The organism is Candidatus Harpocratesius sp. (genome assembly GCF_054039255.1).
On record NZ_JBPLBG010000049.1, the window covers coordinates 57,672 to 140,679 of the forward strand.

The 83,008-nt window shown below is 30.8% G+C and carries 79 protein-coding genes (1 of these 79 running past the window's edge); 37 read left to right on the forward strand and 42 right to left on the reverse strand.

Going from position 1 to position 83,008, the window contains the following annotated elements; all coding sequences use genetic code 11:
• The 5 genes from ACXLDF_RS11815 to ACXLDF_RS11835 form a co-directional block, all read right to left on the reverse strand.
• A protein-coding gene (locus tag ACXLDF_RS11815) for a transcription initiation factor IIB (RefSeq protein ID WP_457558735.1) crosses the window boundary here: on the reverse strand, positions 1-272 show its 5' end (the start). The gene continues 643 nt to the left of window position 1, outside the view; only the first 272 of its 915 coding nucleotides appear in the window; the start codon lies at positions 270-272; its stop codon lies beyond the left edge, outside the window.
• A 310-nt stretch (positions 273-582) separates the two neighbouring features.
• Positions 583-1,503 (reverse strand): thiamine pyrophosphate-dependent enzyme, encoded by a 921-nt coding sequence (locus ACXLDF_RS11820; protein WP_457558736.1) that lies wholly within the window; start codon positions 1,501-1,503, stop codon positions 583-585.
• On the reverse strand, positions 1,504-2,757 hold the full coding sequence (locus tag ACXLDF_RS11825) for a transketolase C-terminal domain-containing protein (RefSeq protein ID WP_457558737.1): 1,254 nt from the start codon (positions 2,755-2,757) through the stop codon (positions 1,504-1,506). It abuts the gene before it with no gap.
• 14 nt (positions 2,758-2,771) lie between these two features.
• Entirely contained in the window at positions 2,772-3,110 is a 339-nt protein-coding gene (locus tag ACXLDF_RS11830) for a 4Fe-4S binding protein (RefSeq protein ID WP_457558738.1), read from the reverse strand.
• Positions 3,111-3,122: 12 nt separating this feature from the next.
• Positions 3,123-3,716, reverse strand: a complete 594-nt coding sequence (locus ACXLDF_RS11835; protein ID WP_457558739.1) for a 2-oxoacid:acceptor oxidoreductase family protein — start codon at positions 3,714-3,716, stop codon at positions 3,123-3,125.
• Positions 3,717-3,905: 189 nt separating this feature from the next.
• Here ACXLDF_RS11835 and ACXLDF_RS11840 point away from each other — a divergent pair, with 189 nt between their 5' ends.
• Entirely contained in the window at positions 3,906-4,244 is a 339-nt protein-coding gene (locus tag ACXLDF_RS11840) for a DUF3795 domain-containing protein (protein ID WP_457558740.1), read from the forward strand.
• Between the two features lie 124 nt (positions 4,245-4,368).
• Here the strand turns inward: ACXLDF_RS11840 and ACXLDF_RS11845 are convergent, their stop codons facing one another.
• Positions 4,369-5,409, reverse strand: coding sequence for a hypothetical protein (locus ACXLDF_RS11845; protein WP_457558741.1), 1,041 nt, complete (start codon positions 5,407-5,409; stop codon positions 4,369-4,371).
• A gap of 60 nt (positions 5,410-5,469) precedes the next feature.
• Positions 5,470-5,856: a VOC family protein gene (locus ACXLDF_RS11850; protein ID WP_457558742.1), complete on the reverse strand. Its 387-nt coding sequence runs from the start codon at positions 5,854-5,856 to the stop codon at positions 5,470-5,472.
• Positions 5,857-6,086: 230 nt separating this feature from the next.
• On the opposite strand from ACXLDF_RS11850, the gene ACXLDF_RS11855 reads away from it, so the two are divergent.
• Entirely contained in the window at positions 6,087-7,202 is a 1,116-nt protein-coding gene (locus ACXLDF_RS11855; RefSeq protein ID WP_457558743.1) for a proteasome-activating nucleotidase, read from the forward strand.
• Between the two features lie 291 nt (positions 7,203-7,493).
• A complete protein-coding gene (locus ACXLDF_RS11860; protein ID WP_457558744.1) occupies positions 7,494-8,501 on the forward strand; it encodes a DHH family phosphoesterase in 1,008 nt (335 codons plus the stop codon).
• A 125-nt stretch (positions 8,502-8,626) separates the two neighbouring features.
• On the opposite strand, the gene ACXLDF_RS11865 is transcribed toward ACXLDF_RS11860, so the two are convergent.
• Positions 8,627-8,947, reverse strand: a complete 321-nt coding sequence (locus ACXLDF_RS11865) for a 4Fe-4S binding protein (RefSeq protein ID WP_457558745.1) — start codon at positions 8,945-8,947, stop codon at positions 8,627-8,629.
• A gap of 427 nt (positions 8,948-9,374) precedes the next feature.
• On the opposite strand from ACXLDF_RS11865, the gene ACXLDF_RS11870 reads away from it, so the two are divergent.
• Positions 9,375-10,499 carry a DUF362 domain-containing protein gene (locus ACXLDF_RS11870; RefSeq protein ID WP_457558746.1) on the forward strand — a complete coding sequence of 375 codons (1,125 nt, stop codon included), beginning with the start codon at positions 9,375-9,377 and terminating at the stop codon, positions 10,497-10,499.
• A gap of 107 nt (positions 10,500-10,606) precedes the next feature.
• On the opposite strand, the gene ACXLDF_RS11875 is transcribed toward ACXLDF_RS11870, so the two are convergent.
• Both ACXLDF_RS11875 and ACXLDF_RS11880 read right to left on the reverse strand, forming a co-directional pair.
• Entirely contained in the window at positions 10,607-12,529 is a 1,923-nt protein-coding gene (locus ACXLDF_RS11875) for a GNAT family N-acetyltransferase (protein WP_457558747.1), read from the reverse strand.
• A gap of 308 nt (positions 12,530-12,837) precedes the next feature.
• Complete coding sequence (locus ACXLDF_RS11880; protein ID WP_457558748.1) at positions 12,838-13,152, reverse strand: hypothetical protein; 315 nt, start codon at positions 13,150-13,152, stop codon at positions 12,838-12,840.
• A 420-nt stretch (positions 13,153-13,572) separates the two neighbouring features.
• Between ACXLDF_RS11880 and ACXLDF_RS11885 the strand changes: the two genes are divergently transcribed.
• From ACXLDF_RS11885 to ACXLDF_RS11895, 3 genes are all read left to right on the forward strand, one after another.
• Entirely contained in the window at positions 13,573-14,706 is a 1,134-nt protein-coding gene (locus ACXLDF_RS11885) for an LVIVD repeat-containing protein (RefSeq protein ID WP_457558749.1), read from the forward strand.
• A 264-nt stretch (positions 14,707-14,970) separates the two neighbouring features.
• Positions 14,971-17,862: a DNA mismatch repair protein MutS gene (gene mutS, locus ACXLDF_RS11890; protein ID WP_457558750.1), complete on the forward strand. Its 2,892-nt coding sequence runs from the start codon at positions 14,971-14,973 to the stop codon at positions 17,860-17,862.
• Between the two features lie 202 nt (positions 17,863-18,064).
• Positions 18,065-19,162, forward strand: a complete 1,098-nt coding sequence (locus tag ACXLDF_RS11895) for a TRM11 family SAM-dependent methyltransferase (RefSeq protein WP_457558751.1) — start codon at positions 18,065-18,067, stop codon at positions 19,160-19,162.
• 267 nt (positions 19,163-19,429) lie between these two features.
• Here the strand turns inward: ACXLDF_RS11895 and ACXLDF_RS11900 are convergent, their stop codons facing one another.
• The 9 genes from ACXLDF_RS11900 to ACXLDF_RS11940 form a co-directional block, all read right to left on the reverse strand.
• Entirely contained in the window at positions 19,430-19,687 is a 258-nt protein-coding gene (locus tag ACXLDF_RS11900; RefSeq protein ID WP_457558752.1) for a transposase, read from the reverse strand.
• 102 nt (positions 19,688-19,789) lie between these two features.
• The gene (locus ACXLDF_RS11905) at positions 19,790-20,137 is read right to left on the reverse strand and encodes a type II toxin-antitoxin system PemK/MazF family toxin (RefSeq protein WP_457558753.1); all 348 of its coding nucleotides are present in this window, start codon (positions 20,135-20,137) and stop codon (positions 19,790-19,792) included.
• Positions 20,138-20,139: 2 nt separating this feature from the next.
• The gene (locus tag ACXLDF_RS11910; protein ID WP_457558754.1) at positions 20,140-20,379 is read right to left on the reverse strand and encodes a hypothetical protein; all 240 of its coding nucleotides are present in this window, start codon (positions 20,377-20,379) and stop codon (positions 20,140-20,142) included.
• A gap of 205 nt (positions 20,380-20,584) precedes the next feature.
• Positions 20,585-20,791, reverse strand: coding sequence for a hypothetical protein (locus tag ACXLDF_RS11915; RefSeq protein WP_457558755.1), 207 nt, complete (start codon positions 20,789-20,791; stop codon positions 20,585-20,587).
• A 495-nt stretch (positions 20,792-21,286) separates the two neighbouring features.
• Complete coding sequence (locus ACXLDF_RS11920; protein ID WP_457558756.1) at positions 21,287-21,442, reverse strand: hypothetical protein; 156 nt, start codon at positions 21,440-21,442, stop codon at positions 21,287-21,289.
• A 71-nt stretch (positions 21,443-21,513) separates the two neighbouring features.
• Complete coding sequence (locus tag ACXLDF_RS11925; protein ID WP_457558757.1) at positions 21,514-21,888, reverse strand: hypothetical protein; 375 nt, start codon at positions 21,886-21,888, stop codon at positions 21,514-21,516.
• A gap of 18 nt (positions 21,889-21,906) precedes the next feature.
• Positions 21,907-22,419 (reverse strand): hypothetical protein, encoded by a 513-nt coding sequence (locus tag ACXLDF_RS11930; protein WP_457558758.1) that lies wholly within the window; start codon positions 22,417-22,419, stop codon positions 21,907-21,909.
• A 75-nt stretch (positions 22,420-22,494) separates the two neighbouring features.
• Positions 22,495-23,295 (reverse strand): hypothetical protein, encoded by an 801-nt coding sequence (locus tag ACXLDF_RS11935; protein WP_457558759.1) that lies wholly within the window; start codon positions 23,293-23,295, stop codon positions 22,495-22,497.
• Entirely contained in the window at positions 23,267-24,274 is a 1,008-nt protein-coding gene (locus ACXLDF_RS11940; protein WP_457558760.1) for a DNA-processing protein DprA, read from the reverse strand. The genes ACXLDF_RS11935 and ACXLDF_RS11940 overlap by 29 nt, the downstream gene beginning before the upstream one ends.
• Before the next feature lie 711 nt (positions 24,275-24,985).
• On the opposite strand from ACXLDF_RS11940, the gene ACXLDF_RS11945 reads away from it, so the two are divergent.
• From ACXLDF_RS11945 to ACXLDF_RS11980, 8 genes are all read left to right on the forward strand, one after another.
• Positions 24,986-25,231: a hypothetical protein gene (locus ACXLDF_RS11945; RefSeq protein ID WP_457558761.1), complete on the forward strand. Its 246-nt coding sequence runs from the start codon at positions 24,986-24,988 to the stop codon at positions 25,229-25,231.
• A 714-nt stretch (positions 25,232-25,945) separates the two neighbouring features.
• On the forward strand, positions 25,946-26,854 hold the full coding sequence (dapA, locus tag ACXLDF_RS11950; RefSeq protein WP_457558762.1) for a 4-hydroxy-tetrahydrodipicolinate synthase: 909 nt from the start codon (positions 25,946-25,948) through the stop codon (positions 26,852-26,854).
• Positions 26,855-26,876: 22 nt separating this feature from the next.
• Positions 26,877-27,719 carry a 4-hydroxy-tetrahydrodipicolinate reductase gene (gene dapB / locus ACXLDF_RS11955; RefSeq protein WP_457558763.1) on the forward strand — a complete coding sequence of 281 codons (843 nt, stop codon included), beginning with the start codon at positions 26,877-26,879 and terminating at the stop codon, positions 27,717-27,719.
• Positions 27,720-27,742: 23 nt separating this feature from the next.
• Entirely contained in the window at positions 27,743-29,086 is a 1,344-nt protein-coding gene (gene lysA / locus ACXLDF_RS11960) for a diaminopimelate decarboxylase (protein ID WP_457558764.1), read from the forward strand.
• Positions 29,079-29,930 carry a diaminopimelate epimerase gene (dapF, locus tag ACXLDF_RS11965; protein ID WP_457558765.1) on the forward strand — a complete coding sequence of 284 codons (852 nt, stop codon included), beginning with the start codon at positions 29,079-29,081 and terminating at the stop codon, positions 29,928-29,930. The genes lysA and dapF overlap by 8 nt, the downstream gene beginning before the upstream one ends.
• Before the next feature lie 31 nt (positions 29,931-29,961).
• Complete coding sequence (locus ACXLDF_RS11970; RefSeq protein ID WP_457558766.1) at positions 29,962-31,194, forward strand: LL-diaminopimelate aminotransferase; 1,233 nt, start codon at positions 29,962-29,964, stop codon at positions 31,192-31,194.
• Positions 31,195-31,502: 308 nt separating this feature from the next.
• Complete coding sequence (locus ACXLDF_RS11975) at positions 31,503-32,534, forward strand: hypothetical protein (RefSeq protein WP_457558767.1); 1,032 nt, start codon at positions 31,503-31,505, stop codon at positions 32,532-32,534.
• 64 nt (positions 32,535-32,598) lie between these two features.
• Positions 32,599-33,462: an EFR1 family ferrodoxin gene (locus tag ACXLDF_RS11980; protein ID WP_457558768.1), complete on the forward strand. Its 864-nt coding sequence runs from the start codon at positions 32,599-32,601 to the stop codon at positions 33,460-33,462.
• Between the two features lie 47 nt (positions 33,463-33,509).
• Here ACXLDF_RS11980 and ACXLDF_RS11985 read toward each other — a convergent pair whose 3' ends face one another.
• The 4 genes from ACXLDF_RS11985 to ACXLDF_RS12000 form a co-directional block, all read right to left on the reverse strand.
• Positions 33,510-34,562, reverse strand: coding sequence for a PhoU domain-containing protein (locus ACXLDF_RS11985; RefSeq protein ID WP_457558769.1), 1,053 nt, complete (start codon positions 34,560-34,562; stop codon positions 33,510-33,512).
• A 191-nt stretch (positions 34,563-34,753) separates the two neighbouring features.
• On the reverse strand, positions 34,754-34,960 hold the full coding sequence (locus ACXLDF_RS11990; protein ID WP_457558770.1) for a hypothetical protein: 207 nt from the start codon (positions 34,958-34,960) through the stop codon (positions 34,754-34,756).
• Between the two features lie 366 nt (positions 34,961-35,326).
• Entirely contained in the window at positions 35,327-36,223 is an 897-nt protein-coding gene (locus tag ACXLDF_RS11995; protein WP_457558771.1) for a hypothetical protein, read from the reverse strand.
• A gap of 5 nt (positions 36,224-36,228) precedes the next feature.
• Positions 36,229-37,737 carry an alpha-amylase family glycosyl hydrolase gene (locus ACXLDF_RS12000; protein ID WP_457558772.1) on the reverse strand — a complete coding sequence of 503 codons (1,509 nt, stop codon included), beginning with the start codon at positions 37,735-37,737 and terminating at the stop codon, positions 36,229-36,231.
• Positions 37,738-37,885: 148 nt separating this feature from the next.
• Between ACXLDF_RS12000 and ACXLDF_RS12005 the strand changes: the two genes are divergently transcribed.
• Both ACXLDF_RS12005 and ACXLDF_RS12010 read left to right on the forward strand, forming a co-directional pair.
• On the forward strand, positions 37,886-38,527 hold the full coding sequence (locus ACXLDF_RS12005; protein ID WP_457558773.1) for a hypothetical protein: 642 nt from the start codon (positions 37,886-37,888) through the stop codon (positions 38,525-38,527).
• Between the two features lie 133 nt (positions 38,528-38,660).
• Complete coding sequence (locus ACXLDF_RS12010) at positions 38,661-38,855, forward strand: hypothetical protein (RefSeq protein ID WP_457558774.1); 195 nt, start codon at positions 38,661-38,663, stop codon at positions 38,853-38,855.
• A gap of 308 nt (positions 38,856-39,163) precedes the next feature.
• Here ACXLDF_RS12010 and ACXLDF_RS12015 read toward each other — a convergent pair whose 3' ends face one another.
• The 4 genes from ACXLDF_RS12015 to ACXLDF_RS12030 form a co-directional block, all read right to left on the reverse strand.
• Entirely contained in the window at positions 39,164-39,349 is a 186-nt protein-coding gene (locus ACXLDF_RS12015) for a hypothetical protein (protein WP_457558775.1), read from the reverse strand.
• Positions 39,350-39,555: 206 nt separating this feature from the next.
• Entirely contained in the window at positions 39,556-39,813 is a 258-nt protein-coding gene (locus tag ACXLDF_RS12020; protein ID WP_457558776.1) for a hypothetical protein, read from the reverse strand.
• Positions 39,814-40,427: 614 nt separating this feature from the next.
• Positions 40,428-41,177: a DUF429 domain-containing protein gene (locus ACXLDF_RS12025; RefSeq protein WP_457558777.1), complete on the reverse strand. Its 750-nt coding sequence runs from the start codon at positions 41,175-41,177 to the stop codon at positions 40,428-40,430.
• Positions 41,178-41,499: 322 nt separating this feature from the next.
• On the reverse strand, positions 41,500-42,156 hold the full coding sequence (locus ACXLDF_RS12030; RefSeq protein WP_457558778.1) for a peroxiredoxin: 657 nt from the start codon (positions 42,154-42,156) through the stop codon (positions 41,500-41,502).
• A gap of 220 nt (positions 42,157-42,376) precedes the next feature.
• On the opposite strand from ACXLDF_RS12030, the gene ACXLDF_RS12035 reads away from it, so the two are divergent.
• The 3 genes from ACXLDF_RS12035 to ACXLDF_RS12045 all read left to right on the forward strand — a co-directional run bounded on the left by ACXLDF_RS12035 (position 42,377) and on the right by ACXLDF_RS12045 (position 43,803).
• The gene (locus ACXLDF_RS12035) at positions 42,377-42,859 is read left to right on the forward strand and encodes a Fur family transcriptional regulator (RefSeq protein WP_457558779.1); all 483 of its coding nucleotides are present in this window, start codon (positions 42,377-42,379) and stop codon (positions 42,857-42,859) included.
• A gap of 235 nt (positions 42,860-43,094) precedes the next feature.
• Positions 43,095-43,325, forward strand: a complete 231-nt coding sequence (locus ACXLDF_RS12040; RefSeq protein ID WP_498038942.1) for an AF_0619 family ribbon-helix-helix protein — start codon at positions 43,095-43,097, stop codon at positions 43,323-43,325.
• Positions 43,326-43,374: 49 nt separating this feature from the next.
• Complete coding sequence (locus ACXLDF_RS12045; protein WP_457558781.1) at positions 43,375-43,803, forward strand: type II toxin-antitoxin system VapC family toxin; 429 nt, start codon at positions 43,375-43,377, stop codon at positions 43,801-43,803.
• Positions 43,804-43,876: 73 nt separating this feature from the next.
• Here the strand turns inward: ACXLDF_RS12045 and ACXLDF_RS12050 are convergent, their stop codons facing one another.
• The 4 genes from ACXLDF_RS12050 to ACXLDF_RS12065 form a co-directional block, all read right to left on the reverse strand.
• Positions 43,877-44,815, reverse strand: coding sequence for a thiamine pyrophosphate-dependent enzyme (locus ACXLDF_RS12050; protein ID WP_457558782.1), 939 nt, complete (start codon positions 44,813-44,815; stop codon positions 43,877-43,879).
• Between the two features lie 13 nt (positions 44,816-44,828).
• Positions 44,829-46,130, reverse strand: coding sequence for a transketolase C-terminal domain-containing protein (locus ACXLDF_RS12055; protein ID WP_457558783.1), 1,302 nt, complete (start codon positions 46,128-46,130; stop codon positions 44,829-44,831).
• Positions 46,131-46,197: 67 nt separating this feature from the next.
• The gene (locus ACXLDF_RS12060) at positions 46,198-46,539 is read right to left on the reverse strand and encodes a 4Fe-4S dicluster-binding protein (RefSeq protein WP_457558784.1); all 342 of its coding nucleotides are present in this window, start codon (positions 46,537-46,539) and stop codon (positions 46,198-46,200) included.
• A gap of 51 nt (positions 46,540-46,590) precedes the next feature.
• Complete coding sequence (locus ACXLDF_RS12065) at positions 46,591-47,190, reverse strand: 2-oxoacid:acceptor oxidoreductase family protein (RefSeq protein ID WP_457558785.1); 600 nt, start codon at positions 47,188-47,190, stop codon at positions 46,591-46,593.
• A gap of 220 nt (positions 47,191-47,410) precedes the next feature.
• Between ACXLDF_RS12065 and ACXLDF_RS12070 the strand changes: the two genes are divergently transcribed.
• Complete coding sequence (locus ACXLDF_RS12070) at positions 47,411-48,097, forward strand: ZPR1 zinc finger domain-containing protein (RefSeq protein WP_457558786.1); 687 nt, start codon at positions 47,411-47,413, stop codon at positions 48,095-48,097.
• Between the two features lie 98 nt (positions 48,098-48,195).
• Here ACXLDF_RS12070 and ACXLDF_RS12075 read toward each other — a convergent pair whose 3' ends face one another.
• The gene (locus ACXLDF_RS12075; protein ID WP_457558787.1) at positions 48,196-48,363 is read right to left on the reverse strand and encodes a hypothetical protein; all 168 of its coding nucleotides are present in this window, start codon (positions 48,361-48,363) and stop codon (positions 48,196-48,198) included.
• A gap of 353 nt (positions 48,364-48,716) precedes the next feature.
• Here ACXLDF_RS12075 and ACXLDF_RS12080 point away from each other — a divergent pair, with 353 nt between their 5' ends.
• Positions 48,717-50,666 (forward strand): tetratricopeptide repeat protein, encoded by a 1,950-nt coding sequence (locus tag ACXLDF_RS12080; RefSeq protein WP_457558788.1) that lies wholly within the window; start codon positions 48,717-48,719, stop codon positions 50,664-50,666.
• Positions 50,667-50,671: 5 nt separating this feature from the next.
• Here ACXLDF_RS12080 and ACXLDF_RS12085 read toward each other — a convergent pair whose 3' ends face one another.
• Positions 50,672-51,727, reverse strand: a complete 1,056-nt coding sequence (locus ACXLDF_RS12085) for a vWA domain-containing protein (RefSeq protein WP_457558789.1) — start codon at positions 51,725-51,727, stop codon at positions 50,672-50,674.
• 56 nt (positions 51,728-51,783) lie between these two features.
• Positions 51,784-52,704 (reverse strand): AAA family ATPase, encoded by a 921-nt coding sequence (locus ACXLDF_RS12090; protein WP_457558790.1) that lies wholly within the window; start codon positions 52,702-52,704, stop codon positions 51,784-51,786.
• 111 nt (positions 52,705-52,815) lie between these two features.
• Between ACXLDF_RS12090 and ACXLDF_RS12095 the strand changes: the two genes are divergently transcribed.
• Together ACXLDF_RS12095 and ACXLDF_RS12100 are read left to right on the forward strand one after the other, a co-directional pair.
• Entirely contained in the window at positions 52,816-53,541 is a 726-nt protein-coding gene (locus ACXLDF_RS12095; protein ID WP_457558791.1) for a methylenetetrahydrofolate reductase C-terminal domain-containing protein, read from the forward strand.
• A 47-nt stretch (positions 53,542-53,588) separates the two neighbouring features.
• The gene (locus ACXLDF_RS12100; RefSeq protein ID WP_457558792.1) at positions 53,589-54,512 is read left to right on the forward strand and encodes a methylenetetrahydrofolate reductase; all 924 of its coding nucleotides are present in this window, start codon (positions 53,589-53,591) and stop codon (positions 54,510-54,512) included.
• Between the two features lie 71 nt (positions 54,513-54,583).
• Here the strand turns inward: ACXLDF_RS12100 and ACXLDF_RS12105 are convergent, their stop codons facing one another.
• On the reverse strand, positions 54,584-55,774 hold the full coding sequence (locus tag ACXLDF_RS12105; RefSeq protein ID WP_457558793.1) for a hypothetical protein: 1,191 nt from the start codon (positions 55,772-55,774) through the stop codon (positions 54,584-54,586).
• Positions 55,775-55,927: 153 nt separating this feature from the next.
• On the opposite strand from ACXLDF_RS12105, the gene galT reads away from it, so the two are divergent.
• The 5 genes from galT (at position 55,928) to ACXLDF_RS12130 (ending at position 60,287) form a co-directional block, all read left to right on the forward strand.
• Positions 55,928-56,959 carry a galactose-1-phosphate uridylyltransferase gene (gene galT, locus ACXLDF_RS12110; RefSeq protein ID WP_457558794.1) on the forward strand — a complete coding sequence of 344 codons (1,032 nt, stop codon included), beginning with the start codon at positions 55,928-55,930 and terminating at the stop codon, positions 56,957-56,959.
• Positions 56,960-57,019: 60 nt separating this feature from the next.
• Entirely contained in the window at positions 57,020-57,838 is an 819-nt protein-coding gene (locus tag ACXLDF_RS12115) for a hypothetical protein (RefSeq protein WP_457558795.1), read from the forward strand.
• Between the two features lie 132 nt (positions 57,839-57,970).
• The gene (locus tag ACXLDF_RS12120; protein WP_457558796.1) at positions 57,971-59,152 is read left to right on the forward strand and encodes an acetyl-CoA C-acetyltransferase; all 1,182 of its coding nucleotides are present in this window, start codon (positions 57,971-57,973) and stop codon (positions 59,150-59,152) included.
• 107 nt (positions 59,153-59,259) lie between these two features.
• Entirely contained in the window at positions 59,260-59,643 is a 384-nt protein-coding gene (locus ACXLDF_RS12125; RefSeq protein WP_457558797.1) for a hypothetical protein, read from the forward strand.
• A 56-nt stretch (positions 59,644-59,699) separates the two neighbouring features.
• Complete coding sequence (locus ACXLDF_RS12130) at positions 59,700-60,287, forward strand: hypothetical protein (protein WP_457558798.1); 588 nt, start codon at positions 59,700-59,702, stop codon at positions 60,285-60,287.
• A 375-nt stretch (positions 60,288-60,662) separates the two neighbouring features.
• On the opposite strand, the gene ACXLDF_RS12135 is transcribed toward ACXLDF_RS12130, so the two are convergent.
• Positions 60,663-61,091: a hypothetical protein gene (locus ACXLDF_RS12135; RefSeq protein ID WP_457558799.1), complete on the reverse strand. Its 429-nt coding sequence runs from the start codon at positions 61,089-61,091 to the stop codon at positions 60,663-60,665.
• A 1,035-nt stretch (positions 61,092-62,126) separates the two neighbouring features.
• Here ACXLDF_RS12135 and ACXLDF_RS12140 point away from each other — a divergent pair.
• The 6 genes from ACXLDF_RS12140 to ACXLDF_RS12165 all read left to right on the forward strand — a co-directional run bounded on the left by ACXLDF_RS12140 (position 62,127) and on the right by ACXLDF_RS12165 (position 71,061).
• Positions 62,127-63,302, forward strand: coding sequence for a radical SAM protein (locus ACXLDF_RS12140; protein ID WP_457558800.1), 1,176 nt, complete (start codon positions 62,127-62,129; stop codon positions 63,300-63,302).
• Positions 63,303-63,738: 436 nt separating this feature from the next.
• On the forward strand, positions 63,739-64,632 hold the full coding sequence (locus tag ACXLDF_RS12145) for a hypothetical protein (protein ID WP_457558801.1): 894 nt from the start codon (positions 63,739-63,741) through the stop codon (positions 64,630-64,632).
• A 264-nt stretch (positions 64,633-64,896) separates the two neighbouring features.
• Positions 64,897-67,548 carry a hypothetical protein gene (locus ACXLDF_RS12150; RefSeq protein ID WP_457558802.1) on the forward strand — a complete coding sequence of 884 codons (2,652 nt, stop codon included), beginning with the start codon at positions 64,897-64,899 and terminating at the stop codon, positions 67,546-67,548.
• Positions 67,549-67,635: 87 nt separating this feature from the next.
• Positions 67,636-68,382: an ABC transporter ATP-binding protein gene (locus tag ACXLDF_RS12155; RefSeq protein ID WP_457558803.1), complete on the forward strand. Its 747-nt coding sequence runs from the start codon at positions 67,636-67,638 to the stop codon at positions 68,380-68,382.
• A 33-nt stretch (positions 68,383-68,415) separates the two neighbouring features.
• Entirely contained in the window at positions 68,416-70,287 is a 1,872-nt protein-coding gene (locus ACXLDF_RS12160) for a hypothetical protein (RefSeq protein WP_457558804.1), read from the forward strand.
• A 9-nt stretch (positions 70,288-70,296) separates the two neighbouring features.
• Entirely contained in the window at positions 70,297-71,061 is a 765-nt protein-coding gene (locus ACXLDF_RS12165; protein ID WP_457558805.1) for a hypothetical protein, read from the forward strand.
• On the opposite strand, the gene ACXLDF_RS12170 is transcribed toward ACXLDF_RS12165, so the two are convergent.
• Genes ACXLDF_RS12170 through ACXLDF_RS12180 form a run of 3 tightly spaced genes read right to left on the reverse strand, consistent with a single transcriptional unit; the run spans position 71,054 to position 74,988 of the window.
• Complete coding sequence (locus ACXLDF_RS12170) at positions 71,054-71,758, reverse strand: Mov34/MPN/PAD-1 family protein (RefSeq protein ID WP_457558806.1); 705 nt, start codon at positions 71,756-71,758, stop codon at positions 71,054-71,056. The two genes, ACXLDF_RS12165 and ACXLDF_RS12170, sit on opposite strands and share 8 nt — an antisense overlap.
• Positions 71,759-71,762: 4 nt before the next feature.
• A complete protein-coding gene (locus ACXLDF_RS12175) occupies positions 71,763-72,239 on the reverse strand; it encodes an HAD family hydrolase (protein WP_457558807.1) in 477 nt (158 codons plus the stop codon).
• 43 nt (positions 72,240-72,282) lie between these two features.
• Positions 72,283-74,988, reverse strand: coding sequence for a type ISP restriction/modification enzyme (locus ACXLDF_RS12180; protein ID WP_457558808.1), 2,706 nt, complete (start codon positions 74,986-74,988; stop codon positions 72,283-72,285).
• Positions 74,989-75,125: 137 nt separating this feature from the next.
• Between ACXLDF_RS12180 and ACXLDF_RS12185 the strand changes: the two genes are divergently transcribed.
• On the forward strand, positions 75,126-77,513 hold the full coding sequence (locus tag ACXLDF_RS12185; protein WP_457558809.1) for an N-6 DNA methylase family protein: 2,388 nt from the start codon (positions 75,126-75,128) through the stop codon (positions 77,511-77,513).
• Between the two features lie 96 nt (positions 77,514-77,609).
• On the opposite strand, the gene ACXLDF_RS12190 is transcribed toward ACXLDF_RS12185, so the two are convergent.
• The gene (locus ACXLDF_RS12190; protein ID WP_457558810.1) at positions 77,610-77,861 is read right to left on the reverse strand and encodes a ubiquitin-like protein; all 252 of its coding nucleotides are present in this window, start codon (positions 77,859-77,861) and stop codon (positions 77,610-77,612) included.
• Positions 77,862-78,009: 148 nt separating this feature from the next.
• Between ACXLDF_RS12190 and mutL the strand changes: the two genes are divergently transcribed.
• Positions 78,010-80,184, forward strand: a complete 2,175-nt coding sequence (gene mutL / locus ACXLDF_RS12195; RefSeq protein WP_457558811.1) for a DNA mismatch repair endonuclease MutL — start codon at positions 78,010-78,012, stop codon at positions 80,182-80,184.
• Positions 80,185-80,207: 23 nt separating this feature from the next.
• Here mutL and ACXLDF_RS12200 read toward each other — a convergent pair whose 3' ends face one another.
• Positions 80,208-81,317 carry an NAD(P)/FAD-dependent oxidoreductase gene (locus ACXLDF_RS12200; protein WP_457558812.1) on the reverse strand — a complete coding sequence of 370 codons (1,110 nt, stop codon included), beginning with the start codon at positions 81,315-81,317 and terminating at the stop codon, positions 80,208-80,210.
• 99 nt (positions 81,318-81,416) lie between these two features.
• Positions 81,417-82,658 carry a nitrilase-related carbon-nitrogen hydrolase gene (locus ACXLDF_RS12205; RefSeq protein WP_457558813.1) on the reverse strand — a complete coding sequence of 414 codons (1,242 nt, stop codon included), beginning with the start codon at positions 82,656-82,658 and terminating at the stop codon, positions 81,417-81,419.
• Positions 82,659-83,008: the final 350 nt, after the last annotated feature.

Below are 83,008 nucleotides of genomic sequence, written 5' to 3' on the forward strand. Positions count from 1 at the left end.
AAAGAATGCCCTCGAGCATCTGATTGAACACCAGTTATTACCGTTCTTGGTCCAAATGATCGCCATTTTGGTTCTGTTCGGCGACGAGATTGAACTTCTTCGGTAGTATATGCTCTGCGTTCATTGTCAACGAATGTTTGGCCGAAAGTTAATCCACAATTTTGGCAAACTCGCATACCCTCGGCGTTTACGATTATATCAGGATTGGGACAGCACGGTTCGTCATCGTCTTCTTCGTCTTTCCCGTAAGGATGTTTATGATAGTAAGACACTGTAATTACCTTCTTAATATTGTAGGTGAAGGGGGCGCTCCTTCTAAATAATAATAGTATGATCAAGATCAGATCACATGTGATTGATCAAAATGGTTATACGATGCGCATTGAAAATAAATTTTTGATGCATTTAAATATTTGTTTAAATAGAGCATAAAACAAGTTCAAAAATCTGAAAAAAACAGTGTAATGGAGCACTTTTGTAATGTTCATTTTTATTTAAAAAAATTAAGATTTTACATTCATAGAAAAAAAATTAAAAAAGCATTAAAAAAAAATAAAAGAAGAGAAAAGTCAAGATACAATATTAAAGATCGCCTTGTTTATTTAACTCTTCTCGGATTTCGTCCCATTGGGCTTCTATATAATTTTCCCAAACTTTAATATCTTCTTCTTTCAAATGACGGAAACGTGATTGTCCTTTTAGAAATTCTCGTATATCTTTACGTTTAGATTTATCTAAATAACGTTTACTTGGTTGAGAAATAATTAATTTGCCTTCTATTCGTTCTAACAATGGCCAATATCCTGTTTCTACTGCTAAACGTGCCATTTGCACTGATTGATCAGTAGGGAATCCCCAACCCGGAGGGCAAGTTCCAAGTATTTCAATGTAACGAACTCCTTTTCCATTAAATTCCCTTGCTTTCTTGAATTTCTCATATATATCTCTAGGATGGCTGGCAGCAGTCTGTGCAATATAACTCAGCCCATGAGCTTCCATTATTTTCCGCATATTCTTATTAAGCTGTTGTTTTCCAAGAATTGGGGTTGTCGTTGTTGTGGCACCATAAGGTGTTGCCCCTGATCGTTGAATTCCAGTATTCATATAAGCTTGATTATTGACACATGCGAAAATAAAATTATCACCTCGTTCAGATGCGCCACTTAAACCTTGAATACCGATATCATAAGTTCCACCATCACCTGCCCAAGCTAAAACGACCACATCTTTATCTTGACCTTTGGCTTTTAGAGCTGCAGCAGCTCCCGCCGCATTTGCCGCAACTGTTTCAAAACAACAATAAAATGCCGGTACTTTAAGTGGTGTATATCCTCCTACTCCCCCACATACAGTTGAACATGATGCAGGATTTGTTATAATTGTTTTTGGACCTAGTGCTTTAAGTGCCCATCGATATGCTAATTGAATTCCACATCCACTACATAAACGAGTACCAGGTAATATCATTTCTTCTTCAGGTAATTCGCTAACTTTGATAACCATTTACATCTCCTCCTTTTTAAAACCGAGGTCAGCCAAGTGCAATCCTATGAAATCAACATGCGTATCTAGTTGAACATCCCGATTATCTTGTTCTTTGATTGCTTTCTTAACTCCATTAATTAGCTGATCAGCAGTAATATCTCGCCCTCCAAGTCCAACGATAAATCCTCGAATAATTGGGTGATGATCAGCGTCATATAATGCGGTTTTTAATTCAGCTGCTAGAATACCTTCCAAGCCATAGCCGACATCCCTATCAAATACAACCACTAATTTAGCCGTGCTAAATGCTTTTCTAAGATGCTGAATTGGAAAAGGTCGGTATAGTTTTAGACTGATTAAACCTATTTTTATTCCTTCATCGCGTAATGTGTCCACAACACCACGAGATTCGGATGCAACACTTCCTACTGCAAAAATCAGCACTTCAGCATCATCGGCTTTATATGGTTTGTAAATTCCATTTCCATATGCACGACCGAATTTAGTTTCAAATTCTTTTGCCACTTCTTCAATCACATCAATGGCGTATTCGTGTGCTTTCTGCATGGAATAACGAAACTCATAATATCCAGGGGTATTTCCTTCAGGTCGGACTGTCAATCCTGGAGGTGTGACTGGATTAACACTGTGAACATTCTCAAAATCTGTAAGGTGAATGTGAGGTTTTAGTGGTGGGAGGAATTCTCGCACTTTATTATCGTCTTCAATTTGCACCGACATCATAGTATGACTTAAGATATAGCCATCATATGAGACAAACGCAGGTAGATAGACACGCGGATCTTCTGCAACTCTATATGACATTAAAACTGTGTCATACGCCTCTTGGTTAGACTCTACGAATTGTTGGATGAATCCTACATCGCGAACGCTGAATGCATCTTGATGATCTGTCCACACACTCCAAGGTGCTCCGAGTGCTCGTGTTGCAATACACATAACTAAAGGAAGCCGTGAACCTGCAGCCCAGCAAAGAATTTCATACATATAGGCTAATCCATTTGCACTTGAAGCCGTAAATACCCGGGCACCCATTTGAGATGCAGCAACTACGGCTGAAATGGCTGATTGTTCACTTTCAACGGTTACGAATTGAGTATTTGGCAATTCGCCTGATTCTACGAATTCTGAGATTTTTTCGACTACAGGGCTTTGTGGAGTTATTGGATATGCTGCAACAACTTCTACGCCTGCGCTTTTACATGCATAGGCTGCTGCATGGTTTCCTGTTAAAACTTTTCGTTCTGGCATTATTAGTTTCCTCCTTAGTCACCCTCGCATGAAGGTGCTTCTTTTTCCGAAATCATTTCGATTGCATGTGCAGGACATTCTGTTGCGCAAATACCACATCCTTTACAGTAATCATAATTGAATTTCGGAGGTATTGATCGGGATACTGTGTTTTCTGGACAGTAAAGCCAACATAAATTACAAGTTAATTTACCCGTTTTAACAACTAAGCACTTTTCTTTATGTAAAATGGGGCGTTTAGTTCTCCATTCCCCAGTATGCCCCGCTTCACCTACAGCGGGTGTTTGCTGTGATGCTAAAATTATTTGTGAAACTTTTTTTTCTAATTTTATATCTTGTTCTGTTCTTACCATGATTCTTTCATCTCACACAGTTTGGACCTCATCTACTAAGGCATTTTCTGCTGCTTTTTCTGCTGCTTTGATATTTAAATCAGTTTTTGGGCCTTCACCAAACATATTAATGATTGCACGCTTTGCATCTTCAATTCTAATTTTCAGAGAAGATTTGGTCAAAACTCCAAGTACACTGGTGTTAACAATTGGTTGATTTTCTCGATTTGTCAATTTAAGATCAAAAGCGATTTGAGTCAAATCAGCTGTAACAACTGTTATTTTATTTGAATCGATATTATATTCTTTTCGTACATCTTCAGGACATTTATGGGTATTTAGTATAAGAGCCCCATTGTCCTTGATTCTTGCTATAACGTGATCACCAAAGACTGTTTCATCTAACACTATGGCATAATCCGCTTTTTGGATATGTGAGCGAATCCAAATTGGTTGTTCTGAAATACGGCAAAATGCCATAACCGGTGCCCCTCTTCGTTCTGTTCCGAAGGAAGGAAAGGTTGACACATGAGGGTAATTATTACTAATAATTGCCGCATTTGAAAGGATTTTTCCAGCCGTGACTGCACCCATCCCTCCTCGTCCATAAAAGATTATTTCTATCATGGGAATTCACTAATCGTTATTCTCGTGCGAGAAATTTTCAAATAGAGCAATAATTTCTGAGAATTGAGTATAAATCTTTTCTCATTCTCAATTAACCATTGAAAATTCACGCCAAAAATTATGGTAGGTGGTAATAATACTCAAAATTTTTAAAGCCTTGTTACCCTTTCATTTCTTGGTGAATATAATTTGCCAACAAAAATTGCTTATTGTGGGCTTGATTGCACGAAATGTCCAGCATATATTGCTACTATTGAAAATAATATGGATCAATTGATTGAACTTAGTAAAAAATGGAGTTCTCCTGAAATGCAATTTTCTCCTGGAGATATGAAATGTAAAGGATGCACTCAATCAGTTCAATTGTTTTCCTGGTGTTCTAACTGTGAAATAAGAAATTGTGCAATGAGTAGAAATATTGAAAATTGTGGTTATTGTGGAGAATATCCATGTGATAAATTAACCCCCTCTCACGAAAATAATCCAGAAGCGAGAAAAACCTTAGATAGAATTCATGGAAAATTATAATCTTTTTTCATTATTGTTTTAACACTTAATTATTTTTAGATAGTTATTTAATAAAAATCTGATAAGAAAGAAGAGTTTTTAGTGTATCTTTATTGATAAAGAACTGATTTGATTTAAATTTATTTCACTTCGACTGAGAGCGAGTAGTTTTTGGGCGATTTTTAAAAAATTTCCATTTCTGCATAATATAACGAATTCCAAAACCAACTGCCAACAATCCTGTAATTCCGCCCCCTAACATCACCCCTGCTTTCCAATCAAATATTACTTTCTGACCAGAAGGAGTAAAAGGTGGGGGAGAAAAAGTGTCATTTGCATTTGTATTTGAAGAGTTGTTATCATCGGGTGTAATTGGAGCAAATGGATTGAAAGGGTTTTCATTCACGGAATTCGGTGTCGAATATTTTGGGAGAATCTGAACGCTCATATTACCTTGTTCACTGCTTGTTGGATTACGCATCCATACTTTATACAAAAGTAAAATTCGGTTAGTTGAATAATAGGCTTCCAAGCTCATTACCAAAAAGTAGATAAGAATTCGGTAGTAAAAATCAATTCTTAAACTTAAACCGTTAGGGTTTACAGTCAAATTCGCTTTAAACTTATCATCTTGATTTACTTCCTCTATAAGCGGATCGAATTCAGCTTTTTGAGCAGAAAAATTTGTTTCTAAGGGCAATAATAAAGATACAAGGGTGAAATTGGAGAAGAAGTCCTCAGCAAGATTTCCAGATAAAATTGCTTCCGAGTGGTTGCAAAAAGTTGAATTTAGTTGAGTAACATCAGTTACATTAAAATAATCGTAGGAAAGAAATAAGTGAGTAGAATTCTGATTTACATTGGTGAGATTATAGCGAAAAAGTTCGAATTTTTGGTCAAAAGTAACATTATATGTCAGTATATCCCCAACTTTGGCTCCTAAACTAAGTGATGAATTTGTTCTAAAGTCTTTATCTATATTTTTTCTTTTAATGGAATTAAATGTATTTTGTTTATCCTGTGTGTGAATATTGTGAGTCGTCTGAGTCGTCTGAGTCGTCTGAATCGACTGAATCGATTGAATATCTTCAGACGAGTTAGGTGCGATTATAATAGATAAAAATGGGGAAGTAAGTATTAATGTAAAAATTACTCCGTTATAAAATAATTGTCGGTTTTTATTCACAAATTTCACATATCCTATTATTTTTTTCATCTTTAATTATTTTACTCAATATTCACTCGATCAAAGTGGTTTTTCTTCAGCGATGGCTAAAATGTGGCCGTCTAAATCCATGCCGTAACCCACCCGATCACCCCAATCACGGAGTTTTAAGGGTGATATGATTTTTCCACCAAATTCTTCAATTCGCTGTAGGATTGTCGTTGGATGCTTATTAAAGATGTAAAGTTCACAGCGTGGTATTCCTACTGCTTCATCTGGATGTGGAATTTGATTTTTTAGAAGTTTCATGATTCCATTATTGGGCATTAATCCAAGCCTAAAATTCGAAGGAAATATAAATTCAGTCATTCCAGGCACATTGAGAACTGGTTCAATTTCAAATACATGGATATAATAGTTAGTGCTTGAGATTTGATCTTTTACATATAAAATGGTAAATGATTGCATCAAAATTAAGAAGGGAACCTTACTTAAGAGTTGTTACAATTTATTGATTGATCAAATTTTCCGAACTTTCTGATGATGATTTTAAAAAATCACTGGAATTTTTATAAAAAATAATTTAAATAGAGTGGTTTGGTTATAAATTCTTGAGCAAAACTTTTTCAGAAACCATTAGTTTTGATCTTATGTGCAGAATCGAGTTTTTAAAAAAAATATAATGAGGGTGTTGATTTATGTCCGAATCTGAATTAAAAAAAATCCGAGAACAATTAGCCCGCGCTTTGCGTGAGCGTGATAGATATCGGAATGAACTGGATCGACTTCAGCGCCGAATTAATAAAATGGCAGTTCCACCATTACTGCTTGCTACCGTATCTCGGATTGTAGATGATGCTTTTGCGGTTATTCACACCCCATCAGGAAATGATTTTCTTGTTGCCAGCCCGTTTGAATCTTTAAAAGCAGGGGATGTGGTTGGAGTAGATCAACAAACACTTAAAATCGTAAAAATATTGCCCCCGAATGTGGATGCATTTGTGGCAGGTATGGAACTAGATGAAAAACCACGAGAAACTTATGAAGATATTGGTGGACTTGACGATATTATAGTAACTCTGCGTGAAGTTGTTGAATTGCCCCTTACTAATCCTGAATTGTTTGAGATAATTGGAATTGAACCACCAAACGGCGTTCTCTTAGAAGGACCGCCAGGAACTGGGAAAACATTAATTGCTAGAGCCGTAGCAAATGCGACTAATGCTACATTTATTCGATTGGTTGGTTCTGAATTAATCCAAAAATATATCGGTGAAGGTGCTCGATTAGTTCGTGAATTGTTTGCTTTAGCTAGAGAAAAAGCACCTGCTGTATTATTTATCGATGAAATTGATGCAGTAGCATCTAAACGAACACAAGATTCTCAAGTTTCAGATCGTGAGGTTCAACGGACATTGATGCAGTTATTAGCTGAAATGGATGGATTTAACGCTTTAGATCAAGTAAAAATTATAGCTGCAACCAACCGTCCAGATATTTTGGATCCCGCTATTTTACGTCCTGGTCGTTTTGATCGAATTATTAAGGTTGGATTACCTGATGCAAAAGGTAGAGCAGAAATATTCAAAATCCACACCAGAAATATGCCGTTAGATAATGTCAATCTTGAAAAAATGGCAATGCAGTTGGAAAATCTCTCTGGTGCTGACATAAAATCCATTTGTACTGAAGCAGGAATGAATGCGATTCGATCAAACCGTAAAAAGGTAAAAATGGAAGACTTTAAATTTGCATATGATAAATATATCAGAAAGGTTCGAGAAAGTCGACCTGCCGCGCCTGTATATTCCTAAATCCTATATTTTTTACGTGTTTTTTTTTTTTACAATTGTGCTCTTTTTTCGTTGATTCTCTTAAAATTTGTAATTATTTTGTATTTTTTTTCTTTTCTGCTTATCTGTAATTTCTAGACTAATTTACACAATTAAATGATATTTGGATTAACAAAATTAACCAACTCCAAATTGATAGAAAATAAAGAAAGAGAAGTAATACCAATAAATAGCAAAAATTCTCACCAATTGTTAGAAATCATTAACCAGAATCTACTTAAAATTACAAACATAATTACTTATATAAGAAAAATGACTACCATTATAACTCATTTAGATGCAGATGGAGTGTGTTCTGCTTCCTTAATTCGAATGATTAAAGAATTTCACAATAGTTACGTTTATTTCAGTCATCCTGCTGGCTTATTACATGATTTACGCGTTATTCCAAAAGATGATTTAATTATATGTGATATTGCCTTAGATCAGCGAAGTTATCTTGAAGTTTTTCAGATTTTTGAAGAATTCACAAAAGAATACTCTATAACTTTTATCGATCACCATGCCCAACCAGAAGGTATACCAAATAAAGTGATAAATGTGCATGATCCCAATGTTTCGGCCACTGAATTAACATATCGTTATTTTTATCATCAATTACCAAAGAGAGCAGATTTAATTGCCTTGCTTGGTTCAATTTGTGATTACTTAGATGATAGTCCTTTAATGCAACGTTTGATGCATCATTATGAACGGCGTACACTCTTTTTAGATGCAGGTTTACTTGCTCAAGGTTTAAAGAAATATGGGAAGAAAGCCCATTATGAAAAATTGCGTGATTTAATTAAAGATTTTAGTAACGGAAAATCTCCATGTGATATTCCCGAATTGACTCAAGCAGCAATTACTGCAACAAAGTCGGATAATTCTAAGCGTTCTTTGATTCTTTCACTTTATCGCACCGAAAAAAACATTGCTTGGATTCAAGATCCTCCTTCCATGTCGTATTCTAAGATCGCTCATTGGATCATGGGTGATTCTGGAAAGCATCTTGGAATTGCCATTCGGACATTGAATTCAAAACGGTTATTGGTGGATATTACAATAAGGGGTTGGCGTAAAATAGATCTTCGAAAGTTTATTCCTACAATAGCAATGAAATTGGGAGGAAGTGCCGGTGGGCATGCAAATGCCGTAGGAGTGCGACTTCCTCAGAAAAATTGTCAACTTTTCTTGAGAATGTTGGATAATCATCCCATTTTTTCGACATTGGAGCCGATTGCCCAAATAGATGATTTAATCCCTCTCTCTTTTTTCTAAAAATTCCACTAATTTTTAAGAATCAATTTTACTATGATTATTATTTTCTTCTTTTTTCTTGATAAATTTCTTATCAAAAATTTTCTTTACTTTTTCATAGCCAACTTTACTGAATGGACACACTTTTATGCAAATACTGCAGCCATATTCTCAATAAAATGAGGAAAACATTTATCAATTTCGATATAATTCCGATATCTATTCTCTTCTTTAGGTTTTGGATCAAGAATTGCTGTACCTGGGCATGCACGCATACAAGCTTTGCATTTTTCACACCGCGAACCAATCCATGAATGCTCATTATCCTTTAATTCTGTAAAGGGAAGATTTTCAATAGACGTTAAAACTGCTGCTAATCGCATTCTGGGTCCAAATTCTGGTGAAATAACCAATCCTTGGTAACCAATCCACCCAATATTTGCATTCACCGCCAAAGGAACCAACATCACAACTCCACCTAAAGGATGAGCCGCTTGTGCACCATAACCCCGCTTTTGTAGAAAATGTGAGAATTTTTTGATGAAAATTACCCATGTGGCATTTGTCTAAAAGAATGTCCATTCAATATCATCGGTTATGATAAACTTTTCCAAATATATCAGGAAAAGCAATAGAGAACTTAATGATTCAGTTAGAATGGCTTTCAATGCCATCCTAAAATTTTTTGAAAGATTACCGTGGCGGAAATTTTGTTATAAAAAGGATGAAAAAAACTTATTCGCACCCGATACGTGGAAAATTAGGTAATTAAGTGAAGATCCAATTCTGCATGAACTACTTTTTATGAATTCATATCTTCTATTTGAAAAGAATTTATTAAGTATTAGGTTAAATGATAACAAGTAATCGGGAAATTAATCTTCGTGATGTTTTATGAGTAACACATCTATCAGTAAAGTTTTCTTCATCGGTCTTCAAACCAAAGAAAATGAAGATCAAATGCGTTTAAAGATTCAACGCCTCTTTGATCACGCTGGATTTGCATCCTTTTTAGAAAAAGGTGATTTAACTGCTGTAAAAGTACATTTCGGTGAACGCGGAAATTCTACTTTTATTCCCCCGTGGTTTGTGCGCGCTATCGTGAAAAAAATTCGTGAAACTGGAGCCAATCCCTTTATAACAGATACAAATACTCTCTACCGTGGAAAACGCCGTAATGCGGTTGATCATATTCATACTGCCATTCTTCATGGATTCACTTTTGCCACAGCTGATGCACCTGTAATCATTGCTGATGGTTTGACAGGTAAAAATTATGTGGATATACCTATTAACCAAAAACACTTCAAAACTGTGAAGATAGGTGCAGATTTAGTTCATGCGGATGCAATAATCGTCTCATCTCATTTTAAAGGACACATGATGGCAGGATTTGGGGGTGCTATTAAAAATATTGGAATGGGTGGTGCATCTGTTCAAGGAAAGAAAGAACAGCATAATGTTCGACCCCATTTACCTGAACCAGAAAAGTGTCAAGGATGTGGCATCTGTAAAATTCACTGTCCAGCGGACGCAATTGAAATTATTGATGGAAAATACACCGTCAATGAAGAATTATGCGTTGGATGTGGGGATTGCATTCGATACTGTCCAGAAAAGGCGTTAGAATTCAATTGGGAAAGTAATCTCTCTGATTTCACCGAAAGAATGACTGAATATGCATATGGATTTTGGAAAATTCATCAAAATAAGATTGGTTTTATTAATTTTGTATTAAATGTTACTCCAGAATGTGATTGTTATAATTTATCCGAAATCCCTATCGTGCAAGATATTGGAATTTTAGCTTCTACTGATCCAGTTGCATTAGACAAAGCATGTTATGATTTAGTCAATCAACAGCCTGGAAATCGCGCCTCACGAATGGAAAGTAATTTTAATCCAGGAGAAGATAAATTTCTCGGAGTCCATAAGGAGACTAAAGGAAATATTCAATTTTTATATGGTGAGCTGCTTGGTATGGGTACAACCCACTACGAGTTAATAGAAATTAAGTAATTTTTTATATATCTATAACATTTGTTGAAATTTTTACATATAGATTTTCAATATTTAAAAAAATAAAATTAATTGAAGGAAAAGTCGCAGTTAAGTGTTAAATATCCTTAATCCTTTTTTTTCTGTTTTAATGTATCAAATTTAGCAAAGAATTCAACGCTCTCGCCTTGACCTTGAAATACAACATTATACGGTAGATTTTTCAAAAGATGGATCATTGCATGGTTCTTCATTAAAACATCACCAGTTAATCCTAAAAAGCCCTTTTCTTGAGCAATTTCACATAATTTTAAGAGTATAAATTTCCCAATACCTAAATTGCGATATTCTTGGTCAACTGTTAAACCAATTTCAACCAAACCTGTATCTTTCTGTAAATAATATTCACCCATGGCAATTATGTTCTTTTCTTCAATGTTTCCTACAATTCCAACAATTACATACGAATTTTGGTAGTCACAGATTATTCGGGATTGTGTTAATGAATGATCGAATTTGCGAATAAACGTAAAAAATCTGGAAATTCTATCTTCTGGGCTTAATCGATAATAGAGATCTTGTATCTCACGTTCATCTGTAGGCTGGACTGCCCTAAAATGAATAGTTGAGCCATTTTTAGGGGAATAATTCCAGATTTTGTCAGGATAAATAACTACTACACCATCTTTTGTGGTGGGAATTTGTTGATCTTTATAAATTTTATTCATAGCTTTAGCTTGATCTAATAATTCTTGTCGAAATTTTGGATGGGCAATCCCTATCATCTGTAATATTCGTTCTCGAATTGTTTTCCCTCGTAAATAAGCAATACCATATTCAGTAATAACATAATGAACATCGATTGCTCGTAAACTTACAGGTTCAAAGTTTAGAAGTGGTAATATGCGCGATTTGCCTGATTTGGTGGTACTTGGTAAAGCAACGATACATTTTCCTCTTTCTGCTAAATTAGTACCTATCATAAAATCTGATTCGCCTCCAGTACCTTCAAATACTGTTGATTTTAAATCATTAGTTGCCTGTCCTAAGAGATCAACCTTTAAAGCACTGTAAATTGAACACATTTTGGTATTTCGGGCGATTCTTGTAATATTTACAATAAATTCTGTAGGATGAAATTGAATAAAGGGATTATTTGCAATAAAACGGTAAAAATGATTTGATCCTATAGCTAAAGTGGTCATAACCGTTGGATAGTAATTTTTTCTGCAGGTAATTACATCATTTTCAATAAGAGTCATTAAAGATTCGGGAAGCATTTCGCTGTAGACGGCTAAATTCTTTTTATTTAAAAGATATTTGGGTAAATGATTACAAATTTTCCCGATTCCAATGTTTAAAGTGGTTCCATTCTCTATTAATTGTGCCACGTATTGAGCAATTTTATCATTTGTTTCTGATTGTTCTTTTGTTTCTCCTTGATTTGTTATCTGATTTGAGTTATATTCTAATAAGGGTGCATCATGATAACAAAAATAATCGATTTGATCAAATCGAATAAAAGAATTTCCCATGGTTCGAGGCATTTGGGGATTTATTTGACAAATCACAATTCGGGCGATTTCAACCATAGTCTTATTAATATCTACATTAATACCCAAAGAACAATATCCATTTTCATCTGGAGGTGATATTTGTAAAAGAGCCACATCAATATAGATTCTTTGTCTTTTTCCCCGCAGCATTTTTGGAATCTCGGAAGAACTTATCGGTGTAAAATCACTATGGCCACGATTTATTGCATCTCGAAGTTTTTTTGAACCTACAATTGATAATGTATTGTGACGGAATGAAGTCGGTTTCAATTCGTTGAAAAATTCACGATTTGATACAGAAAAAAAATGCAGTATTTCACAATCTGACCAACGGTATGTATCTTTTGCTAATTCTTCAGTAAGATAAACAGGTTCTGAACATCCAGATCCGAAAAAAATACGAGATCCTGGTTTAATTATTTGCTCCAAATCACCTGGAGAAATTTCTTTGTCTTTATAAATAGTTCTCCAATTTTCCAAATCAAAATGCACCATAAGAAGATCACTTTATTGCAATACAGTGTAATCTGTAATCAACACCTATAAAATATTTAGTAAAGAGAATTTTCTATTGTATCAAAAATTTTGCAGAACATATGAGAAAATGCAGAGATGGGACTATATATTAGTATAGATAAGTATTTGCAAACGTATTCGCACTAATCTATTACAAAGACACAAATTTCTGGATTCATGGATATTTTAAAATGAAAGAATCATAATTCTTGTGAGTAAAAAAATAGCAATTACAATTTGAAAGAATGTACTTTTTATTCTAAAATGGAAATATTTCAACGTTTTATTTACAAATTTTTTATATATTCTGTTAATTCTTCCCAAGGCTCTTCAATTCTTGGAGTAGGGGCATTTGGAATTGAGTGTGTCTGATCTAATTTTCGACCTGTTTGATAGTAATGATAATCTACGATCAGAAGAAAGTACTGGTTAGATTGTTCAGAAAAATCAATTGCAAATCTTATTAATTCTAAAGCAATTTGCTTATCCCCTTTTTTAAATGCAAACCTTGCTGCATATCGGAGGGTTGAAACTAATGAATTTTTCGATTTTATTTTTATGGCTTGTTCTAAGCTTTTTTTAATTTGTGGGTCAATTTGCATTGATGAAATGTAAAACAAAAGTTCTAAAAAGTTTTATGAGTGCGAATAAGTCCTATCAATTTTTTCATCGCATTTAAATTATTAATTTTAAATCAAATTTTTCTGCAATACTTTCAATATCCAATTATTTTTTTAATCAAGTCTTTATTTCTAAAAATATGGTTAAGAATTTCACATTTCCATCATTTTTCTTTGAATTATTTACTCCTTTAACTTTAATTTAGTCTTTTTTCCTAAATATTATTTCGACAGATTTAAAATATAGATAGGTTTGAGTATTTTAGAAAATTCCATATTTGGTTTTCGAAAATTCTTTTATTTTTCGTATTCTACTATTATCTCTTATGAACCTAAAAAAAATGAAAAGAAAAAAATATCGATTCAATTAATTTAAAGTAGGAGAGGGAATTGTAAATAAATATGAAGAAATGGGTTAAAATCATATTAGTTATTCTCCCTATTTTGATTAGCTCAGGGCTTACTATTTATTATTTTTATGAAATTTCAAAGCCTTGGTATGTTTTTGAAAAAGCTGATGGGTTAACTGGCACATTTGACAGATCTCTCTTATTAAAAAATGGAAATAATGTATTTGTTGCGACAAATCAAAAAGAATTGGACATTTATCATTTATCTGAGAATAATAGCATTAGTTTTCATTCAAACGTAAAATTTAATGTTCCGCTTAATCAGAAAATCGCAATTGAAGAGAATTTTTTATATACTGCTAATAATAACTTATTCTATATTTATAATTTTACTAATTTCACCAATTATGGACAAGTTGGGAAAATAAATATTAGTACTTATATTTATGACTTTGAAATTAAAGGAGAAATTGTTTATCTTGTAAGTTCCTTTAATTTATATATTTTAAATATTACAAATCCCAGTAATATTACTATTGTTTCAAGATATAATGAAAATGGTCACTTTGCATATGGAAAACACACAATTGCATATTATGATGGTTTTCTGTATTTAACAGATACGATCAGGGGTTTACGTATAATAAATGTAACAGATCCAACTAATCCAGTTCAAGTTTCTCAATATATAGATTATATGATTGTATATGGTACTAAATATGCCGCTTCTGAAGTATCTGTTTCTGAAAAATATGTCGCTTTGCTTGATGGCAATCAAGGCTTAATCGTTTACCAAAGAATTACACCCGAGCATTTGTTATTTTTAGGTCATACATATGTTTCTTCATCTACAGTCAAAATGGAAATAAAAGGAAATTTTATTTATATCGCAGAAAAAAATCAAGGATTTAGACTGGTTTCAATTGCTGATCCAAGTGAACCTTATACTGAAACACTAATCTGTAATAATTCTATTTGCTATGATTTTATTTTGCTAGATCAAGATGCATTAGTATTGCAAGAAGACGAAATTGGTTATTATCAATTATTTTTAGGAGTTGGACCAAATCCTACTAGGAAAGCTATAGCAATTGATGTTATTACAGGATTTTTACAAGTTCTGGCTTACTTAGTTTTAGCTGTTGTGTTATTTATCCTTGTAAAAAGAAGTCGAATTTTGCAATAATTTTATAATTTTTTTTAATGTGATCTCAAGATCATTTTATTTCCAACTTTTTTATTAATTCTACTATTAATTCTATTGAAGAAAAATCTATTTAATCCAATTTCATTAATATATAAAAAGATAGATATGTATTGATTGGAGAAATAATTTATTAATCGATCAACACCCATCTTTATTTTATTTTCTCTCCATTAATGAAATATATTCAACAGAAATTCCAGAGATTTCTGAGGTCTTATTAAATAACAACGAAAGTTGAACTTTATGATCGCTTCAAAACCCGTTAAAGAAGAAAACTTAAGTGCTGAGGAACTATTTAAATCGGGAAAAATGCCCGAAATGATGCAACATTGGTATTCTATTCGCAAACAGTATCCCGAACATTTTTTACTCGCATACAGAATGGGTGATTTCTATGAATTTTTCTATGATGATGCAGTAAAAGTTTCAAAACTGCTTGGGTTAACCCTTACTAAACGGGGAAGCGGACCAAGTCGACATCCACTGGCTGGTATTCCACATAAAGCTACCCAACATTTTAAAAATTTAGTAAAACAAGGTCAAACGGTTATCATTGTTGAACAATTAGAAGATCCCAAAAAAGCCACAGGAAAAATCGTGAAAAGGGGGGTTGTACGAATTTTAAGTCCTGGAACCATAGTAGATAATCTTCTTTTAGATAGTGATATTCCCAATTTTATTTGTGCAATTCATCGAAGAAAACGAAATTATGGAGTGGCTTTACTCGATCTTTCCAGTGGTGATTTTTACACATCTGAATTTTATGGTAAACTGGCTTCTCGGGTAATGTGGGCGTGGATTAACCGATTTTCACCGGTAGAATGTGTTGTTTCTGATGAACTAGCTGGAGATTTTTCCTTTATGGAAGAATTTAATCAGAATTCTACCATGATTCTTAAGCAACATCCTTCTTATCATTTCCTTGAAGAAAATGCTTATGAAGTGCTTCGAAAACAATTCCATGTGGAGAATTTAGCTGCGTATGATCTTGAAGATAAACCACTTTCGATGACAGTTTGCGGTGCTTTACTCTCATTTGTTCAAGAAACTCAAAAAGAAGAAACATTAGCAAATATCTGCCGTGTGAAATATTATATCGACACAGATTTTATGTTTATCGATCAAACCAGCCAAAAAAATCTGGAATTAATCAAGAATCAAACAGATGGAGGCACTTATGGAACTATTTTTGATATTTTGAATCGTGCGAAGACTCCTATGGGCACACGTTTATTAAGACAGTGGATTGTTCAACCGTTGTTATCTAAAAATGAAATAGATAAAAGACTTGAAACGGTAGCGTTCTTTCTTTCAAATTATGATCTTTTTCAAGAATTTCGAAGTTATCTTAAGGAGATTGGTGATATCAGTCGACTCATCTCACGAATTAATTATTCAAGCACAGTTAATGCTCGAAATCTGTTAAACCTTGCTCAAGGTCTTAAGACTATTCAAGAAATTCAAAATCTTCTGTCTTCAGTTGAGAATTCTGAAATAAAGCGATTAGTCTCCAAACTTTCTGATTTTTCTTCGATTATATCATTAGTAGAATCTTCAATCCATCCAAACCCACCAACAACTATCACTGAAGGGCAGATAATTCGGGATGGATATAACTCACAAGTTGATGAATACAGAGATATTTTACATAACGGTAAGCAATGGGTTATCTCATTTGAAGAAGCTGAAAAACGCAAGTTAAATCTTAGTACAGGATTGAAAATTGGTTTTAATCGCGTATTAGGATATTTTGTTCAAATCACAAATAATGCTCTAAAAGGTATTTCGCTTCCTCAAGAATATGTTCAGCGTCAATCACTTAAATCATGCGTAAGATATGAAACTCCTCGATTAAAGGAAATGGAGATGAAAATTCTCTCCGCAGAAGAAAATCTTATGGATTTGGAATATGAAATATTTCAGCAAACACGTGAACATGTTATTCAATTTACTAAACAGATTCAAGAGAATGCTGAGGTTATCGCAATTTTAGATGTATTAAGTACTTTTGCAGATGTGGCTTTGACTTACAATTATAATCGCCCTATTCTAACCAATTCAGATAAGATCTTGATTAAACAAGGACGTCATCCTGTAATTGAATTTGTTAATAAGAAAGAACGCTTTGTTCCCAATGATCTTCTTCTTAATTCCGATTCGGAGCAAATATTAATTATTACAGGTCCAAATTGGAGTGGAAAATCTACATATCTACGACAAACGGCTTTGATTATAATTCTTGCTCAAATTGGTTGTTATGTTCCAGCAGAGGCTGCTGAAATTGGCATTGTAGATCGTATTTTTACCCGCATTGGTGCATCTGATGATCTTACAAGAGGACAAAGTACTTTTATGTTAGAAATGAATGAAATGGCTCAAATTCTTAATTATGCCACTAAAAATAGTTTGGTGATAATTGATGAACTCGGACGGGGAACAGGTACAGTTGATGGACAATCAATTGCGCAAGCTGTAATTGAGTATCTACATGATCATCATATTAAGACCCTGTTTTCAACTCATTTTCATCAATTAATAAACCTGCAACTTCCACGTATTCATAATTATCATTTTCGCATCCTAGAAAAGCCAGAATCTCATGAGCTGGTCTTTTTGCGACAGCTTACAAATGGAGGCACAGATAAAAGTTATGGTATCCATGTAGCAATGATGGCTGGTCTACCTACATCAGTAACTGACCGTGCATTTGAATTAATGGAAAGATCACTTCAAGAAGAATTAGTGGAGAAAAATAAGCTAATCGAAGAACAATCAAGCAAGATTAAAGGATATCAAAAGAATATTAAGCATAATATAAAGGATAAGGATCGTATGGAGATCATTTCATCTTCTCAATCCCATATTACAAAGACTAAGGTTGGAATTACAAATAATCCTCTTGCATCAGGTTCCAATGAATCTATTCTTGCTTCGCGTCCAAAAAATAATCGAAATGCTGTTAAACCAATTTCATCTCGAAAAGTAAAACAAATGACGTTATTTCCCACACGAAAAGTTGACGATTCTGAATTGGTAATCATGTTAAGATCTTTAGATTTAAATCATATGACCCCAATTGAAGCTTTTGAGACACTAATCAAACTAAAAAAGAAACTTCAAAATCTTGAAAAATAAAAATATTTCATGAATAAATAATATAATTAATCGCAAGTATAAGCAAATTAGTACAAAATGCAGTAAATTAATAGAATTTACTGCGATTTCTCGGTTTTAAGGTGATTTTGCGGAATTAATGATTATGGAAAAATAAGTGTTCTCGCATTTATCTTAAAATTGATATCCTTTATTTGAAAATACAAATTGGTGCCACAACTTTATGGTTTCAGCAGAAAATAAAAAAAATGATGCAATAAAAAACATATCCTTCACCTTGCATGAATTAAATTCAAAAATCTTGAAATCTCATGAATTGAAGGAAAACACTCCCAATTTATTAAAACAGAAAATTCCAGAATTACAAGAAAGTTTAGAAAGTGCGCTAGAATTATTCTCGCGATTGGATTTTGCTGGAACTGCTAAGATTTTTCGCAAATTAGCAAATGACTTGAAATTAATTCAAAACATGTGCTCTACTGAAGGAAAAATGCATCCGCGAAATACATTGAATGACTTAACAGGAAAACAGTGGTTACAACATACAAAAAGTTGGCTGATTGTCGATGGTCGCCCTAAAGATATATCTTTTGAAATTAAAAATCACCCTGCAAGTTATCCCCCTGCCTTAGCAGCTCATTTTATCGAGTTTTTTACTAAAAAGGGACAGTGGGTCTTTGATCCTTTTATGGGAATTGGAAGTACCGCAGAAGCTTGCATTATAACCCAACGAAATTGCTTCGGTATTGAATTAAATCCTGAATACGCAAGTTATACAAAAAAGAGGGTCAATCGATTGAAAAATGAGTTTTTCTCTTCTAAATGTATTGTTCAAATCGGTGATGCAAAGAATTCCGTTAAATTTTGGAAGAATGCAAGTCTACCACTCATAGATTTTCTTATTACTTCTCCCCCCTATTGGAATATTCTTCACACAACTCGAGGTGGGGTTAAATCTGCTTTGAAACAGCGCGTTGAAAAAGGATTAGATGAAATATACAGCAAAGATAAGGCTGATTTAGGGAATATTTTTGAATTAAATGAATATATCGATAAAATTGTAGAATATTTTACTAATTTTCGCCCTATGTTAAAACCTGGAGCATATTTAATGGTAATTGTTCAAAATTGTCGTCCTAAAGATGGTGAGATGGTTCCTTTGGCTTGGAAAATTGCAGAACGTTTAAAAAAGTCGTATATTCTAAGGCAAGAATTTATATGGTGTCAAGATCAGAAATTTTTGGGGATTTGGGGGTATCCGACGACCTATGTGAGCAATGTTCATCACCATTATTGTTTGGTTTTTCAAAATAAAAGTTGAGTGATTGTAATTCTGTAATTCCACAGAAATAATGAAAATCCCCCAAAATAAATGATTGGGTTCAAACACATTTGAACATCCCAGAAAAAGGAATTCAAACTAAATTTCTGATTATCTTGGGTGAAGCAGGCTTTTTTTTCTCAGCAAAAGCATCTCTGATAAGTTAAATGATGATTGCTATTGAATGGGTTCAAAATCAAGAAAATGAATCTTATATTAATTAAAGTTCCAAGCTTTCCATTCAATTTAGGCTAATTTGATTGAAAATCATGAAAGATTTAGGGTGTTTCTATTTGAATGGAGCGGATTCCTGAAACATCTTTTTATTAAATCATAGCTCTTGCTTCTCTCAACGGTTGGAATTACTCTACAGAATTTATCCATGCTCTGCCATTTTTGAAATCTCCTAAAATCGCCAAGCTCGAGCAGAATTGATAGAAAGGTTGAGGAACCAATTCCAAGAACATCTTGTAATCGCTGATAATAGTTCTTCAGTTCAAAATCTGCTAAGACCTCATTCTTCACCTCTCAAATGAGCATGAAGGTAGCAATATTTTAATTTAGAAGTAATGAGGAAAATAGAGGGGTTAGTGCATTTTCCTATCCATTTTTTATCATTTATATTGATTACAGGTTTAAATGTACTCTTAATGCATCGTTGATTTTTAATTGAAGTTCCTCATCAGAAAGCGAACCAATTAATTTGACAAGACGCTGTTTTGCAATTGTCCGGATTTGATGAACAAGAACAATAGAATCAGTTTTTAAGTTCGCTTTTCCTGCCAATAAGAGAACTTCATTGGGATAGATTACTCTTCCCTTCTTTAAACTTGTAATGGGTAGAATTGAGACCACAGGCATAAGTCTATTATAATTTTCATCACTTATCACTAAAACAGGATGGATTCCTTGTTGCTCAGAGCCAATGGTGGGATTTAAATCTGCATTAAATATTTCCCATTTCCAATTCATCATGATCACTCGTTATAGTCTGTATATTTGAAATCCTTGGTTATTTCTTCAATATCAGATAAGAAAAGGGGATCTTTGCTTGCATTTTCAAGCGCTTTTTTTATCTGCTCTTTTTTTATTCGCTTTAAGTGTTCTTGGAGTGCATTTCCAATTAAGCTACTCACAGATTTCGCAAAACCTTGTGCAACTGCATCTTTAGCTTGGATTAATAAATGTTCCTTTATATGAATTGTAACTTTTCCCATACTTTTTCCCCTATAATTTAAAGGTATTTATATCCATATAAATGTTATGGGAAAAAAACTTTTCTGGTTAATTTTGCTTTAAATGGTTTTTCATCAGTATGTAGTCATAGTTTTTAGTGTCTATTTCGTAAGACTTTCGTTCTAAAGTATAATTCGACACATTTTTGACTTTATAGAGGTTCACTTTTACAATTTCTTATTGATTTTAAATGTTGTTGGGAAAATATTCTCGATCGATGACACAAACCTTGATTTCTAACTCTATTCTTATTAACCAATCAGCAATTTTAATTATGAAAAGGATTATAGGTTCATGAAGTACTATGTGATGGCATCCGATAAAAAGAGATTTGTGAAGGCCATGAATCATTGCTCCATGATAGTGGCGTATTCTTCGCGTGCCTTTTACCATTTTGCTGTCTTTGATCGGTGAATCCCTGCGTTTTTCCCAAGATCTGAGATATGTAAGATCAAATTCAAGAACAACAGGATGGAATCTCCGATCTTTAAGAAAAACAAACTAAATCATCTTTTCGAATATGATACGATAAACTTCTTCAACATTCAAGATATTTTTAGTCTGCAATCAATCATTTATGGTTGTATGGTGCGAGAATGCACCGAATTTCCCCCTGTTATTATATTATAGGCTCTCAAAATCTAAGAATTTTTGGACTCATCGATTTAATTTCAGACATACGTGGTGAACTGGGGCCATTTTACTCCAAGATTAACACATTACTGCTAAAATATCATCTATGTACCATTTTCGGCCTTGTCGAGTCTTAGTAAGGTGGATCGCTATTCTAACTGAATTCGTAAGATTTTTGAAAAGTATCGAATTCAAAATTGAAAATTAAAACATTGGAAGTAGATATAGCAGGAAACATTACAAGAGCTCACACAATTAAATAATAAATCTAGTTGTTAAAGAATTATCGCTTATTTTTTGTGTTTCTTGGATATATGATTTGTATTTTAATATTTTTTTCTTGATTTGTGCTCTATTTTTGTTTAAATTTGAATATTTAGGTTCTTTAAATTCTATTTCTACTTTTTTCATTTTTTTCACTTTTGAATTTTTAATTTATATTCCTATAGAAATCATTTCATTTTACAATTCTAATATAACACTTAAGATTGATCTTCTTTTCCTGCCTGGTAACTCGCAATACTAATTATATATAAACCCCCTACAATTGAAATTCCTTTGAAGAGTTTCTTTAAATTATCTTGAATTCGATTTTTTCTTATTATGTCTCTTATTTGAGGCATAATCTCATCTAGGAATTCAGAAAATCCATATATTGATGTGGAATCAAATTTTATATAAATAAATTTTTCTGCCAAACCGGATAAATCGACATCATTATCTACAAATACAATTACTAATTTATTAAGAGTATATCCAATTGCAGTTTCAGCTTGAAGCCATTCAGTTGTTCTCCATCTTAAAACTCTTGCTAATTCATCTCTTTTTGTAGCAATTGCAAAGACAATGTCTGCCATTTCAATTTGAGATTTAATTTATAGAATTAGCTCAGTATCTGAATAATCCTTTTTTAATGGAGGAATTCCAACTGTATAATTTTGAAATCCCCATTTTGATATTTCATTTGATATAAAATCAGGTATCTGAGATTCATTTACTCTAACACTTCGGCTAATGAAGGCTCGATAAGTTTTTCCTAAGTTTATTTTTATATTTAATCGCGGAAATTCAATGTATTGCTCTGTTTCGGTATTATTTTCCAGTTTATTCCTAATATAAACTCTGAATCTAAAATAATGAACCTCCGGAATTTGTTTATCAATTTTAAGAAAAATTTTTCGAGTTATCATTCTAGGAAATAACCATATTTGTTTTGATAAAGTCTGATTTACTTCTTCAATATAAATACTATCATAATTTTCATGTATAATTTCAATATTCTTAATGAAATATTCTATATCTCTCTCTTTATTTATCAAAGTTAATGTAAACGGGTAAATATGATTAGTATGAAAGTAATTTTCTTCTAATTGGAAACTAATGTGCATTATATCTTAATAATTCATTTGCCTATATCAAAATACTTAATAAACATTTGATAAAATTGCCATTAATTATGAAAACTAATCGTAGTAGCCATAGATAGAATGATCTGTACGCCCTAGAGTAAAAACTTGGATTGATTGTACTTCTTTTTCAGAGAGTAATTGTGATATTATTCTTTTTGTTTCACCTTCACGAATATTTTCATCAATAAGAATAATTTTTTTATTCTCTAAATTTAAATTTAAAGGATTTAAACAATAACTCTTTTCATCATTTGATGTTCTTTGGACAATATCAGGAAGATGTATTATTTTAGATTTCTTTGCAAATTCTTTAGAAATTTCTTCTACTGAATTAAAAGAATACTTAGGTTTTGAGGGAACTGGAACAATAAAATCTGCTTCAATTGAATAATATTTTGAAAGATAGTAATAAAAGAAATTAGTCAAAATTCTTAATTGTTCTAATCTCCCATTTCTTATGAATGATTGTTTGGATTGAGTCAAATTTTTATTTTTCAGTTCATCTAAAGGTCCAGATTTTGAACTAAATATAATATCACTTAAAATAGGAAATGTAATATTACCATAGTATAATCTATCAATATTAAAGCAATTCCAAGGATAATATGGACCAAGACTGATTAATTTTCGATAACTCTGAGATGAATTTGTCCAAGGAAAAGATTCAATGGATTTCAAATCATAGAACCGAAAACATTGCTTAAAATCTCTATAAAACGATGGCTTATTAGATAGATAAAAACTCCCTTCAATTATTGGGATTTCACTAGATGATTCGTTATTTGAGAATTTGTATATCTTTCTTTTATAATTAAAGACACCATAATCAAATTGTATTGATTTTTGCGAATTCACTTATTTTTTTCACCCGTTTGCTATAATAATCCAATAAAATTAAATTTATATCATCTAAATTAGATAGATCATTTCTAATTTCAATTCCACCTTGTTTCTTGATCAATTTTGGAATATGTGAATTTTCATGAGACCAATCTTTTGGTTCTAAATAAAATACGGGCTTTTTTGCTTCTTTAGCAAATTTATACTGCCATTTTGTTCCTGATTTATAGTCTCCTTCAATAAAGATACTACCATTTGATAACAGAGCAGAGAAACGATTTCTAAGCTGTAAAGTCTTCTTTGTAACTCTTTTCCAAATTAGTCTTTGAGAGATAAATGCTCCATTTGTAACTACCTTTGAAATATATTTATTATTTTCTGGGGGATAAATATTTTCTACCCCTGAAGCAATAATTCCCAAATATCTACCATTTACTTTTGAAGCACCAATAAATCCTTCTATATCAATACCCTTTGCAAATCCATTAATTAAAGTATAGCTTTTCTTAGCAAAATATTCTGCAATCAGTCTGGTTTTTTTAATAGCATCTTCAGTAGGATTACGAGTTCCACAAATAGAATAAGATTTTAAATCCTGATTTAGAACCTTTCCTTTAATAAATACTAAATCTCTAGTTTTTTTATCTAAATCAAAGAAAATTAAGGGAATTTTTGCACTATAACCAGTAATGATATGAATTGAATGCTGGGAGCAAAATTTAACCATTTCTTCAATTTTGAGAAAATCTTGATCTGAATAATCAAAATTTAAAATATTATTGATTTTTGAGTAGTCATCAAATTTAATTTGTTTACCTCTAAGAAGAAAATGTTGAATTCTCTCCTTGTTAAGATTTTTGAAAGATGAAATGGTCATTTCTGGATTTTTAAATAATTCGATTAATCCGATTTTTGAGAAATTTAAAACCCTTAATAAATAGATATAATCCGCTAAATTCTGATTTTTATTTATAGTACTTAGGGTCAAATTCATCAATTCTCCTACAGATTTATTATTAATTAGATGGTATAGAATATTAATTTTCTAAAATATTTAAGAGAATTTCAATTTCCCATGACTGACTATAATCTGAATATTGTTCTACGAAATTTTGAAATATTTTTATAATTTTGTATGATATATTCCATATTATTACTCGAACGTGCGAAATTGAAACTTTACCTGCAGATAGATTTCAATCATCACTCAACATAAACTTATGAACTAAAATTTTTTCTGATACTATGACTATTTATTGTCTAAATGAAATTGAAGCAGAAAAAAGGTATGAATTAATATTTAATGGGCATATTACGAGTGTAAGAGATAATCTTTTGCAAATAATCTGTTTAACTTGTAGAAAATCGTTTTATCCATATACAAGTAGAAATTTTTAAGGTCTAAATGCAGATATTCGTATAATTTTCTTACAATCTTAAAAACAGGGACGATTTTGTGCAAAAGCTATATATAGGAAATTATAAGTAAAGAAATCAACCACATCTCAACTCTTTTAGGAGATTATTCAGGTAGTCTCAAAATTGATTAGAGATTCAAAAATCTTTAAGCAAAAGAGTCGACGAAATAATTGCTTATTCATTGATAAGACCTTTCTGAAAAGAGACTTTTCTAAAAATTGGGAAGAAAACATGGTATCTAATTGGGGGTGTTAGTGGAAATAATAAAATTATAGGTGTTAAGTTAATGAAAATACGGACAAAAGAAAATATTATCGACATTGTAAAAGATTGTGCTTGTCGATTGTTATATGACCTTCAATTCTTAGTATCGGATGGCTTTAAAGTAAATGTTGGCGTGGCCCGTGCTTTGAATAAAAATCTAACGCATATACGACATATTAATAAACCTCCTTACGGGAGAATCATAATTGAAGTCTTTTTCATAAAGAGCGAAAATGATACAAATTTTTCGAGCACTTTTTATTTTTAACCTATTTTTTCATAAATTATTTAAATAAAAATTAATTTTCAGTAAATTGTAAGATGCGAATTATAACTAAGGTCTTTTTCAAGAAGAAGTATAAGAAGTCTAAGAAGTAAAACCTATTTCATTCTAAAATTTTTGGAAATTCGCATCAAAATAAACCTTTCTCTTTAGCTGAATTTTACGTTTTCATGTTAGAACAAGCGATTTTTCATATATTTATAATGAAAGCTTCTCTCTGAAAATTCAATAATACGAAAATATTTGGGGTTAAAAAAAAGTTCTGGGATCCGAGTATTTTATTTAGATCGTTTTAAATTTATTTTGGATTGCATATATCGGTAAATTTTAGTAAGATTTAAATAAATCTGGCTCATTTAGAAATAATAGGATCTGAATTCAGATTCTCTCGCAAATTTATACCTGTAAAATTAAAAATTTAACTGAGTCTGATGTTGTCTATCGAAATCATTCTAAAAACCAAAAATTGGTTTAATATTTGCACTTTTGCTTTAGTTAAAGTTGAAAAACTTGCTAAGAAAAAGAAGAAGTGCTGATTAATTTAGAAAATTTCGGTATCGCAATTAGAAGACATTACCTAATTTTTCCAGTATTTATAAGAGTTACAGGTATGTTTTTTGAGCGATCCATTCAATTTTAAAAGATTTTATTCAGAACTGGTTAAATTTTTGAATTAAACAATAAATTGGTGAAAAAAAAATGAAAAATAAAATTTCTAAATTGAGAGGTGTATTCACTGCTTTACTTAGCCCTATGGATGAGGACGGTGATTTGTGCAAATTAACATTTAAAAATTTTGTTAGAAGACAAATCAGAGCCAAATGTGGATTGGTTCCATGTGGGACTACAGGTGAATCAGCCACAATGTCCCATCAAGAACATGAAAATGTAATCAGATGGTGTGTTGAAGAAGCCCAAAAATCTAAAGAACAACCATTTGTTTTGGCAGGAACTGGGAGTAATAATACGAGTGAAGCAATAAATTTAAGTAGAAATGCTGAAAGAATGGGAGTTGACGGAGTTCTTCTTATTACTCCTTATTATAATAAACCGACTCAGAATGGACTATATGCTCATTATGCAGCAATTGCAAGTGAGATCAACATTCCAATTGTAATATATAATTGTCCAAGTAGGACTGGAGGAAATATTCTTCCTAAAACAATTCAAAAGCTAGCAAAAGATTTTGAAAATATTGTTGGTTTTAAAGCCGCATCTGGAAATTTAGAACAGATACAGGAAGTAATAAGAAGAACACCTGATGAATTTATTGTTTTTAGTGGTGATGATAGTTTAACTTACGATATTATGAAATCTGGTGGAAGAGGTGTAATTAGTGTGGCTTCGAATCTAATTCCTGAACGAATGCATAACTACATTAAAATGATGGAGAATAATCAATGGGAACAAGCACAAATTGAAAATAAACGCCTTCAAGATTTATTTAAAAATCTGTTTATTGAAACAAATCCGTCTCCAGCAAAATATGGCGCAGAATTGCTTGGTTTAATGTCTTCATATGTGCGACTGCCTTTAGTTGGATTACAATCTTCTTCAAAAGCAAAAATAAAAAGTACCTTAGAAAATCTGACCATTTCAATTCAGTAAAATTAAAATAAAGGTGAAAAAAATGAATTTAAACAATTCTTCAATAAAAGTTGCTCTAATCGGTGGAGATGGGAGAATGGGGCGCATATTATCAAAAAGAATTTACGATAATGATGAATTTTCTCTGGTTGGTTCTTTTTCTGAGTCTTCTTCTCCAAATTTAGGAAAAGATGTTAATTCATTAATTGGGATTGCAGAATCAGGTATTCAATTAACAAGCTCCACATATTTTGAAAATTGGCTTAAAACCAATAAAGTAGATGTCGTTATTGATTTTTCAACTCCTGACTCGACTGCAGAAAATGTTTGTAATGCAATTCAACTAAATGTCCCTTGTGTTATTGGAACTACAGGGCTTTCTAAAGAATTGATTCAAAGAATTGAATTTTTATGTTCCCAAAATCAATGTTCGTGTGTAATTTCTTCCAATATGATGAAAGGTGTTAATATTTTTTTCCATTTGGTAGAAATGATTGCCACTTTTACTAAAGATTGGGATGTAGAAATAATTGAAAAACATCATAGAAATAAAGTAGATTCTCCGAGTGGAACTGCTTTAATCATTGGACAGAAAATTGCAAAAGCCTATGAAACAGATTTTAATTCAGTTGCAATTTATGGAAGAAAAGGAAATCATGTTAGGAAATCAAATGCTGCTGAAATTGGAATGCATTCTATTCGTGCAGGAGATATTGTTGGTGAACATAGTGTTCTTTTTGCAGGATCTGGAGAGCACATCGAAATAACTCACTATGCTCATAATCGGGATGGTTTTGCAGATGGTGCTTTAACCGCTGCGAAATTTATCCTTTGTCACCAAAATGAAGGAAAAATTTTTTCAATGGAACAAGTTCTTAATCTTTAAAAAGAAGAGGATGAAAATTTAAAATGAACAACGAAAAATGGTTAAAACTAAAAGATTTGGAGTATCGTAATCGTCAATTATTTTATGGAGAACAATCTGTTTATCAAATTGCACAAAAGTTCAAAACACCTTTATACATAATTAATGAAGATCTCATTCGGAAAAGATATAATTCCCTATATAAAGTTTTAAAGAGTCGTTATCCAAAAGTTAGAATACATTATGCTGTAAAATCAAATTCAAATATCTCTGTTTTAAGAATTCTTGAATCTGAAGGTGCATATGTAGATACCGTTTCATCTGGTGAAGTATTTTTGTGCCTAAATGCAGGTTTTTCCCATGATAGAATATTACAAACAGGAAATAATTGGACGGATGAGGAACTTCAATATGCCCTAGATCGAAATATTATGATTAATCTTGATGCAGTTTCTCAAATATATCGACTTAAAAAGCTATGTAAGAATCGAAACCAAACATTACCTTTAGTTTCTTTCCGTATCAACCCTGAATTTGGAGATGGTCATCATGATCACTGTATTACAGCTGGAAAATTGGTTAAATTTGGTATTTTCGAATCTCGGGTAGTTGAAGCATATAAAATTGCAAAAGAGTGCGGATTTACTAAATTTGGCGTCCATATGCACATTGGTTCTGGTATTCTACAAGCTGATTCATTCAAAAAAGCAACTGACAAATATTTTCAGATTATTCGAAAAATAGTTAAAGAAACAAGAATTACATTTGAATTCATTGATTTTGGAGGTGGAATTGGAATTCCTTATAGAAATTTTGAAAATCCTTTATCATTAGAAGAATATGCTGATACTTTAGTTAATAAACTTCGTTCTGAATGCAATATGCTTAAATTAGGTACTCCATATCTTGTTATTGAACCAGGAAGATACATTTCTTCAGAAGCATCCATATTAGTTTCTCAAATTAATACAATCAAGGATAATGGTTTTAGGAAATTTATTGGAATTGATGCTGGGTTTAATACACTAATTCGTCCCATTCTATATAATTCATATCATGAAATTATCCCAGTAATAAAGCATGACTCTGAAAATAGTATTATTGCAGATGTTGTCGGACAAATTTGTGAATCGGGTGATATTATTGGAAGAGAAAGAGAGTTTTCTCAAGTTAATGAAGGTGATTTCTTAGCGATCTTAGATGCTGGTGCTTATGGCTTTTCAATGAGCTCAAATTATAATTCTCGGCCGCGGCCAGCAGAAGTTCTAATTTCTCGAAATTGTGAAATCACAATAATTAGGGAAAGAGAATCTTTTCAGGATTTGCTCATCCATCAAAAAGTTCCTGAGAGATTAAAAACCTTTGAAGGTGAGATTTTTAATGGCTAATAATGGAGTGAAAGTACCTTTTATTAAAATGCATGGGATTGGCAACGATTATCTTTACATCAATTGTTTTGAGTATTCAGTTGATTCAATTGATCTTTCTGATCTGGCAAGAAAAATAAGTCATCGCAGATTTGGAATTGGTGGTGATGGTCTGGTTCTAATAACTCAAGGTCGAAAAACAAAACTTAAAATGCGAATATTTAATGCTGATGGAAGTGAAGCAGAAATGTGTGGAAATGCCATTCGTTGTGTAGCAGGATATGCATATGAAAATCGTTTAGTTAATTCAAATGTTTTTACTATAGAGACATTGGCAGGAATGATTGAAATTGAAGTCCTAGAAAATAGATTAATTCGAGTCGATATGGGTGCACCAATTTTAGATCCCAGTAAAATTCCGGTGAATATTTCAGATCAAATCATTATTGATTATCCTATTTCAACTTCTAACTTTAAAGGACGTTTTACAGCAGTATCTATGGGCAATCCTCATGCAGTTTATGTAGTAGATGATGTAAATGCATTAAATCTATCGTTAATCGGACCAGATTTAGAAAATCACCACTATTTTCCTAATAGAATAAATTCTGAATTCATTGATATAATTTCTCGAAATGAAGTTAATTTTCGTGTATGGGAGCGAGGTTCAGGTGAAACATGGGCTTGTGGAACAGGGGCAGCAGCAGCCTTAGTCGCAGGAAATTTACTTGGAATTCTCGACAAAAAAATTATAATTCATCTTAAAGGTGGCGATTTGATTATGGAAACTACCGAATCACTAGATCATTTATGGATGACAGGTCAATTTTCTATTATCGCTACAGGATTTTTTAACTATAAGTAAAATTTAATTAAAGAATAATTGGAGAAGAAAAATGGCAAAAATAAATGAAAATTTCCTTAATTTACAAAATAACTATTTATTTTCTGAAATTGCGCAACGAACTCAAAAGTATATTGAGTCAAATCCTAATGCCAAAATTATTAAATTAGGAATTGGAGATACAACTTTACCTTTACCTCCATCGATTATCCAAGCTTTTCATCAAGGTGTGGATGAAATGGCGAGAAAAGAAACATATCATGGATATGGTCCAGAACAAGGATATCTATTTCTTCGAAATTTAATTGCTGAAAAAGAATATAGATTAAAAGGTGTTCAAATTAATCCTGATGAAATATTTATTTCTGATGGTTCAAAATGCGACACAGGAAATATATTAGATATTTTTGGTAAAAATATTGTTGCAATCTGCGATCCAAGTTATCCTGTATACATAGATACAAATGTAATGGCAGGAAATGCTGGAAATCATTTGGAGCAAGCACAATATTCAAATATTGTATATCTCCCTTGCAATGAATCAAATAATTTTATTCCTGAAATTCCCGACTTTCATGTTGATTTGATATACCTTTGTTCACCTAACAATCCAACAGGTGCAGTAATGAGAAAAAAGGATTTGGAAAAATGGATTGAATATGCAATTCAAGAAAAAGCAGTCATTTTTTTTGATGCAGCTTATGAACGTTTTATTAGTGAAGATGATATCCCTCATTCAATATTTGAAATTGATAATGCAAAAAATGTTGCTATCGAATTTCGCAGTTTTTCAAAAACCGCAGGCTTCACAGGGGTTCGATGTGCTTATACTGTCATCCCGAAGAATTTACAAGGTTATGACTCAAAACAGAATGCAATACCTATTCATGCATTATGGAGTCGAAGACAGAGTACAAAATTTAATGGAGTTTCATACCCTACCCAAAAAGCAGCTGCTGCAGTGTATTCTGAAAAAGGTAGTATTGAAATAAAAAAATTAATTAATTATTATAAGAAAAATGCAGAGATTATTAGATTGGGATTAAAACAAGCAGGATTTAGAATTTTTGGAGGCATTAACTCTCCTTATATTTGGTTAAAATCACTTCACGGAGAAAGTTCTTGGGAATTATTTGATTTTTTCCTTGAAAAACTAAATATAATAGGAACTCCTGGATCAGGTTTTGGGCCCAATGGAAAAGGTTATTTCAGACTCTCTGCTTTTGGAAGCAGAGAAAATACTCAAGAGGCGATTAATCGAATAAAGAAATATTTCATTAGCTGATATTTGTTTAATTTAACTGAATTATTAGAGATTGTCCTGTATTTTTTTTTCTATTAGAATTACTCTTATAGAAAATCCTTTGATTTTAGAATGTTATAAGAATATGGCGAGAATTATTATAATTTGCAATAAAATTCGCTGATAAAAAATTTTACAGAAAAATTTTCATTATATGGATTTTGCTTGCAAAGATGGTAATATCATTTATTTTTTTCTTCAGTTTTATAAAAGATATATTAATAATCTCACAATTATTGTGCAAAATCAATCGAAAATTTTAAATCTCAAAAAATTCAATGCAATAAATTATGGTAGAAAATTCCCCTCCAGTTAATATTAATGGAGAAGTGAAATTCTTTAATTTAGATTATTCTCATCCTTATAAGAGAACATTACTCAAATATATAATCATTTCATTAGTAATAATGATAATAATACAATTTATAAATTATACTTATGAAATTTTTGGCTTTTGTTCAAAATTCATTTACATTTTTTCAATTATTACAATTGTATCTCATTTTTTGGTTCTGTTGTTAATGTGTTTTCAACCATTATATAATTATTCAAGTGATCCTCCAGAAAAGTCATATAATATTCTTGTTCGAGATTTTCAATCTATCTATAGGCAAATAGCTTCAATATTGCCACAGATCCAACCAAAAAAACCACAAAATAAAAGAATATTGATTAAAATTTACTATTTCTTTTGGATTCTATTGATCGTATTCTTATTTTTTTTCTATAAAGAAAATATAAATGTTGAAAATGATAAATCTTTGTTAAATATATTTTATTCTGGAATATTCTTTCTAATAATGATCACTTTTCTCATTATATTTAATGTAATTGATAATAATTTAAAAAGAAAAATACATTTCGCAAAATTGTTGCAACAAGAATTCATTAAATATTATAACCAAATTGGGTTGGAGTTCCGTATTGAACCTGGTGAATATAAAAATCCTGGTTATGGAATTGAAATATTTTCAACCTCTATAAATAAAGGTTATGAAGTATTAGAATTGATTAAAATCGGAAGACAGTTGTTGTATTTTGTAGGAAACACGCGGATATTCGCCGCTTATTTAATTTTACCAATAATTATGGTCTTTTTAACACCTTTCTCGTTCAATTTATCAAATATGAATGAATTTTTAATAATGATAATATCTGATTTAGGATTTCTTATATTCATTATTATATGTATTCATAAAATAAATTATGGGAATCAGCTAAAATTGAGAATTTGTACAGTTTTAGGGATTAAAATTTCAAGTTTTGAGGAAATTTCATCAGAAATAGAAATTTTTTCTGAGCAAAATGGAATTGGGAACTAATCTGCACCATTTCATCTCCTCTTTTCTCGAAAATGTATATTTTTTATAAATCATTTTAATAATTATGAGAATATTGATTCTTTATTTTAGTGGTACTGGCAATACTGAATACATTAGTCGTTATATTCAAAAATACCTGTTAACTTATTCTTTGAGTGAATTCCAAGTTGATCGATTTTCTATAGAATCATTCTACGTCGAGAGTATTCAGCAATATGATCTGATTTTTCTGGGCTTTCCTATATATGCTTTAGATGCTCCGAAAAATGTCTATGAATTTATAAGAAAACTACCAAATTTAAAAAATAGGGGGATTTTTCTATTCGCAACCAAGGGAATTGTTGCAGGAAATGCATTTTATCGATTATATTCATCACTAAAATCGACTGAAGTAATTCATCTTGGAAGCTTTGCTATAAAAATGCCTGGAACTGATGGATTGGCAATGTTAAAATCAACATCACGATATGTTAGAAAAGCACAATCTCGGGATTACTTAAAAATCACTAAACTTGATAAGTATTTTGAAATTTTGCCCAAAATATTTGAAACATTCAAAAAAGAACAATCTTTTATCTCATTCGCTGTTAAACCCCCTCGATATATACTTGATAGATTATTTGGATGGATGATTCAGAAGCTCTATAAATTAATGGAAGGTTCTATCAAAAAGCAATTTTGGGTTGATGATAACTGCACTAAATGTCAGTTGTGCGTAAAACAATGTCCTGTTAACAATATTAGGTTAGAAGCGGATAGAATTATATTTGGAACAGATTGTATTGTTTGTATGCGTTGTATTCATCAATGTCCTACTGAATCAATTCAAATTGGGAAATCTACGATTGGAAAATTTCGATGGCATGGACCACTTGGAGATTTTCATCCATTATCCAATAAAAATAAGGAGAAAAAGGAATCAAACTAATTCGCACTAAGAAAATTATTACTTAAGAATAAAAGAAAAAAGCACAATTAATCAGACTCGTTTGATACTTCTTTTTCCTGCTGTTTTGTTAATATATCATTAATTCGAATCTCAGCGATATCTCCACAAATATTACTTATTCTTCGGATGGGTATCAAGTATTCAGTATCAGGATGATCTTCATATATTATTCTTTTAACTTCATCAGCATATTTTTTTATCTTTTCTGTAAGTAACCAGAGTTCTAAGGAGTTTTTACGCCAGAAATAATCTTGAAGGGTATAAAATGTTTCTCTTGTGCGATATAAATGTTCTAGAATGAAGTGTCTATCATGAAGTGGTTGATTTTTCGTTATTTTAACCAATTTGGTGATATGATCTCCAATTCTTTCAATCAAGCGTGTAGTTTCTGAATAGTGCAAGCATTCGACTGAAGTTACATTAATGTTTCTGCCTAAACTTGGAAAATTAAGTATTTGGTGTACATATCTCTCTATGGCATATCTGTATTCGTCAATTTGATTATCTTGTTCTTCCAATTGATCTAATTCATCATCCAAATCAATGATTGAATCTAATTCTTCAACAATTTCAATATAATTATTGATCAATAATCCAACTTTATTTAGTACCTGCTTACTTAGCACATGAAGATTAACTTCATCAAAGTGTTCTTCTACGACAATCTCGTTGCGCGTCTCCGATATTACTACCATTCCATAGAGTTTTTGGGTTAGCTTATGTATCCTATTCTTAATTTTAGTTGGAATTTTATTTTGCTTTCTGACAATAATAGTTCTATAACCAATAATGTACGCTGTAAGATATAAATTAAAAAGATATTCTATAAACTGTTCTTCGTCTAATTTCAAACCATTGTTTAAGTTTAAATCTAAATCAATAATATAGGTGGTCATTAATTCTGGTGCGGTCATATCTGAGCGAATAAGAAGAGAATCATCAGACAACTGCTTTAGAAATACTCTTTTATCTTCAGATACTCCGTATTTTCGACACCAACTTTTTGGCAAATAGATATAAAATGATCCCTTAACTTCTTGAACCTTCTTTTGTTCAAAATGATCGAAACTGTTGCTCATTTTCTGAGGAATCAAAATTAACCATATGGTAAAAAGATAAGCCTTTTGGTAAAGAAAAATCTAAACATCAAAAATAATAAGATATATACCAATAGCTCCTATTTGTCCCATCAGTAATAGCACTAACTTTATGTGTGCGAATTAGTTTTTCAATCCAATTCACAACTGCAAAATAAAGCCGAATAATTCCATCAATTAGCCAACAGAAAAAGTGTATCACTCTCTTGCCAATATGCTTGATAAAATCTATGAACCTTTCCAAGAAAAACAAAATAGGATAAAGAATGATTGCAAATGAGAGAATATTGAAGGCTAGAATTATCATATTTTGTCCAATAATAAATAAAAAGAGTTCTATGACCATAATAAAGTAAAGAATTTGGATTACTTAATGCCATTATTTAGATTTTCCCCATTTTTACTACTTTGCAACCTAAGAATTAAGACTGAATAAAAAAAATATTATATATTATCGCAAGAAGAATTTTCTATAAAATATCTCCGTGTTTTTCCCAAGTTGATGAATTTTAGGCCATGATAATCAATATTACTTTAAAAATTTAAATCTTAGTGGGAATAGTGCGAATAAGTTTTTCTAGAAAGAATTTCAACAAAAAAAAACCCACTTTTAAGTTATTCTTTATCTTTATATTGGAAATTTTGGTGTTAACCAAGGTAGAAGTGAAATATTTGTGTGAAACCTCAGGAAAAAAAAGAAAAAATCTTAATTATTATAGTTCTACAAGGAATTCAATCTTCAATCTTCATTCTTCTATCTTCTGCTTTACTCCTTGCTTTGGTGTTCCAATAAGAATTATCAGAAGTAAAAGAATTAAAAGAATAATAAGAAAAAAACCTGCACCTATCAAGAAAGATAGAAAATAATCATTAAAGAATGGGCTTGCAAGCAAGAAAATTATCAATCCTAACGCCCAATTTATATAAGCTGAAACAATTATATAAAGACCTACTCCGAAAGAAAGTTGAGATCCGATAAATTTAATTTTTCGATGAGATTCATCTGATTTCAAAAGTTCTTTTGCTTTAGATTGATGTTGGATTAAGATATTCATCCATTTTATAAAAGCCATCATTCCAGCACCTAATAGGCACCAAAATGCTTCGATAAATTGAAATGGATTGCTAATTGGAAAAATAAAAGAAATGATATATTTTATTGTTGCCAAAAGGAAATTCAACCATGCAAAATATAAGATCAGATAGATCATTCCTGTAGCAAAGCTGAAAGATCCTTTTATTGTACCTTTATCAAAAGATTCTCGAATTTTGATATTAATTTTATACATCATTGAAAAGTGTTTTCGCAGCAATGGTACGTTTTTTAGCTTTTTTAAGCGATTTGGCTCAATTTTAATGAGTACTGCTATAGCCCCAAACAGATAGTAGAGAGCGAATGATATAATTAATGGAATTTCAATATATTGAGAAATTACATAACTCAAACCTAGGAAAAATAGATAAGAAAGGATAGAAATCCAAAAATTATTATTTTTTGGCTCATTTTCATCGATATTATCAATGTTTGTTAGTCTTTTGTCTTGTTCCTTCAAAATTTCATTATTTTTTTCTTCATCTAAATTAACTACATTAGATTGTAATTTATCTTTGGGTTTTTTAAAGAATTTTAAAAATGGGGTCATGTTTTTCACTCCTTTAATATTCTTAATGCTTCCCACGGTAAAACTTCTAATATGGGATTATTTTTTGAGTTCTGATTTGAAAACTGGCCCATTCTTTTGGTGTTCGTTAGTGAATACCATTTCCAATTTATAGAATCGCTTCTTTTTGATAATTCATCATTATTTCGTGTTTTTATGATGAATTTATCTAAAATTTGCGTTGATGGGCTGTAATTTATTAAAATAATTTCCAAATCATCTACAAGTTGCCATATGTAGGCGATAATTGATTCTGGAAGTTTTTTTAATAAAATCCAATTTAATTTATTTGATTGTGCCTGATATTTCAAGAATTGATTAGAATAAAGTGATGTATAGAATTGATATATCTCATTATTTTTCATTTCTACAGGATAACGTGCCAATTGAACCGGTAACTTGAATTTCCATCCAAATTGCTGACCGTAATGATGAAGATATGCTCCAGGAAGAGTGTATGTGAGTACAGCAGCTGCCTTTGATCTTTCTTGTTTTAAGGTGTAATTTGCGCGCAATTCGTCATGATTTTCGATAAATCGGAGTAATTTACGTTGATAATCCCATGAAGCTGTAAGGTGGGCGCGTATATCTTCAGTTGATGCATGAATCAGTCTATCAAATAATCGTTTATCATAACAGAAATCAAAACCAAGCTGCTGAAGTTGCCATTCCATATCCCAATATACTTCCGCAATAAACAGAAAATTAGGGTGTTTTTTTCTTATATTTGATATAATTTCGTCCCAAAATTCTCGGTTTAATGGTGGTCCTGCGCGTTCTTTCCAAGTTTGATGAAAAATACGATTGGTTAATAGCATTGCCATATCACATCGAACACCATCAACCCATTTTGCCATTCTTTCTAAGGTTCGAATAACCTCTTGGCGATATTCAGAAGAGAATGCATTTAATTGAGCTGTATCTGTCCAAGATGGGAAAAATGGGTCTTTTCCATGAGCAAAGATTTCAGAGTTGTTAGATGTGAGGTTATTATTCTTCCTGATTTGATCATCAATTTGAAAAAAATCTTTAGGATGAAATTTAAGATCTTCAGAAGTGCCACGAATAAAATAATCTGGATGTAACTTTATCCATTCATGATCGAGAGCAACATGATTAGGAATGAAATCAACGACCAGCTTTTTTCCCTGCTCATGCAATTGATTCGATAAATTAATAAAATCCGATTCATCTCCAAAATATGGATCTATTGTGTATGCTGCAACTGCATATGGAGAACCAATAATGTCATCATTATTATAATCCGATAATGCTTTTTTATATTCTAATTGTAATCCTTCATGATTTTGGGCAATTTCTTTTCCTATTTTACTACGTTTCCATATTCCCATTAACCAAACATAGTCAAAATGCTTCAATTCCTTTTTCCAAATTAATTCTGGGATATCTGCTATCGTATTTATTTTATTTTCATTTTTCAATTGCAGCAACCAAGGCCATGTATTGATTTCAATAATTCTTGGAAAGTAATTCATGGGAATAATTCTTTTTTCTTTTTTAATCTATTATATTTTTCTCTTATAATTCCCTTTGTTTCATTTTTGAGAATGGTGTAAATAATTAAATAAAATATGATATTATGGTGATCAAATATATAAAAAAGCTCATTTGGTAATTAGATAAATGGATGAATTACCCTATATTCATATACAAGTTTTAAGCAAATCTTCGAAAAATATAACAAAAAGAGCACTTTTAGAAAAAACTCTTCAAAAATTTAAAAAAACTCATAAAGCTCATTTTTCTTGGGGGGGATCTAAAGATAATCCTATCTTGAAAGTGAACTATGATTCTGAAGCTGATTTTCGAGTAGCATATGAATATGGTGTGGATGGATTTTTAAAAATTGTACAAATTTTGCAAGAACAAAATTTCCCATTCGATTTACTTTACACACAAAGAGAAAAATTTTCACCTACATCCTCATCTCAAAGAAAAAAAGATAAAGGAGAATCAGAGCTTCCATTAGCATCAATTGAAGATTATTATGTAGTTCTTGAATATTTAACAAATCGACCGAATATAATGCGTTATAACTATCAAATGACTTGGCGTGTAAGTCAAATTATCGGAACTCGGTTTTATGTGGAAGAAACTGCAAGAGGTTTCATTATTTTCTTTGATCGAAAAGTTGATTATGATATTGCTCAATTAGATCGAGAGGACCCTCAAGAATTGCTTGAATGGATTAAATCCACCCCAATTGGCGAAAATTCCCAATTATTTGCTAAATTGGTTAAGATTATCAACCAAAATATCCGTTAATCTCTTAATGTTAAGCATAATTCTTCATTTTTACTTCATTATTTTTCTAAACTTATTCGCACCCAGATTATTAATTACCCTTTATAAAGAGGAAAAACTAAAAAATAACCCTACTATTTTATGATCGAGTAAAATGGAAATGATTCTTGGTGTGATCGAAGATTTACTGGATAAATATGAGAATGGGACTCCAGAAGAAAAAGAAGATTCTTTAAGCAGTCTCAAATTGGAACGAGATCAATTTTTACAGAATCTCAAACCTTTAGTTGATGCTGGTAACTCTGATGCTCAAAAAATATATAATAAATTAGAAAAACTCTCTTTCTGAATAAAAATTGATTGATTTTTTTTATCTTTAAGTAATTCTATATAATTAAAATAAGTTGTAACTGATGGTAAATATACATCAAAATCAATATTAATAGTTGGCATTAATTGTTCATAACATTCTTTTTTTTTATCTTTATAAAGTTATTGGTAAGAATTCATACTTCTTTTCTTTTTTAGTTATACTTTAAGGACACTTTCAAAGTAAGTATATTGTCACTAATCTCAACTAAGTAATTTCTATATCTCATCAGTTAAATTGCAAATGATTTTAATTAAATAAAAAGTGAGAATAATTCTCACTCTATCTTATGGAACATCAACGTGAATATCAAATTGTTCCAACCATTTCTGCAATTTTGTCATTTCCAACCTTTTAATATAACGTTCGACAGGATCTACTAAATTTTCAAATTTTCGCAATAAACCTTCAAATTCTGCCTGTTTTTCAGCAATTTTAGATTTAAAGGTGGTTTTATTAGATACAACATTCATTTTTAATACCTCCCGCGCGAATATAGTTTATTAAAATCGCGCTTCTTCAACATACGAAGAAAAATACGCAGATTTAAATCTTATCTCTTGGGAAGTCTAAGTCACATAATTCAAGATCGAAAATCAGTACGAATAAGTTAAAAATTAAGCAATAAATTAAATAAAAGTAAAATTCCAATAAAATATAAGATAAAAGTGCAATTAAATTAAATATAAAGGGTTTCTCGCGCTTGTTGTTCTTCGTGCTCAATTTCTTTGAGTATTTTTTCAATTTCTCCATCCATTTCATCTAGTTCTTTCTCAGAAATATCTTTTCTTGTATTATTCATTTCTTGTTGTTCTTTTTTTTGAATTTCAAAGAAACGATTATGAATTATTTCAAGGAAATGATCTAATTGAATTGGAGTCGGTAGATATGAACTAAAGTTAATTTCAATTACAGGTTTTGTATGAGAAATGGTCATTATCAAGATAAATACCATCATAAAATTATTTGAAACTTATGGATTCCAATTCTTAGCATTTTTTTTCGAAAATTTATTGACTTTCACTAATTTTAAAATTTTGAAATTTGGGCTAAGAATTATTTTTTTTGAATATATTCAACACTATTGCAATATAATTGTTTTATTTGAAAATAGTCCAAAAAATGTAAAATTTTAAATAGATGAATTTCACATAATTTATTTAGAGATAGTGAAATCTGATGCGTCGCTCATCTCCAACCCTCTGTTTACAATAAAATTGTTAAAAAGTGAAAAAATCCCTCAAAGGTTTCCAAATAGGTATTTTCCATCCCATATATTTTGTGATTGGTTCTAGTAGAATCTTAAATCGCTCCCACGTTTCCAAATTTTGTTTATTGGATGAAAATACCTGGAGGTGAAGATCTCTCCCTTCTTCACCTCCTTAAATTTTTAGAATGCACAGATTTTGTGTTATTGTTCTTTCTCTTTCTATTTTTAAAATTGTATTTTATTTTTTCCAAAAAAAAATTCTGTTAATAAAAATCATCATTATTCTATGGTACAACCAGATACAACCAGATACATAGATACAATTATATACAACCAAAAAATTAGGATATTTCTGAATATACTATTCGTTGCGGTAAGTTTAGCTCATCAAAGGTCGGATTTTCAGGAAATGTCTTAAAATCTCCAATTAAACCTGTTGCAGTTAATGCTAATACTAGTGAATCGATTTTATCATCCTTTTGAACTTTTTTTGATGAAAAATTTCCATAACTTAATAAATCTGTTTCAATAGTAATTTCGCATTTGTTCATCCAATTCTTTAATAATGTCAACCTTTCTTTAATTCCCGCTTTGGATCTTTTGTTATTTTTCATACTCTTTTTTTGATTTAATGCCCAAAAACAAATTTCAGGGTGACTTTCCCAAATTATTCTATTTAAATATAAATTTTGTCGTAAGAATAAATCAACTTCCTTAATTTTTTTTGAAATGTTCCAAGCTTGGATGCTGATCCCTTTTTTGGTAAATTTCCTATTTATTTTATTTGCAAGATCATAATCTTTAGCATATAAGGCACTTCTACAAGGTGGGTTGAATATACTGCTTGAACGTGGCCTCTTTAAGACAGAACGGGCAAAAGCATCACATTCTCTTGTATTTAATCCTCTTTCTACTAATCCAATTGGGATGTCGATGAGTATCCTGGATGCATTTAATGGTGAAGTGCCATATTTTGACCAAAGATCTTGAATCGTTTCAAAAACTTCCCAATTTATAAAACGATTGTTGTGGATGACTGCAACGATCCAACCGCCTCGACATCCATCAACACCCAAAAATATGTGATCCATTTTGCAGTATAACTCCCTTCTTTTTTAAAATTTAAATTAATCTTTAAATTTTCATATAGCTTGATCAATCTCTTCCTTTATGTCGTTGTTCTTCCTTAAATTTTTTTACTTCAATTAAAAAATTTATTATTTTTCACTAAATTCTCAGTATTTTTTTTTATTTTTAGAACAATGGAAATTTAAATTTATTTAAATAATAAATCAGATCTTGGATAAGAAAATTAGATTTAATCAATTTTTTTCCAAAAATATATCAAATTTAATCGAAATTTAAGAAAAAAAAATTTTTACAAAAAAGAAAAGTAAATCAACAAAAAGTGAATCAATCTTTCAAAGATTTATGGCATAACCACCAATCATAACATTCGTGATCCTTTGATTTAAGTCTTTCTTGGGCCGTTTTTATATCAGTTGCTGGCGGAACAATAACATGATCTCCTACTAATTCACTATTCGGCCAGTTGGCAGGAATTGCCACCTTATTTTTATCTGATATCTGCAGAATTTTTACAATTCGAAGAATTTCTTCCATATTTCTACCGATTTCTTGGGGATAGAAAAGAATAATTCGAATAATTCCTTCAGTATCAACAACAAATACCGCTCTTACTGTGCTGGATCCTTTTCCTGGATGAACCATTCCCATAGTTTTGGCTACTATTCCATGATCAGCAATGATAGGAAATTGAATTTCTTGTTTAAGATTTTCTTTTATCCATTCGGTCCATTTAATATGGCTGAATACTTGATCTATTGATAAGCCAATCAGTTCACAGTTAAGCTTCTTGAAATCTTCATAATGTTTCGCAAAACTATAAAATTCAGTTGTACAAACAGGTGTAAAATCAGCAGGATGAGAAAATAACACAAAATATTTTCCCTTATAATCTCCAGGAAGATTCTTCATTCCATGGGTGGTTTGCACTTTTAATTCAGGAAATTTATCCCCAATTAATGGAAAGTTTTTAATTTCTGACATTTTTATTCACTTTTTTTTTCTTTGTTGAACATTAATCCATAACGGAGAATTATTCTCAACAAATACTAATTATCAATTAAAAGAATTTTTCATTAAAATCCTTTGCTTAAGATTTCAAACTTTTTTTGTATTTTTACAATATGATCATTAGTTTTTTATTCCAAGTGCCTTATGCTATTTTAGATATGAAAAAAGAATTTGAAGACTTATAGATGATTTTATGAAAAATACCAATAATATAGATAAAAAGAAAAAATTAATCAATCAAAATTCTCTTAATTTTTCTTCAATTAAAACTATCTTGAAAAATGCAAATTTGAAGATTACTGGGCCACGTTTGGCAATATCATCAGTTTTATTGACATCAGAAAATCATCCTACCGCCATTCAAATATATGAGGAAGTTAAGTCGCAATTTGTCAACCAAGAAAATATTAGTCTTGCTACAGTTTATAAAACTTTAGAAAAATTCGAACAAAAAGGATTAGTATCTGCATTTATTTCGGGAGATGGGAAATCACACTATGAGCCACGATTAGACCCACATATTAACTTAATTTGTGTAAAATGTGGTAAAATCACAGATATGATGAATGATAAAATTACCCAATTTGTGAATGATATATATGATATAATTCCAAATCCAATTCAAATGCAAAATCTTAGCTTTTTTTATGTTTGTGATATGTGTAATTCAAATTGAGAATGATTGTAGTGCGGCTAATTTAGAAGATATTTTAATCATCAAAAATTAATCACTTGTGCGAATAAGTTTAATGAAAAAGCTTTTTTCATGGTCAATTATAATCAGTAAAAAATTATCGTTATCAATATCTTAGATAACTCACTTTCAAAAATCTCTATTTTATTTTATTTATGGATTATTTCCTTTGCATAGAAATTTATATATGTATTACTTGTATATATTTCAGAAGAAGATGAGTTTAATTAGTGTTAGAATTGATGTGAAATTAAAAAAAATGATGGAATCCTACAAACACATCAATTGGAGTGAAGTAGTTCGCCAAGCTATTACTAAAAAGATCCAAAATGAACAAAAAAAGAATATGGCTCGTGCAGTTCTGATTAATGAGAAAGTTCGAAAGAAAGCACCCACAAATTATGATAGTGTTGAATTCATTCGAAAATTCCGAAATGAACGACATTAATTGTTTTTTTTTAATTTTTCACATAATCTACAAAGGAAAACCAGAAAATATGATAAAGAATATTATTGTTGATGCAAGTGTAATTGTTAAGTGGTTTATCGATGAAAATCACTCCGATAAGGCTGAAAAGATAAAAGAACAATTTGTCAATGAAGAAATTAATATCATTATTCCTTCATTACTTTATTATGAAGTTCTCAATGCGTTAAAGTATAGTAAATTATTTAATGTACGTGATTTAAACTTAGTTGGGGAGTCTTTAGAAAATTATGGTTTTGATGTTTTTGCAATAAAAGATGGAATAAGAAAGAAAATGGTTGAGATTTCAATAAATTTCGATGTTTCTATTTATGACGCATCATATATAGCTCTTGCAGACAAATTCAATACTCAAATGGTAACAGCCGATGAAAAAATTTCAAAAAAATTACCCAAAAATTTAAAGAATCTAATTTTGGAACTAAAAGATTATAGTTAAAAAAAAATAAGAAAAAACTTATTCGCACTTAATCGACATAATAATTGCACAATAAAAAAATATCTATCGCTTTCTATATTTCTAGATTTTCTTGATATACCAAATAACGGTCAATCCAAGACCACCATTCGTTTATATCTTGTTGTAATTGTTCGATTAACTTATCATCAATTAATTTAAATCGTCCTTGATTTTTCTTTGAGAAGTATTCGCTCAGTGGTTTCCTTTTGGTTGGATCATGTAAGCGCTTGCTTTTCCCTGAAAGTGTTAAAATTCCGTTTTCAATTTCAAACAAAGGAAAAACACCAGTATCTACTGCCAATTGTGCCTGTTTGATGGTGTATTGCGCTTCATGGCGCCATCCAGGAGGGCAAGGTGCTAAAATTTGAATAAAGCGAAAGCCCTTAATATCTTTGGCTTTTTTGAATTTATCATATAAATCCATGGGATCAGATACAGCACAAGTTGCAACATAAGGGACATTATGAGCTGCTACAATCATTGGAACATTTTTCTTTTTCTTCGCTTTTCCATAGGGTGTTGTGGTTGTTACTGTGCCACGTGGTGCACTAGAACTGGCTTGAATACCTGTATTCATATAACTTTCGTTATCATACATGACATAGATTATATCTTCATTGCGTTCAGCCGCTCCACTTAATCCTTGAATTCCAATGTCTGCAGTTCCACCATCTCCTGCCCAGACAACTACATTATAATCGCCCTTTCCCTTTGCTATCAATCCATGTTTCATTCCTGAAGCAGCTGCTGCAGAAGCAGCAAAAGCCATGTTGAACCATGCCCAATCTGGAGCTGATTTCGGCCATAAACCAGTAACTACATTTGCACAAGAAGCTGGACTAACAGTGGCGGTTTTTGGACCAAGTGCTTTCATTGCCCATCGAAGAGCAAGATCTAAACCGCAACCTTGACAAGTAGCATTACCTGGTAGAAAATATTCACGCTTCGTTTCTGGATTTGCAACAATATCTACAATTTTTGTTTTTGCCATATTTGGTTCCTCCTTATATATCTCCAAAATATTCTTCTTCACCTTGAGGCACTTTATCAGAGCCTGTAATTAAACCCGTCCAATATGTTCCCCACATTTTATATGGTTTTTTCGGAGCTTCACCTTTTTCTTTTAAGTCGAATAGGATTTTAAACTGCTCTATTTGATCATCGTATGTAACATCTCTACCCCCTAATCCTCCAATAAAGGGCAGTATTTTAGCATTGCGAGTTGAATCATAGCGTTGACAGGCTGCCATTATATCAGTACTAAGCGGTCCTGCAGTTGGATTACCAAAAGCGATAGCACGGTCCATAACTCCAACAATTTGTGTCTTTTTAATATATTTTAATATATCTTCCGTTGGAAATGGTCGATAGGTTCGTACTCGGAGTGCGCCTGCTTTATATCCTTGTTCTCGTAATACATCCACCGCATCTTCTGCTTGTTTGGCAATTGTGCCATATCCGATCATAAGGACATCAGCATCATCAGCTTTATATGGTTCAACTAAACCATTTCCATAAGACCGCCCGAATCGTTTTTTAAACTCAGCCATTGTATCCTTAATGATTGGAATTGCTTTTAATTGCGCTTCATGGGCTTTAATACGAAACTCTGCATAAAAGCTTTGAGGCATAATTAAAGCTCCAGTCATCATAGGACGCTCACTGTCTATCCAAACATGTTCCCATTCATCACGTTTGGGAATAACAAATTTCTGCGCTTCTTCCCATGGTACTCGTTTAACTGGTTTTGATGTGTGGCTTAAAACAAATCCTCCATAAGCTGGAAAGAGAGGTAGCATTACATCTGGATGTTCTGAAATATTAAATCCCATCAAAATAGAATCATATATTTCCTGATGTGTTCCCAACAGTTGGATCATGATACCGCTGTCTCGTAACCCCATGATATCGCCGTAATCTGCCCAGATATTCCAACCTCCGCCAGTAAGTCCTCGTGTGGCAATTGATAGTACGACTGGTAAGCGTGCTCCGACCATCCAATGGATCATTTCTGTCATATAGAGTAAACCTTGTCCAGCAGTGGCTGAATATACTCGAGCCCCTGCGTAGCTTGCACCAACCAATCCTGCTGCCACACTGTGTTCAGATTCCATTCTCATGAATTGTGTTTTTTGATTTCTCGCAATGAATTCTTCTTCGCCAACAAGACTACTTAGTTCTTCTACGACTGTGGTTTGGGGTGTGATTGGGTATGCTGTGATTACATCAACATTTGCATCCATAGCTGCATAAGCAGCAGCTAAGTTTCCTTTTTGCGGACCTTCAAAGAATTTTGGTTCTACCATTTTTTTTTCACCTTTTCTTTTTTAAATAAGACTAATTTTTAATCTTTCTAATTTATTCTCCTTCTACTTATACTTCCCTCTGCATTTCAATGCATTTCTTTGGGCACATCTCTGCGCAAATTCCGCATCCTTTACAGTAGTCATAATCAAAACTCACAATTCCACTTTCATCATCAATTAACACAGTTCCTTCAGGGCAGTACATATAACAGTGATAACATTTAATACATTCGTCTTGATTAATTACGGGTTTAAATGTTCGCCAGTCTCCTGTATGACCTGCACAACCTTTTATTGGAAAGGATAGTGATGCTGGCGGTAAATCCCAATATGATGTCCACGATTGAATTTTAGGGCGTTCTTCACGCGATTTTCGAATTATTTCCCACTTTTTTGCTTCTTCCACCATTTTAATTTCTCTCCATTATATTAATTCTTTTTTCTCCCAATTTTTAATATATTATTGAATCTCCTTTACTTGCTCTGAGGCTTTCATGGCTGCTTCATAATTAAGATGACCCCGAGAACCAAATTTTTTCAATGCAATTTGCTCGATTGTTTTCAAATGTAAGCCTAAATCCATTTCGCCTGTTTCATCTTTATATTTAATTTGAGTCAATGCTCCCAATAAAGGAACGTTAATTATTGGATATCCTGCTGTAGTTAAATTCAATTTTAGTGCAATATCTGTAACAGGAACAGTGTAAATTTTGCATTCTTTTGGGAATTTTGATACATCAATTGTTTGATTGGTATTAACCAGAACCGTTCCATGTTTAACTGCATCTGCCACTCCGGGTAAAGGAATTAATGACGCATCAAAAATGATGGTAATGTCGGCATCCTCAACTGCGGCATAGTTTTTAATCTCGCGATTTCGGGATAACTTGGTAAATGCTTTTATTGGAGCGCCTCTTCTTTCTGCCCCAATTTTAGGTATGCTTAGTACATCTGTATACCCATCAGCATAAGCTACTTCACAGAGTAAAAGCGCTGCGGTGATGGCACCTTGACCACCTCGACCGTGCATAGTAATTTCAAAAATTTTATCATTGTTCATAATGATTCATCACGCGAAAAATACATTATGATCTGAAAAACCCGTTAATATTTAAGTGAGATGATCTTATTTTAACATCCCACTATCAACCCCATTCTTCCTTCATTTTTCATAATTGTGATTAATCTAGATATAGAATTAAAATAGAACGAATGAAAAAAGAAATTGATCAAAAAACGAAAAATTTAGTATATTTCTATTCTTTTATTCTTTAGTGATTATGCACCCTTCAAATGAAAGATCTTCTTCTTTCTCTAAATCTTCATCTTCCAATCCTTTATCATCAACCAAAGAGAATTCAAACTTATCATCAATTCAGAGAAAAACTTCACTAAATCGAAAAGATGGATACTATGAACTTCTTCCTTTAGATGAGAGCATTAAATGTCCAGTATGTGGAAAAAAAGTGGAAATGACAAGGACATTATATTCACTACCTGATGGAGATGATATCATAATTTTTGTTATACTGTGTGAACATTGTGGATATCGAAAATCTGACATGATTCCAGTATTTACTGCTTTCAAGCCAGGAATTTATCGATTAGTGGTTGATGATGGAGATTTATCTCATAAAATTTTTCGTGGTGCTACCGGAAATCTAGAAATTCCAGAAATAGGTGTTTCAATTGAACGGGGTCCAGCAGCGAACTTCGATTTTACTAATGTTGAGGGAATTCTTTTACGAATGGAAAAACAAATTCAATTTTTTCTCCAGACAACTCCTTCAGATACTCCAGAATGGAAAAATGCACATGATTCATTAACTCGATTAAATGCGTGCAAATCTGGAAAAATGTCTTTTACTGTCATTTTGACTGATTTTGATGGTGGAAGTTATATTACTCCCACTCATAAAGAGAAAATGGTATTTGAACCACTAGCAGAAAAATCTACATCAAAATAGATATAGTCCAAATGTTAATTATAAGAATAAAGAAACTATAAATTGCGGATAGAAAAAAAGCGAAAAAAAATGTTCTTCTCAGCAAGAAATAAAAAAAATTATTCTTCCCACTTTCCTTCGGCTTTTAGTTTTTCCTTTAATTTTTCTAATTCTTCAGCACGCTTCTTTCTTTCAGCTTCAATTTGTGCCTTTTCTTCTTCTGTTACCTTCTTAAGCTTTTCTTTATTCATTGCCTCAATTTCTTTTCGTAATTCATCACTGCTCATGAGTTTACCACCTATTGGGGTTTTTTTATAAGAAAAATAGATCTGTTGCTTATTATATATCTTGGAATTTTCTACCTATAAAACTTATGAAAGTTATGAATCAAATAAAAAAAGGATCACTAATAAAAAAGTAATGATCATGGACGAATTTGTCGGAAGGCTTTTTATACTCCTCCGAGATCTAAAAGTTACAGATGGGATATACCTATAAACAAATCTGTATTATGCGAATAGAAGATGTATATGAAAAATCTTAATTGTAAATAATTATCTTTTGAAATAATAATTAATTAATCACTCTATTGGGCTATACGCATACATTAAAAGAAAAATATATAATAAGTGGAAAAAAAATGCCATCATTATTTAAAGAATATTTGAACAAGATTAGAGAATATTTAAAAAGATCTCAATTTATGATGGCAAAAGATGAGATTGAATTCCTTCAAAGCAGAAATGATCTAACGCCCTCACAAAATGATGAAATATTCCTTCTTCAAGCTCAACTTGCAAATCAAACAGGAAAATTTTCCGAATCATTAAGAATTTTGAAAAACCTTTCTGAAAATTTTGCATTTTCTTCAGAATCGCTGGAGTATATGGATCTTTTATATCTTTTAGGTGATAACTATTTTCGTTTAGGCAATTTTTCTGAAGCTTTAGGATATATTCAAGAAGCACTTGATTTATTTGAACATTCAAAAATTTCTTCCAATCGACAGAAGATTCAATTATATGCCAAGTGTATTATTGTAAAAGCTGGAATCTTATGGCAAACTGGAAAATTGGAACTCGCATTAAAAAATTTAGAAAAAATGATATTAAATCAGCGGGATTTACTCGAACCAGTTCATTTAATAAAATTACTTAATCGATATGGAGTGATAATATGTGCTCAAGGTAATTATAGTGAAGGGATAAAGTATTTTGATGAAGCTTTACAAATAGCAAGATCAAATCATTATCCCTCATTAATTTCCATTCTTTATAATAATCTAGGGATGATTTATCGCCAATTAGGAAATTTTAAAAAATCTCTTATATATTGTGAAAAAAGTCTTATTTTTGAAAACCGAACTGGAAATACATTCCGACAAGCAACAGTATTAGATACTCTTGGAGAATTATATTTTGAAATGGGAAAATATAGCGAGGCATCAGAATATTTTTTACAAAGTGTTAATATCGGACGAAAATTAGGTAATCCATATGAATTGTCTGTATATCTTTTTCATTTAATTAAAAGCTATATTGAATTGAATCAAATTTCCAGGTGCAAAAAATTTCTTACTGAATTTGAAATGTTATGCTTAGTTGAAGATAATATTAGAGTAATTCAACGTTATCAGCTGATTCAAGCTCTATTATGGAAGAAAAGTTCTCAATTACGGTTTCAATTTCAAGCTCATGAAATTTTACAGTCAATTGCTTTTGGACCTGTCGTAGAATATGAAATAACATTAACTGCATTAGTGCATTTAGCAGATATATTATTAGATGAAATGAGGGTGACGCAAAAAGGAGAAATTGTTGAAGAAATAGAACCAATTATTGCAGAACTTCTAAAAATTGCAGAATCTCAAAATTTGATTTTGTTGCTTGCGCAAACCTATTTATTAAAGGCACGTTTTGCAATCTTGACTTTAAATATTGATCAAGCGAGACAATTTTTAACTAAAGCTCAAAATTATGCAATGTCACATCATTTGAATGGAATTGCAATCCAAATTGCTTCTGAACATGATAAATTGCTTGAACAGCAATTATTATTAGAACAAATAGGAAATAAGGAAATATCTATAGAAGAACGCTTGAAATTATCAGGTTTCAACCTCCAATTTTCTCGAATGATTGTAAATACTAATGATAATTTAAATACTCCAAGTAAAGAAATTCCGATCTTTTTTGCAATTATGAATGAGTGTGGGCCGATGATTTTTTCTCAACAATTCAATCGTGAGATTGTAGTTAACGATCAATTATTTGGCGGGCTTCTCAGTGCTTTTTATTCTTATTGTAGTGAAATGACAGAACATTCTTTTGATCGAGCAAAATTTGGACATTATACAATAATGTTAGTTCACAATCACTCTCTTCTTTTTGCATATGTATACAAGGGTTCTTCATATTCTGCTCAAAAACGATTAAATCTATTTCTTGATAAATTGAAAACATACTCTGAACTTTGGAACCAAATCCAGAATTCTGTAAATTTGAATAATGTACTACCTAAATCAACTTTACAGTTGTTTTTACCCGTTTTTCATTCATCTTTTCCTGAAATATTAATGGAAGAATCATGATTATTTTAAATTTTAGCTAAAAGCATCATAAGTGCCCGAGGAATTTCCTTAAAGTCTGATACAGGAATATAGAATCCTTTTCCTGCTTGGGCAATTTGCTTACAAATAGAACTTCCCCTTGCAGTGTTTTCCTTTTGAACTTCAGAAGGCATATTTATTACATGTAATCTTGGATATTGTCGAGCGATTATGGCTGGATGCTTTCCGCGATTATAATCGCCATCAGTTATTAGAATTCCTATTTTTTTTCTCCCACCTGGGACACTTTTTAATTCTTCTAATCCTTTTCGAAGTGCACGTGAGATATTTGTGAATCCTACTGCTTCACTGTCTAAGATTTGATCAATAAGCTTAGGTAAAGGATTTTCATCTTTTAGTGATTTTAACACATATGGTTCAGAATTAAACAAGATAATACTGATAAAATCCTTTGACATTGCATAGGATAAAACAGAAGTAGTTAAAGCTGCATTTAAAAGAAGTTTTCCAAACATTGAACCAGAAGTATCAAGTATTAATACAACATTACGCTTTTTTTGTCGGCGTTCATATCCAACAATATCTTCGTAATGAATCAATTGCTTTCCATTTTGTATATAATTAAATAATGTTTGCCCTAAATCAAATTCAGGAATTCCAGGATAGTAATGAATGCGATGTCTAGACTTCCCTTTAGAACCACGTCCAGAAATGTTTAATGAAGATCGCAAAATGATTGATCGAGTTAATCTTTGAAGCATCAGCTTAAATGAGAGTGGTGCATGTGAGCGAATCATAAAAAATAAATGTGGAATAAACGAATCTTTATTTTCTCTGTATTTCTCTGCAAAAAAATGAGTATATTCTGTTTGCTGTAATTCAGCTGTAACTGCATATATATTTGATTGAGCTAAGCTCATTAAAGCTTCAATATTATCTGATTCTACTGAGAGGCGCGCAAGATCTTTAATATCCTTGAAACCCAGATTCTGGGCTAGTTTTTTATAGCGTTTTTTAGTGCTTTGCTTCCGTTGAATTTCATACTTTAAAAGATCATGATCTTTCAAATTTGAGAGGCGCAATCTCTCAATTCCTTTGAAGGCTTCATCGGGATGAAGAACATTCTGAACCTCAGCCTTTAATGAAAATGATGAAACACTTCTTCAATAATTTCTTCCAATATTTCTTTAAGATTTCTTTCAGTTCCATCCATTAATTCTAATTTAGAATATAATGCCATAATTCCTGCATCTTTCCAAAATTGAAGTCCAGGTTTTTTTCCATAGGCTTCAATAAGCTTGGCTAGATCTATCGCGCCTCTAATAGATGCACCACGACGAAGATCTGGATGTACCCGCGTTAAATTTATTATTTTTACTGATATATTTGCTATTAGATTCAGATGCAGAGTAGAAGATGAAAGATTCATTTTAACAATCTCGATTTCTTCTTCTTCTGATTGATAATTTACTTCAATCCAAACAAAACGATCCTTTAACGCTTCACCCAAGGCAGATACACCTACATGTGCTTCCGGATTTTGAGTCGCAATGGTAAAAAACGAATCTTTTGCATGAATCTTTCCTAATTTTGGAATAATTAATGTATGTTCATCTAAAGCAGATAAAAGGACATTTTGAGTAGATTCAGGAATTCTATTTAATTCATTAATGAATAAGCATCCTCCTTCTTTCATTGCTAAAGCGAGAGGACCATAAATAAAAGAGTCTTCAGTATATCCATGGCTTAAAACAGCTGGAGGATCGAAATATCCTGTTAATGTGTGACTTAATACATCTTCAGAGCCATCAACTCGAAAGAATCTATTGTTTGCATATTCTGCTAAAGCGCGGGCTAAGTACGTTTTGCCAGTTCCAACAGCACCTTCTAAAATGACATGTTTTTTAGCTTTAAAGGCTAATAACAAGAGGGTTAATTCGTTCTGACGGCCGATGATTTGATATTTATCTTGAATTTTCTTTACTTCTACAGCTATATCCTGCGAATAAATTGATGCATCAGTTTTCACTGGATTGATTTCTTTTTCCGTATCTTCCATTCAACTCAAATAATTAAAGATTTCATTGCCCAAAAAATTCATGAAATTTTAAAATTCTAATTTACAACTAGCAAATTTTTAAAGTTATTAATCTTTCTCTAATCGTTTATTGTGATAATTACCACACCAAAATCTTGGAATGAAATCAAACTTGCCATTGAACAATGGAATTTGCATAAAATAATTGTAATAAGTTGTGGGGGTTGTGCAGCAAAATGTGGTACTGGAGGAACAGAAGGTTTGGAAAAATTACTTTCATTTCTAAAAACATTGGATTTGAAAATTCTTGTATCTATGGTGATTCAAGAACCATGTGATTTGCGCAATCTTCATCGAGATTTTCGATATATTAGAGAAGAGATAGACAATGCTGATGGGTTCATAGCTGCAAGTTGCGGGATTGGCGCTCAAGTAATTGGAGATTTTGCTCAAAAACCTGTTGTAATTACAACTAATACAATAATGATGGGAGAAACGATTCATTTAAATGAATATAGCAATCGTTGTGTTGCTTGTGGAAATTGTATTTTAAATGAAACAGGTGGAATATGCCCAATTACTCTTTGTCCAAAATCAATGCTAAATGGTCCTTGTGGAGGCATGTTCCAAGGTAAGTGTGAAGTGGATAACTATCAAAATGATTGTGCGTGGGTACAAATTTACAATCGTTTAGAAAAACTTGGAAAATCTTCTCTATTTGCCAAAATTCGGGAACCACAAGATTGGAATCTTCGTCGACGAATAAATTTAAATCTCCAAAAAGAAAGAAAACTATTTTATTCAAACATTTATTTAGCTGATCATCATAATGAAAGTCAACAGGAGGATTCCAACTGAAATCAATACCATCTATTGTAATACCCAAAGATAATTTTGTTTCTCGTATGAAACGGGGTGAATTTATCTTTGAAGGAGAAATTGAATATTCCACTTCATTAAATCCCCAAACATATCATAATCAAGCGATCTTCTTAAATTCTCATACTTCGGCTCTTTCTATTCCAGATAATCCTGGAAGCAATATTTTTTTATCAAATATCGCACTTGCACAAATTATTCGTCCTGTTTATTACAAAGATATTATCTTAAATATATCATGTAGGGATTACAATCGAATTGGGCTTGCATCAAGATTAATTACTGCGTATGCTTTGGGATTTCGAAACCTTTTACTTATTACTGGAGATCATCCATCATTGGGTACAGTACCTGAAAGTAAACCCGTTTTTGATTTGGATTCGACCCAATTACTGAAATTATGTCGTGATTTCAACCACACTCATTCTTTTTTTGGAACTTCATTTGATATCAGTCATGAAAATTCTTTAAAATCCCAAAATATATCACAAAATTTTATTTTAGGAACTGTGGTTAATGTTCATACTTCAATACCTGAAATTGAAATGGCGCGTTTTCAACGTAAAGCAAAGTTGGGCTTAGATTTTATCCAGACACAAGTCATTTTTGATGCAGAAGCTGTCATTCAAATGCTTAAGAACCTTCAAAAATATGATATTCCAATAATAACTGGAGTAGTTCCTCTCGATAATTATGCATTAGCTAAAAAAATTGCTCGATTTTTACCCGGTTTGGAATTTCCGAAAGAAATCTTAAATGAATATAAGAAGATTTCCCAAAATTGTCAAAACAGCGCAGAACGGAGTAAAAAATTTGATACATTTAATAAAAATTATTATTCACCAGTTATTCGTGAATTAAGGCGTAAAGGATTGATACATGGGCTTTATTTTGCCACCATATCTTATCCAAGAATTATTCCTCAAATTATCCAAAAAATAGATGGATGATTGTTAAATGAAAAAAAGAATAGATGGATAATCGCAATTTTTGAAAAAAAATCATATTTGAGTAATTGACTTTAATTTTTAAATTGAATAAAATCTTTTTGCTGCAAGTATTGACATGCTTGGATTATATCTCCTATTGGAATATCCAATAATTCTGCTAAATCTCGCAGGGTTTTGCGCCCATCTATTGCAACCATTAAAACTTTAATCCATGAGTTTTGTAGTTGATTGCGAAAAACACCTGCAGTTATGTGATTCTTCACTGGAATTAATTCATGGATCGGTTTGTGATAAAATTTTTGTGGAAATTGTTGCATTCTCAATAATCTGTCTTGATATACTTGATTTGTACCATTTCGATGAACATTTTGGGGAAATTCAATTTGATGATGTGTTTTTGTGAAAGGGTTCGCTGGATAGTAATTTGAACCAATTTGTGAAGATTGATGCATAATTGAAGAATTATTTTCTGGGATAAATCGATTAGGTGAAAATTTTTGTAATTCACGGAGATTTGAGTAGTAATTTGTTGGCATATTTGCTTGTTTTGAAAAACCAATGGTATTTGCATTGTTAATTTTATCTAAATTGTCAGTTGCATATCGTAAAGTTTGATACTGGGAAAACCTCCTACTTATTCCATGTGTTGGGTGTTTATATGGTGTTCCGCTTTCATTTGATTTTTCTAAAGAAGAATTTAAGAATCTAGATGATTTTGTTATTGCCATTGAAAATGCATTTGCAGGCACAGTTGTTCTGATTTCAGGCATTTTATAAGTTAAAGATTTTGATTCATTCGATTTTACTGAATTTCTTGCATCATTTTCTAAAATTGGAAGGTTTCCTTGAATTTTCTCTACAATATCTAAGAAAACCTTCTTAAAACGATGATAAGGTTTAATATCTCCATTCCAGTCTTTTTTAAGATTTTTTCCGAACATATGAATAAATGTTGATGAAGCTTCACCCATAATTATTTTACGGGTAATTTTATCAGGATTTCCTTCAGTAGTCAAAATAAAGAGCAGTTCATTTTTTTGTCCATCTAAATTTTTTCGTTGAAATGTAAATAGTAAATCCGTCATTTGAACTTCATCAATTTGGCCTAAATTTCCAACAGAATCTGCAAAACTATTAATTGCCTGGAAAAATCCGCTGATTAAGGTAAATTCATTGTTATTTTCAGCAAGTCGGTATTTCGGATCCAGAGAAATATTCAAGATTGGTAATCCATTTCGAAGGACAAAGAAATTGCATATCATAAGTTTGACCACTGGGATCATTTATGGTCAAAATAATATTCAAATCCGTTATTATTACGATCTTATGTGGATATATCTATGAGAAATTGATATAAAAGAATACAATATGAACCAGATTTTATTAGTAATGAATCCTTATTTTAATCGAACAGTATGGAAGAAGAAAAATTCACAACTCCCCAGCACCGCTGGGATCCTTTGCTGAAAGAATGGATAATTTATGCACCTCGACGGAATGTACGTCCGTTTCAAGGAAAACAATTTGATAAAAAACCAAAAAAAACATGGGATTGTCCATTTTGTCCTAATGCTCCAGAAGGTGCTGGAAATTGGGTTGTAAAGCAGTTACCAAATCGTTTTGCTGCACTAGATGAGCATGTACCGTTTGAAGAACAAACAATTGGTTCTGTTCATAAACAAGCATCAAATTATGGAAAGTGTGAAGTTATTCTATATTCACAAGATCATAATGCTTCTTTTGGAACACTTTCTCATGATAATATTGTGGCATTAATCGAATTATGGCAAGAAAGATATCGTGAATTGAGTAAACTTCCCGAAATGAAGTATCCATTTATTATGGAAAATCGGGGGAAGGAAATTGGAAATTCAATGGCTCATCCCCACGGTCAAATCTATTCTTTTCCTTATTTTCCTCCAAAAATAAAAAAAAAATGGGAATCCTTTATAGAATATAATAATGATTCGAAAAAATGCCTGTTATGTGATATTGTTGCTGAAGAAATGCGTGATCCTAAACGAGTCATTGAACAGAATGTTGATTTCATCGCTGAAGTGCCATATTACGCACATTGGGCCTTTGAAGTTCATATTATTGCCAAAACTCATATACCATCAATTGTTGAAATGAATCCTTCTCAAGTTGAAAATTTAGCTCGGATTATGAAATCTATTGTTAATCGATATGATGCATTAATAGGAAATAACAGATTAATGCCGTATGTTATGGCAATGTTCAATGCTCCAGTGAATACTTCACAACGAGATGTTTGGCATTTTCACATAGAGTTTTACACTCCTTTCCGCGGTCAAGGAAAATGGAAATTTTTGGCTGGAGTAGAATTGGGAACTTATAACTTTATTAACGATGCACTCCCAGAAAAAAACGCTCTAATTTTACGAAATGTAAATATATCATCATTACAAAAAGAAGCAAATGATTAATCGTATTACTTATATTTCTATATCGCAAAGATTTTTTAAGTTTTAAACTAAGAAGTGAATATGGGTTTTTGTGCAAAATGTTGTCAAAACTGTTTAACTTCATGCTGTTTAGTTATTATGGCTGGTGTCAGCTTTACCTTCTTTGACCTTACAAATGCAATATCTGGAAGTTTATTTGTAAATGTAGGAAGTGCCATCAGTGGGATTTTCACTTTAGCTACAGGAAGTAGTTCTGTAGGGGCTCTGGGAACTATTCTTCTCGGAGGATTAATGAGTATTGTCAGTGTTCTTATTTTTCCAATCCATTGGATGCTTATTTATCGCCCAGATGAAGCGGGAATGGCATTGGCTTTAATGATTCCATGGGTTTTGGCTATTGGTATTTCTGCATTGCTTTTTGCTAAATCCGCTAAGCAGGGTTTTATGATCGGTGTTTGGTTAGCAGTTGGATATATTGTTTGGGGCATAGTAATTTATATTTTATTAGCAATTGTGCTAAGTGGAACAATCGGAATTAGTATTATTAATGGATTATTTGGTGGGTTGACAGATTTACATCCTATACTTGCAATTATTTTAGCTTCTTTAGAAGGTGGTTTAATTGGTGGCGCCTTTGGTGCTCTTTTTGGAGCAATTAAGTATAAACCAGGAGAAGAAACAGAATATGAGATGAAAACCAGCAAAGAAAAGAAATCAAAAAAGGGGAAGAAAAAAGATAAAAGCGGGGATATGTATATGGAATCAACTTTTGATGCTTATTCTTCCAATTCTTCAACAACTTCTTTTGATGAAAAAAACATGAAAAAATGCCCATATTGTGGTGCTAATTTAAAGAAAGATCAAGATTACTGCTTGAATTGTGATAACTACTTAAAATAAAACAATTTTCTTTTTTCAAATTCTCTTTTCATTTTCTCTTTTATAAATTTATTAACATATCGTATAGAATTCATCTTTTTACTTTTGGATTCTCCATTCATTTATATACATTTCAATGTTAATTTTATTAACATGAAAGAAGTTGTGATTGTAAGTGCGGTTCGCACTCCAGTTGGAAGTTTTGGTGGCAGTTTAAAAAATATTTCCGCTGTGAAATTGGGTAAAATTGTTATCAAAAATGCCATGGATCGTGTTTCATTAAATCCAGAATTAGTTGATGAAGTATTCATGGGTTGTGTATTACAAGCTGGTTATGGGCAAGGCGTGGCCCGTCAAGCTTCCATTAAAGCAGGAATACCTGTAGAAACTCCTGCTACTACTATCAACATGATTTGTGGTTCAGGCTTAAAATCTGTTGCTTTAGCTTATCAATCTATTGTGTCCGGCTATAATGATATCGTAATTGCTGGTGGAACAGAGAATATGTCGATGGCACCCTATGTTTTAAAAAATGCTCGATGGGGTTATAGAATGGGAAATGGCGAGCTTTATGATACAATGGTTAAAGACGGGCTATGGGATGTGTTTAACGATTATCATATGGGTATTACAGCAGAAAATATTGCCAAAAAATGGCAAATAACCCGAGAGGAGCAAGATCAATTTGCACTTACCAGCCAATTAAGAGCAGCAAAAGCCCGTGATGAAGGGAAGTTTAAGGATGAAATAGTTCCTGTGGAAATACCCCAAAGGAAAAAGGACCCAATTATGTTTGATACAGATGAATTCATTCGAGATGGAACAACAATCGAGAAATTAGCAAAATTACGACCTGCTTTTATGAAAGATGGCACAGTTACTGCTGGTAATGCATCTGGCATTAATGATGGTGCAGCAGCATTAGTTGTGATGAGTCGAGAAAAAGCAGATGAATTGGGGTTGAAACCTTTATTTAGAATTATTGCCCATGCGACTGCTGGTGTCGATCCCAGCATTATGGGTACAGGACCAATTCCTGCAACCAGAAAAGTTTTGAAAAATGCTGGATTATCTTTAGATCAAATTGATTTAGTTGAAGCAAATGAAGCTTTTGCATCTCAATCTTTATGTGTAATTAAAGAGTTGGGTTTAAACCCTGAAATTACAAATGTAAATGGTGGTGCCATCGCAATTGGTCATCCTATCGGTGCTTCAGGTGCTCGGATCTTAGTTACTTTACTTTATGAAATGATGAAACGAGAATCAAAACTTGGCTTAGCCACTCTTTGTGTTGGAGGCGGAATGGGCGAAGCGATGATTGTTGAGCGATTATAATTTCGATTTCATTATATTGAAGATATATAAAATCGCTTCTCATTTTTCTTTTTTTTTCCATATATTTTAAGGTAGTTGAAGTGATTTAGATCTTGAGATGATTACGAGTGATAACAAAAACATATTATTGTCCGCTTTGTAAAAAGAAGCATTCAATCGAAATGCCAGAAGATTTTGCCGAGGGACGCACATCTTATCCATTTGTGCACTCGTATATTCATAAATTTTCTTCAAAATCTCAAAGTGTTGATGAAGGAAAAGATATTTTAACAATGCTATACATAGATAAAAATTTGGAAATTCGACATGTTGAGGTTATGTTCCAAAATGCTGAAGGAAATATCATATCTATGGAAGATGCTCAAAAGTTGATCACTTTTTTAACTCAACAATTACAAGATATGCAAGATTCATATGAAATGCTTTCAAAGAAGTATTTAGAATTAAAGCAAAAATATGATCATCTACTTCAAAAAGATAACGATTTTTAAGATAATCTATAAGAAATTAAATCCAATTTTAGAATTTTACTTGATTCTGATACAAAATGTCCAACAATGCGTTACTTCTTGATGAAATATCTATTCCTCAATGTGCTACTTGTCGTTTATGTTGTTCTGATATTCCCACTTGTATCATTGATTATCATACCCTTCACTTTTTGGCTTTAAAATCGAAAAATGCAAATTTTGAAAAGCTTTTGAATGAAATTGTAATATATAGGATAAAACCAGAATTTTTAATCTCAGCAGCTTATCTTTGGCAGCATTATTTTAAATACAACCTTTTAGAAATGATTACAAATCCTAATGATGAAGGAGATTTTTTAATTGCAGCAATTCCAAAAACCCGGGAAAAATGCCTCTTTTTGTCCGAAATCGGATGCATTTTGCGTGAAAATAAACCTTTAAATTGTAAACTATTTCCATACATTCAGTTCCAAGGGAGAATATCAATTTCACCTGTTTGTCCATTACAAAAAAAATCGATTTCAGAAGTAACTCTTAATAAATTCGATGAAATATTGGAAAAATATACTCAAATCGCAATATGTCACAATTTGGATTATTATAAATTACTTAAAAGAATGAATAGTAAATTTAATTGGAGAATTATTAATTACAAATCGTTGTAAATAAAATCTATGATTTTTAATTTTTTTATTCATTATAATTATTCTACAATTGTAAAAAGTAGAACCGTGTTGAGAGATAAGAAGTTGTGAATTTCGGCGTGAGAATCGATTTTGGCTCTCAACACGGGAAAAAAGGTGTTAATCTTAGATTTTTCTATTGTCGAGTCATTGATTTTTTTTTATTTTTTTATTTTTCACGATATTTTCTTTTTCACCTCTTATATTTTATTTTTGATTAGTGAGGAAAACTTTTGTTGTTTTCCTATCCCTTTTAACCTGATATTCGGATTTTTTATTTGTATTTCGCTTTTTTCAATTCACTTTATTAATTCTTCACCTCCTTATTATTTAGTGGATTATAAGATCGACGAACTATCATGCTGGGTTGGATTGACGTGATATTCCTGAAATATTTCCTGTAATCCCTTGCCAAATTGTTCTGTAATCAATACGGAATCGAATGACTCCATCATTGTGTTTAGAATTTGGATCCATTCGGCGGAGAATTTCACATAGTTCAGAATATTCCGCATCTTCATAGATGTCATGGGTTTCGATTGGCAATTTGAATTCTTTATCTGGAGTTTGAAAAGATTTTAATGAATTTCGTTCGATTTGCAAAACAGGAACTCTATATCCATAAGTTTGGAGTTTTTGTTGAATTGCATTTTGATATTTCTGACCGAACTCCCAAGGAGCACGATCAGTCATAGATCTATATAGATCTTGTGTATCTTCCAAATATTCTGTAATTTTTATTTCTGATTTTTCTAATTGATTGGTTCTTTCTTGATAAGTGCTCATGAGATGTTCCTCCTGGTCAGTTTTTTGTTATTTGTATTTATTTGCATGTTTGCATTTTGATTATTATGAAAAAATGTTATCATTCTTACTTGAAAAATTCTATAGTTATTTGGTTTTCTTAATTCTGATCTTTAAATGAATCAATTTTGATTACTTTTCTGCTAATTTATCTCATGTGAGAGTATTTATTATCACAAAGGGATAAAAACGCTCAGCTTGAAAAGAATATGTAGAGTGCAAAGCACCTGTGAAAATAAGTTCGCATTTTTTGGTATGAAATGCGTGGTTTTTGTTCAGCTTAGTTTCCAACTGATGCTTTGCTTTTTACTCTTACAAATCCATAAACATTGGAACACGTAAACACTTTACGCCAGAAATAAGAATTTCGGCATGAATTGTGTGCCAATATTTATTGGGGTGAATATTAAATTTGTAAGTTTTCAAGCTATACATCATTGGTCCCTGTTGAACGGCTTTTTTTATACTTTTTTAGTTACTTTTTTTATTCCTGATAGTGAAGAAACGTATTACATAATTTTTCTTCTTATGATCTTATTGGAAATTAACATATTTAAAGTTATGGTTGAATATATTTATTTTTTCAAAAAAAAATATGGTAGTTTCCACTAAAGCAATTGTTCTGATAATATTATTGGCTATATTTTATTTTATTCAGATATTTTGAATTTTTTCTTAACATCCTTTGTGACAAGCCAACTGATTCCACACTACTATGTAGATTATAATTAGGATTAAATTCATTCCGAATCGCTACAAATTTTCCAAGCAATTTCGGTTTTCAGTGCCTAAAAGGAGTTTTTAGCGATTCGGTCCGAAAATTTAATACCAAATAAAATAATCTACAATAGGGTCAAGCTTTCGCATAACCCCTAAAGTAGTGTGCTTTTTGACAGCACAAAGGGTATTAGATTTATGATTTAACGGATTTATGAATCGCATTTTAAATACCTAATTTCTTAGATCTTAACAATATAATAACAAATTTCCTATTTAAGATTGACGTTTCTTCAAAAGATGGATAATTATACCATTATTTTAAAAAAGATTAATAAAGATTATCACGATTTCTTTATTGAATTAAAAATGGTTAGTAGGGATTCTTCTTCAACTCGTTTGGAATCATATTTAGCCCACTATTTTTCATTAAAAGAACAACGAACTGTCTCATACTATTTGCGATGCAAATCATTCTCTGTTGAATTTGATCCTACAGATGACCTGACAAAATTACTTAGTATTCACAAGAAAATGAAAGGTAAAATTGAAGAAATGGATTTGTTTAAGCACTTAAATCCAGATATTCAATCATTTTTGGATTTAAAATGTGTGATTGCCACCAAAATGCTTCAAAATTGTAATTTTTGCAATCGAAAATGTAATGTTAATAGAAAAAGAGGTGAGCTGGGTTTTTGTGGTCAATCAGATCAATGTTTTGTCTCTTCTGCTTTCCTTCATTTTGGAGAAGAACGACCTCTAGTTCCGAGCGGAACAATTTTTTTCAATGGATGTACTTTTGATTGTGTTTTCTGTCAAAATTTCGATATTGCGTCATACGGTAAAAAAAACAAGGAAGGGGTTTCAGATAATTTAAGTAATTTTTTTGTTAGGAAAGATGCTGTATCGCCTAAATTTTTAGCAAATATTGCCACAAGATTATTCCATCAAGGTGCATTAAATATCAATTATGTTGGTGGAGATCCAACTCCTCATATTCATATAATTCTTAAATCTATGAAATTTCAGCATGAGAATATTTGTCAATTATGGAATTCAAATTTCTATCTTTCTGATCCTGCATTAAGTATTCTTATAGATGTAATTGATCTTTGGTTACCTGATTTCAAATATGGAAATGATGAATGTGCACTTCGTTTATCTAAAATCCCTCATTATTGGAAAACAATTACTCATAATTTTAAGCGGATTTATCACGAAGGGTCAAAAAATATCATTATTCGACATTTGGTGATGCCCAATCATGTTGAATGTTGCACGAAACCGATTTTAAAATGGATTGCTGATAATATCCCAAAAGTGGTGGTTAACATTATGGATCAATATCATCCAGATTACCAAGTTTCTTCTTTACAGTATTCAGAATTAAATCGGCGTATTTCTTCTCATGAAATGCAAAAAGCCTATGAATTTGCCGAAAAATTGAATTTATTTGTTTTTCATTTAAAAATGTAAACTAATTTACACTTAAAATATTGTAGAATATATTTGGATTTTCTATAAAAAGAGAGAGGTTGAAAATTGCTTTCTAAAAAAAAGAAATTGGTTGTTAGATCTTCATTATAATGATAAATATAATAAGAATATAAGTTAAAATCTTAATGTAACTTCAAGATTCACTATATTCTTAATCGCTTTTAGAAATTTAAAAATTCTACCATAAGATTTAAAAATCACATATTCAAAAATTAAGTTACTCAAATTTACAAATTTAAGTAAAATAAAAAGAGATTGAAAAATGGTATTATTGGTTCACTTACCATTATCATCATATCTATCAATACATTTACTTTAACGCTCTTGATATAAGCGATGAAATCGCTCACCCTGAATTTGAAACTTTCCAAAATGGATAAAATTTCAAAAAGAATAAATATTTACGGGAATAATTATGATGAACCAAAAAAAGAAAATATTATTTAAAACGATTTTTTTATGTTTTGTATTTTTAAATAGTAGCAATTTTAAATATGTCCATTCTTTTTCCACCACGAGTCCTAAAACATATATAGATAGTTTAGAATTAGTATATGGTCTCGAGAGTTACGTCCTTAATGAAAATGGAACAATAATTGTCGATACAATTGAAAATGAAAACAATTCCCTTTTAAGAATAATTCAAACCAGGGATTACAATTCTTTATTAGAATTATCAAGTTGTAAGTTTGAATTTAATAGATATAACCAAACTTATTTCAAAGTCGATATTGATATTATTTCATTTAACTATTCTTGGTCTGGATTTCTTTATTATAATGAAAATGAAGGGTATTTTTCATCAGAACTATTACATTTTCCTATGTATTGCCCTTTGATAATTGATTTTGATCAAATAAAAACAACTAAACCATTCGCTACTTCAATACGAGAGAATTATATTGAATTATTTGAATCAGGAGATTATATCAAAATTGGAGAAGCTCTTTCTATTGATGATCCTACTCCTTTTATCTCACAATCTGTAAATCAAAGAGAAGTAAAAGTCTATCAAGATATAAACCATAACTATTTTGTTACCTCCTTATTTTATGAAGAAGAAACTGGAATATTACTAAGTGGAAGATTGCCTGGCAACTGTTTTGGAAGTTTATTGCAGACTCTTATGGGGAATCACACATGTTATGTTTCTAATCCAAACTTATTTCTCGTATCTTCCAGCGTATCTTTTAAATCTCCTATTTCAGGATCCTCAATTTTCCAGATTATATTATTTGTCGGGTTGTTTTTAGGAATTCCATTAGGTTTCACTCTCTATTATATTAAAAATAAGAGAAAAAAGAAATAATAGTTAGATAAGCGATGATTAAAGAAACAAAATCATAGGAGAGTTAAGAAAAAATTGAAATTTAAAATAGCTAATGCTAATAGTTTTTCTAAAATTAATAAACCTCTTTTTAATAGGAGTTTAAAATTAGCATTATTTTTTTTATTTATCTTATTTTTCATAAATTTTGTCGCAGTGCTTAATGAATATCGAATCATTCTTGAAAAATATGAAAAAAATGACCATTTTTTTGATATTAAATGGGAAAGGGGAATTCAATCTGGAATGACCATTGGGATGATGCCTGCTAACATAAATTATTCGTTTAAAGAAGATTTTTTACCTTTGAATTCAGAATTAAAATCAGGAGAATTATTTTGGAGTTTATCTCCTCATAACAATTTTGATTGGATTAATTACAATTGTACTCCACCTTGTGTACCTCCTAAAGATCCACTAAGATATAATATCTTATGGCTTTCTAATTATTCTTCTCTATTTCAAGAAGGAAAAAATGTATTTAAATTAATAAAAGGAAATTTTCCCCAAAATAGTTCTGAAATCTTAGCAGATGGGAGGTTTTATAACGAGAGCGATGTCAGAAAAGTAATATTATTATATAATAAGAAGCTAAATAGTGCGAAGAATGTATCTATTTCAGGTATATTTAATATTACAGATACATGTGTAATCAAGGAATTGTATGGAAAAGCAGGATTTGATGAAATAAAGATTAATTATGATAGACCTATGATTTTTGCACATATTGATTTTGGAATTCAAATTTTGAATAATTTTACTTATCTCTTTAATTCAGATGATGAATATACTCGTGAAATTCCAATGACAATTCATATCTTTTATAAAGTTTTTACTTCAATTTCCAGTATTCATCAATTGGCAACCATAGAAAATGAGATTCAAAGCATAAATTCTAAGATATTGGCATTAAATTTCAAGGATTATTATTTTATGGGTGGTAATGGTAAATTAGTGCAAGCTTTAACAGATTTAGATGAATTTAATCAATTATTGAAACGACTCTTTTTATGGAATACCATATCAATTTTTAATTTTGAGATATTCCTTTTTATCCTTTTGCAGCGAAATTTGAAAGAAGATAGTAAAATTATACAGAAGCAATTAGAATTTGGTTTAAGTTCTTCAAATCTTGAGAAAATTGTTTCAAAATCATTTTTAAAGAAGGTTAGTTTTTATTTTGGATTGCTAGTAGTTTTAGCCATTGGTATAACTTTTATTTTGATTTCAACAAAATTGAGAGCAAATTTTATAATATCTCTTTTTTTTACGACAATAATATACTTGATTATTAATTATTTCAACTTTAAATATACATTAAGAAAAAATCTTCATTTCATTCAAGATAAAAACTCAAAACAGTTATATTTATCTGATGAACAAGATTTTATTTCATATATTAAAGCAAAAAAAGCTTGGAAACGAGGGATTATTTTATTTTTATTAACTGGCTACCTTATAGGTTTCTTGGTATTAATGTGGAATCAAAATTTAGTAAGTAGTAACATTATCTTTCTACCTTATATTTCATCTTTAATTAGTTTTTTTCTGCCTCAGTGGATTATAGGGTTATATTTATTATGCTTTTTTGGTACACTTTTACTTCGTCCTTTGTTTAAATATATTTCATTGAAAATTCAAATCCTGTTTTGGAAAATTCAAAAAAATAAAATAGGCTTATGGTTATTTCCTAGAATCACAAATAATAAAAAGGGGATTAAATCATTCACATTTATCGTTACGATGCTACTTTGCTTTAATATCTTATTTTGTGCAGGTTTTCAAAAATTTTTTCTTAAAAGCGAAGCAGATCAAGAAGAATTAAATTGGGCAAGCTTTAATTTAAATTGTGAATTTAGGTTTAGCCCCTTTTCAGATGAATATTCATATGAATCTGTTCAACAAAATATATCATCCTTAGAAACTCAACTAAAAAGTGCTAATACCATTCAAATTGCTTATGGAAATGCATATTCATATGGTTTTGCTTTTATTAATCCATCTGAATACTCACGCCATGTGCCAAAAAACTTGATTAAAATTTCATCATCAGTTAAAAATATAGAAGACTTAGATCAATCTGAAAATGAATGTTTTATTTCAAAAGAACTTGCAAAAAAAGAGGGTTTATCTGTTGGAAATTATATTACATTGGCTGCTTTTGATAATCAAAATTTTTTAATTGTTGGAATAATCGAGCGGGCTCCGTTATTAAAAATTGATATAGCACCAGAAGAAATTCAGATTGTTTTATCATTTAACTTACTTTTTGGAAATTATATGCAATCATTTCATGTTTTTTTTGAGGTGCCTGCTACAGTTAATCTACAAGATTTTCAATATTCTCTATATGTTTCTAAAGATCCACTAATTGAATCTATTTCAATTCGACAAGAATCTTTTTCTTTTAATGACTTACCTTTTTTAATTCGTTTCATGCAATTACAGAATATTTTAAATTTTTTATGCTTAGGAATGCTATGGTGGAATAATGGATATGACTATTATAAATTGAGATATAAAGAATTTGATCGATTAAAATGGTATGGTTATTCAAAAAAAAATTTGAATCAATCTGTGTTTACTGAAATGTTTGCTGATAATTTTAGCATTTTTATAATATACGCTTTAATATTTAGTATAATTTTAGTTTTTATTCGCCAAATTTTTGTATTATTCTTCAATTTAAATTACTCTTGGCCAACTTATTTTTCATTAAACAAATTAGATTTATATTACAATGATAAAGTATGTATTCATGGTTACTCAATAAGTAAAACTTCCTATGTCTCTTTTTATTTCCCTCTTGAGTTCTTCCTAATTCTAATTCAATTAGGGTTAATTTCTTTCATTTTTTTGATGAAACATCAATATCTCTTTAATAAAAAAAATCAATAAAAAAAAAATTAAGAAGTTAAAGAAGTTCTAGAAAAAAATATTAAAAATTAACAAAAAAAAAACCAGATACAACGAAGATGTGTTAAAATGAATCAAATCTCTTACGAAGCTGAATTATTGGAAATAAAAGAATCTTGGCAAGAAAATCTTCTCTATTCTCTGAAAGAGATTTTTATGATATATAAATCAAAATATGTAGAAACTGTAGCGCTGCAAAATTTGAATATGAAAATCTTTCACGGAGAGATTTTATCTATTATGGGACCTAGTGGTTCAGGAAAATCATCACTTCTAAATATATTAAGCGGAATTTTATCTCCAACAGTTGGTCGAGTCTACTTTAATCAAGATATTAAGGTTAAAAATATAATAGAAATTGCGAAATTTGATGTAGAAGCTCGTACAAATTTTAGGCGAAAAAACATCGGCTATGTATTTCAAGATCCAAATTTATTTGAATACTTAACAGTCGAAGAAAATGTTCAAGTTCCTCTTTTAATCCAAGGAAAAGATGTAAATGATAATCATGATTGGATTTCTGAAGTGTTAACTTCTTGCGGTATAGAACATCGAAGAAGCTATAAAATTGAGCAACTAAGCGGTGGTGAACGTCAAAGAGTGCAAATTGCTTGTGCGATAATATCCAGACCAAAAATCTTAATTGCAGATGAACCTACTGGAAATTTAGATGCAGCTAATGCTCTTAAAATTTTTGACCTTTTTCGATCAATTAATGAAAAATATTCCACTACGATGGTAATTGCTACACATGATGAGAAGATTTCTAAATATGCAACTAGAAAACTAGTTATAGAAAATGGCTCAATAAAGTAATTTCAATCAATAGAAATGAATGAGGTTTCATTAATGAAAAACTTCAATAAACTCATAAAAGGTGAGCAAAAAGTTGTACTTTTTATTTCTTTATGTTTTTGTGTTTCTTCTTCTATTTTAATTCCATTCTGGAGCAGTGAAATTCAATATCTTGATAATTTATCAAATTATCGTAAGAATGGTGTGGATATGAACGTTAATTTTTCTACAAAAATTGGAACTCCATGGTCAACTTTAAATAATCCAAAGTTAAATTTAGTAAATCAAAAGTATGCATCAAAATTCAATATATCAACTAATATATTCTATTTTGCTGATATTATTATTAATTCAAATAATATGTCTCATATTGTGAGATTCATTTCTATTCCTTGTCCTTTATTAGAATTAAATGAGATTTTTCAAGGATTATTTGAATCTAAAAAAAATACAAGTTCATTTCCTGAAAATGGGGATTTTTTCATTTTTCAAAAAGAAAATTCTTCTCTTTTAAATCCTCTCTTTTCTAAAAATGGAACCAAAATTTCAATTAAAGGGGTAAATATATACAATGAATCAGTTATAATTGAGGGAATTGGAGAAAATTACTTTAATGGTTCTCTTTATGACGAATATCAAACTCTATTTTCTTCAAAATGCTTTTATTCTGAAATATTCAATGAAATTGAGCCAATACAAGATTATATATTCTTAACTCAAGAAAAAATGTATGAATTATTTAAAAATTACTCATTACCTGTATATGGGACACTTCTTTTAAATTTTGGAATTAAAAATTTCACCCTTTTACACCTTAGATATATTAATCAGTTATATTCTTTACCCATTGAAGAAATTATTTATGATCATAGTTTTGAAAGATTAGATATTAATTATAATGAAGGAATTATCTGTTACTTAAAAGGAAATACGGGATATATGGTCAATTTATATCTAAAACTAATTATTATTCTTGGATTATGTGTTATTTTAATTTTAATTATTTCCCAAGATGTTTTAAAAAGATATTTTGATAAACAAGATTTACTTTTTTTCAGACTTAAAAAATATGGAGTTAATATTGTTTCTTTTAGTTCTAAGGTAGAAAAGGATTTTATTTTAAAATTTTTACTTAAAATTTTAATACCAATAATCATCTTTACAATTGTTTTTTCTATTTGGCTAAGCTTTACTAAAATAAATATTATTTCATTATTTTTTCAAGGTTTTGTTTTCTTTGGATTAAGGTTGTTAATTTATTTCCTTTTCTTAATTACATCAATAATTTTAATTTTTCATAATGAATACCAGAAACATTCTGTAGCAACAATGTTTTCAATAAACAAAACAGATAATATCTATTCAAAAATTCCAATTATTAAGGAACTAATTAATAATATTAAGATGAGGTGGATTTTTTTTGCTTTTACAGGAATTATCCTATGCATTATTACTTATTTGTTATATTCTCCAATATCTCTTATTCGTCCATCTAATATTAAATCGATTTTTGAGATAATATTAATCGATTTAGTTCCAATTATTTTTATCATAATATTTTCCATTGGATTTTCAACCATTTTTTCTTCTAAAACAAAAAGAATTATTAATGATCTCGGTATCACTTTGACATCTTTTGGAATTTTTAAAGATCGATATAAAAAAGGATTAGTTTTGTTATGGAAAAAAAGAAATCAGCAAGGAAATTTGCCTAAATCTATTCTATTAATATCAATCATTCTTTTCTCTTTTCTCGGAATGAATTATATTCAAGAAAAAAATTATTTTAATGAAAAGCAAATCTATATAAAGAACGATATTCGAGTTGATATTCAATTTAAAGATAATAAATTTGCTGTGAGTGATTATTTTAATATTTCAAAAATGCCAGATCATCAAATTCTTAGAGGAATTATCTGTCAGTGAATAAATGGGATGAATTTTGAAAAAGTTAATATTTTATGGATAGAAAACAAAACAAATTTTATTCAGGGTTTTAAATCTCCCAATATAAATTCTTATATTTTTGCCGAATCCGGTTTAGTATTTCGAAGTTCTTATTATCAAGCAAATAATCTTGGATCATCTTTTATTTTTTATATTAATTCTTCAACCCATCTTATCCAGCAACCAATTTATGCACATTCTTCAGAATTTCCAGGTGCATTTTGTAGGTTAAAAGGATATCAAGATATTGATACTGTTTGGTGGACAAATGATACTCTAGAGCAATTCATCAATTATTACAATCCAAAAATAGTGAAAGAAATTTTCTATATCGAGTTAGAAAACACATACTTATCATCAGATTATAAAGAAAATCTTGATACAGTTAATTCATGGATTCTTAAAGAGATTTTAGATGATAATTATATTAAAAAAATTGATTTTAAAAATTACCAAGATGTAGAAAAACCACTTTCTATTTTCGATGATTACTGGATTTATATTTTCAATATTTGTTGGTTGACTTTACTTCTCATTTTTATTCGATACAAAGATGATGAGAATTACATATTCCAACAAGATACTTTATCCATTCTTGATAAATATGGCAATTCTTATTCTAATTTAAGATATATAAAAAATATACAAAATTTTATCAACTTCATACTAATTCTTTTAATTTCGATTAGTATTAGCGCAATTACAAGCGTTTTAAGTTATATATTTATTTCTAATAGTTATTTTTTTAGATAGAAAAGGATTCTTGATCTTCATCATACTCCGAAAAATTAATCATATGCACTTCAAATGGAATAGGTTCCCCTTTGAAATTATAAACACCCAATGTACTTACATTGAAGGGTGCTCCGATAATTATATTTACATAGAAATTTTTGAATGTGCGTAAATCTGCTCTACTTGGGTGATAGTTTGGAGTGGGGTGAGAATGGCATGTGGCAATCAAAGTATGATCTCCTCGAATTCTACTTGGGAAAAATACTGCCGAGATTGCTGATGATTCCATGCCTGGTGCAATAACATATTCATGTAATACTCCATTGACAATTCGCAGCAGACAAAAGAATTCTTTAGGATAAGATGTTTTCGCCATGTAGCAAATATCTTGAATTACCTTATCAGAAAAATGCACCTTTTTTCCTGCAATTGTTTCAAATCCACGTTGTAATGCATGAAGAATTTGAATCATATTTACAGGATTTTTAGGATCCCAATTTCTATAGAGTGGAAGAAAATATTCAAAACCTCCAAATGCACGTTTAAATGATTTGGGAAGGATTATTTTTGGTTTTTTTGGATATTTACGTAGATCAATTGTAATTGATGTATTAGGAAACAGTGGAACATTCAAAATTGCTTCTTTTTCAAGAGAACTTTCTGGAAACAATTCTATAATATTCGCAATTTGTTCATCGAGATCAAAATTTTCCATTTTTTTACCCCCGTAATGTAGCTCTCATTGTTTGTGGATATAATAGTAAATTTAATGCATCGCAGGCAGAGGTTACTATAATATCTGCATTTAATATTGCTTCACGCGCAGCCCCTTCTGCACCTAAAATGGCTATGCCAATCTTAGCATTTTTCAACATTTTGTAATCGTTTCTTCCATTACCTATGGCAACTACATGTTCGTTCCCAAGTTTTTGAACAAAATTTGCCTTTTCTTCTGCGCCATTTATTTTATTCTTTACAAGATGTAAATGTATTCCCAATTCTCCAGCGATTTTTGTGCCTGTTCCAAATGTATCTGAAGAGAGTAGATAAATTTCCAGCTTTGATTTTAATTGGATAATTAATGGAATTATTGAAGGATCGATTTTTCCTTGAGTAGCAATTGTTCCATTTAAATCCATTACTAAATATTCAATCGAAAATTCACCGAAATCTTCAATATCTATTTTGATTGGCATAATTCTCTTCTCACTCTTAATAGAACCTAACATTTTACTGCATCTAAATTTGATGGAAATCTGGTAATTCAGTTAATGAGCAATATTTTTCAACTTCTTCAGATACATCATAGGTTATAATTAAAGTTTGAGTAATTACGTAGTAAATCGCACAAAATTCTAAAAAATGATGTGATTTCCAATTTGATTCTAATTTCTTCATTTTATGGGCTTTCAACCAATTTTTTATTATAGGTACACTACCAATCTTGAAATTCCATAAATTTAATGGAAGTTGTATGCTAATTTGCCTTTTTTTTGAAATGTCTTTTTTAATATAGAAAAGATTTAACTGTTGCTGAACAGGTTCATAACGAAATGAATGCAAATAGCGTTCTTCAGGGATTTTATAGAAAAATTTTGCTAGTAATTCTTTTATTGCTTGAACATCTTGAGCTGTAAAATTACCAATATGAAGATCTTTGCATCTTTTACCAGAGACAGCAATTAATTTTATCAGCTTTTCTGATTTAGGATGAGGGATTATTAAAATTTTCGGATATTCGTGCAGTAGAACTGGCAAGAAGTGTTTTCCATAATAATCAGACAGAAGTAATCCATATATAAAATTCAATATTGTATCTAAATTTATATTTGGGATTATTTGCTTGAATTTTGTTACAATTTCATCTTTTAAGTTTGATTTTCCATCGATATACCAAGGTGCGACCTTTGATGTTGAATATCCAAATAATCCTGAGTCTACCATGCCATACGTTATCCAAAAATGTCTAAAAGGTGGTTTTTGAACGGATTGGACAAAATTATAGGCTAATTTTTCTTGATCTACAATGTTTTCAAAGTAATCTGAAAGTTTTGTCTTTTTCTTTTTACTGTATGATAATTCTCGAAATTTCTCGGACCAAAATATTTTTTCAGAAAAAATATGATCTATAGTAATTGATTTACCGCATCTTCGGTTTATTGTGTAAAAAATCGTTGACCTTATATCTAGAGGGCGATAATTTATGGGAGAAATACTCTCTTTCATCTTAGTAAAACTAAAAGATTGAAGCGTTGATTCGTTTTCTAATAGTGGGTCAAATACTTTTCGAATTCGTCCTAATTTACGTAACTTTGAAAAATCCTTCTGTTCGAGAAGTCGAATATTTTCTTGAAGTTTTTTAGCATCTGAATGCACCATAAATCGATCTCGTGATGATATCATTGCTCGATTTGATTTGAAAAAGCATTCTGGAAGAGAAATACCGAATTGATTCCATAATTGTTTGAAATTTAAAGGAATATCAATGGGTATATATAAGAATTTTGGAGGGGTTAAATCAAATTCTTGGAAAGTTAAGGATTGGAATCCATTATGAAGAATTTTTTTAATTTTTTGAATGGATCCTGTAAGCATTAAGTAATTTACTTTACTGGTATTTATGTTTTGACTGAAATTAGATTTTTTAATTCTTTGATTACTTTTTTCTTTTTTTCTTGTTTTACAAAAAAAACTTATACACACACCAGTCTTAATATTAAAAATGTTGGCATTTCCTTCATTTGCGCTATTTTTTGGGTTTCGTACATCTCCAAACAGATCGATTATATAAATTTTATCAAATGAATTTGCCATTGCTTGACGAAATCCATAGAAAATCTTGCCATCCAAAAATTTTCTGTTAGAAATGAAGGCAATTATTCCCATTCCATGTTGTTCCAACAACCAATCACTATATCTAAAGAATTTTACGTAATCATCATACAATCTGGTTAAATTTGGTTCTGGAACCGCGTATTTCTGCATTAGATTTGTTATCCAACCTTCTTTATTGGCACTCGAAACTGAATATGGGGGATTTCCAACAATTATTAAAGGAATTCTATCAGAGGTGTTATCTTCTCGAAACATTTTTAAGTTGATTGGCTCTAAAGCAGAATTGAATGAAATTTTTATAATTTGGTTTAATTCCTTAATTTTATATAATGATTTTAGATATTCAGTCAATATCATGCCAATGAAATAGATTTCTGGCTTAATTTCATTTCCATACATTTTTATGTTTATTTGAGGTGAATTAATGTTTTTATTATATGAATTAATCCTTTGCATGAATCCAATTTCAAAACTTAGTGGGCCAACGGCAGGATCATAATAAATGTAGTTTGATGAAGCTAAACCTTCGGGTAGAGCGAATAGTTTCTTTAACAATGAATCAATTGTGTCTAGAATAAACAAAACAATAAATGCTGGAGTGAAGATTATTCCTAATTGTTGTCTATGTTGACGATCATATTCTTTTAAAAAAGGGATGTATATCTCATTAAGAATAAGTTCTGATAATTTTGAAATAGATATTTTTTGCAAGTTAGAAAATATGCTATTATTCTTATCCTTTCTATTAGTATCTTTATTAAGAATAAAAGAAATAATTGGAAATTGATTAAGTTTGTCTATAAATTGTTTCTTTTTTTGTATAATTTGTGGATATCCTTGATTTTTACACCAAGTTTCAAATTGGATTAGAAATTTCGATAATTTATCTGATTCAAGATAGAGTGAATTGCTTAATATAGAAATAAAAGGAATTGTATGTGCAAAAATTTTTGGTAACTGAGATTTCTCGCATTTCGTCAATTCCATAAATGGAAAGATTTCGATCAATTGAATAATGGGTGAGTCATTTGATTTTGATATTATATCATGAATGACTTGGTCAATACTCTCTGCATATTCAATAACGATATGCAAAAGTTTTTTTTCCATTACTTATTTTTAAGAACATCAAGAATTTAAAATTTAATGAAAACATGGGCAAAATGATCAAATTTTAAGGTACATATGAGAAATTTTGCTTGGGTAATCAAGATACTATAATGCATTGATGATTATTGGTTGGAATTATGGAAGAATTTAAGACTATCTGGCATGAATGGCAGGAACACTTCCAAATTTCATCTTCGCTATCTGAATATGACGATAGTGTGAATAATCGCTCCTTTAGATTTTTCTTAATAATTATTATACTATTAAAGGTAGAAATTATTTCATATAAAAATAAGAAAATCTTGTCGAATGTTGCTTATTTACTTCACATTTTTCAAGAACTTTTAAAACAATTGGGTGAAGATCCATCAGATTTTCGTGATCTACTTTATCCTCTTATAACAAGAAAAAAAAAAGTGGATAATCTTGAGAACTCTGAAAAAACTGAAAAACTTATTCGCTCTTATAATTCTGATAAATTGCTTATTTTTTATCAAAAACTCCAACAACAAGTAAAAAAAAATAGTCTACACGCGCTTTTTTCATACTATTATCAATGTTTTTTGGAAGATCGCCATAATCAAGGTAATTTCTTTACTCCTTCTTGGCTGGTTAAATTTCATTTAAAACAACTTGTCAATATTATTAGTCAACATTATGGAAAATCGACTCAAACCTTGAAAATAGCCGATATTTCATGTGGGACGGGTATTTTTTTACTCGAATCTTGTTCATATTTTTCTTCTCATGAAATTTACGGCTTTGATCTCGATCCACTTGCTGTCGAACTTTGCCGCTTAAATTTACTATTAAAGCAAAAATCTTTTCTTATTCAAGATTGCTCGAAATTAGAGCAAGAACCTCAGATATCTTCCAAATCTATTCGTTCTTCGAATTTTCGATCTTGGAAAATATCATATCAAGACTCAATTAAGGATCCGATCATTCCCAAAAAATTTCATCTTTTAATTGGAAATCCTCCTTGGGGTATTTCATTAGAACCTTACAAACATTTGTTCTCTCTTCATTTTCCATTTCTCCTTAGGAATTCTATAAAATCTACTAAAAATATAACTTATTCTAAATTTTCGAATAATCGACATAAAATCTCTTCTTATTTTATTCGAGAGCAGGTGGATAGTGCTGCTTTATTTTTATGTCGAAATTTACAGTTGTTAATTAAAGATGGGATTTGTTCACTTATTTTACCTAGTAATCTTCTGTTAAATCCTAGTTATGAAGCTTTTCGCGCCAATATTCTCAGTCATTATTCATTACTGCAGATTTGTTATTTGGGTGAAAATATCTTTCCAGAAGTCACTCTCCCTTCGATGATTCTTACGATTCAAAATAGAAAAGTGTCCTCTAATCATATGATTGAAATTATACAAATTGAAGCGCCTAATTTTTCTTCGCCCAATTTGGATGAATTACAACCTAAAATTCTGCAAAAATATCTAATATCACAATATTCCTTTCAAAATAATCCTTTTTCAAACTTTACCATCTTTCTTCATTCTCAAAATAATGAAATTATTAGAAAAATTCAACAAAATAGTATTTATCGTGTTGGTGATTTTCTGAAAAATAGCAGAGGTGTCGAATTGGGTAAAAAAGGTAAAATTTGTAAATGCCCTCACTGTTCTAAATGGAATCCCCTTCCTTTATTCTTGAAGCGCGCTAAAGATGGTCAAAAAATTGCAAAATGTAATAATTGCGGCAAATATTACAAAAAAGATCAAATAAGAAAACATAAACAAATAATTTTTCAAACAGATGCTAAAAATTCAGACAAATTTCTTACTGATTCCAAGCATCCAGTTCGACCTTTATTGGTTGGAGAATCAATTAGAAAATTTTCTCTGCAATTAAATCATAAAATTATATTAGGATACCCTGGTATAAAATATAAATCTACTGAGATTTACAAACCACCTAAAATTCTCTTGCGTAAAACTGGTCGTGGAATTATTGGTGCAATTGACTATAAATCTCGTTATACATTGCAGGTTGTATACCAATTTATACAGAAATCTAATCTTTTTAATAAAAAGAAATCAATCTATTCTAATCAATTAGTCAATAATCAATCTATATCTCATAATCTTTCAATTCTTTCTGAATTTTCAGATAAGAAACCATTATCTACAGGAAAGTCAAACTTTCCACCATTTACCTTAGAATTTCTATTCGCAATTATTACTTCTAAGATGATGGAATTTTATTATTTTAACGTATTTGCAAATCCAAAGAAAAAAGCATTTCCTCATTTACTGCAAGCAAATATCCTTGCATTACCTATCCCTTTCATTGATTTAAATGATCCTAAATCTAAATTCAGCCAGTTATATCACCAAATTGTTTCATCTGTTCGCCAACTTAATTTTGAATGGATAAATCAAATAAAGTTAGATGTTAAAGAATTTTCTCAAAAAGATCTTATCGATTCAATAAACGATGCAGTGATGAAGATTTATTGTCTGAATTCGCATGATCAAGAAATAATTCGTTCATTTAAAATATAGATCGACTAGAGTTAAATAAATTAAAATTCCTGTAAATAAGATTGGAAAAAAGAATCGAAAAAAGCTGTGATAGTTCAAAAACTGAAATTTTCTATTTTAATACCCGCCAGCTTGTGTTGCCATGACTGTTACAATATCAGTCTTGGGATTTAACCCAATTTTTGAGAATTTAATATCATCTGCCAAAACTTTACCTTTGAAAATGAATTGGATGGCTAAAATTGGGTTCAACTTATATTCTTTTTGCACAATTTTCTTAATTTCTGCTACATTCTTACTTTGATCAACATCAATTAATTTAATGGCTTGATCAGGTGGTACTCCGGTTAAACGAAATCGCAGTTTCATGTTAAAATATGAGGCTTTGGTTACTTAAATTTTTTTGCTTCGCTTTTGGCGAAATTCAAAGCGTACTAATGCTTTAGTAAAAGAATTGAAAAATTTAATTTTCCACCTAAATAATAGCGCGAATAAGTTTTCTCCAAGGTTATCTGATATGAAAATAAAATTAATTGATGGATATGAAAAGATTGCAGCGGGAGAGGTTATTGAAAGACCTGCTTCTGTAGTGAAAGAGCTCGTTGAAAATGCCATCGATGCATGTGCTTCAAAGATTTTTATTTCTATAAAGAATGCTGGTAAAGATCTCATTCAAATTATTGATAATGGGAGTGGAATTGAAGCAGATGATCTTGAAATTGCTTTTCATCGACATACATCATCAAAAATCGAAACTGCAGATCAATTAGATTCAATCGGAACCTTAGGATTTCGAGGGGAAGCTTTAGCAAGTATTGCAGCAGTTTCACAGATAGAAATCACTTCTCGCCCAGCCACTCAAGAAAATGGAATGCGATTGCAGATGGAAGCAGGAAAAGTGCTTTCAAAAATTCCATGTGGCGCACCCGTTGGAACAGAAATAAAAATTAAGAATCTATTTTTTAACTTACCCGTCAGAAAGAAATTTATGCGCTCCAATCGGGTAGAACTTGGTCATATTACAGATATTGTAACCCGTTATGCTCTTGCTTACCCATTAATTCATTTTAAATTAGATCATAATAATCTAACTCTTTTAAATTCTCCACACTGGAGGGGAAAAGTAAAAAAAAGAAGTCCAAATCAAGTAGATGTTTCAATTCCTGATCAAAACCTAATAGATATTTATGGTTTCAGTATACAATCAATATATGGTAAGAAAATACAATCCCACCTTATCCCAATTGATATTGTTGGAGATAATTATCACATTTTTGGATTTGTTGGGCATCCTGAAATTGCACGCTCAGATAAAGGGGCTTCTTCATTATTTGTTAATCATCGCTTCGTAATCAGCAAAGAATTTTATACAATGTTGGCAGATATTTATAAAGATTATTTGATGCGCCATAAGTATCCTTTTTTTATTCTATTCCTAGAAACTTCCCCAGAAAATGTTGACTGTAACGTTCATCCCACGAAAAAAATAGTAAAATTTGTTAATCCCACCCAGTTTTTTTCACTAATCCAAGCATCTATAGGGAAAGTAATAAAAAACCATTTACGACAAGCATACAAGGATGTAAATGCATCTAGCAAGAAAAAACCTTCTTTTTCAGAAACAGCAATGGATTATTGGACACCAAGTTCAGCAAATTCAAGTGATTCAAGTGATTCAAGTAATTCAATAAATTCAACTAAGATTAATGCTTTAAGAATATCTACTGACTTAAATATATCTACGGGTTTAAAAAGTTCTAAACCTTCTAATTATTCCCGATCTTCAAGGGATATAAATAATAATGATGATATAGGGCAAGAAACTCCAAATATTTCAAAAAGAAAATCACAACCACCACAGCAAACTCATTTTATCTCTCCCTTAAAAAGAAAAAATGAAAAATTTGACCAAAAAATTGCAGAAAATAAAAGCCCATTTGTTGATCTATCAAAAGTATACAAAAAAATAGATAAATCTGGAGATCTCGATGATAAAATACACCGCTTAAAAGAAGGAAATCTAGTTCAAGATGAATCAGCATTTTCTTCCCAGATACAACCTGCTTTTTCTGAATTACCATATATTGCGGTCAAAAATCTTCCAACACTCTTTAAGTTAAACAGCGGAATTCAAGCTGGAAAAAATTATTTAGTTTTTCAAAGTGAAGATTCTTTGATTTTAATTGATCAACATGCTGCACACGAGCGAATTAATTATGAACGCGTTCAAAAATGGCAGAATTTAGATCAAGTCCCCATTCAGCGCTTAATTCTCCCTATTCAAATTGAAGTGGCACCTAATGAAGTAGATTTTGTCAAAGCGGTACTTTCAGATATGAAAAAGTATGGATTCGAATTGGATTTCTTTGGAGGTAATACTTTTTTACTCCGCACAATTCCTGCAATTTTACAACCAAAACATTTGAATCCCCAACTTATTATAGATCTTTGCTTAGAAATTATTCAAATGGGGAGAGAAAAGTCGTTCTCTGAAATAAAACGAGAAATATTACAGTATATCGGCTGTCATCAAAGTGTACGAGCTGGAGATGAAATCTGGGATGAAGCTAAAATAAAAAAAATAATCAAAGAATTGGATTCATGTGAAAATCCTCATCATTGTGCACATGGACGTCCAACATACATTAAGATACCATACAAAGATATTGATAGGTGGTTTCACCGCACTTAAAAAAGAAATTGCTTAATCGAGACTTAAGAGAGTAAATTTTGCATAATTATTTTAGAACTGCGATGTTTTTGCCAAAGAGCAAGAAAGTTCTTAAGAGATTTGTCATTTTGAAAAATCTTCGGCCTGAATTCGCGCTTTTTTTGTAAAACTGTCAAAAATGCCCCATTTAAACGATTTTGATATATATCTCCCATTTTTTCTTCTTTTCCCTTTTTTTCACAATAATGGATTGTTTTTATGGCTATTTCTGCTGACATCATCGCATATGGAATCCCCTTACCGCTAATAGGATCTACAAAACCCGCCACATCACCCACAGCAAATACGGAATCTCTATAGATTGTTGATCGTGTTCCAACTGGGATTAAATGCGGTGTATATCGGATTTTTTTGGCACCAGAGAGAGCTTGTTTGGTGAATGGGAGACGGATAAATTTTTGAAATTCTACACGTGAATTTTTAATTTTAGCGAGACTATTGCCCCAACCGACAGTAATCGTCTTGTTCTTTGGAAATAACCATGCATATCCTAAGGGAATAAAATTTTTAATACCGAAAAAGAGATGTACTTCTTCTTTTCCCAAAGAACTTTCAATTTTTTGGGGAGTTGATTCCATTTCTTGAGTAATTGTTAGAACTACATCATTGGGAGAAAAATTTGGCCAATCCAAAAAATGAAGGGTTGGTGAAGTAACTCCATCTGCTGCGATAACATATTTCGCTACTATGTGTTGGTGAGGGGTTCGAATGATGTAATGATTATCCTCTTTCTTAATAAATTGAAGAGGTTCATTGGAAAATAATTCTGAGCCACTTGCTAATGCCATTTTGGTGATAAAGAAATCTAACTTATTGCGCCATAATACTGCTCCTTTTCCTTTTTTTGTAAATCTTGACCCATCAATATGATGAAGTGTAAGATTTTCTATAATTCGATCTATTTGATCTTCAGGATAATGGAGTTTTTCAATTAGCTCCCATGCAACTGCACCGCCACATGCTTTATATCTTCCATTTTGAGAAAGATCTTCCTTTTCCAGAATTACGGTTGAATATCCTTTGTCTGCAGCAACTTTAGCGGCAATGGAACCTCCAGGTCCTGCCCCTATTACTGCTATATCAAAATCTTGCATTGTTTAAAGATTAGAATAATGTAAAAAAAAAGTTCTTCTTTTTTTTTAATGTGTGTGAGTTGTCGGTTAGCTTAAATCGATGGATTTTGTTCAAATCGCTTAATTTCTTTGATATTGCTTTACTATAACGTAGAGTGAGCCAATGATGCATAAACCGATAAAATATTCGCTTGTCCATTTATATACTGCGATATTCCGAAAAATCGGAATATCATACACCGAAATTGTGGTGGTACCAAGCCGTGAAATGTTTGAAGGAAATATTTCGCGCCCAAAAGCGTCACAAGCTATAGTTTTTCCTTGAAATGTTGGTTTGATTAGTGCATATCCATTTTCCACCGCTCGAAACGTGGCTAATTTTGAATGAGATGGATCGATCTGTTCCCAATCAAATGATGGTTGGATTACTAAATCTACTGAATTAGGAACGCGAAGATTCACAAAACTGTTAAATACTCCATCAAAACAAATGTATGTTGAAACTTGTATTGAATCGACCTCAATTTCTGGAGGATAACCTGATTGGTGTTCAAAATATGCAGTTGTTTCAATTCCAGAAATGAGGTTGTGTTTATTGTATTCTGCAACAAGATTTCCCTCAGAACTAAACCACCATAACTGATTTTTACTCGAACTTGATCCATACTCTTTTCCTGCTATGCAAAGATCGAAATTATATGTCTGACATGCATTTTCAAATCTACTAAAAACATCATTTTTCTCTGTAATATCAAAATAAAAACCGTATTCGTTATTTGAAACAATATCAGGCTTGTAAAGGGGACAATAAGTCTGAAATATATTCTCAAAATCATCAAGAGATCGAGACGCTCTTTCATCATCTATAATGGTCATTACCCGAACTGTTGTAGTGGCATGATGAGGAATTGATAGACGCACCAAACCAAAACCAAAAATCGAAAATATGCATATTGCGAGAACTTTAACCTGTTTTGATTTTAACATTTTCATCAATTTTAGTTTATATGTCGGTATTTTATGGAATTCTGCATTATTAATCATGTATACCAAGATTTCTGAAAATATTCCATTTACAAATGCAATACTAAATACCAATCCCCACAACCCAGTAAGTGAGATAATTTGCATTGATATTTTCCAATCAAATTGAGAATAAGCTATTGAACTCCATGTTCCAAATGGTGTTACTAAGGAACTGATAAATTCAAAAATACTGAAAAGTGATGCAAAGAGAAAAGATTTCATAATTGAAGGTATTTTTTTGGTAATAGTAGAGAAAACAAGAAAGGGAACAAATTTTAGGATTACATAACCCAAAATGGCCGCTGCTTGGAGAATTGGAACCAAAAAATCTATCATAGGTAGATAAGCTCAAGTGATTGCCCCTCCTAAAAGAATAATGGAAACTGGTAAAGAAATGATTTTTTTTGAGTTTCTATTAAATAAATAAATGTACTAAAGGCAATCCATGCACAAATTTCACAATTTATTTCTGAATAACATAAATATAGCATGATGAAGGATATTCCAGAAAAAAAATTTTTATAACTAAGGTGTAATTTCCAATTTTAAACATTTTTACAATTCTTAAGTTTACAAGTTAATGATCCGACAAAAATATTTTCTCAAAAATAATTAAAAATTTATCGATGAATACCACTTACAACAAAAAAGTTAGGGGGCATGTTTTATTAAACTTTTAGTAAATT

Coding starts and splice junctions, on each gene's coding strand:
- ACXLDF_RS11820 (WP_457558736.1), bottom strand. CDS start 1,503: ATGGTTATCAAAGTTAGCGAATTACCTGAAGAAGAAATGATATTACCT.
- ACXLDF_RS11825 (WP_457558737.1), bottom strand. CDS start 2,757: ATGCCAGAACGAAAAGTTTTAACAGGAAACCATGCAGCAGCCTATGCA.
- ACXLDF_RS11830 (WP_457558738.1), bottom strand. CDS start 3,110: ATGGTAAGAACAGAACAAGATATAAAATTAGAAAAAAAAGTTTCACAA.
- ACXLDF_RS11835 (WP_457558739.1), bottom strand. CDS start 3,716: ATGATAGAAATAATCTTTTATGGACGAGGAGGGATGGGTGCAGTCACG.
- ACXLDF_RS11850 (WP_457558742.1), bottom strand. CDS start 5,856: ATGCAATCATTTACCATTTTATATGTAAAAGATCAAATCTCAAGCACT.
- ACXLDF_RS11855 (WP_457558743.1), top strand. CDS start 6,087: ATGTCCGAATCTGAATTAAAAAAAATCCGAGAACAATTAGCCCGCGCT.
- ACXLDF_RS11860 (WP_457558744.1), top strand. CDS start 7,494: ATGACTACCATTATAACTCATTTAGATGCAGATGGAGTGTGTTCTGCT.
- ACXLDF_RS11865 (WP_457558745.1), bottom strand. CDS start 8,947: ATGTTGGTTCCTTTGGCGGTGAATGCAAATATTGGGTGGATTGGTTAC.
- ACXLDF_RS11870 (WP_457558746.1), top strand. CDS start 9,375: ATGAGTAACACATCTATCAGTAAAGTTTTCTTCATCGGTCTTCAAACC.
- ACXLDF_RS11875 (WP_457558747.1), bottom strand. CDS start 12,529: ATGGTGCATTTTGATTTGGAAAATTGGAGAACTATTTATAAAGACAAA.
- ACXLDF_RS11880 (WP_457558748.1), bottom strand. CDS start 13,152: ATGCAAATTGACCCACAAATTAAAAAAAGCTTAGAACAAGCCATAAAA.
- ACXLDF_RS11885 (WP_457558749.1), top strand. CDS start 13,573: ATGAAGAAATGGGTTAAAATCATATTAGTTATTCTCCCTATTTTGATT.
- mutS (WP_457558750.1), top strand. CDS start 14,971: ATGATCGCTTCAAAACCCGTTAAAGAAGAAAACTTAAGTGCTGAGGAA.
- ACXLDF_RS11895 (WP_457558751.1), top strand. CDS start 18,065: ATGGTTTCAGCAGAAAATAAAAAAAATGATGCAATAAAAAACATATCC.
- ACXLDF_RS11905 (WP_457558753.1), bottom strand. CDS start 20,137: ATGATGAATTGGAAATGGGAAATATTTAATGCAGATTTAAATCCCACC.
- ACXLDF_RS11910 (WP_457558754.1), bottom strand. CDS start 20,379: ATGGGAAAAGTTACAATTCATATAAAGGAACATTTATTAATCCAAGCT.
- ACXLDF_RS11915 (WP_457558755.1), bottom strand. CDS start 20,791: ATGGTAAAAGGCACGCGAAGAATACGCCACTATCATGGAGCAATGATT.
- ACXLDF_RS11920 (WP_457558756.1), bottom strand. CDS start 21,442: ATGAAAAAAGTAGAAATAGAATTTAAAGAACCTAAATATTCAAATTTA.
- ACXLDF_RS11925 (WP_457558757.1), bottom strand. CDS start 21,888: ATGGCAGACATTGTCTTTGCAATTGCTACAAAAAGAGATGAATTAGCA.
- ACXLDF_RS11930 (WP_457558758.1), bottom strand. CDS start 22,419: ATGCACATTAGTTTCCAATTAGAAGAAAATTACTTTCATACTAATCAT.
- ACXLDF_RS11940 (WP_457558760.1), bottom strand. CDS start 24,274: ATGAATTTGACCCTAAGTACTATAAATAAAAATCAGAATTTAGCGGAT.
- ACXLDF_RS11945 (WP_457558761.1), top strand. CDS start 24,986: ATGAAAATACGGACAAAAGAAAATATTATCGACATTGTAAAAGATTGT.
- dapA (WP_457558762.1), top strand. CDS start 25,946: ATGAAAAATAAAATTTCTAAATTGAGAGGTGTATTCACTGCTTTACTT.
- dapB (WP_457558763.1), top strand. CDS start 26,877: ATGAATTTAAACAATTCTTCAATAAAAGTTGCTCTAATCGGTGGAGAT.
- lysA (WP_457558764.1), top strand. CDS start 27,743: ATGAACAACGAAAAATGGTTAAAACTAAAAGATTTGGAGTATCGTAAT.
- dapF (WP_457558765.1), top strand. CDS start 29,079: ATGGCTAATAATGGAGTGAAAGTACCTTTTATTAAAATGCATGGGATT.
- ACXLDF_RS11970 (WP_457558766.1), top strand. CDS start 29,962: ATGGCAAAAATAAATGAAAATTTCCTTAATTTACAAAATAACTATTTA.
- ACXLDF_RS11975 (WP_457558767.1), top strand. CDS start 31,503: ATGGTAGAAAATTCCCCTCCAGTTAATATTAATGGAGAAGTGAAATTC.
- ACXLDF_RS11980 (WP_457558768.1), top strand. CDS start 32,599: ATGAGAATATTGATTCTTTATTTTAGTGGTACTGGCAATACTGAATAC.
- ACXLDF_RS11985 (WP_457558769.1), bottom strand. CDS start 34,562: ATGAGCAACAGTTTCGATCATTTTGAACAAAAGAAGGTTCAAGAAGTT.
- ACXLDF_RS11990 (WP_457558770.1), bottom strand. CDS start 34,960: ATGGCATTAAGTAATCCAAATTCTTTACTTTATTATGGTCATAGAACT.
- ACXLDF_RS11995 (WP_457558771.1), bottom strand. CDS start 36,223: ATGACCCCATTTTTAAAATTCTTTAAAAAACCCAAAGATAAATTACAA.
- ACXLDF_RS12000 (WP_457558772.1), bottom strand. CDS start 37,737: ATGAATTACTTTCCAAGAATTATTGAAATCAATACATGGCCTTGGTTG.
- ACXLDF_RS12005 (WP_457558773.1), top strand. CDS start 37,886: ATGGATGAATTACCCTATATTCATATACAAGTTTTAAGCAAATCTTCG.
- ACXLDF_RS12010 (WP_457558774.1), top strand. CDS start 38,661: ATGGAAATGATTCTTGGTGTGATCGAAGATTTACTGGATAAATATGAG.
- ACXLDF_RS12015 (WP_457558775.1), bottom strand. CDS start 39,349: ATGAATGTTGTATCTAATAAAACCACCTTTAAATCTAAAATTGCTGAA.
- ACXLDF_RS12020 (WP_457558776.1), bottom strand. CDS start 39,813: ATGACCATTTCTCATACAAAACCTGTAATTGAAATTAACTTTAGTTCA.
- ACXLDF_RS12025 (WP_457558777.1), bottom strand. CDS start 41,177: ATGGATCACATATTTTTGGGTGTTGATGGATGTCGAGGCGGTTGGATC.
- ACXLDF_RS12030 (WP_457558778.1), bottom strand. CDS start 42,156: ATGTCAGAAATTAAAAACTTTCCATTAATTGGGGATAAATTTCCTGAA.
- ACXLDF_RS12035 (WP_457558779.1), top strand. CDS start 42,377: ATGAAAAATACCAATAATATAGATAAAAAGAAAAAATTAATCAATCAA.
- ACXLDF_RS12040 (WP_498038942.1), top strand. CDS start 43,095: ATGAGTTTAATTAGTGTTAGAATTGATGTGAAATTAAAAAAAATGATG.
- ACXLDF_RS12045 (WP_457558781.1), top strand. CDS start 43,375: ATGATAAAGAATATTATTGTTGATGCAAGTGTAATTGTTAAGTGGTTT.
- ACXLDF_RS12050 (WP_457558782.1), bottom strand. CDS start 44,815: ATGGCAAAAACAAAAATTGTAGATATTGTTGCAAATCCAGAAACGAAG.
- ACXLDF_RS12055 (WP_457558783.1), bottom strand. CDS start 46,130: ATGGTAGAACCAAAATTCTTTGAAGGTCCGCAAAAAGGAAACTTAGCT.
- ACXLDF_RS12060 (WP_457558784.1), bottom strand. CDS start 46,539: ATGGTGGAAGAAGCAAAAAAGTGGGAAATAATTCGAAAATCGCGTGAA.
- ACXLDF_RS12065 (WP_457558785.1), bottom strand. CDS start 47,190: ATGAACAATGATAAAATTTTTGAAATTACTATGCACGGTCGAGGTGGT.
- ACXLDF_RS12070 (WP_457558786.1), top strand. CDS start 47,411: ATGCACCCTTCAAATGAAAGATCTTCTTCTTTCTCTAAATCTTCATCT.
- ACXLDF_RS12075 (WP_457558787.1), bottom strand. CDS start 48,363: ATGAGCAGTGATGAATTACGAAAAGAAATTGAGGCAATGAATAAAGAA.
- ACXLDF_RS12080 (WP_457558788.1), top strand. CDS start 48,717: ATGCCATCATTATTTAAAGAATATTTGAACAAGATTAGAGAATATTTA.
- ACXLDF_RS12090 (WP_457558790.1), bottom strand. CDS start 52,704: ATGGAAGATACGGAAAAAGAAATCAATCCAGTGAAAACTGATGCATCA.
- ACXLDF_RS12100 (WP_457558792.1), top strand. CDS start 53,589: ATGAAACGGGGTGAATTTATCTTTGAAGGAGAAATTGAATATTCCACT.
- ACXLDF_RS12105 (WP_457558793.1), bottom strand. CDS start 55,774: ATGATATGCAATTTCTTTGTCCTTCGAAATGGATTACCAATCTTGAAT.
- galT (WP_457558794.1), top strand. CDS start 55,928: ATGGAAGAAGAAAAATTCACAACTCCCCAGCACCGCTGGGATCCTTTG.
- ACXLDF_RS12115 (WP_457558795.1), top strand. CDS start 57,020: ATGGGTTTTTGTGCAAAATGTTGTCAAAACTGTTTAACTTCATGCTGT.
- ACXLDF_RS12120 (WP_457558796.1), top strand. CDS start 57,971: ATGAAAGAAGTTGTGATTGTAAGTGCGGTTCGCACTCCAGTTGGAAGT.
- ACXLDF_RS12130 (WP_457558798.1), top strand. CDS start 59,700: ATGTCCAACAATGCGTTACTTCTTGATGAAATATCTATTCCTCAATGT.
- ACXLDF_RS12135 (WP_457558799.1), bottom strand. CDS start 61,091: ATGAGCACTTATCAAGAAAGAACCAATCAATTAGAAAAATCAGAAATA.
- ACXLDF_RS12140 (WP_457558800.1), top strand. CDS start 62,127: ATGGATAATTATACCATTATTTTAAAAAAGATTAATAAAGATTATCAC.
- ACXLDF_RS12145 (WP_457558801.1), top strand. CDS start 63,739: ATGATGAACCAAAAAAAGAAAATATTATTTAAAACGATTTTTTTATGT.
- ACXLDF_RS12150 (WP_457558802.1), top strand. CDS start 64,897: ATGACCATTGGGATGATGCCTGCTAACATAAATTATTCGTTTAAAGAA.
- ACXLDF_RS12155 (WP_457558803.1), top strand. CDS start 67,636: ATGAATCAAATCTCTTACGAAGCTGAATTATTGGAAATAAAAGAATCT.
- ACXLDF_RS12160 (WP_457558804.1), top strand. CDS start 68,416: ATGAAAAACTTCAATAAACTCATAAAAGGTGAGCAAAAAGTTGTACTT.
- ACXLDF_RS12165 (WP_457558805.1), top strand. CDS start 70,297: ATGAATTTTGAAAAAGTTAATATTTTATGGATAGAAAACAAAACAAAT.
- ACXLDF_RS12170 (WP_457558806.1), bottom strand. CDS start 71,758: ATGGAAAATTTTGATCTCGATGAACAAATTGCGAATATTATAGAATTG.
- ACXLDF_RS12175 (WP_457558807.1), bottom strand. CDS start 72,239: ATGCCAATCAAAATAGATATTGAAGATTTCGGTGAATTTTCGATTGAA.
- ACXLDF_RS12180 (WP_457558808.1), bottom strand. CDS start 74,988: ATGGAAAAAAAACTTTTGCATATCGTTATTGAATATGCAGAGAGTATT.
- ACXLDF_RS12185 (WP_457558809.1), top strand. CDS start 75,126: ATGGAAGAATTTAAGACTATCTGGCATGAATGGCAGGAACACTTCCAA.
- ACXLDF_RS12190 (WP_457558810.1), bottom strand. CDS start 77,861: ATGAAACTGCGATTTCGTTTAACCGGAGTACCACCTGATCAAGCCATT.
- mutL (WP_457558811.1), top strand. CDS start 78,010: ATGAAAATAAAATTAATTGATGGATATGAAAAGATTGCAGCGGGAGAG.
- ACXLDF_RS12200 (WP_457558812.1), bottom strand. CDS start 81,317: ATGCAAGATTTTGATATAGCAGTAATAGGGGCAGGACCTGGAGGTTCC.
- ACXLDF_RS12205 (WP_457558813.1), bottom strand. CDS start 82,658: ATGATAGATTTTTTGGTTCCAATTCTCCAAGCAGCGGCCATTTTGGGT.